This window comes from Chitinophaga sp. RAB17, from assembly GCF_052114225.1.
Taxonomy (GTDB): Bacteria; Bacteroidota; Bacteroidia; order Chitinophagales; family Chitinophagaceae; genus Chitinophaga.
Map to the genome: position 1 here is coordinate 173,015 of NZ_JBFREI010000007.1, position 115,343 is coordinate 288,357.

At 45.7% G+C, this 115,343-nt stretch carries 79 protein-coding genes and 1 tRNA gene (2 of these 80 running past the window's edge); 47 read left to right on the forward strand and 33 right to left on the reverse strand.

Annotated elements, in window-relative coordinates; all coding sequences use genetic code 11:
* Together AB4Z08_RS23005 and AB4Z08_RS23010 are read right to left on the reverse strand one after the other, a co-directional pair.
* On the reverse strand, nucleotides 1-2,110 hold the 5' portion of the coding sequence (locus tag AB4Z08_RS23005; protein WP_441576137.1) for a hypothetical protein. Its footprint begins 113 nt before the window's first position; 2,110 of the gene's 2,223 nt are visible here — the first part of the coding sequence; it begins with the start codon at nucleotides 2,108-2,110; its stop codon lies beyond the left edge, outside the window.
* A gap of 81 nt (nucleotides 2,111-2,191) precedes the next feature.
* A tRNA-OTHER gene (locus AB4Z08_RS23010) sits at nucleotides 2,192-2,310 on the reverse strand.
* A gap of 247 nt (nucleotides 2,311-2,557) precedes the next feature.
* On the opposite strand from AB4Z08_RS23010, the gene AB4Z08_RS23015 reads away from it, so the two are divergent.
* Complete coding sequence (locus tag AB4Z08_RS23015; protein ID WP_441576138.1) at nucleotides 2,558-3,568, forward strand: helix-turn-helix transcriptional regulator; 1,011 nt, start codon at nucleotides 2,558-2,560, stop codon at nucleotides 3,566-3,568.
* A 90-nt stretch (nucleotides 3,569-3,658) separates the two neighbouring features.
* Here the strand turns inward: AB4Z08_RS23015 and AB4Z08_RS23020 are convergent, their stop codons facing one another.
* From AB4Z08_RS23020 to AB4Z08_RS23040, 5 genes are all read right to left on the reverse strand, one after another.
* Nucleotides 3,659-5,104 (reverse strand): c-type cytochrome domain-containing protein, encoded by a 1,446-nt coding sequence (locus AB4Z08_RS23020; RefSeq protein ID WP_441576139.1) that lies wholly within the window; start codon nucleotides 5,102-5,104, stop codon nucleotides 3,659-3,661.
* A complete protein-coding gene (locus tag AB4Z08_RS23025; protein ID WP_441576140.1) occupies nucleotides 5,101-6,009 on the reverse strand; it encodes a sugar phosphate isomerase/epimerase family protein in 909 nt (302 codons plus the stop codon). Before AB4Z08_RS23025 ends, AB4Z08_RS23020 begins: the two co-directional genes overlap by 4 nt.
* 26 nt (nucleotides 6,010-6,035) lie before the next feature.
* The gene (locus tag AB4Z08_RS23030; protein ID WP_441576141.1) at nucleotides 6,036-7,523 is read right to left on the reverse strand and encodes a DUF1501 domain-containing protein; all 1,488 of its coding nucleotides are present in this window, start codon (nucleotides 7,521-7,523) and stop codon (nucleotides 6,036-6,038) included.
* Nucleotides 7,524-7,528: 5 nt separating this feature from the next.
* Nucleotides 7,529-10,255, reverse strand: a complete 2,727-nt coding sequence (locus AB4Z08_RS23035; RefSeq protein WP_441576142.1) for a DUF1553 domain-containing protein — start codon at nucleotides 10,253-10,255, stop codon at nucleotides 7,529-7,531.
* Between the two features lie 88 nt (nucleotides 10,256-10,343).
* On the reverse strand, nucleotides 10,344-11,225 hold the full coding sequence (locus AB4Z08_RS23040) for a helix-turn-helix domain-containing protein (protein ID WP_441576143.1): 882 nt from the start codon (nucleotides 11,223-11,225) through the stop codon (nucleotides 10,344-10,346).
* Nucleotides 11,226-11,919: 694 nt separating this feature from the next.
* Here AB4Z08_RS23040 and AB4Z08_RS23045 point away from each other — a divergent pair.
* From AB4Z08_RS23045 to AB4Z08_RS23055, 3 genes are all read left to right on the forward strand, one after another.
* Nucleotides 11,920-15,084, forward strand: coding sequence for a glycoside hydrolase family 2 TIM barrel-domain containing protein (locus AB4Z08_RS23045; protein ID WP_441576144.1), 3,165 nt, complete (start codon nucleotides 11,920-11,922; stop codon nucleotides 15,082-15,084).
* A 142-nt stretch (nucleotides 15,085-15,226) separates the two neighbouring features.
* On the forward strand, nucleotides 15,227-15,574 hold the full coding sequence (locus AB4Z08_RS23050; protein ID WP_441576145.1) for a hypothetical protein: 348 nt from the start codon (nucleotides 15,227-15,229) through the stop codon (nucleotides 15,572-15,574).
* 6 nt (nucleotides 15,575-15,580) lie between these two features.
* Nucleotides 15,581-16,591 carry a type II toxin-antitoxin system antitoxin SocA domain-containing protein gene (locus AB4Z08_RS23055; protein ID WP_441576146.1) on the forward strand — a complete coding sequence of 337 codons (1,011 nt, stop codon included), beginning with the start codon at nucleotides 15,581-15,583 and terminating at the stop codon, nucleotides 16,589-16,591.
* A 14-nt stretch (nucleotides 16,592-16,605) separates the two neighbouring features.
* Here AB4Z08_RS23055 and AB4Z08_RS23060 read toward each other — a convergent pair whose 3' ends face one another.
* A complete protein-coding gene (locus tag AB4Z08_RS23060; protein ID WP_441576147.1) occupies nucleotides 16,606-17,190 on the reverse strand; it encodes a pentapeptide repeat-containing protein in 585 nt (194 codons plus the stop codon).
* Nucleotides 17,191-17,301: 111 nt separating this feature from the next.
* Here AB4Z08_RS23060 and dinB point away from each other — a divergent pair, with 111 nt between their 5' ends.
* Nucleotides 17,302-18,420 (forward strand): DNA polymerase IV, encoded by a 1,119-nt coding sequence (gene dinB / locus AB4Z08_RS23065; RefSeq protein ID WP_441576148.1) that lies wholly within the window; start codon nucleotides 17,302-17,304, stop codon nucleotides 18,418-18,420.
* Between the two features lie 9 nt (nucleotides 18,421-18,429).
* Here the strand turns inward: dinB and AB4Z08_RS23070 are convergent, their stop codons facing one another.
* Both AB4Z08_RS23070 and AB4Z08_RS23075 read right to left on the reverse strand, forming a co-directional pair.
* Nucleotides 18,430-18,552 (reverse strand): hypothetical protein, encoded by a 123-nt coding sequence (locus AB4Z08_RS23070; protein WP_441576149.1) that lies wholly within the window; start codon nucleotides 18,550-18,552, stop codon nucleotides 18,430-18,432.
* Nucleotides 18,553-19,025: 473 nt separating this feature from the next.
* Entirely contained in the window at nucleotides 19,026-19,430 is a 405-nt protein-coding gene (locus AB4Z08_RS23075) for a contact-dependent growth inhibition system immunity protein (RefSeq protein WP_441576150.1), read from the reverse strand.
* Between the two features lie 339 nt (nucleotides 19,431-19,769).
* On the opposite strand from AB4Z08_RS23075, the gene AB4Z08_RS23080 reads away from it, so the two are divergent.
* The 5 genes from AB4Z08_RS23080 to AB4Z08_RS23100 all read left to right on the forward strand — a co-directional run bounded on the left by AB4Z08_RS23080 (nucleotide 19,770) and on the right by AB4Z08_RS23100 (nucleotide 27,669).
* Nucleotides 19,770-20,399, forward strand: a complete 630-nt coding sequence (locus AB4Z08_RS23080) for an RNA polymerase sigma factor (RefSeq protein ID WP_441576151.1) — start codon at nucleotides 19,770-19,772, stop codon at nucleotides 20,397-20,399.
* An 83-nt stretch (nucleotides 20,400-20,482) separates the two neighbouring features.
* Nucleotides 20,483-21,466, forward strand: coding sequence for a FecR family protein (locus tag AB4Z08_RS23085; protein WP_441576152.1), 984 nt, complete (start codon nucleotides 20,483-20,485; stop codon nucleotides 21,464-21,466).
* Between the two features lie 167 nt (nucleotides 21,467-21,633).
* Nucleotides 21,634-24,963 (forward strand): TonB-dependent receptor, encoded by a 3,330-nt coding sequence (locus tag AB4Z08_RS23090; protein WP_441576153.1) that lies wholly within the window; start codon nucleotides 21,634-21,636, stop codon nucleotides 24,961-24,963.
* Nucleotides 24,964-24,992: 29 nt separating this feature from the next.
* Entirely contained in the window at nucleotides 24,993-26,486 is a 1,494-nt protein-coding gene (locus AB4Z08_RS23095) for a RagB/SusD family nutrient uptake outer membrane protein (RefSeq protein ID WP_441576154.1), read from the forward strand.
* A 109-nt stretch (nucleotides 26,487-26,595) separates the two neighbouring features.
* A complete protein-coding gene (locus AB4Z08_RS23100; RefSeq protein ID WP_441576155.1) occupies nucleotides 26,596-27,669 on the forward strand; it encodes an alkaline phosphatase in 1,074 nt (357 codons plus the stop codon).
* An 86-nt stretch (nucleotides 27,670-27,755) separates the two neighbouring features.
* On the opposite strand, the gene AB4Z08_RS23105 is transcribed toward AB4Z08_RS23100, so the two are convergent.
* From AB4Z08_RS23105 to AB4Z08_RS23125, 5 genes are all read right to left on the reverse strand, one after another.
* Nucleotides 27,756-29,321, reverse strand: coding sequence for a DUF6770 family protein (locus AB4Z08_RS23105; protein WP_441576156.1), 1,566 nt, complete (start codon nucleotides 29,319-29,321; stop codon nucleotides 27,756-27,758).
* A gap of 32 nt (nucleotides 29,322-29,353) precedes the next feature.
* Complete coding sequence (locus AB4Z08_RS23110) at nucleotides 29,354-30,805, reverse strand: M48 family metalloprotease (RefSeq protein WP_441576157.1); 1,452 nt, start codon at nucleotides 30,803-30,805, stop codon at nucleotides 29,354-29,356.
* Nucleotides 30,806-30,919: 114 nt separating this feature from the next.
* Nucleotides 30,920-31,231, reverse strand: coding sequence for a hypothetical protein (locus AB4Z08_RS23115; RefSeq protein ID WP_441576158.1), 312 nt, complete (start codon nucleotides 31,229-31,231; stop codon nucleotides 30,920-30,922).
* A 92-nt stretch (nucleotides 31,232-31,323) separates the two neighbouring features.
* Nucleotides 31,324-32,223 (reverse strand): NAD(P)/FAD-dependent oxidoreductase, encoded by a 900-nt coding sequence (locus AB4Z08_RS23120; protein ID WP_441576159.1) that lies wholly within the window; start codon nucleotides 32,221-32,223, stop codon nucleotides 31,324-31,326.
* 90 nt (nucleotides 32,224-32,313) lie between these two features.
* Entirely contained in the window at nucleotides 32,314-33,150 is an 837-nt protein-coding gene (locus tag AB4Z08_RS23125) for a hypothetical protein (protein ID WP_441576160.1), read from the reverse strand.
* A 399-nt stretch (nucleotides 33,151-33,549) separates the two neighbouring features.
* Between AB4Z08_RS23125 and AB4Z08_RS23130 the strand changes: the two genes are divergently transcribed.
* Nucleotides 33,550-37,044 (forward strand): GDSL-type esterase/lipase family protein, encoded by a 3,495-nt coding sequence (locus AB4Z08_RS23130; protein WP_441576161.1) that lies wholly within the window; start codon nucleotides 33,550-33,552, stop codon nucleotides 37,042-37,044.
* Between the two features lie 89 nt (nucleotides 37,045-37,133).
* Here the strand turns inward: AB4Z08_RS23130 and AB4Z08_RS23135 are convergent, their stop codons facing one another.
* A complete protein-coding gene (locus AB4Z08_RS23135) occupies nucleotides 37,134-38,894 on the reverse strand; it encodes an ABC transporter ATP-binding protein (protein WP_441576162.1) in 1,761 nt (586 codons plus the stop codon).
* Nucleotides 38,895-39,025: 131 nt separating this feature from the next.
* Between AB4Z08_RS23135 and AB4Z08_RS23140 the strand changes: the two genes are divergently transcribed.
* Nucleotides 39,026-39,544, forward strand: coding sequence for a DUF4251 domain-containing protein (locus AB4Z08_RS23140; protein ID WP_441576163.1), 519 nt, complete (start codon nucleotides 39,026-39,028; stop codon nucleotides 39,542-39,544).
* Nucleotides 39,545-39,598: 54 nt separating this feature from the next.
* On the opposite strand, the gene AB4Z08_RS23145 is transcribed toward AB4Z08_RS23140, so the two are convergent.
* Nucleotides 39,599-40,063, reverse strand: a complete 465-nt coding sequence (locus tag AB4Z08_RS23145; protein ID WP_441576164.1) for a GNAT family N-acetyltransferase — start codon at nucleotides 40,061-40,063, stop codon at nucleotides 39,599-39,601.
* A 58-nt stretch (nucleotides 40,064-40,121) separates the two neighbouring features.
* Between AB4Z08_RS23145 and AB4Z08_RS23150 the strand changes: the two genes are divergently transcribed.
* The 3 genes from AB4Z08_RS23150 to AB4Z08_RS23160 all read left to right on the forward strand — a co-directional run bounded on the left by AB4Z08_RS23150 (nucleotide 40,122) and on the right by AB4Z08_RS23160 (nucleotide 44,987).
* Nucleotides 40,122-40,742 carry an HAD family hydrolase gene (locus tag AB4Z08_RS23150; RefSeq protein ID WP_441576165.1) on the forward strand — a complete coding sequence of 207 codons (621 nt, stop codon included), beginning with the start codon at nucleotides 40,122-40,124 and terminating at the stop codon, nucleotides 40,740-40,742.
* 423 nt (nucleotides 40,743-41,165) lie between these two features.
* A complete protein-coding gene (locus AB4Z08_RS23155; protein WP_441576166.1) occupies nucleotides 41,166-43,022 on the forward strand; it encodes a family 16 glycoside hydrolase in 1,857 nt (618 codons plus the stop codon).
* Nucleotides 43,023-43,043: 21 nt separating this feature from the next.
* On the forward strand, nucleotides 43,044-44,987 hold the full coding sequence (locus AB4Z08_RS23160; RefSeq protein WP_441576167.1) for a hypothetical protein: 1,944 nt from the start codon (nucleotides 43,044-43,046) through the stop codon (nucleotides 44,985-44,987).
* A 107-nt stretch (nucleotides 44,988-45,094) separates the two neighbouring features.
* On the opposite strand, the gene AB4Z08_RS23165 is transcribed toward AB4Z08_RS23160, so the two are convergent.
* The 5 genes from AB4Z08_RS23165 to AB4Z08_RS23185 all read right to left on the reverse strand — a co-directional run bounded on the left by AB4Z08_RS23165 (nucleotide 45,095) and on the right by AB4Z08_RS23185 (nucleotide 50,529).
* Nucleotides 45,095-46,351, reverse strand: coding sequence for an aminopeptidase P family protein (locus AB4Z08_RS23165; protein WP_441576168.1), 1,257 nt, complete (start codon nucleotides 46,349-46,351; stop codon nucleotides 45,095-45,097).
* A 241-nt stretch (nucleotides 46,352-46,592) separates the two neighbouring features.
* Nucleotides 46,593-47,408, reverse strand: coding sequence for a helix-turn-helix domain-containing protein (locus tag AB4Z08_RS23170; RefSeq protein WP_441576169.1), 816 nt, complete (start codon nucleotides 47,406-47,408; stop codon nucleotides 46,593-46,595).
* A 267-nt stretch (nucleotides 47,409-47,675) separates the two neighbouring features.
* On the reverse strand, nucleotides 47,676-48,371 hold the full coding sequence (locus tag AB4Z08_RS23175; protein WP_441576170.1) for a response regulator transcription factor: 696 nt from the start codon (nucleotides 48,369-48,371) through the stop codon (nucleotides 47,676-47,678).
* Nucleotides 48,368-49,807 (reverse strand): sensor histidine kinase, encoded by a 1,440-nt coding sequence (locus tag AB4Z08_RS23180; RefSeq protein ID WP_441576171.1) that lies wholly within the window; start codon nucleotides 49,805-49,807, stop codon nucleotides 48,368-48,370. Before AB4Z08_RS23180 ends, AB4Z08_RS23175 begins: the two co-directional genes overlap by 4 nt.
* A gap of 254 nt (nucleotides 49,808-50,061) precedes the next feature.
* The gene (locus tag AB4Z08_RS23185; RefSeq protein ID WP_441576172.1) at nucleotides 50,062-50,529 is read right to left on the reverse strand and encodes a hypothetical protein; all 468 of its coding nucleotides are present in this window, start codon (nucleotides 50,527-50,529) and stop codon (nucleotides 50,062-50,064) included.
* A 267-nt stretch (nucleotides 50,530-50,796) separates the two neighbouring features.
* Between AB4Z08_RS23185 and AB4Z08_RS23190 the strand changes: the two genes are divergently transcribed.
* From AB4Z08_RS23190 to AB4Z08_RS23210, 5 genes are all read left to right on the forward strand, one after another.
* The gene (locus AB4Z08_RS23190; protein WP_441576173.1) at nucleotides 50,797-51,429 is read left to right on the forward strand and encodes a TetR/AcrR family transcriptional regulator; all 633 of its coding nucleotides are present in this window, start codon (nucleotides 50,797-50,799) and stop codon (nucleotides 51,427-51,429) included.
* Entirely contained in the window at nucleotides 51,419-52,774 is a 1,356-nt protein-coding gene (locus AB4Z08_RS23195; protein WP_441576174.1) for a TolC family protein, read from the forward strand. The genes AB4Z08_RS23190 and AB4Z08_RS23195 overlap by 11 nt, the downstream gene beginning before the upstream one ends.
* A 70-nt stretch (nucleotides 52,775-52,844) precedes the next feature.
* Nucleotides 52,845-53,933, forward strand: a complete 1,089-nt coding sequence (locus AB4Z08_RS23200; protein ID WP_441576175.1) for an HlyD family secretion protein — start codon at nucleotides 52,845-52,847, stop codon at nucleotides 53,931-53,933.
* Between the two features lie 177 nt (nucleotides 53,934-54,110).
* Nucleotides 54,111-55,688: a DHA2 family efflux MFS transporter permease subunit gene (locus tag AB4Z08_RS23205; protein ID WP_441576176.1), complete on the forward strand. Its 1,578-nt coding sequence runs from the start codon at nucleotides 54,111-54,113 to the stop codon at nucleotides 55,686-55,688.
* A 137-nt stretch (nucleotides 55,689-55,825) separates the two neighbouring features.
* Nucleotides 55,826-56,392: a hypothetical protein gene (locus AB4Z08_RS23210; RefSeq protein ID WP_441576177.1), complete on the forward strand. Its 567-nt coding sequence runs from the start codon at nucleotides 55,826-55,828 to the stop codon at nucleotides 56,390-56,392.
* A 20-nt stretch (nucleotides 56,393-56,412) separates the two neighbouring features.
* Here AB4Z08_RS23210 and AB4Z08_RS23215 read toward each other — a convergent pair whose 3' ends face one another.
* The 3 genes from AB4Z08_RS23215 to AB4Z08_RS23225 form a co-directional block, all read right to left on the reverse strand.
* Nucleotides 56,413-56,871: a GNAT family N-acetyltransferase gene (locus tag AB4Z08_RS23215; RefSeq protein WP_441576178.1), complete on the reverse strand. Its 459-nt coding sequence runs from the start codon at nucleotides 56,869-56,871 to the stop codon at nucleotides 56,413-56,415.
* 54 nt (nucleotides 56,872-56,925) lie between these two features.
* The gene (locus tag AB4Z08_RS23220; protein WP_441576179.1) at nucleotides 56,926-59,769 is read right to left on the reverse strand and encodes a TonB-dependent receptor; all 2,844 of its coding nucleotides are present in this window, start codon (nucleotides 59,767-59,769) and stop codon (nucleotides 56,926-56,928) included.
* Nucleotides 59,770-59,861: 92 nt separating this feature from the next.
* Nucleotides 59,862-60,323, reverse strand: coding sequence for an Mpo1 family 2-hydroxy fatty acid dioxygenase (locus AB4Z08_RS23225; protein WP_441576180.1), 462 nt, complete (start codon nucleotides 60,321-60,323; stop codon nucleotides 59,862-59,864).
* Between the two features lie 256 nt (nucleotides 60,324-60,579).
* Between AB4Z08_RS23225 and AB4Z08_RS23230 the strand changes: the two genes are divergently transcribed.
* On the forward strand, nucleotides 60,580-61,467 hold the full coding sequence (locus tag AB4Z08_RS23230) for an NAD(P)-dependent oxidoreductase (RefSeq protein ID WP_441576181.1): 888 nt from the start codon (nucleotides 60,580-60,582) through the stop codon (nucleotides 61,465-61,467).
* 96 nt (nucleotides 61,468-61,563) lie between these two features.
* Here the strand turns inward: AB4Z08_RS23230 and AB4Z08_RS23235 are convergent, their stop codons facing one another.
* Nucleotides 61,564-61,968, reverse strand: a complete 405-nt coding sequence (locus tag AB4Z08_RS23235) for a winged helix-turn-helix transcriptional regulator (protein WP_441576182.1) — start codon at nucleotides 61,966-61,968, stop codon at nucleotides 61,564-61,566.
* Nucleotides 61,969-62,247: 279 nt separating this feature from the next.
* Between AB4Z08_RS23235 and AB4Z08_RS23240 the strand changes: the two genes are divergently transcribed.
* From AB4Z08_RS23240 to AB4Z08_RS23250, 3 genes are read left to right on the forward strand one after another with little or no spacing between them, the layout of a single operon-like run.
* Nucleotides 62,248-62,772, forward strand: a complete 525-nt coding sequence (locus AB4Z08_RS23240; protein ID WP_441576183.1) for a hypothetical protein — start codon at nucleotides 62,248-62,250, stop codon at nucleotides 62,770-62,772.
* Nucleotides 62,772-64,121 carry a hypothetical protein gene (locus AB4Z08_RS23245; protein ID WP_441576184.1) on the forward strand — a complete coding sequence of 450 codons (1,350 nt, stop codon included), beginning with the start codon at nucleotides 62,772-62,774 and terminating at the stop codon, nucleotides 64,119-64,121. The genes AB4Z08_RS23240 and AB4Z08_RS23245 overlap by 1 nt, the downstream gene beginning before the upstream one ends.
* A 21-nt stretch (nucleotides 64,122-64,142) precedes the next feature.
* Nucleotides 64,143-66,020, forward strand: coding sequence for a WG repeat-containing protein (locus AB4Z08_RS23250; protein ID WP_441576185.1), 1,878 nt, complete (start codon nucleotides 64,143-64,145; stop codon nucleotides 66,018-66,020).
* A gap of 74 nt (nucleotides 66,021-66,094) precedes the next feature.
* Here the strand turns inward: AB4Z08_RS23250 and AB4Z08_RS23255 are convergent, their stop codons facing one another.
* The gene (locus tag AB4Z08_RS23255; RefSeq protein WP_441576186.1) at nucleotides 66,095-68,005 is read right to left on the reverse strand and encodes an SPFH domain-containing protein; all 1,911 of its coding nucleotides are present in this window, start codon (nucleotides 68,003-68,005) and stop codon (nucleotides 66,095-66,097) included.
* Nucleotides 68,006-68,427: 422 nt separating this feature from the next.
* Between AB4Z08_RS23255 and AB4Z08_RS23260 the strand changes: the two genes are divergently transcribed.
* The 7 genes from AB4Z08_RS23260 (at nucleotide 68,428) to AB4Z08_RS23290 (ending at nucleotide 81,517) form a co-directional block, all read left to right on the forward strand.
* Nucleotides 68,428-69,306: an ROK family protein gene (locus AB4Z08_RS23260; protein ID WP_441576187.1), complete on the forward strand. Its 879-nt coding sequence runs from the start codon at nucleotides 68,428-68,430 to the stop codon at nucleotides 69,304-69,306.
* A 531-nt stretch (nucleotides 69,307-69,837) separates the two neighbouring features.
* Entirely contained in the window at nucleotides 69,838-70,446 is a 609-nt protein-coding gene (locus AB4Z08_RS23265; protein WP_441576319.1) for an RNA polymerase sigma factor, read from the forward strand.
* A 64-nt stretch (nucleotides 70,447-70,510) separates the two neighbouring features.
* Complete coding sequence (locus AB4Z08_RS23270; protein WP_441576188.1) at nucleotides 70,511-71,644, forward strand: FecR family protein; 1,134 nt, start codon at nucleotides 70,511-70,513, stop codon at nucleotides 71,642-71,644.
* Between the two features lie 123 nt (nucleotides 71,645-71,767).
* Nucleotides 71,768-75,040, forward strand: coding sequence for a TonB-dependent receptor (locus AB4Z08_RS23275; protein WP_441576189.1), 3,273 nt, complete (start codon nucleotides 71,768-71,770; stop codon nucleotides 75,038-75,040).
* A gap of 17 nt (nucleotides 75,041-75,057) precedes the next feature.
* Nucleotides 75,058-76,656 (forward strand): RagB/SusD family nutrient uptake outer membrane protein, encoded by a 1,599-nt coding sequence (locus tag AB4Z08_RS23280; RefSeq protein ID WP_441576190.1) that lies wholly within the window; start codon nucleotides 75,058-75,060, stop codon nucleotides 76,654-76,656.
* Between the two features lie 185 nt (nucleotides 76,657-76,841).
* Nucleotides 76,842-78,119, forward strand: coding sequence for a Gfo/Idh/MocA family oxidoreductase (locus AB4Z08_RS23285; RefSeq protein ID WP_441576191.1), 1,278 nt, complete (start codon nucleotides 76,842-76,844; stop codon nucleotides 78,117-78,119).
* 35 nt (nucleotides 78,120-78,154) lie between these two features.
* On the forward strand, nucleotides 78,155-81,517 hold the full coding sequence (locus tag AB4Z08_RS23290; protein WP_441576192.1) for a DUF1080 domain-containing protein: 3,363 nt from the start codon (nucleotides 78,155-78,157) through the stop codon (nucleotides 81,515-81,517).
* Between the two features lie 51 nt (nucleotides 81,518-81,568).
* On the opposite strand, the gene AB4Z08_RS23295 is transcribed toward AB4Z08_RS23290, so the two are convergent.
* Nucleotides 81,569-81,982, reverse strand: coding sequence for a VOC family protein (locus AB4Z08_RS23295; RefSeq protein WP_441576193.1), 414 nt, complete (start codon nucleotides 81,980-81,982; stop codon nucleotides 81,569-81,571).
* Nucleotides 81,983-82,188: 206 nt separating this feature from the next.
* Here AB4Z08_RS23295 and AB4Z08_RS23300 point away from each other — a divergent pair, with 206 nt between their 5' ends.
* From AB4Z08_RS23300 to AB4Z08_RS23320, 5 genes are all read left to right on the forward strand, one after another.
* A complete protein-coding gene (locus AB4Z08_RS23300; protein ID WP_441576194.1) occupies nucleotides 82,189-83,247 on the forward strand; it encodes a hypothetical protein in 1,059 nt (352 codons plus the stop codon).
* 13 nt (nucleotides 83,248-83,260) lie between these two features.
* Complete coding sequence (locus AB4Z08_RS23305; RefSeq protein WP_441576195.1) at nucleotides 83,261-84,685, forward strand: hypothetical protein; 1,425 nt, start codon at nucleotides 83,261-83,263, stop codon at nucleotides 84,683-84,685.
* Nucleotides 84,686-84,762: 77 nt separating this feature from the next.
* Nucleotides 84,763-88,350, forward strand: coding sequence for a hypothetical protein (locus AB4Z08_RS23310; protein WP_441576196.1), 3,588 nt, complete (start codon nucleotides 84,763-84,765; stop codon nucleotides 88,348-88,350).
* Nucleotides 88,351-88,370: 20 nt separating this feature from the next.
* Nucleotides 88,371-92,816, forward strand: a complete 4,446-nt coding sequence (locus AB4Z08_RS23315) for a DUF6443 domain-containing protein (RefSeq protein ID WP_441576197.1) — start codon at nucleotides 88,371-88,373, stop codon at nucleotides 92,814-92,816.
* A gap of 1 nt (nucleotide 92,817) precedes the next feature.
* Nucleotides 92,818-93,570 (forward strand): toxin-antitoxin system YwqK family antitoxin, encoded by a 753-nt coding sequence (locus AB4Z08_RS23320; RefSeq protein WP_441576198.1) that lies wholly within the window; start codon nucleotides 92,818-92,820, stop codon nucleotides 93,568-93,570.
* A 468-nt stretch (nucleotides 93,571-94,038) separates the two neighbouring features.
* Here AB4Z08_RS23320 and AB4Z08_RS23325 read toward each other — a convergent pair whose 3' ends face one another.
* The 3 genes from AB4Z08_RS23325 to AB4Z08_RS23335 all read right to left on the reverse strand — a co-directional run bounded on the left by AB4Z08_RS23325 (nucleotide 94,039) and on the right by AB4Z08_RS23335 (nucleotide 99,205).
* Nucleotides 94,039-94,821 carry a zinc-dependent peptidase gene (locus tag AB4Z08_RS23325; RefSeq protein ID WP_441576199.1) on the reverse strand — a complete coding sequence of 261 codons (783 nt, stop codon included), beginning with the start codon at nucleotides 94,819-94,821 and terminating at the stop codon, nucleotides 94,039-94,041.
* A 6-nt stretch (nucleotides 94,822-94,827) separates the two neighbouring features.
* Nucleotides 94,828-96,447 carry a M28 family metallopeptidase gene (locus AB4Z08_RS23330; protein ID WP_441576200.1) on the reverse strand — a complete coding sequence of 540 codons (1,620 nt, stop codon included), beginning with the start codon at nucleotides 96,445-96,447 and terminating at the stop codon, nucleotides 94,828-94,830.
* A gap of 61 nt (nucleotides 96,448-96,508) precedes the next feature.
* Nucleotides 96,509-99,205 (reverse strand): gliding motility-associated C-terminal domain-containing protein, encoded by a 2,697-nt coding sequence (locus AB4Z08_RS23335; RefSeq protein ID WP_441576201.1) that lies wholly within the window; start codon nucleotides 99,203-99,205, stop codon nucleotides 96,509-96,511.
* Nucleotides 99,206-99,403: 198 nt separating this feature from the next.
* On the opposite strand from AB4Z08_RS23335, the gene AB4Z08_RS23340 reads away from it, so the two are divergent.
* The 5 genes from AB4Z08_RS23340 to rpiA all read left to right on the forward strand — a co-directional run bounded on the left by AB4Z08_RS23340 (nucleotide 99,404) and on the right by rpiA (nucleotide 105,071).
* Nucleotides 99,404-100,327, forward strand: a complete 924-nt coding sequence (locus tag AB4Z08_RS23340) for a dihydrodipicolinate synthase family protein (protein WP_441576202.1) — start codon at nucleotides 99,404-99,406, stop codon at nucleotides 100,325-100,327.
* Nucleotides 100,324-101,913, forward strand: coding sequence for an aldehyde dehydrogenase (NADP(+)) (locus AB4Z08_RS23345; RefSeq protein WP_441576203.1), 1,590 nt, complete (start codon nucleotides 100,324-100,326; stop codon nucleotides 101,911-101,913). The genes AB4Z08_RS23340 and AB4Z08_RS23345 overlap by 4 nt, the downstream gene beginning before the upstream one ends.
* A 12-nt stretch (nucleotides 101,914-101,925) precedes the next feature.
* The gene (locus tag AB4Z08_RS23350) at nucleotides 101,926-102,927 is read left to right on the forward strand and encodes a 4-hydroxyproline epimerase (protein ID WP_441576204.1); all 1,002 of its coding nucleotides are present in this window, start codon (nucleotides 101,926-101,928) and stop codon (nucleotides 102,925-102,927) included.
* Between the two features lie 65 nt (nucleotides 102,928-102,992).
* The gene (locus AB4Z08_RS23355) at nucleotides 102,993-104,237 is read left to right on the forward strand and encodes an NAD(P)/FAD-dependent oxidoreductase (protein WP_441576205.1); all 1,245 of its coding nucleotides are present in this window, start codon (nucleotides 102,993-102,995) and stop codon (nucleotides 104,235-104,237) included.
* 126 nt (nucleotides 104,238-104,363) lie between these two features.
* Entirely contained in the window at nucleotides 104,364-105,071 is a 708-nt protein-coding gene (gene rpiA, locus AB4Z08_RS23360) for a ribose-5-phosphate isomerase RpiA (protein WP_441576206.1), read from the forward strand.
* Here rpiA and AB4Z08_RS23365 read toward each other — a convergent pair.
* Complete coding sequence (locus AB4Z08_RS23365) at nucleotides 105,037-106,320, reverse strand: MFS transporter (protein WP_441576207.1); 1,284 nt, start codon at nucleotides 106,318-106,320, stop codon at nucleotides 105,037-105,039. The two genes, rpiA and AB4Z08_RS23365, sit on opposite strands and share 35 nt — an antisense overlap.
* A 260-nt stretch (nucleotides 106,321-106,580) precedes the next feature.
* Here AB4Z08_RS23365 and AB4Z08_RS23370 point away from each other — a divergent pair, with 260 nt between their 5' ends.
* Nucleotides 106,581-106,772 (forward strand): cold-shock protein, encoded by a 192-nt coding sequence (locus AB4Z08_RS23370; protein ID WP_079472790.1) that lies wholly within the window; start codon nucleotides 106,581-106,583, stop codon nucleotides 106,770-106,772.
* A gap of 520 nt (nucleotides 106,773-107,292) precedes the next feature.
* On the opposite strand, the gene AB4Z08_RS23375 is transcribed toward AB4Z08_RS23370, so the two are convergent.
* The gene (locus AB4Z08_RS23375; RefSeq protein ID WP_441576208.1) at nucleotides 107,293-108,246 is read right to left on the reverse strand and encodes a nitrilase family protein; all 954 of its coding nucleotides are present in this window, start codon (nucleotides 108,244-108,246) and stop codon (nucleotides 107,293-107,295) included.
* A gap of 117 nt (nucleotides 108,247-108,363) precedes the next feature.
* Between AB4Z08_RS23375 and AB4Z08_RS23380 the strand changes: the two genes are divergently transcribed.
* The 5 genes from AB4Z08_RS23380 to AB4Z08_RS23400 form a co-directional block, all read left to right on the forward strand.
* The gene (locus AB4Z08_RS23380; RefSeq protein WP_441576209.1) at nucleotides 108,364-110,601 is read left to right on the forward strand and encodes a helix-turn-helix domain-containing protein; all 2,238 of its coding nucleotides are present in this window, start codon (nucleotides 108,364-108,366) and stop codon (nucleotides 110,599-110,601) included.
* Between the two features lie 317 nt (nucleotides 110,602-110,918).
* On the forward strand, nucleotides 110,919-111,674 hold the full coding sequence (locus tag AB4Z08_RS23385) for a (Fe-S)-binding protein (protein WP_441576210.1): 756 nt from the start codon (nucleotides 110,919-110,921) through the stop codon (nucleotides 111,672-111,674).
* The gene (locus tag AB4Z08_RS23390; protein WP_441576211.1) at nucleotides 111,655-113,034 is read left to right on the forward strand and encodes a lactate utilization protein B; all 1,380 of its coding nucleotides are present in this window, start codon (nucleotides 111,655-111,657) and stop codon (nucleotides 113,032-113,034) included. Before AB4Z08_RS23385 ends, AB4Z08_RS23390 begins: the two co-directional genes overlap by 20 nt.
* Nucleotides 113,031-113,603 carry a LutC/YkgG family protein gene (locus AB4Z08_RS23395; protein WP_441576212.1) on the forward strand — a complete coding sequence of 191 codons (573 nt, stop codon included), beginning with the start codon at nucleotides 113,031-113,033 and terminating at the stop codon, nucleotides 113,601-113,603. The genes AB4Z08_RS23390 and AB4Z08_RS23395 overlap by 4 nt, the downstream gene beginning before the upstream one ends.
* 951 nt (nucleotides 113,604-114,554) lie before the next feature.
* Nucleotides 114,555-115,343, forward strand: the 5' portion of a protein-coding gene (locus AB4Z08_RS23400) for a polysaccharide biosynthesis protein (protein WP_441576213.1). 1,005 nt of this gene lie beyond the right edge of the window; the window shows 789 of its 1,794 coding nt (coding positions 1-789); its start codon is at nucleotides 114,555-114,557; the stop codon falls past the right edge of the window.

Sequence of the window (115,343 nt, forward strand, 5' to 3'; positions counted from 1 at the left end):
CCAGTAGCAACTGTCCGATGCTTAGCTTGCTATCCAGTTTTTTCAGGATCGCTTTTACATTGCGCAGGTCCAGTTGTTGTGCTACTTGTCCGCCGAAAGGCATTTCCAGCCAGATGATTTCTCTGGCAGCAACATCCAGTACCCCGAATACGAGTCCTTTGGTGATTTCGCTGGTGATACGCACCATGTGCTGTACACAGGATGGATCGTAAGCGACACCGTTTTTTTGAGACACCTTCATTGGATATTTACTATCCATCCATCCTACCACCAGGTTAGGCGTGATAGCCCCCTGGCTGTAAGCATTGCAGGTAAAAGTCACATAGCGGGCGCCGGCTTCTGCCAGTGCAGATATATCTATTTCAATATATTCTGCGGTACCTACTTTGTGTGGAATAGAACGGATATCTCCGCTATGTTTACATCCGGTGGTTTGTAATCTTCCAAAAGAACAGGTATCTGAGTATTCGTCATATGCAATACGGCAGCTCAGGTCCATATCCAGGTGCTGGGCAGCTAACCCTGTACCCCATTGCATGAACAGGAGGATTTTGTTTCCATCTGTTTTATAACGGGTACCCATCAACGCAGATGGCAGGTCCTGAATCTGTTCACTACGGTCGCCGATAGCGAGTGGTATTTTAAACAGGGCTGGTGCGATATAGATGCTTTTGGCAGTAGTAGGCACTGCGGCGAAACGTTTCGTCATCGCCAGCAGGCAAAGTTCTGTTACGGCATCCTGCATAGCAGCCAGCTGTGCATCATCGTACATGGACAACAGTCGGTTGGCAGGCACACTTTTGGTGATACCTCCCAGTGGTTTCACTGAACGGGTGATTGTTTTATCAAAATAGTAGTCTGCGTACATCTGTAAAGTAAATAGCAAACGGGCAGGTACTTTATCTATGATAGTGGCAAAAGCAGCCGTTACCGGTGCCGGGCCAAACCAGAGCATGTTTGCAAACAGGGAGCGGGCAAACAGGCCTGGACGCTGCTTTAACAGGTACATGGTACTTTCTGTATCGTAGCGTAAACGGAAGTGATTCACCTGTCCCTGCCATACGGTATAATCCTGGCGATAAAATTTATCCATCACCACCCGTAATCTTTCAAATCCAGGACGCTGGCTGAACTCAGCGAGGCGCAGGGCGCGGATAAAGCGTACCCACATCCCCCGTTTAGGGTGCATCGTTTCACACATCGCAGTAGCATCCATGTCGATGTTATTCATCCATTTGGCTACCATCAATCCCTCCTTACGGTTGTATTTCAGCTTCAGGGCTTCCCTGGCTAATGTTTCCTTAACCGGTTTCACCACGTGGAATTGCACTTTGTTTTTTGTTTGGCGCTGTATAATTGTTTTTGGCGCAATTAACTGCAGGAAGCCGGTTTGTTTATACCACAGGTAACGGAGTATATCCGTAGGCGTAGTAAATAATACGGTGGCTTTATCTGCCTCCTCTCTGGCGATTAATATATCCACCACGGTAACCATGGTTTCTTTCATTCCTATCTTTACTTCCTTTAATGGGAGGGAAGACAGTAATGCTTTCAGACTATCTACCTGGGTAGCATCCAGTGCGGTTTTGGAAGCAAGTAAGTCCTGCAGGTAGGCGGTGGCTGATGTTTCAGACCACAATTCCAGTACCCGTATTTTACTATGCTGACCAAAATTTTCTATGGCGCCGGAGTTAAAAGCGGTACCACAGAAAGGGCATCCGTTATATCTTTCCAGCGGAAAGGTTTCTGGAGGAATAATATGTCCGCAGTCAAGGCGGGTACCTTCCCCTTCAAATACCGTGTTGAAGTAAGTAACTATATAATCCGCTATTGTAACATTAACCGGGATTTCCCAGTTTTTTATCAGTGGCAGCCAGCTCTTGTTAACGCCCATAACTTCCCGGAACGTTTCCAGTATAGTAGCCTGATAGGCAGGTGTAGTTTGATTCAGCGCATGCAGCAATGATTCTGATACGCCGAAGCCCAGCTTCGCCAGATTTGCTACCAGCAAGCCGGTAGTAGGCGTAAGATACTGTTCATTGGAATGAATGGCTGTTTCAGGAATAAAAACTGCCTGCTGACGTAAACCTACCTGTAATAAAGTGTTCATAATAATTGTTATTAATAATCAGATAATTTTGTTGCTCTTTACCTAAAAAAGAGAAGTAAGCAACAATTGACCTCGATATAGTAAAGCAGGTTGGACTCGAACCAACAACCCCCGCATCCCTGGATGTGAAGTAAGTTTTAATTGACCTGTCGGTAATTTTAGAACTATTGAACGGTGCGCTACCATTGCGCTACTGCTTTTCCATCTTTGGCGGTAATCGTAAATGTTTTTCATTTGGAGTGAGTTGAAGTAACATTTGCTTGACCGCTTCCGATGACACAAAGATGCAAGGGCAAGTGCGCAGTACACTTGCGCACTTAAAATTTATTTAAAAAAATATTTTAAACAGATGATAATCATTAATTTGTGAGATAATTATTTTTTAGAGGATGATATGTACGCAGGTAGAATGCGTAGTGTTTTGTTTTCTTTGTATAAAAGCTGTGTATGTCCATCAATAAACTTGCCCTGATACGGTATAAGGCCATCGATGATTGTTTACGCAACCGCTATCGTAAGTGGACACTGGAAGATCTGATAGATAAAGTAGCTGATGTATTATATAATGCAGAAGGCATCAGTTCGGGGGTGAGCAAGCGAACCATCCAGGCGGATATTCAGCTGATGCGCAGTGATAAGCTGGGATATAATGCCCCCATAGAAGTAAAGGACCGTAAGTACTATGCCTACAGTGATCCGGCGTATAGCATCACCAATGCACCTATTAACGACGCGGACGTAGATAAGATGAAAGAAATAGTCGCTGTGCTGAAACAATTTAATGGTTTCAGCTACTTCGATGATATGAGCGATATGATTGCCCGGTTGGAAAATAATCTCTATAAATCAACTGATACACAACTTAACTGTATTCAGTTTGAGAACAACCATCAGTTACTGGGACTGGCACATATCAACCCACTGTACCAGGCTACCCTGCACCGCAAAGCATTACTGATAGAATATAAATCTTTTAAAGCCAGCGAAGCAAAGGAACATATCTGTTATCCATACCTGCTGAAAGAATACCGCAACCGCTGGTTCCTCATCACCCGGGTTAAACATACGCCCATGCTGACAACGATGGCACTTGACCGTATCATCAGTTTGCAGGAACTGCCCAAAGAGAAATTTATCGCTTACGATGGTATTCCTTTCGAAGAATACTTCGGTAACCTGATCGGCGTCACCAAATCAGAGAAAGAGGTGGCACATAAAGTAGTGCTGGAAATAGATAAGAAACATGCGCCTTATGTGCTGACAAAACCACTGCACCATTCCCAGCAGGTGCTGAGGGAAAACGAAAAGGGTACCATTGTGAGCATTGAGGTAGTGCTGAACTTTGAGCTGGAGAGAGAAATTATGGGATTTGGAGAACATATGAAAGTATTGTCCCCCAAATCCCTGGCCACACGCATTGCTAAAAGACTGGTGCAGGCCGCAAAAAGCTATGAATAAGGTTTGCCATCACTCACAACACTCACTCACAACACTCACTCACAACACTCGCTCACAACACTCGCCAATCTAACAGCTAACAGCTAAAAGCTAACCGCTTATTTTGTGATACACCATGGTGTCTGATACCAGCTGTGGCAAATGATAGCCACCGGTATCTATCTTCAATTTAGGCAACTGCTGACGCAATTGCTGAACTGCCATTGGTTTAACACCTGCCTGATATAAATATACCTGTTGTAGTTTTTTATTTTTCTGAAGAGACAATAAACCCTCATCCGTAACAGCGGTTCCTGCCAGGTTGAGGTAACGCAAATTGGTACAGGCATTTAATGCATTCATTCCCTTTCCCTTTATGGCTACATTTCTCAGGTCCAGCCGCACCAGGTGCGGGAGTTTTCCCAATACCGGAAATGCGCTGTCCGTTACCTGGGTCCCACCCAGATTCAGCCATACCAGCTGATCTTTCAGGGGCAACAGCAACTGCATATCCTGATCGTTGAAAGCGGCTGCATTGATACAATCTACGCTCACATAATTGGTGGCAGCACCTACCCGCAATACTTTTACGCCTTTCGCCTCCAGGGCAGCAATGCTTTGTGCGCTTACAGGGGATACTTTGTCTTCCGGAATAAACTCCTGTTTATCCAGCGGGGTAGCAGGTTGCATGCCATCCAGTACCGCCAGCATCAGCGTTGTTTTAGGCAGTTCCTTTACCGTTTTGCCGGTAGGCGCGCCCTGTGCGATCCACCAATGCAGTAGCTCCAGCTCCTGCGGAGTTACCGCTGGTTTGCCTCTTGGTGGCATACGGTGGTCATCTTCTTCCGGTAATAGCAGTCGCTTGAATAATTCGCTTTCTTCCGGCATACTGTCTTTCAATACCGGGCCATGTTCTCCGCCTTTACGGATCAATTCTACTGATTCCAGTCGCAGTCCACCTTTCAGCTTCTGCTCATTATGACAGCTATAACAACGATTGGCTAATACAGGTCTTACCAGGTCTTCGTACAACCGGGCATCGCCAATGTTCGTATACGCGGTAACGTTAGTAACGGATTTGTTGAGCCCGGTGAGCTGCCGTAGTCCGGCCGGCATGGCCTGCGTGAGGTAGTCATCGCCGTGGGTAAGACTACCGCCATAATGCCCTGCGGCACTGAGCAGCAATATCATGAGCAGTGCTGCAGGCACCTGCAACCGGCGAAAGCGGTCTTTGTTATTCTTTCTTTCCAGCAGGTACAGAACAGTGCTGATAACGGCTACGCCTATACCCAGATATTTATGTGTTAGTAATAGGTTTTCTTCGTATCCTCCATCCAGTGAAAGCAGGTAGCCGGTGATACAGCTGGCGATGGCAGACAAGGCTGCTGCCAGCAATATGGTGGGCAATGCAGACTGAAGATAGCGCCATTTTTCCCGGCGGGCCAGTAATGTCAGGATACAAGCGATCAGTAATATGCCTATGGGCAAATGGACCAGTAAAGGATGCGAGCGCCCTATAAACATACTCCAGCTGCCGGTGCTAATCAGTAATTTCATTGTTTGCTATAACGTTGTTTAAGCTGCTTCATCATATATACATTGACATCCCACTGATCAGCCACCGGCTGACGGGTATACGGCAGGGTAGGCAGATAATCTGCCGGACCAAATTCCGTCAGGAAAGTCAGCGGTTTGCCTGCGGCCTGGTGCTTTTGCACTACCTGGTCCCACCATGCGAAATGTGCTTTCACAGCACCTTCCCACTCGGGTGCACGCGGATCATTTACCTGTGGGCCTTCCGGGTGACCAATACGTGCATGTATATGTGATGCACGGTCCAATGCTTTGGCTACAGTATCAGCCTGGTCATGCAACAATGATTCGTGTACATTGCACCAGTGTGAAATGTCCAGCGTTAGCCGCAGATCAGGTTTTGCTTCAATAAATTTCCGGGCTACGTGCGCCGCAAACATCATCCGGGAACGGTGCGTTTCATGATACACCGGTATGCAGGATTGCTTTGATATGCGAATGGTCATATCTATCAGCGCACTGTTTTGCTCAAAAGAAAAATAGTCTCTGCCGGAATGACAATTAATATATAACGGTTTGATTTTACTATTGCTGGTAGCAGCTTTCAGTGCGGTTTCAAATTGCTGTGCATGTTTCGTATAGTCGCTGTCGTAGCCTGCGCATAAATATCCTACCTGTAATTCGTATTTGGCCAATGCGGCAAATAGTTCCTGTTGTGCTGCGGCTTCCGTAGGCCACCATATTTCCATACCATCATAGCCGGCATTTTTTGCATCGCGGCAAAAAGCATCGATACTACCGTTGTAGCCCCAGTTGGTGGCTAAGATGATTAACTTAAAGCCTTCCTTTGAAGGTACGCCTGCCGCGGAGGCAAACTTAGGCAGCGATGGTAAACATAACGCAGAGGCCAGTATAGCAGATTGTTTCAAGAAATTTCGTTTGTGTTGATCCATGTTTAGCTTAATATGGGTGTAATTACTTTTCCGCCGGTATCTGTTAACCGGAAGGGACGTCCCTGGAACTGATAAGTGAGTTTTTCATGATCGAATCCCAGCTGTTGCAGGATCGTTGCATGGATATCATTGATGGCCACTTTGCCTTTCACCGCAGAATAGCCTATTTCATCGGTTTCTCCGTAGGAAAATCCTTTCTTGATGCCAGCGCCGGCCATCCACATGGTGAAGGCTTCTACATGGTGATCACGACCCATGAAAGGCATGTCTTTTCCATCCCTGTTTTCCTGCATGGGAGTACGGCCAAATTCACCGCCCCATACCACCAGTGTTTCGTCTAATAATCCGCGTTGTTTCAGATCCTGCAGCAGTGCGGTAATAGGACGGTCGATTTCCCGGCATTTGTTACGCAAGCCGTAGTCGATAGACCCACCTTCATCTGTACCATGTGTATCCCAGCCCCAGTCATACAATTGTACAAAGCGTACGCCTTTCTCTACCAGCTTGCGGGCCAGCAGACAGTTGTTGGCAAAGGATTCTTTACCTGGCTGGGTACCGTACATTTCGTGGATGTAATCAGGTTCCTTGTTGATGTTCATTACATCCGGTACGGAGATCTGCATTTTATAAGCCAGCTCGTACTGGGAAATGCGCGACAATGTTTCCGGATCACCGAAGGCGGTATATTCCTGTTTATTTATTTCGTTGATGGCATTGATGGATTCTTTGCGCAGGTCTCTGCTCATGCCGTCGGGATCGGTAAGAAACAGTACCGGTTCTCCTTTGGTCCTGCATTGAACGCCCTGGTACACAGAAGGCAGAAAGCCGCTACCCCACACGCTCTTACCGGCATCTGGTGTTTTACCACCGGAAGTCAGTACTACAAACCCGGGCAGGTTGTCGTTTTCAGAGCCCAGTCCGTATGTTACCCAGGAGCCTATACTGGGGCGACCCAGTCTGGCGCTGCCGGTTTGCATGAGTAACTGCGCCGGGCCATGATTGAACTGATCTGTTTGCACTGCTTTCAGGAAACTCACATCATCGGCCATGGTAGTGAAGTGTGGCAGGTGATCGGAAATCCACGCCCGTGATTCTCCATGTTGATTAAATACGGCTTGTGGGCCCAGCATTTTTGGAACGCCTCTGATGAAGGCAAACTTTTTACCTTCAAGAAAAGAAGCCGGGCATAACTGGTTATGTAGTTTCTGCAGGGCAGGTTTATAATCGAATAATTCCAGTTGGGAAGGTGCCCCTGCCATATGGAGATAGATCACACTTTTAGCCCTGCCGGGAAAATGAGGTGATTTTGGTATCATCGGGTTACCGCTGAGATCCACCAGTGTTTTGCTGCTGGTGCCGCAGCTGGCCAGGAAAGAGCCGATGGCGGCAGCACCCAGTCCTGTAACACAATCCTTCAGAAAGTGGCGCCGGGTAAAATAACGCAGCGTAGTATCATTGGCTTCCTTTATCAGTCTTGCATGTTTAGTCATACTGCTTAGGATTTAGTTAGGAATTCATCCAGGTTCATAATGGCATTGGCGACTACTGCCAGGGCAGCCAGTTCAGCCTGTTGCGGTTCACTGTTTTTGCTTTGCAGCACTTTCATGGCGGCATTGGGGTCCTTGCGGAATTCCTGCAGCGCCTGCGCATATAGTGTTTGTAGTACTTTCAGTTTATTATCGGGCAATGTTTTATACATCGCAGTCTGATAACCCCAACGGATACACGCTTCAACGTTGTTGCCGCCGTTTTGCTGCATATGCTTCGCCAGGGTGGTGGCGGTTTCCATATAAACAGGATCATTCAGTGTTACAAGTGCCTGCAATGGCGTGTTGGTGCGAATGCGGCGTTGCAGACAAACTTCCCGGCTGCTGCCGTCAAAAGAAATCATGGAAGGATAGGGACTGGTGCGTTTCTGATAGACGTACACTGCTCTACGGTATTGGTTTCCATCAGTAGCCTTATTCCAGCTGGCGCCGTTGTATACGGTTTGCCAGATGTTGTCCGGTTGAAAGGGCATGATACTCGGACCATGCAGCTGCTGGTTTAAAAGGCCGCTTACCCTGAGTGCCTGGTCCCTTACTTCCTCCGAGGTCAGCCTAAAGCGGGGGCCTCTTGCCAGCAGGCGGTTGGCAGGATCTTTTTCCAGTAAATCCGGTGTGGCGTTAGATGTTTGTTTGTATGCAGCTGATAATACAATTTCTTTCAGCAATGGTTTTACATGCCATTTATAATCGTGCATAAAGCGATAAGCGAGGTAGTCGAGCAGTTCCGGGTGGGAAGGTAAGAAGCCCTGGGAGCCGAAATCTTCCAGCGTTTCTACGATGCCTGTACCAAAGATTTGTTCCCAGCAGCGGTTAACCATCACCCTTGCGGTGAGAGGATTTTGTGTGGAGGTCATCCATTGTGCGAGTCCAAGCCGGTTGCGTGGTGCATCTTTCGGGAAGGGGTTGAGCGAATGTGGTACATCCGGGGTGACCACCTTTCCTTTTACGAGCCAGTTGCCGCGTTCAAAGACATGGGTGACGCGGGAGGTAACGGCCGGATTTTCTATCATCACGGGAATATCGTCCGGGTTCTGATTGATCAGTGCCATCATTTCCGCGCTGATTTTATCGTAGCCGGGTTTTCCTTTGCCGGGTATATCTCCGCGGAAGGCAAACCATTCCACAGCACATACGGCATCTGCCGGGTTGATGGCCGGGTTACGGAATATGAGGAAGAGGTCGTGCGTGCCTGTTACGGCAGGTATTGGGATACTGATGGCCAGTCTTCCATTGGTGGTGGCCAGCTGATGAGTGAGCAGCGTTTTCCCTTTAAGACTATCGAGTCTTATTTCCATGATACCGCCTTTGTTGCCGGTCCAGTAGTTCATGAAGAGCCGTGTTTTGCCATCCAGCTGTTGATGCGGAAGGCGGCAGCTACCATTGTGGCGTACGCCCATGTATTTGGTATCGAGCAGGGCACCGTTGATATACTGGTCGGCGTCATGGGCATGTACTTTAGGTTCCAGTACTTTGAGGAATTCCTGTACATCCAGTTGTTGTGTGTTGTTGCCGTATTGTGCTACCCAGCTGCTGATTTCCTGCACCTGTGAGGTACTAACGCTGTCGTATAAACGCAGTTTAGGATGTTCCATGTGGGTGTCTTCGTCGCGGGTATTATTGAGGAAGGCCAGCAGTTTATAATAATCTTCGAAGTGGAAGGGGTCGTAAGGGTGGGCGTGGCACTGTACGCAGGCGATAGTGACACCCTGGAATACCTCCATGGTCGTGCTTACCCGATCCATTACAGCAGCGGTGCGGAATTCTTCATCCTGCGTACCTCCTTCATCGTTGGTCATCGTATTGCGGTTAAACGCTGTGGCGATGAGCTGGTCGTTGGTAGGATGGGGGAGCAGGTCGCCTGCCAGTTGATTGATCGTGAAGCTGTCATAGGGCATATCGTTGTTGAAGGCATCTATGAGCCAGTCGCGGTAGCGCCATATTCTCCTGCCTTCGTCCCTTTCATAGCCTTTTGTGTCGGAATAACGGGCGAGGTCCAGCCACATGGCCGTCCATCGTTCGCCGTAATGAGGGGATTGAAGGAGGGTGTCGACTATTTTTTCATATGCGTTCGGGTCTTTGCTGTCGGCAAACTGTTTGGCCATTTCCGGTGTAGGTGGCAGACCGGTAAGGTCCATGCTAACCCGGCGCAGCAGGGTCATTTTATCCGCTTCAGGAGCGGGTTTGAGTCCTTCTGCTTTCAGCTTTTCCTGTATGAAACGGTCAATGTTGTTACCATTGGCAACGGTGATATCTGGTACAGGTACTTGTTTAGGCGGAATGTAAGCCCAGTGTTCTCCCCATTCGGCGCCTTCTTTTACCCAGCGGGTGAGCAGGTCTATTTCTGCATCGGTGAGTGGTTCGCCTTTCTGTGGCATCCGTTCTTTCGGGTCTTTACAGGTAAGGCGGCGAATGAATTCACTTTTTTCAGGGTGTCCGGGAACGATAGCCGGTTTACCGGACTTGGTGATGCCCAGGGCTTCTTCCCGGAACAGTACACTAAATCCACCGTTTTGTTTTACCCCACCATGGCAGCTGATACAATGCTTGTTCAGCACCGGTTTTACCTCCGTGCTGAAGTCTACTTTTTTATTGGAATGACAGGCGGCAAACATAATGCCTGCGCCGGCAGTAAGTGTAAGGGCCACTGTTACCCTCAACGTGGAGAAATGATGCATTAGCAATTGATTGACACACTGTAAAAATAAGTTGGCTATCACAAAATGCTGCTAGATGATCCGCTGATTATGATGGATTATCTTACGGTCAAACTTTCTTATCCCGGTACTGATTGGGTGAAACGCCCATTACTTTTGTAAACATCCGTGAGAAATAATAAGGGTCTTCCATACCCAGTTGCATAGCTACTTCTTTAATGCGTAATGGTGTGAAAAGTAAGTACTGGCAAGCCTTCTGTACTTTCAGGTGATTAAAATATTCTATCGGTGAAAAGCCGGTATTACTTTTAAAAAGGAAGGAAAAGTGCGACTGTGAAAGGTTTACAGCTTTTGCCATTTGCTGCAGCGTGAGCATCTTATCCAGGTGATTATTCATGTAATCGATGACCTGATCTATCGAATTATGGTGCTGTTTTGCTTTTCCGGGTTTGGATATGCCGGGATATATGCAGGACGACAAAAAAGACCAGAAGTTCATGTTGGAATAAACGAGATTTTCCTGTCGGTAACCCCGCTGTAGTTGCTGATAAATGCTTTCAAACTGTTCGAGCCTGTCCTCGGAATGGGGCAGAAATATTTTATGGCCGTTCCATTCCTTGACGGCGGTATCTACGATTGCTGCGGCGCTGCTACCCAGGAAATGAGCCCAGTAGATAGTCCATGGATCTTCGGTATCTGCGCTGTATTCGTGTGCCCACTTGCGGGGTAGCAGGAAGCAGTCGCCCGCCTGAATCAGGAAGGTTTCTTTTTTTATGGTAATGCTTCCTTTGCCTTCGATGCAGTAAATTAATATATGCTGATCAGCCCCGTGCGCCCGTTTCCGGTGATGGAAAAAGGCTTTCGGATAATAACCGATATCAGTAATGTACAGTGGTGTCAGCACCGGTTCTTTAGCACAGTTTTTACTCAGGATGTTGCGGGGTATGACTATCATACGCTGCCCCTGAAAGCCTTCTTTCTTCCTGATCATAACGCAGCTGGTTTTATCTCAAAGTAAGAAAATCCATTTATTCTCTACTCCCTGGTATTATCGAGCATTGTCCTATACCAGGCGAACGCTAAGTTCCCGCTTTTTTTCCGGAGGGATATAAAGCTTATTAGCATTATTATAAAATATATTATCCTGAATTGCTTCAGTAGTCATCATCTCGAAAGCCTTCTTTTTTCCTGATCGGAAAGTAGCTTTATCTCAAAGTAAGAAAATCCATTTAATGTGTGCTGCGGTTCATCATCATTTCATGGCCCATTTTGATATAAGGTTAATTTCGTGGGTTTACCGGTAATGCCCCTTCAAACTTTACCTGCGCGTCTATCGTCATAAAGAAGAAAGCATCTGCAGACTCCGGATTTTTCATGGCAGGATTTTCGATTTTCTTTCAACTGATAGATGCCTTTCAGTTGATCAAGTGTTTCCTGTGTCAACTGAATACTATGTAATAATTGCTTCTTTTCCGGAATTTCGTAGGGTTCACTCCAGAAAATATCATCTACTGGCACAATCACCAGCATAACAGCGTACGCCAATGCGAATGAATACAAAATTTTATTAATAATAAAATGTCCCCCGGCCTCACTCATACTTTAATATCCTGCATTCATCAAATTTATCCATCTCTTTAAAAAAATAATCTTTTCTTTATGCGTTACTGAACTTTAACTGAACAATGAAAGAAAGACTACTCCTGGTAGCCCTCACCGCTTTTTGTATGAAGGGGAGGGCGCAACAGTTACCCACAGAACTACAAACACCCGAAGTGGTATCGGTAAACAGGATGCCGATGAGAGCCACGGCATTTGCTTATGAAAGCAACACCCTGGCGGAGCAACGCGAAAAAGAAAAATCTGCCTGCTTCCTTTCTCTCAATGGTCAATGGAAATTCAATTGGGTACAGGATCCGCGGAAACGCCCGTTAGATTTCTATAAAGTTGATTTTAATGATGCGTCCTGGGATAATTTTAAAGTACCGGCCAACTGGGAAGTGAATGGCTACGGGCTACCGATTTATGTAAATCAGCCTTATGAATTTGCCGGCCGTACTAAAACGGGTGAAGACCTGAATGCCCCTTTTGATATTCCGGAAGATAACAACCCGGTGGGATCTTACCGTAAAAAAATCAATATCCCGCAGCAATGGGACGGGAAACAGGTGTTCATTCATCTTGGCGCGGTGAAATCTGCTTTCTTTATCTGGGTCAATGGTCAGAAGGTAGGCTATAGTGAAGATAGTAAGCTGGCGGCAGAATTTGATATCACCAGATATGTAAAACCGGGCGAAAACCTGGTAGCACTGCAGGTATACCGCTGGAGTGATGGCTCATACCTCGAATGCCAGGATATGTGGCGCATCTCCGGTATTGAAAGAGAAGTATACCTGTATGCTACTCCGAAGATAGATGTGCGCGATTTTAGGATCACTTCTACATTAGATAAGTCCTATACCAATGGTATTTTTAAAATAGATATGGAGGTAGATAACTACCGCATAGATAAAAATACCATCCATAGTAAACCCGATACCTTTTCGGTAGCAATAGACCTCCGGGATGCCAGCGGGAAAAGTATTTACAGGGAGGAAACCAAGGATATACAGAAAGTGTTAGGGAACTACAAATCAACCCTTTCATTCAATAAGGAAATACCGGCAGTGCAAACCTGGTCGGCCGAAACCCCTTACCTGTACACGCTTTACATCACCCTGAAAGATAAAACCGGGCAGGTACTGGAAGTTATTCCGCAGCGGGTAGGTTTCCGCTCTATCGAAATCACCAACCGCAATTTTCTCGTTAATGGCAAACGTGTTTTTCTGAAAGGCGTGAACCGTCACGAGCATAACGCCACGCAAGGCCATACACTTACCCGTGATGACATGCGCAAGGATATGGAAATGATGAAACAGCTCAATGTAAATGCGGTACGTCATTCACACTATCCTCCTGATCCTTACTGGATGCAATTGTGCGATGAATATGGGCTTTATGTAATTGATGAAGCCAACATTGAATCCCACGGACGTTACTACGATCTCGCCTATACGTTTGCCAACGACAAACAATGGCGCGTTCCGCACCTGGAGAGAATACAACGGATGTACGAAAGAGATAAAAATCACGCAGCAGTAATCACCTGGTCATTAGGTAATGAAGCGGGTAATGGTTGCAACTTTTATGAAGCTTACGACTGGCTGAAAAGAAAGGACAGCACCCGACCTGTACAATACGAACGAGCAGAGCATGATTATAACACGGATATGATTGTACCACAATATCCGTCTCCCGGCTCATTGGTAAAGTATTCGCAACGCAATCCGGATCGTCCGATGATCATGAGCGAATACGCACATATAATGGGTAACAGTCTTGGTAACTTTCAGGAATACTGGACCGCTATTGAAAACAATCCTTATCTACAGGGCGGTTTCATCTGGGAGTGGATAGATCAGGGTATTGATACCGTTAAAAATGGTAAACGTATCCTGGCCTATGGCGGTGATTTTCCGCTGAGTGGCCCGGTGAATGAGGATTTCAGCGACAATAATTTCTGCGTAAAAGGAGTGGTCACTGCCCATCGCGGTTTAACACCTATGGCAGTAGAAGTGAAGAAAGTATATCAGCATATCCACACTACATTTAATGGATCGGATGCTATTACTATCCGTAATGGTTATTTCTTCCGGGACCTGGCTAACTATCAGTTGACCTGGGAAATTCTGGAAGATGGGAAACCGGTAGAACGTGGCAGTATCAAGGATCTTAAAGTGGGACCACAACAACAGATAAATATCGCGTTACCGCTTAAATCCAAAGCAAAAACTGGCAGGGAATATTTTCTTACTGTACACTATACATTAAAAGAGAAAGAACCATTTATCCCTGCCGGTTACGAAATAGCAGCAGAGCAGTTTACATGGCGACCCACCATGAAAAGTGATGACACCGTGGTAGGTAAGCAACCCGCGCTGACAGCAATAGAAACGCCAGGATCCTTACAGATCAAAGGAAGCGGCTTCGTCTTATCTTTTGATATGAACAAGGGTACCTTAAACGGTTATGAACTACAGGGCGAATCCTTGCTGGAAGGAAGTCTTCAGCCAGCGTTCTGGCGTGCCCCTACCGACAATGATATTGGCGCAGGCTTTAATCATTCCCTGCGTAAATGGCGCAATGCTGCTGCCGAAGGGAAGTTAATAAGCGCTACACTGCTGAAAGCAGCGGGTAGCTATATTGTTACCATCAAAAAAGAATTGCTGGAAGGGGAAGCAACTGTTACCCAAACATTCAATGTATATGGCGATGGTGCGGTAAGAGTAGAGAACCAGTTAAACGTTCTCAAAGGTAAATATCCGTTGCTGCTACGTGTGGGGAACGATTTGCAGCTGAGCAGACAACTCAGCCAGATCAGCTACTATGGCCGTGGTCCATGGGAAAACTATTGGGATAGAAAGACGGCTTCTTTCGTTGGGATCTATCAACAATCGGTAGATAGCCAATACTTTCCTTATGCCCGTCCACAGGAAAGCGGCAACAAATCTGATGTTCGCTGGGTAAATCTTACCAATAAGAAAGGCAAGGGATTACGTTTTGAATATGCAGCTGGAAAACCATTCAATTTCTCCGCACTGCCTTATAGTATGGATGACCTGGATCCTGAAGCAGATAAAAAACAATATCATTCCGGTGAACTGGTACCGCGTAACACGATTTATATGCATATAGATATGCAGCAATCCGGTGTGCAGGGAATTGACAGCTGGGGCTCTATGCCACTGAAAGAATACAGGATTCCGTATAGTGATCAGTTTTATAGTTATTGGATAAAGCCATTGAAATAAGAAGAAAGCAAAAAGTAAAGGAAGAGCCCCGGCAGTATATTGTCGGGGCTTTTTTGTGTATTTTGTCGCTATTTTGATAAATAATCCAACTAATTAGTTGGATTATTTATATATTTGTGTTGTTGAAAAACCTACCACGATTATGTCAGGAAAAGCCGAAGTTTTGGGCTTCTTGCAAGCATTTAAAGTTAACCTGGATATATGGGGCGTGATTTTTAGGAGTGACAGGAATAAGAATATACAAGCCTTACTTGATTTGGATATCAGGCCGGATGACAGAATTGACGTGTTAAAATCGCTTGAGTTAACTGATTATAGTACGGGACCTTTGGAAGAGCGATTAAACGGAGGGGCAAGTATGTGGATATTTGGTAAAGAGGTTAAGAAAAAGGAAGTGTACATAAAGATAACGATGGGCACCATCCAGACTGCAGTTATCTGCATTTCTTTCCATTTAGCTGAATTTAAAATGAAGTATCCCTTTAAATAATAATTTATGAAAAGTCCATTTACAGGAGGTAAAGTTGAATTAAAAACAGAGGTTAGGAAATTGGAATATCGCAAAGAAAAATTTCCCATTCATTTCCATTTTTATAAGTGTATCGATTCCGGTGAAGAGTTTACAGATACAGCGTTGGATAATCTCAATGTTGCTCAGATTCACAATAAGTACAGATCCAAGTTTGGGATACCTTTCGTGGAAGAAATTAAAGAAATAAGGGAGCAATATGGGTTGAGTGCTGCTAAAATGAGTGAGGTATTAGGACTGGGTATTAACGTGTACCGGCAGTATGAAGGAGGTGAAATTCCGAGTGTGGCAACAGGGAGATTAATTCGACTGGCAAAAGATCCGGGGGAGTTTAGAAAGCTACTGGAAATCAGTCAGGGTGTTTTTGAATCCCACGAATATGATCGCGTGTTGCGCAAAATAAATCAGGCAGCTCAGGCTGATACCATAGATGAGAAATTGTACTTCTACCTTTTTGAAAGTAAATATCCCAATATGCTAAATGGTTTTCGGATGCCGGATATAAAAAGAATTGCAGGCATGATCCATTTTTTTGCACAGGAGAATAAGCCATATACTACTGCACTTAACAAATTGCTGTTTTATGCAGATTTTGTTCATTTCAAAAAACATGGAACAGGCATCAGTGGAATGTGCTACAAGGCGTTTGAAAAAGGACCAGTTCCTAATAACTATGGAAGTGTATATAATTACCTTTTAAATAAAGGGTTGATTAATATGACTGAGGTCACATTTCAGGACTTTGTAGGGGACCAATTTTACAGTGAACGCAATATTCAGCTCAATGAAGAAGGTGAGAGTTTGTTTTCTGCTACAGAAATAGCCGTACTTAAGTCGGTATCCAAAAGATTTAAAGGAAAAACAACTAAAGAGATTGTTCAAATCAGTCACCTTGAATCTGCGTGGCAAAATAATGCAGATATGTCCGGCCGCATAACTTATGAATATAGCTTTGACCTTAAAGTCACTGAAAAATAGTTTCAGATCCTCTTTTATTCCACAATCTCCACGCCCAATCCATCCAGCAACGCCAGCGCATCCGGCAAACTAAACTTAGCCTTCCTCACCTTATTCTCCTGCACATTAATCGCATATCGTTGTGCCCCTACGAAATTTGCCTGCGTAAGATCGGTGTTGGCAAAACGGGCCCCTGCCAGATCCGTTCCTGTAAAATTAGCCAACGATAAATTACAGGCAGAAAAATCCACTTCATCCGCCTGACAATGAATAAACACGCCTTTCTTCAGGTTTTTACCTGAAAAACTGCAGTAGCTGATGCGGCTATGATGAAAGTCTATGGTAAGCGGATCCCGGGCATTGTGCCAGGCAACGCCGATCGCTTTGGAATGCTGTAGTACGACCCGGCTGAAAGCCGTTTTCCTGAACTGTATGAGTGACAGGTCACAATCTTCAAAAGTACATCTCTCAAAAGAGCAGTCTTCAAAAATACATTCCTTCAGACTGCATTTATAAAACTGACACTCATAAAACTCCCTGCCGGTAATTGTTTTACCTTCCCAGATGATGTTTTCGAATTTCTTGTGTTCATGTGAAACGTCCTGATCATAATCTGCCACGGCCTAAAATTTAGTGCATAAAGATAAGGATTAAGGTGGCAGGAGAAATACCGCTTACCGGTATCCCGGAAATTTTTTCGTTGTATCTTTACAGCGCTTCCGGGTGTAGAAATGGAGAACAGCGCAAATAGCATACAACGAAAAATTATTCATATTGATATGGACGCATTTTATGCGTCCGTAGAGCAGCGTGATAATCCACTTTACCGTGGTAAAGCCATCGCAGTTGGTGGTTCGCCGGAAGGTCGTGGCGGGGTAGTAGCTACCGCCAGTTATGAAGCCCGTAAATTTGGCGTCCGTTCTGCCATGCCCTCCAAAAGAGCACAACAACTCTGTCCCGAATTAATATTTGTACGTCCCCGTTTTGATGCCTACAAAGAAGTATCCCGTCATATCCGGGAAATATTTTCCCGCTATACAGATCTCATTGAACCATTGTCGCTCGATGAAGCTTACCTGGACGTAACGACCGACAAGCAAAACATTGGCTCTGCTATCGAAATCGCCAAACAGATCAAACAGGCTATCCGCGACGAGCTACAGCTGACAGCATCAGCGGGGGTATCTATCAATAAATTTGTAGCAAAAATAGCTTCTGACCTCAATAAACCAGACGGACTTACTTTTATAGGCCCTTCTGCGATTGAAGGGTTCATGGAGCAATTGGTGGTGGAAAAATTTCATGGCGTAGGTAAAGTTACCGCCGATAAAATGAAAAGGATGGGGCTCTTTACCGGCGCCGATCTGAAGAAATTGTCGGAGCAGGACCTGAAAACACATTTCGGTAAAGTGGGTAGTTTTTACTACCGCATAGTGCGCGGTCTGGACGAGCGGGAAGTACAGCCTCACCGCGAAACAAAATCACTGGGCGCAGAAGATACTTTTCCATATGATCTCACAGAGATTACTGATATGGAAGCGGAACTAATAAAAATAGCGAAAACAGTCTACGACCGGCTGCAACGTTATAACCTCAAAGGCCGTACGATTACGCTGAAAATAAAATATAGCGATTTTAAACAGATTACCCGTAACCAATCTTTTCCTTTCCCGGTGGGTGACTTTGATACGATTGTTGATACCGCCAAACAATTGCTGGCCGCTTCTTCCCCGGAAGATAAGCGCATACGGCTGCTAGGCATCACGTTATCCAATTTTCATGAACCAACGGTCCCTGAAGGAAAGCCCCATCAATCCGCACAGTTATCGCTTTTTGATTTTGAGGAATAACGATTTCTTTTAAAAGCCTTTAACGGTTTGCCTGCAAAGGTAAAAGCGGTTGGCTAAAACATTGATGCTGGTATGCTCGCGGTCATCGGGGCTATGGTGCCGGGTTTCGTGCAGGCGGATACTGACGGCCATGAAGTCCGTCTTTCTTCTTTATAGAGTAAATACCTGCTGATCGATTCCCAGGCCAGCTGGTCCCTGCAGGGCAGAAAATCCTAATGTAGCAAAAGCTTTTGAGCAGTATAAAGACAACAAATTCACTACCCAGGGTTTTTCCCTGGACTCCAAAAAGGACTATTGGCTCAGTGCCAGTGATCATCTCCACTGGCTACCGGTATCTGATCTTAAAGCATGGAGCAATGAAGCAGCCCGCCTGTACGGCGTTAACAGCATTCCACAAAATTTCCTGCCCGATCTTCCAAGGAAGATCATTGCCAAAAATCTGCGTGGGGATGCTTGGGTGAATAAGCTGAAAGAAATACGCCAGGGAAGAATTACGGATTAGGAATTATGAATTATGGGTATGAAATACAAATGATAGCGTAAATAGAAATCATTGCGTTCCTCTTACATTCGTAATTCGTAATTTTTAATTCGTAATTTTCTTATTACGCTTCTGCTTTACGCCAGAACTCAGGTAAGTCGATTTCAGTTTCTATTTCTTCACTTCTGTCCTGCATCATATCGATCAGGCTTTTGTGAAGGTCAGGATGTTCTTCCCAAAACGTGGAAGGTACGTCCAGTACGTTCTTCAGCAGATCGCCGGGATACATACCGGCAGTAACCAGTACATCGGTTTTTAATATTTCCAGTGCTAAAGGTACCAGGTAGGTAGGATTAAATGATTGTCCGATTAACGTCCGCAATTCACTCGCAGATAATTTTACTACAGGTACTTTAACTAAGGCTAGACATTTCTGAAGTACTCCCGAATCCTGTTCTGTGGCCGTTCCCCAAGTCTTATTCTCCAACTGCTCTAAAGATTTATATCTCCAGATATCTTTCTTATTCATAAAAATGTGTCTCTCTTTTCGTGCTAATAAAATAATTATTATGAAGATGATTTCAACGCGCAATTTTTTCTTTTGATGGTGATCATCTGCCAGATTCCTGCGGAGTTTATGCAGGAGTTGCGGTAGCCGGTCAGCGCCGGCGGTTATAAGAAACCAGGATCAACAGCTATAAATATAATGAATATTGTTGATGGAGAAACAAAATTTTCCTCCTTTTAACATTTTGTATTATTTTACTCTAACATTAAATTATTGTAAACCGGCGCTAATTCACGCTGCATGCCAGAGTTTTGCAGGTGCAATTTACAGAAACCAATTGAATTTCTTAAGAGCAGCAGGATGTATTCCAATTCAGACCACCACTCATCAGATAAACAACGTAATGCAGGCCTTGATAACAAGGAAAGAAGCCGCCCATATTTTGATGAAATTTATGAACAATACTGGCAGGAACTGTATGAGGTAGCCTTTCGCCGCCTGGCAACAGCACAGGATGCAGAAGATATTTTACAGGACGTTTTTTTGTCGCTCCTGAAAAATCCGGCCGTACTCCAGAAAGACGGCTCCATCAGGGCCTGGCTTCATCGCGCCCTCAAAGGAAAGATCATCGACTGCTACAGGAGAAGTTTAGTACAGGAAGCCTTTGTAGCCAACACAGAAGTAACCGCTGTTCGCTATACCGCCCACCCGGACGATCAACTCATGAAAAAAGAACTGGAAGCATTACTGGAAACCGAAATCAGCAAGATGCCGGAGAAAATGAAAACCGTTTTTCTCCTGAGCCGGAAAAAAATGCTATCCAACGAAGAAATTGCCACAGAACTGGCCCTTTCCGATCAAACCGTCAGAAACCAGATCAGCGCAGCCATTAAACGAATCCGGCTCGCCCTCCACCACTACAACCTGGCAGAAGATAAAAGCAGCCAGGCAATCATGATCATTACCGCTGTATTATTAAGACATCACTGATCCTGATGTTATCGCAACGTTAAGCTTGAAATACACCCGGTACATTGTGTCCTGTTGTTCGAGTATGTTTCTAAAAGCTACCGGTGAATAAACAACAACTACTGGAACTATTAGAAAAAGAAGCACAGGGCAGATGCTCCCCGGAAGATATCCGTCTGCTAGATGCCTGGTATGCTTCTTTTGATGAAAACAATGGACAGCGCCCCGCATTTAAAGATGCTATACACCGCGAAGAGGTCCGTGCGCGCCTGCTCAGCCGCATCCATCAACAGGTGCCGACAGATGTGCCTGACCTGCCACGATATCCCCCGGTAAAGAAAATAACCCACTACCGCACGATCTTCAGCGCAGCGGCAGCTATTCTTGTCCTGTTTATCCTAGGCATTTCTTTTTTCGGCCGTCATCAGCCAGCTACACCTGCTCCCGAAAAGTTACTCAGCACACATACCCCTGTGGGCAAGCAGCTGAAAATAACCCTTGCCGATGGTAGCACTGTGTGGCTGAATGCCAACAGTACACTGCATTACCCGGCTCACTTTGATGGTAAAACAAGAACTGTACAACTGGAAGGAGAGGCCTTTTTCGACATTGCACAAACAGCTGCCCAACCTTTTATCGTGCACACAGAAAAAATCAGCACCGTTGTTCTGGGGACATCTTTTAATATCAATGCCTGGCCCCAGCTGCCCGATATCCATATCCAGGTGGCTACCGGTAAGGTAGGCATCCTGTCCGGCGACAGCGCACTCACCACCCTGAACGCCGATCAGCAACTGACCTGGGATAAAACCAAACGCACATTTTCCACCGGCAACCGCCCGGCCGCTATAGCCAACACCTGGAAGGAAGGTATCATCAACCTGGACGGCGCCTCTTTTGAGGAACTGTCACTGGTATTGTATAACAACTTTGGCTACACGCTGCAAACCAAACGAAAAGAGATCAGACAGATTCGTTTTTCACTGCAACTGAAGACGGGAGATAAAATCAACACTATCATGCCAGCCATCTCCAGAATTACAGATACGCATTATCGTATCAGTGAGCAGACCATTACTATGTACTAAACAAATAATAAAAAAGCGAAAGTTGCTGAAACAACTCTCGCCCTTCACCAGCAAGGTATTCAGCTCCCGGGAAGGTGTATGAATATCCCTGCATTTAAACGAGTTGATCATCATTTAAACGATTCAAAATTATGGAAAAAAACCTTACGGGGTTAAGCAAACACCTTATGAGAATTTCAACACTTCTTTTAGGAATGATCCTGGCCGGCACTGTCTGTTTACAGGCTGCTACCGGCGCTGCCCAGGAACTCAGCCACATTAAGCTGCAGATCCATTTCAAGGATAAAACGCTGGCCGCTGCTATGGCAGAGCTATCTGCCGCCAGCAAAATATCATTTGCCTATGATAAAGCAGCACTCAGCACGAAAACCATCCGGGACGCGGATTTCAAACAAACCGCCCTCGATGAAATACTGCATAAACTCCTGGCTGCCACCGGCTATGATTACGAAGTTATCAACAATATGGTGGTCATCGGTAAGGAAAAAATAGTCATTCCCAAAACACCCGGCACCATCGCCGGTCGTATCACGGATGAAAAAAATGAACCATTGCCCGGTGCCAGTATCCGCATCCCGGAACTGAATAAAAGCATGGTCAGCGCCAACGACGGCACTTTCAGCATGACCATTGAACCGGGTACCTATACCGTTGAAATAAGTTTTATTTCCTTTACTTCCCAACGCCTGCTGAAAGTGAGCGTAGGAGAGGGCGAGAATAAAGAACTGCATATCATCATGAAGCCCTCACTCAATGCCCTGAATGAAGTGCTGGTAGTAGGTTACGGTACTCAGGCCAAAAAAGATATCACGGGTTCTATAGGGTCTGTGTCCGGCGATCAGCTGGAAAACAGGTCTGTAGGGAGTCTTGATCAGGCACTCGTAGGCAAGGTCGCAGGATTAAGCGTTTCCAATAATTCCGGCGCTCCGGGTACTGGCATGATGATCCGCATACGTGGTGTGGGTACCATCAATAACAGCGATCCGCTGTATGTAGTAGATGGCAATCCATTCGCAAATATCAACAACCTTGATCCGGAAGATATTCAGTCGGTGGAAATCCTGAAAAGTGCTTCTGCGGCTGCTATCTACGGCTCCCGTGGCGCTAACGGCGTTGTGCTGATTACCACCAAAAAGGGTAGCGCCGGTAACATGAGAACGGACGTACATGCATTTACCGGCATACAAAGCGTGTATAAGAAACTGGACCTCACAGATGCAGCTACCTATGCAAAGTATTATAATGCCGCACTGGTGGCTGGCGGACAAACACCGGTTTTTGCCAACCCCGACAGCTACGGCAAAGGAACCGACTGGCAGAAAGCTATTTTCAGAAATGCCCCTATCAGTAAATATGAACTGGCCTTGTCCGGAGGAAAAGATGGTTCGGTATATCGCATGAGCGGTAGCTACCTGAAACAGAAAGGAACCGTGATAGGCACAGATTACAGCAAATTGGGCATGGCATTCAATTCTTCTCATCAGCTGAAATCCTGGTTGAAATTCGGAGAAAATTTCAACTATGCATATACTACCCGTAACAGCATCTCCGACTACGACAGCGATTCCAGGGGAATCATCAGCACCGCCGTGCAGATGGCGCCCACTGTACCGGTAAAGAATGCAGACGGCAGTTATGGTGTATCTCCTTTTGCCAATACCTATAACCCGGTAGCGGCTGTTGAAAATATCCAGCACCTGGAAAAGCAATGGCAGCTGGCCGCTTCCGTATATGGCCAGGCAGATCTGTTTACCGGATTAAATTTTAAATCACAGTTTAATGTGACAGTAGGCAATGGCCGTCAACGTTCATACGTACCCGTATACTTTGTCAGCAATTCCCAGAAAGAAGATGTGAGCAGCCTGGAAGAAGAGGCTTCGAATGGCACGCAATGGGCCTGGGAAAATATGCTGAACTATAGTCGCAATTTTGGTCGTCATCATATAGACGGACTGCTGGGTGTGACCGCGCAGTATTCCTATGACACCTATATCCGCGCTTACGGACAAAACCTGCCTGCCGATGCTACGTTGTCGCCTTCCCTGCAATATCTGGGGCTGGCTTCTTCCGGTGAATCTATTGGTGGTGGCGGAGATAAATGGGGCATGTTATCTTACTTCGGCAGGGTAAACTATGCGTATAACAATACCTACCTCGCCACGATCAATGTACGCCGCGATGGTTCCTCGAAGTTTGGCGCCAACAACCGCTTTGGTACTTTCCCTTCTTTCTCGCTGGGATGGAGATTATCCAATGAGCCTTTTCTGAAAGATGTGAAATTCATCAATGATCTGAAACTTCGTGGCGGATGGGGAACACTGGGTAATGAAGGATCGCTGTCTACCAGCGCTACTGTATCCACCCTGAAAGTGAATATCCCGTATCCGCTGGGCGCCGGCAAGGGACAATTGATTTACCTGGGTGCCACCCCTTCCAGCATTGGTAACATGGACCTCAAATGGGAAACTACCAAAGAAACAGATCTCGGAATCGATGCAACGTTGTTCAATAATCGCATTACAGTAGGAGCCGATTATTATCACCGCGTTACTTCCGGCATCCTGGTACAACTACCAATCCTGGCTTCTGTAGGGGTACCGGAAGCACCTTATGTAAATGGAGGAGATGTGTTGAATCGTGGATTTGAATTTACGCTGGGTTTTCATAGCAACCGCAAACATGATTTCGGTTACGACCTCTCTTTCAACTTCGCCATCAATCATAATGAAGTGACCAGCTTAACCAACGATGGCGCTGCCTTTTATGCCGGCGAAATCACCAGTGGGGTAGACGTGAGCAAAACGTCCGTTGGACATCCCATTGGCGCATTTTACGGTTATCAGACCGACGGTATTTTCCAGAACCAGAAAGAGATTGATAATGCTGCCAAACAAACTGGTGCTGCTCCCGGCGACATACGTTTTAAAGACCTGAACGGCGATCATATTATTGATGATAAAGACCAGACCTATATTGGTAATCCATGGGCTACCCATACGTATGGTTTCTCTGCATCTTTCTATTATAAAAACATAGACCTGGCCTTTACCCTCAATGGACGCGGTGGCAACCAGATTTATGCTGCCTGGAAAAACAACACCAATGGCTCCGGTATCTCCAACTATTTTGCGCCGGATAAAACACAAACGTGGACGGGAGAAGGTACTTCCAATAAAGAGCCGCGTGTAAATGTACTCGATCCCAACAATAATATGCGCCCTTCTGACCGATGGATAGAGAATGGCAGTTTCCTGCGATTGAATAATCTGCAGATAGGTTATTCATTGCCGAAAACGTTGTTGCACAAATGGGGCTTTAGCAAAGTGAGGGTATACGTAGCCGGTGAAAACCTGCTCACCATCACCAGGTATGATGGCTTTGATCCGGAGGTAGGCATGCGCGATGGCAATGGTGGTGATCCGTTGGATGTAGGTATTGACCGCGCCTATTATCCGCGCCCCCGCACGGTTTCCGCAGGATTGAATGTGAGTTTTTAATTTTTTTTAAGCAGTTAATTTCGAAAGATATGAAACGCATTATCGCTACTTTATTAATACTATTGGCAGGTACTTTTTCTGCCTGTAATAAATTGCTGGAAATAGAGCCGCAAGGCAAGCAAACTACGGCGACTTTTTTCACCACGCCGGCTACTGCCAAACAGGGACTGATAGCCGCTTATAAAGCCCTGCAATCCAACTACCGTACTAATTACCCGGGTTATGTGAGATGGGTTTTCGGTGATGTTTGTTCTGATGATACGCGCGCCAACGGCGGTGATAATCCGGATATGATACAGGTAGAATATTTTGTGGCCAATGCCACCAACCCGTTTTTTGATAATGCATGGTCCACTTTATACCAGGGTATTCATGCCGCTAACCTGGTCATAGAAAAAGTGCCTGCCGTAAAAGGGTTGGACCAGGCTACCAGGGATATTTATTCAGGAGAAGGGAAATTTCTGCGGGCTTATTATTACTTCAACCTGGTACAGATTTTTGGTGGTGTGCCACTGGTGTTACAGGAAACGTTGCCGGACTATAATATTCCGCGTAATTCCAAACAAGCTATTTATGATCAGATCGTGAAAGACTTGCTGGAAGCGGAACCTGTGCTGCCGGAAAAAAGTACGCAGGCAAAAAACGACTACGGTCGCGCTACCAAAGGCGCTGCCCAGGCGTTGCTGGCAAGGGTGTATATGATGCAGGGTAAGTTTGTGGAAACAGAGACCTGGACAAAGAAAATCATCGATGCACATCAGTATAGCCTGGATCCGGTATACTATCACAATTTCACCATCGATGGAGAATATGGTGCAGAAGCCATTTTTGAAATCAATTTCCAGTACGACGCCCGCTTCTACGATGAAAACGGTTCCGGTGATGGCGATGGCAGAACCCGCGGCCCTTTATCTTACGGCTGGGGATATGACGATCCTACCCAGGACCTCGTGGATGCCTTTGAACCAAATGATCCACGCAAAAAAGCCACCGTATATAAAAACGGCGACATCCTTCCCGATGGTACTATTGGCGCAGTAGGTACCAGTGCTACCGGTTACCTGTGTACGAAATACCTGATCCTTAAAAATGAAATGTCTGATCAGCCTAAAAGTTCTGCTAAAGACCAGATCGTATTCCGCCTGGGGCATATCCTGTTGTGGTATGCAGAAGCTGCTAACGAGAACGGACATACGACAGAAGCCCTGAAGGCACTGAACAGTGTACGGGAAAGAGCGCGGGAAGGGAATGCACAAATCCTGGCGGATATTACAACCACCGATAAGGTTAAATTAAGAGAAGCTATCTGGCAGGAAGAACGTGTGGAATATGCGACCGAAGTATTCCGTTTCTTTGACCTGGTGCGTACCAACCGGGCAGCTAAAGTACTGAACGCCTATGCTAAAAAATACAATGATCAGAAAGGCGCGGAGTTCAAAGAAGGTATACATGAATTGTTTCCTATTCCGCAATCGCAGATTAACCTGAGCCATGGGGTGCTTCAACAAAACCCTGGATTTTAATTAAAGAATTACGAATTACGAATTACGAATTTCAAGATCTACTCAGCATTCTTCACACAAATCCGTAATTTGAAATTCGTAATTCGTAATTCTCAAAAAACAAAACATAATGAAAAAATATATTCTCCTGGTAGTTTGTGCAGCTACGGTATATCAGCCGTTGCGCGCGCAAACAAGGTCTGCATCTCCTAAAAAAATAAAAAATATTATTTTCATGATAGGGGATGGGATGGGCACCACCCAGATTTACGCCGGATTAACCGCCAACAAAGGCTGGCTGAACCTGGAAAGATTTAAATGTATTGGCTTTTCCAGGACTAACGCTGCCAATGATTATATTACAGAATCTGCGGCCGGCGCCACTGCTTTTTCCATTGGTGAAAAAACCTATAACGGTGCAATTGGTGTAGACACTGCCCGCAGGGCCAAACCAACGATCACGGAAATTGCACACCAGCACGGACTATCTACCGGGATTGTAGTCACCACAGATATTACGGATGCAACCCCGGCTACTTTTGCTGCCCATGAACCATCACGTGAAATGTCTGCAGAAATTGCAGCGGACTATATAAAGTCGGATGTAGATGTATTGATCGGCGCTGGCAGAGAACATTTTGATCAACGCAAAGATGGACGTAATCTGCTGGAAGAATTCGGTAAAAAAGGCTACCATGTGAAATACACCACAGAAGATATTGCCACCGTAAAAAAGGGTAAGCTTGTTGGATTAATAATAGAAAAACGGGTGGCGCAAAGAGGTGATCAGCTGATGCAAACAACCAAAACTGCGATCGATCTGCTAAAACAAAACAACAAAGGTTTTTTCCTGGTAGTGGAAGGCTCCAAAATTGATGATGGCGGCCACGCAAATGATTTGCAATATGTTACTGAAGAGATGATAGACTTTGATCGTACCATTGGCGCCGTATTGGATTTTGCGAAGAAAGACGGAGAAACGCTGGTGGTCGTAACCGCGGATCATGAAACCGGTGGTCTTACTATTTCAGAAGGAGATTTGCAAACCGGAAAGATCAGTGGTAAGTTTTCAACGGATGATCATACCGGCGTGATGGTACCTGTGTTTGCCTATGGCCCCGGTGCAGAGGCTTTTATGGGAATTTATCATAACAATACCATCTTTGCCAAATTCATGCAGGCATTGCATTTTGTGAAGAAATAGTACGTAAACGACTATACGAAGAAAGGGTGTCTTCTTGTTTTTGCAAACAAAGAAGACACCCTTTCTTATAATGGAAATTCGCTTTATCAGATCGCCTCAATGGAGAACCGTTTGGTTTTCTCCTTTCTATTGTATTCCGATACGAGCACATGTCCTTCTTTCGCAGGGAAAATAAATGTTTCGAGATTGCCATCTTTACGGGAAATGGTGCGCAGTACTTTCTTCTGGTCTACGTTATAGAAGGTGATATTTTTAGGATCTGTAATGATCAGGTAAGTAGATTTCGCATCAGATGAAGTAACGGTATAGTACGATTTATTGTCGGACAGCAGTGGGTAATAGTTGCAGGGCATACCACGACTGGCTTTTACCGGAATCGTGTTGTCCAGCGACAGGGTGCCATCTGGCGTTTGTTTGAGTAGTATGGCGTCGCGGATCGTGAATTTCCTGGTGCCATAAAAGCCTACCATCATAGGCGAAACAATGATCAGCGGCAGGGTCGCCACTTCGGCAGCAACCAGGCCTACGTTCATGCTCCGTTTTAAGGCAGAACCGGTGAAATAGGTGTTGCCGGCGAAGTCTTTAAAAGAAGGTCCGGGCATCAGGAAGGACTTATTCGCATTCAGCCTGCCTTTTGAATTGGCGATAGGGTGTTGCAGATCGCGCCAGTAGTTGTATACCGGTTTAATACTGTCTTTTCTGCGGCCGTCGATATTTACGGTAAACACGCCCAGGTAATTTCCTTTGACAATTGATTTAAGTGTTGGAAAGGGTCCGTTCCTGCGGGGATTGATGATTTTACCGGAAACGAAAGGTTTACCGGTTACAGGATCATTCATAAATGACTGTACATGCAAAGGGTTACCTTTTTTATCTTTCAGGTAATATTTCGGAATGGAAGTGCTGTCCTGAAGACCATAACCAAAGACGTAGAAGCCACCTCCCTGGTTTTCATCCTTTTTCTTTAACAGGAAATATACATCCTGGCCGGAAACAAGCATATTGTAGTCTCCTTCTTCTCCACCGATTTTCTTTTGCCAGATTTGTTTACCGGTGATATCATAGATGAAAAGGAATTTTCCGCGGTTATCGCCAAAAAAGCAGGCAAACCCCTTGCCACTGACATTGCTTACGCGTAACGGCTCTTTCAGGCCGCCATTGCCAATATCCAGCTGTCCTTTTCTGTACTCGTCAGCGAGATCCACACCTACTTTGATGGTATTGGTTTTTAATACTTTACCGGTAAGGTCAATGAACTGGGTAAATACCGCCATGTAGCCCTGGGAAACGGCTTCCTTTATGGCTTTCTTTTTCTTGATGGCGTGTCCCAGCAGGTTACTTTTCATGTAAGACAAACAAAGTACCTCCTGCTCAAAGGCTACAGAACGAAGATCCAGTTTCAATTCCCTGAAATTAACCACGCCGATGTCGTTTAGGTTTTCATCCATGATATTGATCTTGTAGTTAAAGGAATCTTTGTCGGCGCGTTCCAGTTCAGTGAAAACGAGATAGCCAACCAGGGTTCCATCCTGGCTGATGGTTTTCATGCTGGAAGAAATTTCTTCTCCCACTTCTTTGAAAATTTTAGTTTGTGCATTCGTACCGGTTATTGTTAACAACAATAAGGTAAATGACAGTATTACATGTTTCATGTAGGTTGTTTATGGGATAAAATGTTACAATACTATTTTTTTGAAAAAGGTGTTGCAAATTCGCAGTAGAGACTTTTGGGATAGTTGGTGGTAAAAGCTTTGGCAGCCTTTTGTTTATCACTGTCTTCGCCATCAGTTAGCAATGTTTGCATCAGGGATTTGAATCCCTGTTCCTGCGGCGTCATGTTACTCCAGAACGCAGCCTGTTGGAGGGTATTATGAAATTCTTCCAGCTTTTGTCTGGGCATTTGCTCGAACATGGTTTCCAGTTCGTAATAGTTTTTGGAGATGTATTCTTTCGGCCTTACATTGATGGCATTAAAGCGGTTCAGTTTTTTATCTGCAAAATATAATCCGGACATCACGTTATTAAACATAAAGTCGTACCAGGGATCTGTATTTCCTTTGTCTTTTTCCAGTAATATACGATATAGGCAAGCCGTCATATTTCCGTTGCAATAGATGCTCCAGATCATCATTTTCATGGATTTGTCTTTCAATGCTACCGGTACCGGTGTGAAAGCGCTGTTGGCGGACTGCAGACTTTTCGTTTTGTTATATCTTTCCTGGCAATCGGGATGTGTTTTGAGTGAGTCGGCGAGGCCGGTAGTGTTACTATTGAAGCTGTAATTTTTAACGGATAAGCCTTTGGTTCTTTTTACCAGCCAGCTATCTTCCACATTCAGGTGGTAGGCAGCGAAATAGTCTTTTACATTTTTTTTCAATGGTTGACGGTACTGAATATCTGCACTGTCGAGTCGAAGGAAGAATGAAGGATCTATTTCAATATGACTGTTTTTAAGTAAAACAACCGCCAGGGAGTCGGCATCTCCTTCATGATAGCGCTGATGCCTGCTCCTATCAAAGGAATAGTCTTCATATACCTTTTTCAAACGGGTTAAGCGTTCGAACTTGGAATCCAGCACGGCATTGAGCGATTGCTTGTATTCATCTGAGGTGAGCCATTCCGCCCGTTTTTTCATACCATTTTCAGGGTGCATCATGATGTTGTGGGCCAGTTCATGGGCCAGCACAAGCGCCAGTTCTTCGCGGTTTTTTACAAATGCAAGCAGCCCAATATTTACAGCAATCATACTGTTGCCGGTGGCATATGCATTGACGGAGGTACTCCGGTCTATCATCAGAAATGGCTTCTGTGGGATCAGCTGCCGGTTGGAATGAACAATCTGGCTGATTACGCCATCAAGGTAATTATAGATGTCGTTTTCATACACATACCCATCATTTTCGATGGCATCGGTAATGAAATCGGTACGGCCATCCCAAATTTCCTTGTACTTCCGTTGTGTCTCTTTTTCTTTATAAAGAGATGGACAACTCCATGCTTTTTTCAGGGAATCTTTCTGATGTTGATAATAAAAGTGTGAAAGGTCTTGATAATTATACAGCGCCTGACTTTGGGCTACAGCAGTGTGACTCAGCAGTATGACTGCTGCTACGGCTAGGGATCGGTAAATTGACATATAGGTATTAATAATGACTACAGCGCAAAGGTAATAAGGAATTACCTGAAATAGAAAAGAGGGTGACTCAAGAAATGTTGAGCCACCCTCTTTTCGTATAATCTTTTACGTTAGTCAGGCTGTTTTCTGGTATTTAGGCAGCACTAATAGTTTCACGATGCTGTGTGCGGCACCGGATAGCGCCAGTGCAATCAGGAGCAGTATGGCTGCTTTGCCAGGTGTATCAAAAACATCGATCACGCTGGAAACAGATTTGCCGGCAAAGAGGATAGCAATCAAACAGGCCAGGCCACCGGTGATCCATAATGTAATATGCGACCAGAGGTATTTTTGTTTCTGAAAACCGTTTTTTCCAAATGAGGTAAACAGCAGGTAAACGTGGGCGAGGAAAAATGCAACGGCTAAAATAGTGAGGGTTGTGAGCATTCTGGTTAATTTAGGTGATGATAAAATAGTCTGTTTGTCTAAAATATCAAAACCTTTCCATATATACAACAGTTTGCCGTAATATCCCCGCGTTAAAATGTGGCTGTTATCAGTTCTTTGTTCATCGAAGCTCCGGCCATGGCGCCAGCGGCCACGGCTGCTGCTACACTCCGCATAGGCGTGGTGGCATCACCGGCTGCATAGATGCCGGGTATGTTGGTGGCCTGAAAGGGATCTACTATCAGATGCCCCATTTCTGTCAGTTTGCATCCCAGGGCTTCCGGGATGGGACAATGTTGTCTGAAAGCAGGTCGGCTGTATACTGCCCGTAACGGATGTATGCTGCCATCTTTAAACAGCAGGTGCTTTATCTGACCCTGTTCCTGTACTATTTCAGAAATCTCTTTATCATTAATGGCGATGCCATGTTGTGCCAGCCTGGCCAGTTGTTCTTCCGACAATTGGGCTGCGCCGTTGGTGAATAGAGTGAGGTCGTTGGTCCAGTTGCTGATCAGCCGGGCATATTCAAAAGCCATTTCCCCATTGGCGAGTATGCCGGTAGGTGTTTGCCTTACTTCATAGCCATGGCAATAAGGACAATGTAGTACAGATATGCCCCAGCATTCCGCAAAGCCTTTAATGGCGGGCATTTCATCTTTTACACCGGTGGCAAATAATAACTGTTTTGCCTCAAATATTTCTCCGGCGGAAGTTGTCAGTAAAAAGCCATCTGTTGTTTTTTCCGCGCTGACGGCCAGTCCGTTTTTAAAATGTACCGTTGGGTACTGTGCTACTTGTGCCCTTGCCTTGCGGGCGATGTCTGCAGGTGTTTCTCCATCCTGTGTCAGGAAGTTATGGGAATGTGGCGTTTGTTGGTTACAGGGGGCGCCGCTGTCGAGTACCAGCACCTTTTTGAGCGAACGGCCCAGGGCCATGGCGGCAGAAAGACCTGCGTAGCTGCCTCCGGTAATGATGATGTCGTATGATTGCATATGTTGTTTGTGTATAGTCAACTGCAAATATACAATTTTGCAACAAAGTTGCATTTGTTTTCCTCAAAAAGATAAACTGAGTTTGCCATGTTACATGGTATCGCCTGCGCTGGCGCGGATATGAGAGATATGTTCCGCAATCAGGTGTAGCCGATAATAATATTTTTCAAAAATATCATCATACATACGATGCCTGTTTTCCAGGAAAGCGTTCAATGCTTCGTGAATGAATTCTTCAAAAGTCTGCTGTTCATTCACCTTGATCACGCATTCGAACACCGGTTCCATACTGGTGGCAAACTTTGTCTTTACCTGTATATCCGCCATACAGGTGATCATATCCTTGTATAAATTAGGCGCTTTGGCAAAAGGAACATAATGGATAGCGGTAAACCCATCTTCGTCATACACGTATTTATTTACTTCTTCCGAAAGTAAAAACTGCACTACTTCCCGGTTATTATTATGCCTGGTAGCGAGTAACAATGGCGTATCCAGACTGGCCAGCACAAAATTAAAATGAATATTATGTTCAATCAGTAACAGCAGCATATCCGTAATCGCTGCCAGCCGGTGATGTTTGAAGATATATGCAATAGCAAAAAGATAATCGGCGTTATCTACAACCAGCCGCGCACCTTTCTTCAGGGCATATTGCACCGCCTGTGGCTTGTTGGCGCCCACAGCACAAAAAATAATAGGAATAATGCCTTCTTTCTTATAGTGTATATCTGCGCCACCTTCTTCAATCAACAATTCTGCTGCCTCAAAAAATATTTCCTGGTTTTCAAGTAAATCGCAAAGTAGTTCGGAGCGCTCATTCCGTGTAAGGGAAGAGAGATTATATCCAAGCCCGGTGATAATTTCATCTGGCTCCTGGCTGATTCTCACTTTGCGCTTCAGGTCGTACAGCGAAATTTTTTGCATATGGTTTTCATAGTGTATAATAGCTGGTGGGAGAGAACCTGTTCATAGGATGAAAATAGGAGAAAAAGAATAGTTGATACCCAGTTAGTTAAAATCAACATCAGCTATTGGACAGTCATTATCCTTCTCCAAAATCAGTTAGTGCAATAATGGTTTGCATTCAAAGGTAATAATTTTTAATATATAAGGACTGCTCATTCTCAGGAGAGGAGCGTTATACGTGAAGTGCGGGGGGATTTGGAACCACCCTTTTTATCATGTTGCAAGAAAATCCTGTACTGCACAAGGTCTGCAGCACTTTTATATTACTTTGATTCCAGAGTGAACGATCAGATTCAGTCCCCTATACCGGATACCCCACGTAGCAACAATTAACCCGGATCAATTAATCCCTTTTCCATGAAAAAATTTGTACTGTTAGCTTTACTGCTGATTGCAGCTAAGTATTGTTATCCTCAAAATTGCAGTAACCCATTGCGCATCGTAGTGCTGGGTTCGTCCACCGCATGGGGTAATGGGTTGCCCAGCCGCGACAGCGCCTGGACGTTTCGATTTGCACGTTATCTGAAAGCCAATCACCATCCCGCCGACACCGTGATCAACCTCGCCGTGGGGGGCTTTACCACACAAAATATACAGGCCACTGGTACACCACCTTATACCGTGTTGGGTACCACTTTTACGGTAGATGTAAATAAAAATATCACTCGTGCCATTGCGCTCCTGCCCGATGCCATTATTGTCAACATCTCCAATGATGATGAAGGGCGCGGCTTTCCTTTATCAGTACAGGTAGCAAATTTCCTGGCACTGAAACAAGCGGCAGCCCAGGCCAATATCCCATTATGGGTCACCACTACCCAACCACGCGATAATCTGGGCACTGCAGGCGCCGGTCGCCTGCTGCAAATGAAAGACAGCATCACCTTCTATTTCGGCGATAAGGCCATCGACTTCTGGACAGGCCTGGCTTCCGGGACTAATCAGATAGCGGCTGCATACAGCGCCGGTGATGGTTTCCATTTCAACTCCGCCGGTCAACAGATCCTCTTCGACAGGGTATTTGCCAAACAAATTCCACAGTCGCTTTGTACGCCTTCTACTCCGGTATTTCAACTGACGTCCTTTGCAGTTACTCCATTGAAAGATTCCTTACAGCTGAAATGGACAACTGCCCGCGAGGTAAAAAGCAAATATTTCGCAGTAGAACGAAGCACCGATTCCCTGAACTGGGGCCTGTTAAGCCAGGTCACGGCTGCCGGGAGCAGTACTGCAACCAGGACCTATACCCTTACGGATGTAACGTTTCCCAAACTGCCAACCTATTACCGGTTGGATATGGTGGATTCGGCGGATGGCCATACCTACAGCGCAGCCATGAAAGGGATACCTGATACGCTATATTATACACCATTCCTGCTGTCGACTTTTACGCTGAATAGTCTGCCTGGTAAAATAAAACTGGACTGGAACACATTGCTGGAAAGTAATACCCTAACGTTTACGGTAGAACGTAGTATAGACTCCCTCACCTGGGTCGCCGCCGGAAATGTAACAGCAGCAGGTAATGCCACTACGCCACGGAATTATAGCTATACAGATAATACAGTTACCCCTAACCAGCCTTATTTCTACCGGCTGAATATGGAAGCTACCGGGAGCAGGCATTCTTATAGTACAATTGTAAAAGGCCAGGCTGCAAATATTCCAGCCAACTGCAGTAGCCCGTTGCGGATCGTTGTGCTGGGCTCTTCCACCGCCTGGGGGAATGCACTTCCCAGCCGAGACAGTGCCTGGGCATTTCGTTTCGCGAGGTACCTGAAAGCCAGTCATAACCCCTCCGACACGGTCATCAATCTGGCGGTGGGTGGCTATACCACACAAAATATACAGGCCACTGGCACGTCGCCTTACACCGTGCTGGGCTCCACTTTTTCAGTAGATGTAAATAAAAATATCACCCGCGCCATTGCACTGCTGCCCGATGCCATCATTATTAATATCTCCAATGATGATGAAGGACGCGGGTTTCCTTTAGCAGTGCAGTTGGCTAATTTCCTCGCACTCAGGCAGGTGGCCGCACAGGCCAATATTCCATTATGGGTAACTACCACCCAACCACGGGATAACCTGGGTACTGCCGGCGCCGGTCACCTGAAGCAAATGAAAGACAGCATCACGGTCTATTTCGGCGATAAGGCCATCGACTTCTGGACAGGCCTGACTTCTGCTACCAATCAGATAGCCGCTGCATATAGTGCAGGCGATGGATTCCATTTCAACTCCGCCGGTCAACAGATCCTCTTCGACAGAGTAGTAGCCAAACAAATCCCACAAGCACTTTGTACGCCTTCTTCTACGGCGGCATTTCAGCTGACCTCATTTTCCGTGAATCAATGGAAAGATTCACTGCAGCTGAAATGGGCGACAGCCCGGGAAGTAAAAAGCAAATATTTCGCGGTAGAACAAAGCGCAGATTCCCTGAACTGGAACTTGCTAAGCCAGGTGACAGCTGCAGGAAACAGTGCTGCTAACAGAACGTATTCAATTATGGATGCGACTTTTCCTAGACAGCCGAAGTATTACCGGCTGAACATGGTGGATTCTTCAGATGCGCACACTTATAGTGCAGTTGTGAAAGGAATTCCTGACACGCTTTACTACACGCCATTTCGCCTGTCAGCTTTTGCGCCGACCAGTTTGCCCGGTAAAATAAAACTGGACTGGAGTACGCAGCTGGAAAGTAACACGCTAACGTTTACGGTAGAACGCAGTACAGACTCCCTTACCTGGACTGCCACCGGAAATGTGGCAGCAGCAGGTAATTCCGCTACACTGCAGCATTATGCATATACCGACAATACGGTAACGGTTAATCAGCTTTATTTCTACAGGCTGAACATGACCGCTACCGGCAACAGGCACTTCTATAGTACCGTGGTAAAAAGCAAAGCAGATAACATTTCTCCTAACTGTGGTAACCCACTGCGTATTGTAGTATTGGGATCCTCTACTGCATATGGTGATGGTTTGCCCACCCGTGACAGCGCCTGGACGTTCCGTTTTGCACGTTATCTGAAAGCCAGTCACAATGCCGCTGATACGGTGATCAACCTGGCTATCGGAGGGTACACTACGCAACACATTATGCCGGATGGTACGGCACCTTATACTTCATTAGGTAATACTTTTTATGTAGATGTACAGCATAATATTACCAGGGCCCTTTCCCTGAATCCGGATGCCATCATTATCAATATGCCAACCAATGATGAAGCACGCGGCTTTCCGCTGGCGAAACAAACAGCCAACTATCTGGCGTTGAAACAACTGGCCGCACAATCCAATGTTCCGCTGTGGGTAACCACTACACAGCCCCGCGGTAACCTGGGATATGATGCCGCCATCCGGTTGCGGCAAATGAGAGACACCATTATCGCTTACTTCGGGAATAAGTCCATTGATTTTTATAATGGACTCGCTACCAGCATCGGGTTTATTGTTCCAGCTTACAACAGCGGAGATGATGTGCATTTCAATTCGCTGGGTCAAAGTATATTGTTCGATAGAGTGGTAGCGGCAGACCTCCCGGATTCCCTTTGTATGCCCGCTGTTGCCCGGGATAGTTATATAATGACGACTCCGAAAATAAGTAAGCCGGAAGAAATGGCTGTTACCGGCATCAGACTATACCCTAACCCTGCCAGCGACTATGTGCTTTTACAGGGTATGAGAGGAAAAGTATATAAAGTGGAGGTGTATACTACGCAGGGTGCATTGGTATACCTACAGGATAAAGCAACAGGTAATCGCCTGGATATAAGCCGGCTGAGAGCGGGCATTTATTTTGTAATCGTCAATAGCACACAACGTTTTAAGCTGGTGAAGTTGTAAAAAGATAAAATAAAAAACGTTCCGGTTGTTGACTGCAGCCGGCACGTTTTTATTGTTGTATGTAACCCCTGGTATATCAGGGGCTGCCACTATTTATTTTCCTGGTGCTTCCAAAGCTCCTGGAATGCCTCGCTGTTGTTTCGCAGGTAATGAAACGTTCCTTCTGCTACCACTCTTCCCCGGTTTAGCACATAGATATAATCGAACTGCGGGAGCAGGTGCAGTCGGTGCATCGCCGATATGACCGCTTTATCGGCAAATGCCTCGAACATCTTATCGTAGATCATGGCCTCTGTTTTCGGATCTACGCTGCTGGTGGGTTCATCGAGCAGGATTACTTCACTGTCGCGTGCAGCGAGAATGCCACGTGCCAGCGCCAGTCTTTGTTTCTGTCCGCCGGAGAGGTTTACGCCTTTCTCACGTATGTCTGAAGCAAGGCCCTGCGGCAGCATGTCAACCACCTCTGAAAAATGAGCACTTTCGCATACCGAGAGTACTTCTTCCTGCGAAAATGGCAGGCCCAGCGTGACATTATACTCGATGGTATTCTCAAATATTTCCGGCTCCTGCGGAAACAGTGTAACGCTTTCATTCAGGGTGGCTAACGGCAACGGACCTCCGTCTACCTGTAACACCGTGCTTTGCTCCGGTTCGTACAGCCCACGTAAGATGGCCAGCAGCGTACTTTTCCCACTACCGCTTTCTCCAATCAGTGCTACCTTTTTTCCTTTTTCTATTAAGATATGCAGTTCATGTAAACTTTGGGGCGCATGTGTACCATCATATGCTGCCAGGTGTGAAAAATTAAGGTCACTGATGGTGATCTTCTGCCAGTTGGCCGGTAATTCGGGTGCAGCATCCGGGCGATGGTGCAACGTATAGGCGTCACTGATATTAGTGGCAGTTTCTACTGCCGTATTAAATTGTACTACATCGGTATATTGCCAGGCAGCATCCTGGAATACGCTGGTAAACTGGTTTACATACCCCAGCAGCATCACCAGTCCGGCTACCTGGAATACTTCACCGGGTACCCAGTGCTGGAAAATATAACCGATGGCAATGACGCAATAAATCAGCGCAATCACCATTTCAGCCACAAACCATTTCCATTCGTTGATCAATGTATTTTTTCTGAAAGGAGGCCAGATGCGCTGCACTTTTGCGAGCAACCCGTTTTCCATGCTCTTTTCCAGCCGAAGGGTAATAACGGTCATGATATTGGAAAGACTGTCGAACAACGTAGCTGATACCACATGCTCCCGTTCATTCATTTCATTCAGCGTTTTGATGAAGGGGCGGTCAAACCGGAGCAATAGCCACATGCACAGTACCCCCAGCACAATGCCTATGCTACCATACAAAGGAGAGAAGTATAACATGGCGATCATAGAAAAGACCAGTTTACATACGGCATGGAGGTACATGAATCCGCGTTCGAAAAACTCTTTCAGGGATTCATACGCTTTGCGTATGCGGTTAATGACCGAACCACTGTGGTTATCCTGGTGCCATTTTACGGGAAGGTGAAGTGCCTGGTGGTAACGTTCCCGCAGGAAATTGCGGCTCAGGTTAAAGGCCAGTTGTCGTTCCATGATCCTGGCAGGGCCATGGAGGCACCATTCCACGAGCTTTAATGCAAAATAGGCGCCCGCATACAGGAAGGCATATCGTGGCAGCTGGGCGGAGTCCTGTTGTATTTTGCCAATAAACCAGCCAAATAACACGGGGTTCAGCGAAAAGGTGATGTTGGCCAGGAAAAACAATATATAGACCAGCAGGTACTTTTTACGTTCGTGCCGGGCATACTTCCAGGCTGTTTTCAGTAGAGAAATATAAGGGTTGGGCATGGTACCGGTTTAATCATCTGACCTAAAATTAAACTATTTGGCAGGAAAGTGTCAGCCGGCAGGTAAACAAAAATAGCGACCCGCTGTTATGGTACGATATTCGCATATCCTCAATCGTAAAATCTTACCATATGAAAAGGTTCTTTGTTTTAAAAACTTTCATGCTCCTGACATTGGCTGTTATGACCACCACCGGTCTTTTTGCCCAGGACACAAAAGCACAGAAAAAAGCAGAAAAGGCAGCGCAGATTAAATCACTGATCGATTCCCAGAATTATGTATTTGTGGCGCAGAACGCCTTTCCAATGAATGGCCGCATGCGTAGCATCACACCAGATTATAATGTCACCGTGTCCACTGATTCTATTGTGAGTTATCTTCCGTTTTTTGGCCGCGCTTATACTGCCGATTATGGCTCTACAAAATCGCCGCTGGACTTTAAAACCAAGTCCTTCGATTATTCCGCCAAGCCGGGTAAAAAAGACGGATGGTCTATTACTGTGAAGCCGAAAGACAATAAATCCGTGCAGTCTATGAATTTAACCGTTTCAAGCGAAGGTTATGCTTCCTTGCAGGTAACCAGTAATGACAGGTCCCCGATGAGTTTTAACGGTTATATAACAGAAAGAAAAGTTAAGAAAAGTAAATAACGGATTTCCCGTTTAAAAAGAAAAGCGAAGCCCTCAGGGCTTCGCTTTTTTATATCAGATAGTTTTTACCATTTCATAATTCGTTAACGCTACTTCTCCTAACTGTACCTGCTGCGTGGTGACCACCTTAAATCCCTGTTTTTCGAAGAAAGGTCTGGCGGTAATGCTCACATAGGCTGTCAGTGTTGATAATCCCAGTTCCGCTGCCTTTATATAAATCTGCTGTATCAATAACCTGGCAATACCCTGTCCCTGGTAATCTTTGTGCACATACATCATGTCCAGCTCTCCATCATTTTCCAGGGAAGAAAAACCTGTAATTACACTATCTGCGGTAACCGCTACATAAAAGTATTGTTCCAGTATTTTATTTTCAAGAGAAGTAATTCTTTCCCCCGTGGCTGCCCAGGCACTTATTTGTTCCGGGTTATAATGCCGGCTGTTAATATGCGTGATAGTGCCCTGGTACAGGTTTTTAAGGGAGGGAATATCTTGCAGGGTGGCCAGACGTATTTGCATATTGATCTTTTAATGCAAGGATAACGTTATTTTAGTGATGCAATAAATTTTTATCGTGATGGCTAACCATGCAAATATTACCACCTTATTTCTCGATATCGGTGGCGTACTACTCACCAATGGCTGGGACAGGGCTGCCCGCAAGCTGGCTGTTCAAACTTACGGTTTGGATGCGCTGGAGATGGAAGAACGGCATCACCTTACCTTCGATACCTATGAGGAAGGCAAACTTACCCTGGATGAATACCTGAGCAGGGTGGTATTTTATGAAGACCGCTCTTTTACCCGTCAGCAGTTCCGTGAATTTATGTTTGCCCAGTCGGCTCCATATCCGGAGATGCTGGAGATGGTGACACAGTTGAAGGCAAAGTATAAACTGAAGATTGCCATCGTTAATAATGAAGGACGGGAGCTGAATGAACACCGGATCCGGCACTTTAATATCAGCAGTTTCGTAGACTTCTACATTTCTTCCTGCTTTGTACACTTCCGTAAACCGGACGCCGATATCTATAAAATCGCGCTGGATATCGCACAGGTGAAACCGGGTGAAGTGGTGTACCTGGAAGACCGGTCCATGTTTGTAGATGTGGCAAATGGATTGGGCATAAATGGTATTTGTCATACTGATTATGAAAGCACGCGCGGGAAGCTGGAAGCTTTTGGGCTAATATTGTAATCGGGGAGACGAGGTACTGCGCAGGGAGCAGAGACTACGGGCGTATTTACCATTTATTATTGCCGGAGAATGACTTTATTTATAAGAGCAGCAGCGAAATGTAAATGGATAGTAAAAGGTTCATGTACATTTCGCTGCATCTTTTTAAAATATATTAAAATCTATAAAAAATAAAAACATAGTCAATTTGTACCCTTTTTTTACCGTTGGTGTAATTTTTTAACCCCTGCTACCTACTTTGTTACAATTAATTTCTATTTTGTTGGCATGATTCAAATTTAGCACAGTTCCACGTTTTAGCGGTAGTTGATAATTTAAATTTCATTAACAATTGGGGTTACCTGTATAAAAGAAGTGATGCACTGGCCGAAAGGCTAAATGCATTTAGCAATCAATGTAAACTTTTTAAAAAAATCCAGATCTATGCTTAGATGGAACAAGTTCCGTCCAAAGTTAAAACAGTTAGGTGTGTACGACCGGAGAACTTTGGTATTGATTTTAAGTATTGGCAGTTGTCAACAAATGATGGCACAAAACAAATTGCCATTAACAGATTTATCTGCATTTCAGCAGCCCGCCAGCAACTGGCGTATAGCCGGTGGCGTTAAAGCAGACCTGCAACAGAACAACCTGCTGGAAACCAGTGCCGGTACAGGCATCCTGGTAAATCAGCCGGATAAAAAAAATCAGGTAGATCTTTACAGCACGTTGCAACATGGTGACCTGGACCTGGAACTCGATTACCTGATGGCCAAAGGTTCCAATTCCGGTATCTATTTACAGGGAAGATATGAGATTCAGTTGCTCGACAGCTGGGGCACCATTACACCACGTGCATCCGATAATGGTGGCATCTACGAACGCTGGAATGACAGCAAGCCGGAAGGGCAGCAAGGCTACGATGGCCATGCGCCACGCCAGAATGCAAGTCGTGCACCTGGTTTATGGCAGCACATGAAAATTGCTTTCCAGGCACCCCGCTTTGATGCAGCCGGTAATAAAATTGCCGATGCTGTGATCCTGAAGCTGGAACTGAATGGTGTAACCATCCAGGAAAATGTAGTACTCTCTGGCCCTACACGCGGCGCTATGCAAAATAATGAAGTAGCCTCCGGGCCACTCCGCATACAGGGAGATCATGGCCTGGTAGCATTCAGAAATATTGTGATCAACAACTACAACGCTCCGAAACCAACACTGCAGGACGTGAAGTACAGCGTATACAAAGGCCGGTTCGACAAACAGCCAGACTTTGCTGCGCTGAAACCCGTTGCTACCGGCACCGCCGCGCAACTGACCTCCAATGTGACAGGCTTACCGGACAATGAATTCCTGGTACGTTATACTGCCACCTTGTCCGTAAAAACGGCCGGCAAATATGGCTTTAACCTCCACACCTCTGGTGGCCCGGGTTTACTGAAGGTAAATAACCAGGCAGTGATCAACCCACGTGGATGGGATGGTAATGGTACCATTGACCTGCAGCCGGGAGATTATCCGGTGGAAGTGTTATATGCTAAAAACACCGACTGGGCAAAGGCTTCACTGACCTTGTCCGTAAAAGAAGCAGGTATCCGCGAATTTGTGATCAGCGATACCAACGTACCGGTAGATGATCCTACAGATCCAATCCTGGTAACAGCTAACGAAAACACCGTATTGCGCAGCTTTATGGATGTTCGTGGTGGTAAACGCGTGGTGCATGCAGTATCAGTAGGTAGTCCTGCTAAAGTGCATTACACCTACGATATGGACAATGGCGTGCCTTTCCAGGTATGGCGTGGCGAATTCCTCAACACCACCCCGATGTGGCATGACCGCGGCGATGGTTCTTCCCGTCCTATGGGCACGGTGCAGGTGCTGACCAATCAGCCTTCACTGGCCATTGAGAAACTGGCCAGCAAAGAAGCTGCCTGGAGTTCAGATACTACTGGCACAGGCTTCCGCCCAACCGGTTACGCACTCGATGACAACGGTAAACCAACTTTCCATTATAATGTATATGGTACCGCTGTAACAGATGATATCAGCGTGCTGCCGGAAAATCAGGGTATTCATCGTACCGTTACGGTACAACAACCTGCGGCCGACCTGTATCTGCGTATAGCCGTTGGAGATAGTATAGAACAGGTATCTCCGGGTTTATATGTGATCGGTGATAAATCTTATTATGTGAAGATGGACGATGCCAAGGCGAATCCCATCATCCGCAACCAGAACGGCCGCGCGGAGCTGATAGTGCCGGTACAGGCTAAAACAGGTTATGCGGTTATCTTCTAAGCAGCAATACTAATGACTATTATGAAACTGAATTATAAAAGAATTACAGCAGGAATAGCCGCAGGTATGTTCCTGATGACGACTGCTATCACCTCTGTAAAAGCACAGGAATCTCCTAAGGAAGAGGACTTTTTCCGCATTGCGCGTATCAGTTCACCGGAAGGAACCCTGTTGGAAGTAGGCGGCTTATGCACCCTGCCTAATGGTGACCTTGGCGTAGCTACCCGCCGTGGCGATATTTTTATTGTAGAGAATCCAACCAGCAACAAACCATACTTCAGAAAAGTAGCTTCCGGGTTGCATGAGGTACTGGGACTGGCTTATAAGAATGGTTCCCTCTACTGCGCACAGCGTGGAGAACTGACCAAAATGACCGATACCAATATGGACGGTAAAATGGATCTGTTCGAAACCGTATATTCCTGGCCGTTATCCGGTCACTATCATGAATATAGCTTTGGCCCCGTACTGGGCCCGGATGGCTCCTTCTTTGTATCCGGCAACGTAGCCTTCGGTGACGAAGAGTGGTGGCGCGGTGAAAGCCGTGTTCCCTGGAGAGGCTGGATGATGCACATTACCGAAGACGGTAAAATGGAACCATGGGCAACCGGTTTCCGTTCTCCCTGCGGTTTAGGTACCATCGATGGTGAACTGTTCTACACAGAAAACCAGGGCGACTGGATGGGTTCCGGTGGACTCACCCATGTAAAGAAAGGTAGCTTTGTAGGCCACCCTGCCGGTTTACGCTGGACAGGTATGCCTAACTCTCCTGTTAAGTTGACTACAGAAGAACTGTATAGCAAAGTAGATCCCCGTTATCGCAAAGATGCCAATGGTAATGCTATCAAACCAGAAAACGTAGAAAACGAAAAGTTTGTGACGCTGTTTGATATGAAGAAATATTTTCCTGAAGTACAGCTGCCCGCAGTATGGCTGCCACACGGAGTTTTAGGGATTTCCAACTCACAGCTTACCACCATTCCGGATGGCGCTTTTGGTCCTTTTGCCAAACAAGTACTGATCGGTGATCAGGGACAAAGCAAAATCATGCGCGTGTACCTGGAAAAAGTAAAAGGCGAGTACCAGGGTGCTGCCTGGGATTTCAGAAGCGGCTTTCAGTCCGGCGTACTGCGCCTGGCCTGGGGTAAAGATGGTTCCCTCTTTGTAGGTGAAACCAACCGTGGATGGGGTTCTGCCGGTGATGCCAACCAGGGGCTTCAACGCCTCGTATGGAACAACCGTGTTCCTTTTGAAATGAGAACTGTTAGTGCTATGCCTGACGGTTTTGAAATCACTTTCACGCAACCGGTAGACAAAAAGTATGCAGAAGATATCGCCTCCTATAATGTAGAAAGCTTTATCTACAAATATCACCCCGTATATGGCAGCCCTACTGTTAACTCAGAAAAGCTGACCATCAAAGGAGTACAGGTATCTCCTGATGGTATGAAAGTACGTCTGGTAATCGATGGACTGCGTCAGTACTACATTCATAAACTGAGTCTGAATGGTATCCGTACCTCCGAAAAATCATACTCACTGGTACACCCGGATGTATACTATACGCTGAATAATATTCCCGACGGAGATAAGCTGCCGGTATCTGCATTGAGCACTAAAAACTCTGCTAACAAACCAGCTACTACTGCTACTAAAGTGGCTGATGCAAAAGCTGCATCTACCGCCGCTACACCAGCAGCAGCTAAGCCATTGACTTACGAACAGGTAAAACCATTGCTGAATAAATACACCTGCTCTTCCTGTCATAATCCCGACAAGAAACAAGTAGGTCCTGGTTTTAAAGAAGTCGCCAAAAGGAATTATTCAGTGGCGAAAATATTGGCACTGATCAAAAATCCTAAGCCGGAAAACTGGCCTGGATATGCTACTCCAATGCCTCCTTTCCCGCAGGTGCCACAAGCCGATGCGGTGAAAATTGCCACCTGGATCAATTCACTGAAGTAAGCTGTTAGCCATTGGCTTTTAGCTTTTAGCAAAATGCCACGGAGATAAACATATATACTATGTTCTCCGTGGCATTTTGCTAAAAGCTAAAAGCTAACGGCTAACAGCTAATTCATTATTTCTTCAATTTCTTCTGCCCCGATCGGAATAGTTGCCATCAGATCTTCATACCCGTCCGCGGTAACGAGCAGGTTGTTTTCTATTCTTACACCAATTCCTTCTTCCGCATTATAAATACCAGGTTCGTTGGTAATCACGGCGCCTATTGGCATGGGCTCATGGAAATAACCGGCATCATGTACATCCAGACCAAGAAAGTGTGAAACGTTATGGTAGCTGTATTTCTGCAGATAGAAGGCTGCTCCGTTTTTCCGGATGTCATCCGGAGTGCATAAACCCAATTGACACAGCGCTTCCAGGATCAGCTCATTGGAAGCTTTCCATAAGTCTAACAATGGTATACCGGCGCGTACATGTTGCCGCAGTTGTTGGTGTACCTGTAATACCGCATCATAATAGGCGCGTTGCCGGGGCGTATAGCGGCCATTGACAGGGATGGTGCGGGTAAGGTCTGCATTGTAAAGATCCTGACTGGCAGCCGCATCTATCAATACCAGGTCGCCGTCTTTACCGGCTTTTTCATTCGCACGGTAGTGTAATATGCAGGTATCTGCCCCGAAAGCTACTACTGGTTTATAATCCGCCCAGGTAGTATGTTGCTGCATGTATTCATGAATCAGTTCCCCTGCAATCTGGTAGCCGGTTTTACCTGGCTTTACAAATTTCAGTAATCGCCGGAAACCTGCTTCCGTGATGTCGCATGCCTTGCGCAGTAATACAATTTCTTCCGGTGTTTTGGCCATGCGTTGTCTTGCCAGTAAGGGATACAGCCGGTCGTATTCGTGCAGTGGATATAAATTTTTACAGGCTAGCAGTAGCCTGTCTTCCCGGGTCTGTGTTTCATTTTCTGAACGGGCGTGTTCATTGGAATGCAGTAGGATACGGCGACAAAGTGGTATTACTTTCTTCATCACGGTCCAGAACTCATCAGTATAATAAATAGTAGTGATACCTGACAGCGTGGCGGCGGCTTCTTTATCGATAGTATGTCCCAGCCACTTTACAAAGAGCTGGTCCRTGCGTTTGATAAAAAGTATTTCCCGCAGGGCCGCATCCGGATGGCCGGGACAAAGCACCAGCATGGCATCTTCTTCTTTGATACCACTGAGATAGTACAGATTTACGTTCGGGAAATACTGCATGGTGCCATCTCCATTGGTAGGCATCGTATCGTTGGCCGTCAGAATAGCGACTGCATCTGCGGGGAACTGGCTGACCAGTCTTTTACGCTGATTGGAAAACATAGTGGAATGCTTTTGTTGCGTAACAAACTTAAAGGGCAGGGCGGAAGGAGTTGGTGTAAAAATGCGACAGTTTTCGCGTAGTTTGCCTTTACCAGGATTATACTGATTTAGATGATTTACCGGATTTTGTTTTCAGGATTAAAAAAGATTAGCGAAGATTACCACATCATATGACCATCTCCGCTAATCTTTTTCAATCTTATAAAATCAAAAGAAGTAAAAATCCGGAAAATCATCTAAATCAGTATAATCCTGGTAAAGACAAACTACGCTGCCGCCAGTCTTTGCGGAAATGCGAGAAATCATGATAACCGAGTGCTTCCCAGTCGGCCTTATAGCCGTGTTGTATGTATTGTGTGACCGCCTCACGGAATCGCAGAATAGACAGGCATTGTTTGGGGTTGATATCCAGCGAAGCCGTAAAATAACGTTCCAGCGTGCGGGGAGAGAGATAGAGTAATGCCGCCAGTTTCTTTAGCTGGTAACCGGATTGCAGCAATGCCGGTCCGTTGAGAGATTGCTGTACATAGCGGAAATGCCTGCCGGATGCGGGAAGTGGCGCCTGGCTACGCAGAAATTCATCCAGCAAAACTTTAATGCGTTCTGGGTCAGCGGCATCGTACACGGCTGATTCCAGCCGGGGGAGATGTTGCAGTGCATCTCCGGCTGGCAATGTTTTCCCATTGATCTCTGCACCCTTGATATGAAAGAGGTAGTTAAGCGAGGCTGGTTTAAATTTGATACCTACCAGGTAGTTATTAAAAAGATGCCGGTAAGCGACAGCTGTAGGGCGATAGCCGATTAATTCACTTTGGGCGCTGGTATGCAGCCACCTGTTCTGGGCGTCATACATTTCAAAAGGAGCGCCGAGGTTTAGTACCAGTGAAGAACACATGTTGGCCAGCAGTAATTCCCGGAACTCCTGTTGCTGCAGGGCAGGTTGGCGTAAGTCCAGTAGCCAGTAATATACCACATGCTCCGACAGATCAGCTGCCGGCGCCATGAACCGGTACTGACTGGAAAAATATTGCTGGTCTATTAATTCAATGGCTTGCATGATAACTGGCGTAATTGTACAGCAAATTACAAATAAGCAGTGATTAATATTTCCGGAAGCCGGGGTGAACTTTTTCAGGCAACGCCTGTTAACTATGTATGACTATGAAAAACACTATTGCAGCGGCTAACCCTCCTGTATTTGTTTTTCCCCTGATATTACTTTTAAAATAATCAAGATACGGTTGATAAACAGGCACAGCATCTTGTATGGTTCAAGATGTGCAGGGGCGGGCCCTTGAGCGATGTAGCGCCCGCCCTTTTTTTCTCAGGTAAGATTAAACATAAACCCGATACCATAAACATTGCGGATGCTGATATTTTCGTTGCCCTGAAAGTATTTGCGGAAGCGGGATACAAAAACATCCAGACTTCTCCCTACAAAGTAATCATTGGCGCCCCATACCTGGTGGAGTATATCTTCCCGCCGGATCACTTTATTACTGTTGTGATAGAAGTGCAATAGCAGGTCACTTTCCAATGGTGTCAGAATGGTTTCTTTACCATTGGGGGCTACCAGTTTAAGTGAATCTTTATGAAAGCGCATGCCGCCCAATTCAATGGCATTCACTTTGGCGATGGTGTTTACAACCTGGTTTCGTTTAAGAATATTTTTTATGCGCAACACCAGTTCATCTACGTCAAAGGGTTTTACAATGTAGTCGTCGGCACCGATCTTCAGACCATATAAACGGTCTTTCTTTTCACCACGTGCGGTGAGAAAAAGGAAGGGTACATTGGGCTGTATTTTCATGATACGCTGTGCAAATTCAAAACCATCCATTTCAGGAAGGTTAATATCTATCAATATAATATGCCAGGCCCGTGGCGTGGCAGTAAATGCTTCCAATGCAGCCTGACCGTTTTGTTGCCAGTCAACCGCAAAGTCCATCAGCTCCAGGTATTGTTTCACTACATTACCGAGGTCTGTTTCATCTTCTACCAGCAGAATGTGATGTTTCATGTGATGATGTTTTTTGTAGGTATGCTAATTGTAAATGTACTGCCAGCTCCCGGCTCGCTGAAGACCCTGATTTTCCAGCCATGTGTATCAACGCATTGCTTTACATAATAGAGCCCCAGTCCTAAGCCCTTGGTGGGTTTGGAAAGCCGGGGTTGATGGCGGTAGAATTTTTCAAAAATATGGCGCTGGGTATTGGCATCCATACCAATACCATTATCTTTTATGACCAGGTCCAGTCCTTCTTTTTGTTGCAGGACGCTGAGCATAATTTCTTTCTGTTCATGATCATTATACTTCACAGCATTGTCCAGGATGTTTTGCAGGAGTGTCGTAAAATGGAATGTATCTGTTTCAATGCTGGCCGGGAAATTTTGTTTGTTAAAAGTGAAGCGTATGGCTTGGTTGGAGGTATTAAGACTATATACCGCCAGTATTTCCGTGATCAGTTCCTGCAGATCATTCGGAGTCCGTTTGAGTTGCAGCTTTTCCGTGGCTGCAATGTTAATCACTTTTTCTACCAGTAGTTTCAGGCGTTCTGCCTGCCGGTGAATAATCACAGACAAAGCAGTAACACTCTGTTTATTGTCCAGTGTTTTTTCGTTCTGTATATTTTTATTGGCTACAATAATAGCAGTGATAGGGGTATTGAATTCGTGGGTAATATTATTGATAAAGTCTGACTTCATATCCGACAAATGTTTTTGCCGGATCCATTTATGCAGGGTAATACCGAAGAGGGTAATCACTGCCAGCAGCGTGAGTATACCAGGTAGAATGGTATATCTCATTTGTTGCAATACCAGTGTACGGCGGTTATATGGGTCTGCATAAAAAGAAAAGGAGAGTGAATAGGAATAGGGCAGGGGAGAATTGGCTACCAATGAGGAGGCAGCACTGCTTTCACTCAGTTGTTGCAGATTACCACAAATATACAAGCCCATTTCGGACTGGTGGGCAGACGGGATGAGTGGATATTTTTTGAACCGGTTATAGAGGTTCACATACTGGTTGTCTTTGAATTTAATATCAAGCCGGTGGATGCAAAGTGCATAGAGCAGGGAATCCTGGATGCCATCTTTTACTTTGATGGCTTTCAGTAAACTGTCTGCATTTTCATGTTTTATTAATTCACCAACAATATTGTTTACCAGGTGCTGGGCGGCTGTATCAAAGCTTTGCGGATTGGTTTTATACAAATTTTCCAGGTAAGCATATTGCGGTATAATAATGGAGTCGAGCAATGGCTGTCCGCCCGGAAACAGTTTATCGTTGGCGATGGCCAGGTTATAGGCTTCACCTATCCTGCCTTTTTCCACGTAATTAAATCGGCTGTCGAGCAGCTGATAGGTATTGTATATCAGGAAAAACTGTACAATGGCCAATGCCACGATACATATAACTGCTGTCAGGATATACAGCTTGATGGAATGCCTCATTTCCTGCGTTATTAATTTTGGTTGCTATGCTGATACTTCATTTATCACCGGCAATAATAGTCGTGCTAACGGATCTGCATCCCGTTAGTTTCCGCTTCCTGTTATTAAATATGATTTGCTTGTTGTTGGCTGTTGCTGCCCTAAGATACTACTTTTTTGTATTAGAAAATCGATTTAGCAAATTAAATTATCAAGTGCTTTTAGAGAGAGATGAAACTGGCCATAGTTGCATCTCTGCCGCGTATGACGATCGCTTACTTCGTGTAATACCGTCTGCCTATAAACGACAGGGGTAGTCCGATCATGACCATGAGGATGGCGATATTCAGCAGGGCGCTGACTAAATGAAGGGGGCCGTGAGGAACATGACTCAGCGGGAGGACGATGAACTGCATGATGGTCCACACCAGCAAGCCGTACGCGAGACCTGTTGCCACCGGGTAGTTACGGAGGCCGGGTATTTTAGGATAGATACTCAGGAAAATAAAAGACCAGGTGCCTGCGATGAGGTAATGAAATAAGAGTCCCAGCCAGGTCATAGCCGGATTGCCATTGAAGGCTTCCTTGCCAAATACGCCGCTACTGATATAGGCGAATAGTTTGGAGAGTGGCGCCCCATGGGAAACGATCGTGAAATAAACGGAAGCAGACAGGATATCCAATGTACCGGTAATGATGCCGGCAAATAAAACGATACCCGGAAAGGTGGAAGGAAGACGCATGTGATTGATTGTTTAAGCGGGCATTTTGGTTGCTTCTCTTAAATTATAATATTCTTTCATAAAAACATGAGAAAAGGGCGAAAATTTAACGTCTTATGTGAAGGGATTATTAACAAATATTAAAAACTGCTTAAAATTTTTGCATTTATTATTGATAATCATTTATATATAAATTAGTATTAATAAAATTTAAACAGGTGATTAAATAAACGCTTGTTTAAATTAAACGTTTGTTTAACTTTGCTTTGTCAAATCTAAAAAAGGAACATGGAAGAGTATAGTGAAAAACAGCTCTCAATTTTAAAGGTTGCAGAGCGGCTATTTGCCGATCAGGGCTTTCATGGCACATCGGTAAGGGACATAGCGCAGGAGGCGGATGTAAATATTGCCATGATCTCCTATTATTTCGGATCAAAGGACAAATTACTGGAGACTATTTTCAGATATAGAATGGAAGCATCCCGTAAGTTCATTAATGAATTATTGGAGAACGATACGATGGAGCCACTTGAAAAGATAAACAGTCTCATCGACCGGTTTATTAATAAGATGCTGGGAGAGCAATATTTCCAGTGCATTATGAGCCGGGAACAATTAAACAGCCAGCAAAGCCCCGTAAGGGATTTGATATGGCAATTGAAAGGGGAAATGCTCGGGTTAATGCAGCCCATTGTTACCCACGCGCAGGAAGCGGGCATTTTTCATAAAGATGTAGATGTTGAAATGTTGATGACGACTTTATTCGGGACTATTCATCAGGTAATACCTGCTCAGCATATACTAAGGAAAAGCGCTCCATCCGACGCCATCAGTGACGAAGATTACAGCGTGTATATTAAAAACAGAGTAAGTATACATTTAAAAAAATTGTTCAAAGCAATCCTAACACATGAATTCTAAAAGCATATACGCACGATTATATGCGCTTGCATCGGGAATCCTGCTGACTTTTTTCTTTCAGACAGCATCCGCACAACAGAGCGTAAAACCGCTTTCGTTAAATGAAGCCATATCGCTGAGTATACAAAACAGCAAACAATTAAGAGTGAGCCACGCTAAAGTAGAACAAGCCACTGCCTCACTCAAAGAAGCAAATGAACGTCAGTTACCCGATGTGAGTGTTTCCGGTTCTTATCTTCGTCTTACTCAGCCGAACATAGACCTGAAACTGAAGCTGGGAGGCAACAGTGGTACCCCTACAGAAAGTCCTAAAGTAAATCAGGCAGCTTACGGATCAGCCAATGTGTCTATTCCGATTTTTGCAGGTGGAAAATTACAGAGTGGTAAAGAATCTGCCCGTTACCTCGCAGAAGCAGCCAGGCTGGATGTTGATAAAGACCGTGAAGATGTTATCCAGAACACGATTGCTGCCTACAGCAATCTGTATAAATCAAAAGCTGCCGTAGCACTGGTACAGGAAAATATCCGTCAGTCAGATGAAAGAGTAAAGGAATTTTCCAACAAAGAAAAGAATGGCCTGCTTGCCCGTAATGACCTCTTAAAGGCAGAACTGCAACAGTCTAACTACCAACTGGCATTAATGGACGCTGAAAACAACCTGAAAATCGCTAACCTGAACATGGACATCATGCTGGGTTTACCGGATAACACCGTGATTCAGGTAGATAGCACCATCTTTAAAGTAGATAACAATATTGATGGTCGTGGTGTAGCGGAATTTGAGCAACTGGCTTATCAGAACCGTAAGGATGCGGCATCACTCAGCGCCCGCGAAAAGGCAGCATTTGCCGGTGTAAAAGGTGCAAAAGCTGATTATTATCCTTCACTGGCAGTGACCGGTGGATACATTGCAGCTTATGTACCGAACCTCATCACCATTACCAATGCAGTGACTGCAGGGGTAGGTGTTAAGTATAATTTATCTTCTCTCTGGAAAACAGGATCAAAAGTAGCTGGTGCTAAAGCTCAAATGGCAGAAGTACAGGCCAACGAAGCGAAGATTGCAGATAATATACACCTGGACGTGTATCAATCTTACGAAAACTACCTCCTGAGCCACAAGAAGATGGACACTTATATTAAGGCGATAGAACAATCAGAAGAAAACTACCGGATTACGAAGAATAAGCATGATAATAACCTGGCTACCACCACAGATCTGCTGGATGCAGATGTGGCTAACCTGCAGTCGCACCTGAACTACGCTTATGCTAAAGCAGATGCACTTGTAGCTTATAACAAACTGTTACAGGCAGCCGGTATACTGGAACCCAACAATAAATAATACGATCAAACCAATAAATATCAAAGCCGTGGAAACGCAAACTCAAACAAAACCTACTAACAATATAAACATGCAGGAAACAACCGCGCCTAAAAAGAAAAGCAAAGGGTTCGTCATAGTGCTGGCAGTGCTGGTGCTGGGTGGCGGCGCATTTGGTATCACGAAATATATTCATGGTCAGCACCATGAAGAAACAGATAATGCGCAGATCGATGCTAATGTAAGCCCGGTTATACCCCGCGTATCCGGTTATGTGAAAGAAGTGAGAGTAAAAGATAACCAGTTCGTGAAGAAAGGCGATACCCTGGTGATCCTGGACGACCGCGATCTGGCTATTGCGGTACAACAGGCAGAAAACGGTTTGTTTGCAGCGCAGGCTAACCTGGGTGCTGCAGAAGCTTCTACCGCTGCTGCACAGGCAGGTATCAGCACTGCTCAGGCGCAGGTAGGTACCATCGATGCACAAATCGAAGCAGCGAAAGTAAACCTCTGGAGAGCCAGTCAGGATTTCGATCGTTACGCTAACCTGATCAAAGATCACTCTATCACACAGCAGGAATTTGAACAGGCTTCCGCTGCTAAACAAACGGCTGAACGTCAGCTGGATGTATTAGCTAAACAGAAAGCTGCTGCCGGTCGCCAGACCAGCGTGGTAACTTCTCAAAGTGGTGCTACTTCCAAACAAATCAATGTGGCAAATGCCGGTATCAAACAACGCCAAACCGATGTGGAAAACGCGAAACTGAACCAGTCTTACGCTATTATCACAGCTCCTGAAGATGGTGTACTGTCAAAAATCTTCGTACAGCCAGGACAGTTTGTTGCAGCCGGTCAGTCTTTATTCAGCGTGGTACTGAACACCACACCATGGGTAGTGGCCAACTTCAAAGAAACACAGCTGGACAAAATGAAACTGGGCCAGAAAGTAACCGTTCATATAGATGCTTACCCTGGTAAAGGTCTGGAAGGAAAAGTAACTTCTTTCGCACCAGCTACCGGTTCTAAATTCGCCCTGCTGCCAGCAGATAACGCTTCTGGTAACTTCGTGAAGGTGGTACAACGTTTACCGGTGAAAATAGAGTTCGATAATCCGAATGATGAACTGGTAAAACAGTTACGCCCGGGTATGAACGTACTGGTAGATGTGCATCTCAACTAATCATACAAATGAATAACAACTTATCCGGAGTTAATAATTAATGGAACGGAACCATGCAATAATTAACAGACAGGCGTAATCGATTCGACACAATATATTATCAACAGAAAGGATCATGTTCGTCATTAATTATTAACTCCGGGTGAAATTGTTCTCATTCAAAATACAAAGTGCTGCATGCAACAAGAATCATTGATAGAATACGGCTCGCGCAGGGTGATCATTACGATCACCGCTATATTCTGCGCCTTGCTGGAGATAGTGGATACTACTATCGTAAATGTGGCGTTGAATGACATGCGTGGTAACATGGGCGCTACGCTCAGTGAAATAGGATGGGTGATTACGGCATATGCCATCGGTAACGTAATCATTGTACCGATGACCAGTTGGTTATCACAACAGTTCGGCCGTCGTAACTACTTTGCGGCGTCGATTATTATCTTCACCGTTTCCTCCTTCCTTTGCGGTAACGCAACTACCATGTTTGAGCTGATCATATTCCGCTTCATACAGGGTTTAGGTGGAGGTGCATTGTTGGTAACCTCACAAACTATTATCACAGAAAGTTATCCGCCTGAAAAACGTGGGATTGCCCAGGCCATCTATGGTTTAGGAGTAATCATTGGTCCAACTTTAGGACCTCCGTTAGGTGGTTTCATCACAGATAACTACTCCTGGCCTTATATCTTTTACATCAACATCCCTATCGGCGTGATCGCTACACTGCTTACGCTGCAGTTTGTTCGTAGCCCGAAATATGGAGAAAAACGTTCGGTCAGCGAAATCGACTTCCTCGGTATCGGACTCCTGGCATTGATGGTAGGCTCCCTACAATTTGTACTGGAGCGCGGACAGGAAGATGACTGGTTTAATGACTCCACCATTACGGCTTTAACGGTAACAAGTGCATTGGCCCTGTTCTTTTTTGTATGGCGTGAGCTTACTTATAAGAATCCAATTGTGGAGCTGAGGGTGCTCAAAAATGGGAACCTCCGGGTAGGTACTATCCTGTCGTTTATCATGGGCTTTGGGTTATACGGATCTACGTTTATTATACCCTTATATACACAAGGCTCACTGGGATGGACCGCTACACAATCAGGTATGCTGATGATTCCGGCCGCATTGACTACGGCAGTTATGATGCCGCTGATTGGTAAAATGCTGGAAAAAGGGATACCACAACAATACATGGTAGCCAGTGGTATGTTCCTGTTCTTTGTCTTCTGTTTCTGGGGATATAAGATCATCACACCGGCTGATACCGGTTCTGAATCTTTCTTCTGGATGCTGATTGTACGTGGTATTGGTATGGGTTTACTCTTTATTCCTATCACCACTTTATCATTGTCTGGATTGAAAGGCCAACAGATTGGTCAGGGCGCCGCCTTTACAGGTATGATGCGTCAGTTGGGAGGTTCATTCGGAGTAGCATTGATTACTACGTTTATGGCCCGCCGGAATATGATGCACCGCAGCGACCTGGTAGCTAAACTGGATACCAACAACCCTGATGTAATTAACAGGGTAAATGGTTTACAGCACAGCTTTACTGCCAAAGGTATGGATCCTCATCAGGCCCTGAATACCGGCTATAAGTTACTGGATTTCACAGTCACCAAACAGGCAGCCACATTATCTTATATGGATGTGTTTCTGTACCTGGGAATTCTGTTCCTGATCTGTGTGCCATTTGTACTGATGGTAAAAGCTAAGAAAGCACCGAAACTGGATCCGTCTGCTATGCACTAACGGAACAGTTTTCAACATAAAAATATTGTTGCAATAACAGTGTAACAGTTGTAGGTTTAGGTAAATAAGCCCCGATTTTAATCGGGGCTTTTGTTTTGTCGGGCCAATGAATTAAATTCATATAAAGTCCCCACACTATGGAAACATTTGGTCACGTAAGAATGGTGATAGGATTTATCCTTAGTCTTAGTATTGCACACCTACTGAAAGGCACTGCCAAATTTATACAACATCCCAACCGGGAAAAGCCTTACTGGATTCACCTTTCCTGGGTATTCTATATCTTTATTCTGCTGATACATTTCTGGTGGTGGGAAATGCCCCTGTATTCCATCAAAAAATGGACCTTCCCGGAATATATCTTCGTGATATCCTTTATCACCACTTTCTTCCTGCTTTGTGCATTACTGTATCCGGATGACCTGAAAGATTATACCGGTTACCCCGACTACTTTTATTCGCGGCGAAAGTGGTTCTTTGGTGTACTGGCCTTTTCCTTTATCGCAGATGTCGTGGATACTTTATTAAAGGGAGAGATATACTATCATCATTTTGGCATCGAATATCCGATACGTAATGTCGTTCATATTGTGCTGTGCCTGTTGGCCATCAGAATCAGTAACCGTACCTTTCACGGGGCCCTGGTACTTGCTTTTATTTTGTATGAGATGTCTTATATACTCCGGTTGTATTTATCTGCTTAATATTAAAAAGGCAGCTACAATTAATCAGTGGGAACTGCCTTTTTAAAACATACACTTTCTTCTACGCCAGCGTATTGTCCATAATTTGGAATGATGCTGTAACCATTTTTATGATAGAGTGCAATTGCCTCCGGTAGTATTTTGCCTGTTTCCAGAATACAATAGGATGCATGTAATCCGACTGCCCACAATTCCAACGCTTTCAATATTGCCGTAGCAACTCCCTGTCCACGGAATTCCTGTGAAACAAACATTCTTTTTATTTCTATTCCATCTGCTTCATAGGCTTTGATGGCGCCACAACCAGCTGGAATGCCGTCAATATATGCCACGATGCAGTGTTTAATGTCGGCCACTTTATTGAATTGTTCATAAAAAGACTGATCCTCTCCATTGCGTTGAGCTAATAGTTTGTCCAATGCTGTTACCAGCGATCTGAAGTCGGCGTTGTTGGAGTCTGTCCTGATTGTTTGTATCATCTTGATAGCTTTACACTGGAAATATTATATTCCGGTGTAAAGCTAATAAAGTAATTAAAAATTCAATGCCACTTTTGTAAACAACCGGATGCCGTTAAAGCCCATCTGTACTGCATCCCAGGGGCCACCGGTTTCACCGTCATATGCAGATAGTTTTGCGCCCGGCACATAACCCAGGTCAGGATGCACATTGAAAATATTATCTGCGCCCAGGAACCAGCTTACATGAGATGAGAAACGGAAACTGGCATAAAGGTCTGTGGTTACTTTACCCTTGTAGTTAAACTGTTCCGGTACAAGCGTACCGTCTTTGTCCAGCGCTACGAGGGGGCTGATACCGGTACCTTCCAGGTTGGGATCTCCGGGTAAGCCGGTACCTTCTTTTGCCGGATCACCAGCAAAGCCATAGCCCAGTAACACAATTTTACCGTAGTAGACTAAGCGGGTACCAATACTGAATTTTTTGATGCCATATTCAAGATTCAGTCCCAGCTTGGCTGGAGGAGCAGATGCCAACACAAAATGTTGTTCTCTTTCACTGAAAAATTCATTGCGGTGCAGGTAGCTGTCATTTAGTTTATCCGGTACATTGATCTTGTCAATATTCATGTGCTGAATATTCCCGGTAAATAATGCACGGAAATGCTGATCGCCCCATTTTTTATTGTAGTCGATAACGAGGTCAAGACCCGTATTGGTGGTGTTTACTGCGTTGGCAAAAAACTGGGCATTATCAATTCTCAGGTCGTTGAGCGCTTTGAGAAATACAGGATCTAATGTAGCATCGGATTTATTAAACTGTCCGGATAATACAATCCTGTCTTTTACCTTTACCAGGTATCCATCCAGCGTGATGGTCAATTCTGAGATTGGCTTCCAGGAAAATCCCAGGCTGGCATTCAATGATTTTTCCTGTTTTAATGCAGGGATGCCGGCAGATTGGGTGATGATATTACTGTTCGGCGCAATTTTCACTTCTGTGATACGGCCGCCCTGTACGTTAGTGAACTGGGAGCTATAGTTAATTTGCTGGAGAGAAGGTGCCCGATAACCGGTACTAACGGAACCGCGTATATTAAAATGTGGCGCCACCTTATAACGTGCTGCCAGCTTATAGTTGCTGGTAAAGCCAAAGTCGTTGTAGTTCTCTGCACGGATGGCAGCGCCCAGCAGGAATTTTTTAGTGATGTCCCATTCTGCATCTACAAATCCGGCGATGTTGGAGCGGTTGGCGCTCACTACATCGGTAGGACGGTAGCCAGGAAATCCCTGTGCACCGGTGGCTTTAATAAATGCAGGATCATAATTCTTCCAGGAGTTTTCATCACCTGCATATATTTTGTAGTTTTCGTAACGGTATTCCGCACCCAGTGCCAGGTTAAAGCCGGCGCCTATATTAGGAATGTCTTTGGAAAAAGTGAGGTTGGTAGTATTCTGTAAAAAGGAGTAGCCACCATCGTTAAAGTGTGTGGGGCTGGTACTTCCCAGGGATGCATTGAAAGTTTTATCTCCATAAAAATGAAAATCGTTCCTGCCTAATGTATTACTGAAATCCCATTTCCAGTCGTTATGCGTGCTGCCTTTTACACCGGCAGCCAGCGATACATCCTGGATATGTGTTTGTATATGTGGATTATAAATGGTGTCGGGCGCCGCGCCAGGAGTAGGAATGCTTTCCATGATATCCGGATAAAAAATCAGGCCTCCTGCTGCATTGGTAGGAAAGCGTTCCGGGTGGCCACTGAAAGCCCGTGTATAGGCGAAGGCGTCAGACGATTTATAGTTGTAGCCACCAAATGCGTAGATGGTGGTGGCACTGCTGCCTACCGGTACTTCCAGGTTGATCATACCGCCACCGGTAGTAACAGAACCATCGCCATGGGCGCGTCTGCCGGAGTTAATCGGCAACCCATCGGTATGGGTAAGATTGGTGTCTGATACCTGACGGAATGTTTTACCCTGTTTCAGGAAGTTGCCGGAGAAGTTAATAAACCCACCGCGTTTGCCCAATGGAAGCCCGTAATTGAGCCCAACGGTAACGGTGTTGCCATCTATAGGGTTGGCATATTCATATTGCTTTAAATCACGGTTAAAATAAGTATTGTATTTATGATCATAGTAGCCGGCATAACCGGTGGTAATATTCAGGTGGCCGATATCTTTTTTCAGGATGATATTTATAACTCCTGCAATGGCATCAGAACCATATTGTGCAGAAGCGCCATCGCGGAGGATTTCCACACGGTCGATAGATGCTTCCGGAATGGCATTGAGGTCCGTACCGGAATTACCACGGCCCCTGGTGCCAAATACAGCCACAAAAGCTGTTTGATGGCGTCTTTTGCCGTTGACGAGTACGAGTGTCTGATCGGGTCCCAGTCCTCTTAAGGTGGCGAGATCAATCTGATCGGCACCATCGCTACCACTTTGTTTGTTGTAGTTAAAAGAAGGAGCGGCGGCATTCAGCAGGGAGGTTAATTCCATTTTGGCGCTTGGGAGACCGGCCTGGTTTACGCTGATTACATCCACCGGCACGGGTGTTTCCGTTTTGGCCCGCCCTCCGCCACGGGTACCTACAGATACAATAGGACCGAGTTCGGCAATCAATGAAACCAGTTGTACATTGATCTGCGTTCGGCCGTTGACGTTTTGTTGTTGGGGCGCATACCCGATGGAACTGAATTCAAGGATATCGCTGGCAGCAGCATCCAGTGTAAAAGTACCAGCGGCATTGGTTTGTGTGCCTTTGGCAGCGGATTTAACATGTACGGTAACACCTTCCAGGGCAGCACCTGTACTGGCATCTGTTACTTTACCGCTGATTTTCTGGGCTTGAGAAAAAGAGTAAGACGCGCATAGCAATATACTTGCTAGACAAGGTAGAAGTTTGAGGCTCATATGCAGGGCAGTTGTTTCCTGAATTTAATCAAAAAAACCGGAGATGTAAAGTAAATCTCCGGTTTTTCTCCCTGCATGGATATTATAGCAGACTATAGTGGAATACCTGCTTTCTTATAAATAAAGCTGAGAAGCCAGGCCGGCCCTATGAGCAAAAATTGCAGATCCTTGAAGAAAGAAGGTTTGGCGCCTTCGATCTTATGTCCGATAAACTGTCCTATCCAGGCCAGTACAAAAATGGCCAGTGCTACCTGCCAGATGACCAGGCCGGAAACGGCGATTAGTCGCCATAACCAGAGACAAAGAATACCAATTATCAGCATGCCTGCCGCCAGGGAAGGAGAGAGACGCACATAATAAATGATCAGCAGCAGTAATACCACATGCGCTAACGTGATATACATGTTTATACCGGGTATGGGTAACGGCACAGCATATAAAAAGCCTACTATACTGAAAAAGATAGCCGGTACACAAACCCAGTGAATCAGCTTGTTGGTATGATTACGGTGGCTGCTGCCGTAATCGTCCAGCCATTGGTGGATAGTTTTCATCGTGGACGCAGTTTTAGTCGTTGCTCTATTAAAATACGTTAAATAAAGCATTGGTAAAAATTTACACTGGTATTTATTTCCCGCCAGCCATCATCTTTTTCATGCCTTCCCGCTCATAAAATAGAAAGATGCTTCAGGTATTCCCGCATGATTCATGATAAGTACAGCGTGGATTTGAGCGCTATCAACAGAGGAGCAAATGTGTTCTCATAATTCCTTCAAAAGGAATAGATTTGAATAATTAATTGATTGTATTATGGAAACCATTGGATTTATAGGAACCGGACATCTCGGTTACCCGATTGCAGAAAACCTGCTAAGAGCAGGATATACCGTGAAAATATATAACCGTACCCGGGAGAAGGCATTACCACTGGAACAGCTGGGGGCAATACTGGTTGGTAGTCCGGAGGAAGCGGCAGTGAAAGGAGGCATAGTACTTAGTTTGGTGGCAGATGATCATGCCGTGAAAGCTATTGCTACAGATGCTTTGATAAAGGCGTTGGGTGCCGGTGGCATCCATGTGTCGATGAGTACCGTGTCGCCGGATATATCGAGGGAACTGGCGGCGCTGCATCGGGAGCAGGGCGTAGAATTTGTGACGGCGCCTGTATTTGCACGTCCGGAAGCTGCTGCAGCCAAATTAGGCAATGCCGTTATTTCGGGGGAAGCAGCGGCGAAAGAAAGAATCAAGCCCTTATTGGAGGCTGGATTTGCCAAGAATATTTTTGACCTCGGAACAGACGCCGGCAGCGCCAATGTGTTAAAGCTGATTGGCAACTTTATGATCGCCGGTGCTATTGAGTTAATGGCGGAATCATTGGCACTCGCAGAAAAGAATAATGTGGATCCGCGTGTGGCGCATGAAATGCTGACCAGTACCTTGTTTACAGGGCCGATATTCAAAAATTACGGCACCATGATACTGGACCGGAAATTTACGGGCAACCCGTCTTTTAGCGCAGCTTTAGGTTTGAAAGACATGGACCTGGTATTGCAAACTGCACGCAGGTCGTATACGCCGATGCCGATAGCTAACCTGGTACAATCCAGACTGACCAGCATTCTGGCCAAGGATATTCATGATGCAGACTGGATCGCCCTGGCAATGGGCGCATTGGAAGATGCTGGAATTACCTCTTAAACATGATGCACCCGGTTGTCCGGGATGCGCAAATGAATGCCTCATAGTTTGCCGTCAAAATAGCAACGCAGCACGTTCCCGGGCTGCGTTGCTATTTTAACCTTTATCTGCCATTGCTACTGCCGCTGTTTTTTTAACAGACTTATGAGCCATGGCATCTTCCCGGTGCAAAGTACCCCAGTCAGAAATATGCTGTAACATGCTCTCCATACTCCATCCAAGTGGGGTGAGTTCATATTCTACACGAGGCGGTACTTCGGGGTATACAATCCGCTTCACAAGGTGATCGTTTTCCAGTTCTCTCAACTGCAGTACGAGCACTCTTTCGGAAATACCGGAAATGGACTTCTTCAACTCACTATAACGCATTTTACCATCCAACAACCGCCACAGTATGCTGGGCTTCCAGCGGCCGCCAATCAACGACAGGGTATAGGCTGTTCCGCAGTCTCCGCGTAACTGTCTTTCGTTGATAGCATTAGAGGAATTTTCTTTTCGCATACAATCATTTTTTCTTTCTGATGTAAAGATACGTAATGCCTGCTATAGTGCAGGAAATCGCTATCCTTTTGGTAACTCTGTTGCTGGCTTATTTTGGCGCAGGCCCCTATAGCATCGATAACAGGAAAGCGGGATTTGCCAGCCCGGAATAAGAATTACGGATTTCAGATTTATGGTAACGGATATAGGCGCATACCATGCAGATACATTACCAGGGACCGGGGATCCGTGATTCTTTTCTATTTTCAGGCTTTAATAACCTGATACACTATCTATTATATGAAGAAAAGCCTGGTATTATGTCTTTTATTGTTTCACGCCTTTATTGCCTGTGATGATCCGGCCTCACCCCAAAAAAAGGCCGATATCATTCATCTTGAAAAAATAACCCGCGATTCGGATATCCTGGCACTATACCCTGCACTGCAGTTTACCCACGGGGGCCTGGACCGCTATGAATTTTATGACGAAAGATACCTGCGGTTCGAGGACATCCCGGTGAGATACATGAGCCTTTCTATGTCCGACGATCAACTGCATGTCAGTAATGTGGACATAAAGCTTTTTAAACAAAAGGAAGACGTTAAAGCCCTGAAAGATAAGCTCACCAAAGCTTACGGTCAGCCGGGCGGAGACTCTTCCAATGACTTTTCCACTTTCGGTGATGAAGAGCTACTTGTATGGAAGAATAATCATCAGCTGGTGGGCCTTTTTACAGAGAAGAACTTTGAAACCGTGGCTAAGATAACAAAAGAGCCTACCGTACATATTGTGTTTGTTAAACCAGAAGAAATCAATAACTGATGAACAGATTATATACCGGCGTCCTGCTGCTATTCGTAATAACCACCAGCAGCTGTACCCACCAGCAAATTCGCATAGAAAATATACATAACAGGCAACAACTGGATTCGGTTATTGCCTTATTGCCTAAAACAGATGTGAGAATTGATTCTGTACCTGTACGTATCCTGCAGATGCGTCTGAAAGGACTCTTCACCTATTATGGACAACCCGTTAACGAACTGCAGGCATACACTAAAGATGAGAAATTGACCCGTATTGGTTTTGATATGGAGAAAGGAGCCCTGGATGTATTGAATGCACTGGAAACTACAAATGGTACCGGGTTAAAAGAAAGCTCCAGTACACGCTTAAGCTGGAAAACAACAGAAAAGAACATCGAGTTTGGCGTGCCGGATTTTGAAGGCAATCTGCTTACTTTGAGCAACAAGGAAAAAGCATCCATCTCCCTCAGCTTTAACAATCCGGTTAAAAACCGTATTACCAGCATCTACACCTCCCTGCATCCATCTTCCAATACAAATAATTATAAACTGGAGGTAGACAACGATGAATGCGGTTACCGCATTTATGTGAATGGTTTTTTAGCATTGGAACATCTGGGTGCCCGCACACTGGGTGTTACTGCAGATATTAACCAATACCTGGTAAAAGGAAAACAACAGCAGATCACGGTAGAAGTGCTGCCGGGAAAAGATTACAATGGGATCTCCCGCAAACAGCTGCACCTGGAATCAGTGGTACATGTTGTGATGAACAGGTGGAGTGAAAACTCCAGTCAGTCACCGGTGGTACTGGATTTTCGCACCCCTTATGTAGATACCAGTCTGCGTACGGGCGAAAATTCCTCCCGGTATACCAGGGTATCGAAACTCCGTGGACAGTTATCCGCCAGGGTGAATAACGATTTTGAAATAGATGCGGTGCCCTATGAATTGCCCTGCTATGCAGTAGCTACCGACATCCGCAAAATTCCGGATGCGAAAGAAAAGATCCTCGCACATTATCACAAACTGCAGGAAGCATACGAAAAAAAGGAAGCGGAGCAACTGGAAAATTTGCTGTTCCCGCTGGAGCAAAATAAGCAAATAGCCTGGTACCAGTTTAAAGCAACAGATAGCCAGTCGGCCTGGACAAACATTATGGAAAGAGCCAAAGGGGCTACCGGTAGTAAGCTGGATGAGAAAGCCACCCTGTACATTACACCAGATGGCCGCTTTGCTAAATTATTGCCTTCGGATGGCAGCGACAGACCGGCGTTTTACCTGGAAGATGCTGCCAATATTTATCCGCTGGACTATTATGTTGCCATCAATAAAAACGGGGAAGTACAATTCGCCGTGAATTAATCGCCCATTAACTATACTATAATGACGTTCAATAAACGCATCACCTTTATCGCCCTGGTTATTATCGCTGCCGGTGCCTGTAAATCAAAGCAGCCCCCATCTGCCGAAGTACTTGAATTTGTGAAATCATTTGATGGGAAAACATTACCGGAAGCGCGGGAGTTACTGAATTCAGAAAGTGAAAAAGTAACCAGCTTCATCGATTTTATGAAAAGCTTCGAAAAGGAAAAGCCTAAAAGCTTTAAGCCGGAAGAAGAGGAATTTGACCAACCATTTAAGTTAACACCAGCAGAAGAATATGCTGCCAAGTACAACGCTTACTTCGATGGTATAGGTTTCAAACAGATCATGGAGGCGCCTAACAGCACAGTAGGTACAGATGGCGCATTTCGCAGCAGCAGTGACTTCTCCGGGATCGATGCACCCGACTTTACCACCGCGAAGATATTTTTCCATGATGGTACTACGGACACGAAGTCATATGCCATGGATGCTTCCACCAACATTCCGGTAGTGAAAACAATGGATAGTATCGTAGCCGATGTCAGCTACAGCTATCCTACAAAAATTATAGTACTTACGCTGGACAAACAACACGACAAACTCACTTATAAAGGTGCTGAAATAAAGATTGATAAGATGAACGATAACCGGGTGCGGTTAATGATGGGAGACAGCGCATTCAAGGACTATATTCATGTGGAGGCTTTGAATAAAGATGGTAAGCCATTAGGATATAGCAGCACCAACAGCGGTGCTAATAATCCCGAAGATATGACACGTTTGCTGCTGAATTTCAGTAAAACACTGAAAGGGTTGATCCGTAAACTGGATAAAGGCGCTTTTAAAGATGTAGCGGCACTGCAAAAGGAAATTGCCGCTGAAATGCCGGATGGATCGCCCTTTGACGAAGGCCATAATGGGTACACAGAAGGATATTACAGAGGTAATGTAGCGAAAGTAAATGTATACATGGCAGATAGCCGTCATTCAGAAAAGAAGCAAATGACCCTGAAAAATCTGGAGCCCAATTATGCCGGGCTGTTTCTGACAAAAGATGGTAAGAGCGGTAACTATGGCTTCACAGATGCCAGTGGCAAATTTGCGATTGCTCCCACCTATAAAAAATTATCTGCCCTCAATGCTTACTTTTTTGTGAATGAGGACTATAACGGGATTTACTATTATCGGCTGGATACTGCAGGCCGGAAGCTGGTGAAGATAGATGATGTAGTCAAAGAACTAAACTCACAACTGGCTACTGTACATAAAGAAGGTAAGGCCAATTCTATGGGTTTGATGGATGGCAATGGCAACCTGATCATTCCAGCCGCTTATGATGCTATTTACCAGGACCCGGAAGAAGCGGTACTGTATGCAAATAAAACCGAAGAGGACGGGCCACTGCAGGGCATCAATACGTTGTATGATTACAATGGACATCTGATATCACCTGATGCCTTCTACACTTCCGGTGGCAGCTATCATAGCGGCTTTTTGCTGGTCATTGACAAAGCACATAAAATTTATTTTATAGATAATAAAGGGAAGAAAGCGATCGACCTGAAAGGATATGTAGATGCAGAACCTTTTTCTGACGGATTGGCACGGGTAAGAGTGGCTGGTGGAAATTATGGGTTTATTAATACCAAAGGTGCGTTGGTGATTCCCTGCATCTATTCATCGGCTTCAGCCACCTTTAGTGGTGGTTCGGCGATGGTTCGGAGGGAAAATGGTGAGGTCAGCGAAGCAGGACTCATTAATACAAAGAATGAACCGGTACTTCCTTTCAGAAAAGCGTCTTCTACTTCAGAATCGGGAGAGGGGCTGAAAAGAGAGTATACGATTGATGGTAAAACATATAACGCTCGAGGGGTAGAGTTACCAGCCGATAAGTAGCGGTTGGTTTTTAGTGAAATGCAGCGAAGAATCTTCTTCGCTGCATTCTTTTTTCATAAGTATAGGGGATTGTGTTATTCTGTCTTTTTATCTGCTTCATTTTTCTTTGCCACATCTTCCAGTAATTTCAGTCCGAGCAGTCCGCTGATAGGGCCGTTGGCACCATCGCCGCCGCTGATCAGCACATCCGGCATGATGCGGATGTTTTGTGCGCCGATAGCTTCCATTACTTTCAGTTGTGTAAAGTTGTTGCCACCCATCGCTTCTACGGCCAGTTTGTACGATTCTGCGCTGGACTGACCGATCGCCAGGATCTTTTCCGCTTCCGCTTTACCGGTGAGGGCAATTTTTTCCGCATCTGCTTTCGCGATCCATTCGGTACGTTCTGCTTCTGCTTTCGCGAGCAATCGTACTTTTTCCGCTTCACCACCTGCCAGTAATTTCATACGATCACTTTCTGCGTTAGCCTGCAGACGTACGCTGTTGGCGTCACCGGTCGCTTTCTTTACAGAGGCATCCGCATGTCTTTCCGCGATCCATACGCCCTGATCGGCTTTTACGATTTCTTTCTGCATTTCTGCAATCGCCGTTTCTTTTTCGAGCGACTGACGGGTTTCCTGTGCCAGTCTTTCTGTATCGTAGGTGATCTTCTGTTCTTCCGCTATTTTACGGTCTGTCAGTGTTTTCATCAGTGTTTCAGGGGGCACGATGTCACCAATGAGGGTATCTACACCAAACACATTATACTGATCGAGTACCTGTCCGATATGTTCTTTGGCTGAGGTTTGTCTTTCCTTACGGCTGGTGAGGAAGCTGATTACATCAGAGCCCTGGGCCGAGTTACGGAAGTAGTTACCGATGGTTGGTTCCAGTACCTGTGTCACCAGGTTACTCATATTACCGAATCGGGCAATTACTTTAGGCGCTTCGTTGGTAGGGATATGAATGATCTGGGCAACGTCCAGGTTAAAGGTAAAACCGTCGCGGCTTCTCACCGTAATGGTAGACAGGTTTTTATCCAGCTGGTGGGCTTCGCTTCTGGCAGAGGCCCAGTTCAGTACCAGGTTGGTGGTAGGTACCAGTTCCACTTTCATGATGTAGGGGTTTACCGGGTATTTACCGGGTCCTAATGGTTCTGCCCATACACCTTTGGTGCCTTTAGCCACGATGTTACCGTGTTTGAATTCTGCGCCGCTGATGTCTACACCATCGTTACCTACGAAGGAAATGACTACGCCCACGTGTCCGATGGCGATTTCTGTCATCTTTACCATTTCCAGTTTGGCAAACCAGGGGTTGATGAAGTAGGAACCGGCCAGTATTACCTGTTCCTGCAGACCTTTGTAGCCACCTTTATCGAGGAAGGCATCCACGTCCTGGAAGTTATTGTGCTTTTCAATGGTTTTACCTGCAATGGAGCCGGTTTCTATGGCTTGCCCTTCCAGGGTGGTGACGATACCTACTGCGTTGTCGGGGATAGACAGCATGTCTGTGATTTCCACTTCAAACAGGAAGGTATTGATACGATAAGATCCGGGGGTGATAATGGCTGTTTGGCGTCCTTTGCGGCCACCATTCTGCAGGAATGCTACCGCATCCTGGAAGGAGTCGCAGGGAACTTTACGCGCGAGGATAGAACCTGTTTCCAGTTCCGATCCGTCTTTCGCCAGCACCAGTCCGATTTTGCCGGTAGGGATGATGGTAAAGGGCTGAAATGCCACGCTGTATTGCCATATCCATCTCCAGAAATACACGCCGGGAGCCAGGGTTTGGGCCTGGAAGCCTGCTTCACCATTGGAAGCCAGGATGCGGCCTTCGGGGAGTTCCTGCTTGCCCAGGAGCACGAATTTTTTAGTCACCAGACCGATACGGTCTTCCGGTACAATTACTACGCCAAAGCATATACGAAGAATTACCTTGTACAGTAACAGGCATAGCAGGGGCACGCCAATGAGCACGGCCCATTTGATAACAGTGTTTTCCATTGTTGGGTTGTTGTTAAGTGTTTAGGTAATGCATTTGTACGGTACACAGTGATGCTGCTGACGGACATGTCAGTTCAGAATTTGGGCTGTGCAGACGTATTTCAGAAATGGGGAGGAGAGGTATTAAAGTTTGTGGCTATGAAAGCGATAAGAATATTGTTGCCGGAGCAATTGTCAGATTCCATTGTAGTAATGAATTACGATGTAAAAGTGATGATTATTTTTCATCCGTCAAAATATTTCGGATAGATTTCTTTTGAAAAGGCTACCCTGTTTTTTTGATTTTTCAAAAAACGCCCTATATTGGAGCTGTTTAACCATTTTTCACGTTGCTAAAACGATTTTTCTGAGCAAATCAACCAAATAATTTTTTATATTTGTTATGGTTAAACGATTTAGCAAACATTCTATCTTGAATTTTTATGGAGAATTCCACGGCGTTAGGAATAGATATTGGCGGCTCTCATATTACCGCAGCACTGGTTGATCTGGGCACAAGAACTATCATAGAAGGTTCCTGGAACCGCACGCGTATTGACTCACAGGGAGCAGCTGCTGACATTATAGCGTCATGGTCGGCCGTTATCAGCGAAGTATTTACCAAAGCGCCGGCAGGCATTAAACATATTGGTATTGGCATGCCTGGCCCCTTCGATTATGAGCAAGGCATTAGCCTGATGAAAGGGCAGCATAAGTATGATGCACTATATAAGCTACATGTAAAAGACTTACTGGCAGACAAACTGGGCATTCAACCGGAGCAGATCCGCTTTATCAACGACGCCGGCTGTTTCCTGCAGGGCGAGGTGTTCAGCGGCGCCGGTAAAAACTACCAACGGGTAATCGGTCTTACTTTAGGTACCGGTTTAGGTTCCGCCGTTTATCGCGATGGCGTGGCAAACGATGCCAACCGTTGGTGCTCCCCCTTTAAAGATGGAATAGCGGAAGATTATCTGTCTACCCGCTGGTTTGTAAAACGCTACCAGGAAGTAAGCGGCGAAACAGTACCAGACGTGAAAGCACTGATTGCACGTATAGCCGTTGACGATAGTATTCCCGAACTCTTTAATGAATTTGCCCACAACCTGGCCACCTTCCTCATCGATTTTGTACAGGCCGAACAACCGGAAGCTATTGTGATTGGCGGCAACATCGCCAACGCAGCTGACCTCTTTTTTCCATTACTGATTACAACACTGCAACAACATCAGATCAATATTCCGGTAGTCACCGCCAGCTTAGGTGAAGCTGCTGCCCTGATTGGCGCGGCGAGTCTATGGTATTTAGCTTTTAGCCATTAGCTGTTAGCTGTTAGGAAATGCAGCGGAGAATTTCATGTTAGCTTTTAGCCATTAGCTGTTAGCTATTAGGAAATGCAGCGGAGAATTTCATGTTAGCTTTTAGCCATTAGCTGTTAGCTGTTAGGAAATGCAGCGGAGAATTTCATGTTAGCTTTTAGCCATTAGCTGTTAGCTATTAGGAAATGTAGCGGAGAATTTCATGTTAGCTTTTAGCCATTAGCTGTTAGCTGTTAGGAAATGCAGCGGAGAATTTCATGTTAGCTTTTAGCCATTAGCTGTTAGCTGTTAGGAAATGCAGCGGAGAATTTTATGTTAGCTTGTAGACATTAGCTGTTAGCTATTAGGAAATGTAGCGGAGAATTTCATATTAGCTTTTAACCATTAGCTTTTAGCTATTAGGGAAATGCAGCGGAAAATTTCATATGTTAATCTCCGCTGCATTTCCTAATAGCTAAAAGCTAATGGCTAAAAGCTAAAAAAGATTTATATTGGGCGCATCAACCACTTCTAAATATTTACTGTTTGAACGACGTGTCAACTGCGGCCAATAATATCTTGTGGGAAAACATCATCCAGGGTGATCAGGAAGCCTACAGGGAATTATATGAGCTGTTTGCAGAGATGCTTTACCGCTACGGATTGCGTTATATACAGGATACGGCTACTATAAAAGACTGTATACAGGACCTTTTCACAGACCTTTACCACTACAGACGAAATCTATCTCCCAAAGTAAATATCCGATATTACCTGCTCCGGTCATTCCGCCGGAAAATACATGTGGCCATCAAAAAAGGCGCTGCCATAAGCCAGACCACTGACGCAGAAGATTACTTCTCCGTAAACTATGAGCCGGATGCGGAAGAACTTATCATTGCTGCAGAACAGCAGCAACAAATGCTCCGCCTCCTTGCAGAGGAATTGAATGCTTTGCCCGCCCGCCAAAAGGAGGTGCTGTTCCTGAAATTTAATTGCGACCTGTCTTATGATGAAGTGGCAGGCATTATGAAAATAAGCATTCCTACCTGTCGTACACTCGCCTACAGAGCCTTCCGGCAACTCCGCACCAATATGGAAAAAATGCCCGTACTCCCGCTCCTTGTCCTGTTAATGTCCTGGCTCGCTCAAAAAAATAATTAAAAAATAATTGCTTTCAGGAGTCTATGTCGCGGCTGTTTGCTTCTCTTTATAGTAAATACCCTGTATGAAGCCCGGCAAGAAACAACTGAAACTGGAAGATATACTTGGCAATGATCAGCCACCAACCGCGCAAAATGAAGACCCTGCGCAACTGGAGCTGGCAGCTGCTGTACAGCGTATGATCACGAATGCCGGTAATGAAGCATGGGATCCTGCCGATAAAGAATCGTTATGGCAGGATATTGCCGGTCACCTTGTACCTGAAAAATTCCGTTATCGCTACCTGTTCCTGAAAATAGCTGCCGCGGTGTTATTATTGCTGACCGCTGGCGCCTGGCTCCTGTGGCCGAGGCAACATAGTGCGTTGGTGCAATTTGCACAGCAGCAGGGCCCTATAGAAAGCGCTACAGATACCCGTTTGATCCTGGGACAAAATAAATCAGTAGTGGTAAAAGGAAAAAACTCCTCACTGATATATGCCGGTGGTGGTACCGGTGTAACCATTAACGCCAACAGCACCGCCATACCGGCCGATGCCTATAATACCCTGCTGGTACCCTATGGCCGTCGTTCCCGCGTGCAGCTGGAAGACGGGACCGTTGCGATCCTTAATGCCGGATCCCGCCTGGTATATCCGGCTTCTTTTAAAGATAATAAAAGAGAAGTATACCTGGAAGGTGAGGCTTTCTTCGACATTGCCCCCAATGCACAGTCACCATTTTTTGTATATGCCTCCGGTATAGAAACGGAAGTATTGGGCACTACTTTTAATGTGAGTGCTTACCCGGATGATGCACAACAAAACCTGGTACTGGTGTCTGGAAGTGTACGCCTGCACCTGCGGGAGCATGGCTTATTCGGCAAACATGCACAACAGCTGGAACCGTCCCAAATGGCGACGGTCAGTCCCAAAGGAGGTGACCTGCAGGTAAGCCGCGTAAATGTGATGACCTATACTGCCTGGAAAGACGGACGCCTGCTGTTTGTCCGCACCCCGATGAAGGATATCCTGAAAAAATTAACGCGATACTATAATATACAGCTAGACCTTGCATCGACACAACCCGGACTGGAAACCTGTTCCGGCGACCTTAACCTGGAGGAAAACCTTGACGATGTACTGGATGTCATCTGTGCTACCAACTCGCTGCGCTATGAGCGCCATGGACAGCGCATCGTACTAAAAGAGAAAGAGTAAAAACAATACATATCACCAAAAAAAACCGGAAGATGGTGGGACATCTTCCGGTCGCACTGCCCCCGCTGCAAAGCGGGGGACGGGCTTGTCTTTTTGTTTAACGAAAAAAAACGTAGTGAAGTTATGAAAAAAATCTATGCACAATGGCGCGTGCCGCCAGGCAAAGCTTTTGCCGCTAAATTACTTAGAACAATGAAACTAACTGTAATTTTGCTATTCACCGGTATCCTTGGTATCTCTGCCACCGGCAGATCCCAGGATAATCACCTTACTGTTAAATTACAACAGGGTACGCTACCTCAGTTGTTCAGCCAGATCCAGTCACAAAGCACCTGGCGCATCTTTTATAAAGATGACCTGGTGGCCAGGGAGCAACCACTCACCCTGGAACTGCAGGACAAAAAGATCAACGAAGTCCTGGACAAAGCACTGGCCAATACCAACCTGAGCTATCGCATTTTGCGCAACCAGGTGGCCATCATTCCCAGAGAAAAAAGTAAGAACGGCAGTCTCACCGGTCCCACTACACAGCTGGAAGACAGCGCCTATGTGATACGGGGAAGGGTATACGATATGCACGAACCGCCGCAGGCATTGCCCGGTGTGACTATCCGCGTAAAAGACAATAACAGCATCGGTACCACTACCGATGCTGATGGTTATTTTTCATTAAAGACGAGGAAAAATGCCGTCCTCGTTTTTACCCAGATGGGCTATCTGCCGGAAGAATATACCGTCATCCGCAGTTTGAATGCACTCAATATTTCCCTGAAGGAAAATGTATCTGCCCTCGACGAAGTAGTGGTAGTAGGCCTTTCAGAGCAGCAGAAAAAGCATATTGCCAGCTCTATCAGTACGGTGAACATTGCCCAGCAAACCAATGGCAAACCGATTACTGCTTTGTCGCAGGCATTGCAGGGCGGTGTAACAGGGATACAGGTATCGCAGAGTTCCGGCCTGCCGGGCGGGGATGCTGCCGTGATCAAAATCCGGGGTATCAGCACTGTTAACGCCTCCAACCCATTGGTGCTGGTAGATGGTGTGCCAATGGACATGGATTATATAGATCCCGTTACGGTAGAAAGTGTAACAATACTGAAAGATGCTGCCGCCGCCGCCGTGTATGGCGCGCGCGCAGCCAACGGTGTTATTCTCGTTACCACCAAAAGGGGGGTAGCAGGTAGGGTTGCGGTTACCTATGATGGATATTATGGCGTGCAATCACCTTCTACTATGCCTAAATTGGTGGAGGCGCCCCAGTATATGCGCATGTTCAATGAAGCACAGGTAAATGCCGGTAACGCGCCTTTTTATGCGGAGGCAGATATTAAACATACCGAAGCCGGTGATGATCCGATTAAATATCCTAACACCAACTGGCAGAAAGAAATCATTAACCCGGCAGCCCCTATTACCAGCCACTCGGTGGGAGTGAGTGGTGGTAATAGTCTGGCGCGTTTTGCACTCACCGCCAATTATCAGAATCAACAGGGCATGATTCCACTGAATCATTCCAATAAATATAATATCCGCGCCAACACTTCCATTACCCTGAATAAAAAATTCCTGGTGTACATGGACATGCTGGCTATCAAGAGAAATACTTTTTACCCTAACCGTCCTAATGGTAATGATGGTAACAGGATACTGGAAGATATTTTCCGGGTACCCCCCACCATTTTACCTAAATATCCGCAGAAAGATGGCACGCCTGTTATCTATGGCCGCTATGTAGATATTGTGAACCCGGTGGCTTATGCAGAACATGGCGGACGTGCTGCCAACGAATACGGACAGTCCAGTATTAACCTGCAACCTAAGTGGGAAATATTGCCGGGGCTGAATCTCCGTGGACAGTTCAGTTTCCGCTTAAACAGTGATGTTACCAGAACCACGCGTAATAATTATTATTTCTTCGATTACTATACAGGCAAACTGGCGCAGACCTGGGGTGTGCAGCGGGATGCCACTATGGGGAGAACGACTTATTACTATGCTGGCGTAACGGCAGATTATACCTATGATCTGAAAGACCATCATTTCTATGTAATGGGTGGCTATTCCCAGGAAGAAAATAATAGTGGCTCCTGGGACGTAACATCGTTGTTATCCTTTTATGCGAAAGTGAATTATTCCTATAAAGATAAATTCCTGCTGGAAGGAGCAATGCGCACCGATGGTTCGTCCCGGTTCGGTCCTGGTCATAAATATGGCACTTTCCCCTCTGTCGCATTAGGTTGGAATGTGCATAAGGAAAATTTCATGCAATCTATACGGGCAGTTAATAACCTGAAGTTGCGCGCGTCTTTTGGCCGTTTGGGCAATGAGAATATTGGTATGTACCTGTATCAGAATATGATTAACACCGGCGATGGTACCGATAAGATTTTTGGTAATCCTGATATCACCTGGGAAACAGTAGACATGCTGGATTTGGGGATGGACCTGGCCCTCTTCCAAAGTAAGCTGGAACTCACCTTTGATTATTACAACAAAACCACCAATGGCATTATCCTGCTACCGCCGGTATCATATGTAGGTGGGTTAGGTAAGACGCCTATTAATGCTGGTAAATTACGTAACAGGGGCATGGAACTGTCACTGAATTACAACAGCAACATTGGAAAAAACGTGACGTTGTCAGTACGTCCGGGTATTTCCTATAATAACAATACCCTGCTTACGTTGCTGGGAGGCCCATATATAAGCGGTGGTTCTATCAATAAAGAGGGGTATTCGCTTAACAGCATTTACGGTTACAAAACCAATGGGTTGCTGCAGGCCAGTGATTTCAAACCGGATGGCACCCCGCTGGTCCCCATTATTTCAAAACAACAACCAGGAGATATCCGGTATGTAGATCAGAATGGCGATAACATTATTGATGGCAACGACCAAACCGTAATTGGTAACCCTACACCTAAAGCCGATTTCTTTGCCAATTTCCGTATTACCTATAAAAAATGGGAATTGGAAATGTTGTTGCAGGGCGTTAATAAAAACGATGCTGTGTTGAGTGGTATGCTGGCGTATCCGCTGGATATGTCTTACGATGGAGGTGTACCCACGCAGTACTATGCGGATAATTACTGGACGCCACAGCGCACCAACGCTCGTTTCCCGCGTCTGACTACTTCACCCAATGTTAATAAACTATCGTCTGATTTCTGGCAGCAGAACGGGGCCTATGTGCGGATGAAATATATCCAGCTGGGCTATAATTTTACCAGCACCCGGTTAAAACGTATGGGCATTAACGGTGGCAGGGTATATGTAAATGCACAGAATCCATTTGTGTTTACCTCTATGAAACTGGTAGATCCGGAAAGTCAGGGAAATCAGTGGACATATGGTATTATGAAAATGTACACCGCAGGGGTGAGCATACAGTTATAATCAATAAATTTTTCGCGATGAAGAAGAAATATAGCATGATGATGATATGGGCCCTGACGTTATTGTCTTTACCGGCCTGCAAAAAATTTCTTACCCACGATAATCCTTCGGGCGTTACTGATGCGGAGTGGTGGAAAACGGAGAGCCATGCTTATGGTGCGCTGGGCTCTGTTTACGCGGGTATACCTGCCGGCTCATCTGGCCGAAATATGATGTTTTGGTCGGGTCTCAGTGACGAAGCGGTATGTCGCGGTGATTTCAAGGGCAACTACGATATTTACACGCGTGGCTTGCAAAACTCTACCTGGGATGTAGCGGAATGGATCTGGAGAGATGATTATATTGATATACGCCGTGCCTGTCGTTTCCTGGAAAACGTAGATAAATGTTTTATGGATGATGCACTGCGCACTCGTATGAAGTATGAAGCCCGCGCGCTCCGTGCTTTTTATCATATGGAGATCATGCTTTTTTTTGGTGATATTCCTATTGTTACCACTTCGGTGACGCCATTGGAAAATCACCTGAAAAGAGATCCGGCAGATAAAGTATATGCATTTGTATTGAGTGAACTAAAGGACTGTGCGGAGCATCTGCCGCAGGAATATGACAGTGATGAAACCTGGCGTATTTCAGCCGGCACCTGTAACGCACTGATTGCAAAGCTGGCCATATTTTATCATCATTATGATGTGGCCAGAGATGCTGCTGCTAAGGTAATTAGTTCCGGTGTATATAAATTATACCGCAGTGAAAAACCAAACGTCAACAGTTTCGCCGAATTATTCAGCTATACCGGTGAGTTAAATAAAGAAAGAATATTTTTTAAGGCCGATGGCTGTGGAACTGCCTGGGTCACCTTTGCACCCTATGGTATTGGTGGAGAAACATATGTATCGCCTACTGCGGCAGTAGTAGATAATTTTGAAACAAAGCAGGGGAAAACGCCCGCAGAGCTGGGGGCAGATTCTGTAGCCATCTACCGTAAAGATCCTAATTACAAAAACAACAGAGATCCCCGTTTAGTAGCGTCCATCCTGTATCCCGGAGAACAGTTCCTGGATGCCAATTATATCTTGTCTCCTTTTGATAATTCACCGGTGAATCCTGATAAGATAGGGGTGCAGAAGTCTACCGCTACTGGTTACTGGATCCGTAAATACCTGGATGCGCGCGACCGGCAGGCAAGGGACGGTAAGCTTGATTTTATGATTATCCGTTACAGTGAAGTATTGCTGATTTATGTAGAATCATTGATAGAGCTGGATGACTGGAAAAATCCGGCCATAGCGTTGCATCTGAATGATATCCGCACACGTGCAGGGATGCCGGCAGTTGACCTGCAAAAGTATAACAGCGCAGCCCTGCTGCGGCAGCTGGTACGCCGCGAGCGTCAATCGGAGCTGGCTTTTGAAGGACAGCGTTATTTTGATATCCGCAGATGGGGTATTGTAAAGCAGGTGATGAACGGGCAGGTACTTGGTGCTACCGATCCACAAACAGGTGTGGCAGTGAAGGTGCAGGATCGTTCCTATATTGATCGTGATTACCTGTGGCCTATACCGGAAAAAGAAACATTGTCCAATCCGGATATGAAGCAAAATCCCGGGTATTAAACAGGACCATTTTTTTGCCGCTTATCAAATTTCCTTTCTGGTATTTGCATATCACGGTGTTAGATTATATCTTACCAGTCGACAAGCCAGAATCGAATAAGACGGTGAATTTATTATCATACAGTGAACGAATACTATCAGACCAAAACCTAATTTATCAATCCGGCATTCAATTAAACTGAAATATGGCGAAACAAAACAGCGATTCAAGGCGGGCATTTCTTAAAAATTCCCTGGGAGCGCTTGCTGCATTTACTATTGTGCCCAGACATGTGCTGGGTCGCGGTTACCTGGCTCCGAGTGACCAGTTGACCAAAGCCGTAATAGGCACTGGTGGCATGGGACGTGGCCACTTTGGCTATGCGGGCACCCGGGTAGTGGCGCTCTGCGATGTAGACCGCAGCCACCTGAAACTGGCAATGGATCAGTTGGGAGATAAAAGCAAAGGCGTTAAAACTTTTGCCGATTACCGTGAAGTCATCACCTTACCCGAAGTAGATATTGTACACATTGCGACACCACCACACTGGCATGGTATCATCGCAGCAGATGCTGCCCGTGCAGGGAAAGACATCTGGTGTGAAAAGCCAATGACCGCCACTATCGGTGAAGGCAAACGCCTGGTGGAAGCAGTACAACAGCATGGCAGAATTTTCCGCCTGAATACCTGGTTCCGCTTTGAAGACAGATTTTATGGAATGGGTACTACTGTGAAGCCGATTAAAAAACTGGTAGACAGCGGTCTGCTGGGATGGCCACTGAAAGTAACCGTGAGCAAGCATACCGGCTTTGACTGGAAATTTTACTGGGTAGGCAAAACCAACCTGGAAGCGATGGCAGTACCAAAAGAACTGGACTATGATATGTGGCTGGGACCAGCTCCTTATCGTCCGTATAACCCACACCGTGTGCACCAGACCTTCCGTGGCTACTGGGATTATGATGGTGGTGGTTTGGGAGATATGGGACAGCATTACCTGGATCCTATCCAGTACTTCCTGGGTAAGGACGATACCAGCCCGGTAAGCGTAGAAGTAGATGCACCACAGCAACATCCTGATGCCGTAGGCACCTGGAGAAGAATTACCTACACCTATGCCGATGGATGCCAGATTATCCTCGATGGAGATGGTGCTGATGAAAAAGCTGCCTATATAGAAGGACCAAAAGGTAAACTGTATCCTGGTTTCCGCTCGGATATACAAGACCTTGAAAAGAAACTGGCCGCCTTCCCTGATCCCGCTCCTCAGCAAACAGATTTTGTGGACGCCGTGAAGAACCGCCGCAAATTTGCGCTGAATGAAGAAAATGGTCACCGTTCTGCCACCCTGGTGAATATGGGTAAGATCGCACTGCGTCTTAACCGTTCTTTAAAATTCGACCCGGTGAAACAGGAATTCATTGATGATGCAGGTGCTAACGCCCTCGTTTATCAGCCTATGCGCGGACCATGGACTATCTAAAACAGCCGGAATCAGAACAAACAAGTAAATGAATTATGAAAAAGATATTACACTTACTCATTGCATTACTGGTTGGCTGGAGTAGCCTGGTTTCCGCACAGGGACCATCAGATCAGCGTGCCTTCCATACTAAAGTAGCCGATGTCCTGGCATTGATGCCAGCCCCCAATAAAACGCAGTTTAACGCCAATATGGAGGCGATTGCGTCCCTGGGTGAAGAAGGGCTTACTACCATCGCCGGTATGCTCGCAGCGCCCGGAAAAGGGGATAATACGCAATTGCAGTATGCGATAGCCGGATATGCTTATTATGTGACGCAACCAGGAAAGGAAGCAGCCCGTAAACAAGCGGTTGCCGCACTCTGCAAAGCATTGCCTAAAGCCAATGATCCGGAAAATAAGGTATTTCTGCTCACACAGCTGCAAACCGTAGGTGACGATGCCGCCGTAAGCACGCTGCAGGCTTGTCTTGCAGACGATCGTCTTTGTGATCCTGCTGCCCGTGCACTGGTGAAAATCAATACTCCGGCAGCACAACAGGCTTTATTACAGGCATTGCCTGCTGCTAACGGTTTTAACCGCATCACCCTCACAGAAGCGTTGGGGGATAGTCGTTACACCGCAGCTGCTGCTGCCATTGCACCACTGGCCAATGACGCAGACAAGCGACTGGCAAAAGTGGGCCTCTACGCGCTGGCGCAGATCGGCGCTCCTGCTTCTGCTCCGGTACTTGCTGCTGCCGCCGCCAAAAGCGGTTACGCATACGATGTAACAGATGCCACGGCTTCCTATCTTTATTATGCTGCTACCTTATCCGATAAGGCTGCTGCTGAGAAGATCGCCGACAATATCCTGAAACAAGCGAAAACAGACGGTCAGGTACATACCCGCACTGCCGCATTAAAACTGCTCACTACCATCCGTGGCGAAAAGAACATGCCCCTGCTGTTAGCTGCTGCCGATGATAAAAACCACGAGTACCGTGATGCTGCCCTGAAGTTTGCAGGTCAGAACGGATTAGCCGGTAACGCGCTCTGGTTAAAGAAACTGGCAGGCGCAGATAATGCCAATAAAGCTGCTGTAGTGGGTATGTTGGGAGATAATAAAGTGGCCGCTGCTTTACCTGCTATCCAGAAATTACTGGGCAGCAAGGATGAAACCGTAAAACTGGCGGCGATCAAAGCAGCTGGTCAGATTGGTGGCGCTGCTGCATTACCTGCATTGCTGCAAACCATGAAAACCGGCGATGCCACTACGGTAGAAGCGGTAAAGAATGCCCTGCTGATTATGCCTGGTGACGAAGTGGCTGCGCAATCCGGTGCTTCACTGGCTACCATGCCTGCATCCGCGCAAACAGCATTACTAACGGTACTGGCTGCACGTAAAGCAGACAGCCGTGTGAATGATGTATTGCCACTTACTGCCAGCACAGATGCCGCTACCCGCAGTGCTGCCATCAGCGCGCTGAAAGATGTGGCGACCAAATCCAACCTCTCTGAACTGTTTACTTTACTGAATAATAGCAGCAATGCTACCGATATCAGCAACCTCCAGGCGGCATTGATCAGCGCCGGCGCCAACAGCGCCGATGTGCTGACACAAATGAAGCAGGTGGCTGCCGATAAACAATCACGTTACCTTCCTGTATTGGCGGGTATCGGTGAAAAAGCTGCCTTAATACCTGTGGTATCCGCCTTTAATAACGGTGATGCCGCTACGAAAAAAGCAGCGCTGCTGGCGTTATCTTCCTGGAAAGATGCCGCCGCGGCCCCCGCATTATTACAGATTGCCAGAGATAAGGCCAACAGCGACTACCGCGAAGAGGCACTGGCAGGCTACGTAGGATTGACCCGCCGCTCTGCATTCCCCGCAGAACAACAGTTGCTGATGCTGCGCAATGCCATGGAATTATCCACGACACCGGTAGTACAGAAAAAAATACTGGAAGGTGCGGAGCGTTGCAAAATATTGCCTGCATTATTGTTTGCCGGTAACTACCTCGACAATACAGCCGTGCAACAGGCAGCAGCCAACGCCGTGATGAATATTGCACTGGCCGATAAAAGCTATAATGGTGCCACCGTTCGTGCGCTCCTCGAAAAAACATCCCAGGTACTGAAAGGACAGGATGCCGATTATCAGCGCCAGTCCATCAGCAAATACCTCGCTGAAATGCCCGCCGGCGATGGATACGTAGCCATCTTCAATGGTAAAGACCTGAGCGGCTGGAAAGGACTGGTGGAAAATCCTATTGCCCGCGGCAAAATGGATGCTAAAAATCTCGCTAAAGCACAACAGAAAGCTGATGACAACATGCGCAAAGGCTGGTCCGTAAAAGACGGTTTGCTGGTATTCGGTGGCAGCGGAGACAATCTCTGCACCGAGAAAAAATATGGCGATTTTGAAATGCTGGTAGACTGGAAGATCACTGCACAGGGCGATGCCGGTATCTATCTCCGTGGTTCCCCGCAGGTACAGATCTGGGATACATCCCGCACAGATGTAGGCGCACAGGTAGGTTCCGGTGGTTTATACAATAACCAGCAACATGAAAGCAAGCCGCTGAAACTAGCTGATAATGCCATCGGCGAATGGAATCATTTCCGTATCCTCATGAAAGGGGATCGTGTAACGGTATACCTCAACGGTGAACTGGTAACAGATAACACCATCCTGGAAAACTACTGGGATCGTGGTTTACCTATCTTCCCCGATGAGCAGATAGAACTGCAGGCACATGGTACTTACGTTGCTTACCGTGATCTGTATGTAAAGGAAATTCCGCGTCCGAAGCCTTATGTGCTGAGCGATGAAGAAAAGAAAGCCGGATATAAATTGTTGTTCGATGGTACCAACATGCACGAATGGATTGGTAACACCAAAGACTACGTCATTGATAACGGCGACCTGATCATAGATCCTTCCAACGGTGGACATGGTAATCTCTATACGAAAGATGAATACAAAAATTTCTCTTTCCGTTTTGAATTCCAGCTTACACCCGGCGCCAACAACGGTTTGGGGGTACGTGCTCCACTGGAGGGCGATGCTGCCTACATGGGTATGGAATTACAGATCCTGGACAACGAAGCAGACGTTTACAAAGACCTGCATGTATACCAGTATCATGGCTCCGTATATGGTGTGATCGCTGCCAAACGTGGCTTCCTTAAACCTGTTGGTGAATGGAATGTGGAAGAAGCAATTGTAGATGGTACCCATATCAAAGTAATATTGAACGGTACCGTGATCCTGGATGGAGATATTGCAGATGCCCGTAAAAACGGTACACTGGATCATAAAGATCATCCTGGTCTGAAAAATGAAACTGGTCATATTGGTTTCCTCGGACATGGATCTACGGTGCGTTTCAGGCATATGAGAGTGAAAACACTGTAAGCATTTTCTGAATTATTTTGGCCGTTCTTACACTTTGTAAGAACGGCTTTTTTATTTTTGGAGGAGTTCTATTTTCCTGCCATCCAGGTCTTTTACCAGTGCGGTGTATCCCCATTCCGTTTGTGTTGCCGCCGTAATGATGTACTCCGCTGGCAAGGTCTTCATCAGGGTATCTATATCATCTACTTTAAAACCTAATCGGGTAGTATTATCCGCTACTGTTACACCCCTGGGTAAAGGATAAATTTCCAGGACTACGCCTTCGCCGGTACTGGCATAATGAAAAGGACCAGTTCCATGTTGGTGATAGTGAAATTCAAATCCAAGACGGGTATAAAACTCAGCTTGCATGGCGAGTTGAGCAGTCTTGATAACTATGAGATGGGTGATTGGCATGGTGCGAAAGTAAGATGTTTTATGCAAGGCGGATGTCTGGTAAATACTACTTAAAATTTTGTCTATCATGGATTTAATACAACTAAAGTTGTAGTGATTTGTTTGTAATAAGTTACTTCCTTTGCAGATAATGTTAACCGGTTTGTATTGTTTTGTAATTGAATTAACTGTAGCTTTTACTCCATTAGTGTTCGGAACGATTTTACATATTTATTCTATTTAGGTAGCAGTATTAACCTTGAAAAATAAACCATAATAAAATTATACCCTTAGCTATGAAGCACGTCTTCTTTTTGTCCTTGCTTTTTGCCGCATGCCTGAATGCCAGCGGCCAGAGAACCAATAGACTGGATTCTACAGGTAATGCAGGTATTGGTATCTTAGCTCCTACAGAGAAGTTGGAGATATATTCCAATACCCTGTCAAACATAAAACTTACCAATTTTAGCGACATTTTGGGCTCGGTAGGCGCCCTGAAATTTAATATGGCAGGTACGGACGTAGGAAGGTTGGAAGTGGAACGAACAGTGGCCTCCGGAAGGAGATCGGCTATGAAGTTTTTTGTGAGAGGTGATAGCCTGTCAGAAGTGATGAGGATAATAGAGAATGGTAATATGGGCATAGGAGAAACATTGCCTAATGCCAGATTACATGTGTCCGGAAAACAGAATTCTGTGTCGGCAAGATTTTCGCAATCAGGAATACCCAGCACCGATGGCTTCTTCTCCATCCTGAATGGGACTAATTCTCCCACTGTTTATTTTCCCACTTTATTAGGGCGTTCTTATGCGCCAGGTCGTTCTTTAGGGCTTTACATCATCGGAGAACCGGAGGATGTTACGCCTCCGGCATCGGATGCCGCATTCGGCGCTATCATTTTGAATGGAAGGACCAAATCCGCAGGGCGGTTAGTTTACAACAACGTGCTGACGGTTAATAATGGGGACTCCAATTTGTTGATGATTAAGGCGAACGGTAATGTAGGTATTGGGACTATAGCACCAGGCCCTTATAAACTTGCAGTGGAGGGCACCATTGGTGCGCGTAAAATAAAAGTTACGCAGGTGACCCCCTGGGCAGATTTTGTTTTTGACTCAGATTACAAGTTACCCTCTTTACAGGAAGTAGAAGATTTCATCAGCATCAATAAGCATCTTCGCGATATTCCAAGTGCAGCTGAAGTGACAAAAGATGGCATTGATCTGGGTGAAATCAACCAAAAGTTATTACAGAAGATAGAAGAGCAGATGTTATATATTATCGAGATGAATAAGAAAATTAACACGCTGACAAATGAAATGAAAGACCTTAAAGAAAAAGTGAGTGCTAAATAATAATATCCCTGTCATGAAATTATTCTGTCCCTTTGTCCTGTCCTTGTTTATCTGCTCCTTTGCTGCTCAGGCACAGGATAGCCTGATGAAGAAGATCACCCCTATACCGGGAAAATATCTTTCACAGGTAAAGCAGAAATCCGACAAAATGGAGCGACAGATTTCCAAACGCAGCGAACAGGCGTTGAGCCGGTTTATGAAGCAGGAGGAAAAGCTGAAGCGGCGTTTGGGACGAATTGATTCCCTGAAAGCGAATAACCTTTTTGCACATTCTATTGATTCATTAGGAAGCCTTAAATCACGCATGAAAGGTAAGCTTGGAAAGTATTCCGGTGCCCTGTCACAATCAGGGGGCGGTGCATATCTTGATAGCTTGGGTAACTCCCTGGCCTTTTTAAAACAATCAAAAGGACTCCTGACGCAATCCAAAGGCGTCACAGATAAGTTGAACGGGTCTTTAAAATCAGTAGATAACCTGAAAGATAAACTTGCACAGGCAGAGCAGATCAAGGCGTATATCCGGGAACGTAAACAGCTGCTGAAAGAGCAATTAGCGCAGTACACCGGGTTTACGAAAGATCTGCAGAAGATGAATAAAGAAGCCTACTATTACGCACAGCAACTGAAAGAGTATAAAGAAGTTTTTAAAGATAAGAAGAAAGCAGAGCAGAAGGCGATGGAGGTCATTAAGAAGCTACCTGCCTATAATGACTTTATGCAAAAGCATTCACAGCTGGCCAGTCTGTTTAATATACAAGGCGCCACCGCCTCTGCACAAAGCCTGGAGGGATTACAAACCCGTAGCCAGGTGGAGCAACTTATCCAGCAACGTATTGGCAGCGGCCCCAATGCCAGCGCAGCAGTAAGCCAACAGATGGCAGAAGCCCGCAGCAAATTTGATGAGCTGAAAAGTAAGTTCCCTGATTTGGACAACGCCGCCGAAATGTCGGATTTCAAGCCCAAAGAAATGAAGACCAAAAGCTTTTTACAGCGGTTGGAATTTGGCAGCAACGTACAGTTCCAGCGTAGCAATAAATTTTTCCCTACCACTGGTGACCTCGCCGGACAGGCCGCCTATAAGTTTCATAAAAACGGAAGCGCGGGTATTGGTCTTTCGTATAAACTGGGCATGGGTACTGGTTTTGATAACATCCGGTTCTCCGGTCAGGGGATGGGGATTCGCTCTTTCATCGACTGGAAACTCAAAGGGACTTTTTTCCTGAATGGTGGGTATGAGCAGAATTATCAGCCGGATTATGCTGGTGTACCGGAAGGACTGGGACAGAAGTGGACACAGAGCGGGTTGATAGGTATTAGTAAGAAGTATAAGATTAATAGTAAGCTGAAAGGGAATATGATGGTGTTGTTTGATTTTTTGTATAATTCGCATGTGCCCAGAACGGATCCGGTGAAGGTGAGACTGGGCTATAACTTTTAAGAGATAGTATTTTCAACCAAAGGATGGCTGATTTATCATAGTAGAAATGAGCAGTCCAAAACTTTTACCATATTGAGATGAGACATTGTCCCCCCTACCAACAAATGACGAGGAGCATACTTTTCCTGGCACTACCAGTTGTAATGATCATTAACAGCCGTATGCCCGTATTTTCTCAGGTGCAAACCAGAACTGCAACACCACCCGGAGGAGATAATGCGTATAACTTTAATCCTAACGCCCTTTACCCACCGCCGGTAAATGCCGCTACCATGAACAAAGGCGGGGACGTCAACGTGAACCTGTCATCAGGAACGCCGAATGTGTCTATTCCTCTTTTTAATGTTAAGTCAAGATTTTTGAGTTTGCCGGTGACATTAAACTATGCTTCCACCGGAATTAAAGTGAACGAAGCGGCGGGTATTGTTGGTTTGGGATGGAGCCTGAACTATGGCGGTGTGATAAGCAGAACCTGTTATGGGTTACCTGATGAAACCAGGACGAGTAGTATTTATCCCAATAATTTTACCAAACCAGATCCTGAAAATTATGACAGGGCTACATTGAATTATCTGAATGCGGAAACAGATAGGGAAAGCGACGTCTTTGACTTTTCTGTTAATGGAATGATTTCCGGCCGATTTATTTTTGGTCCCGATGGCAAAGCAATTTTACTGGAAGATAAGAATTACAAAGTAGTTACTACGCTTAGTGATTTACGGCGTGGCATTGAAATTATTGATGACAAAGGCATTCATTATTCGTTTAATGACTGCGATACTTCCACCTATCAGAGAGGTGGTTCTTATTGTGCCGACAGAACTTCCGGGAGGACCGTTAAAGTGGGTAATGCCTGGTATTTATCCAGTATTATTCAGCCGGGGCAGGATACCATCACTTTTCAATACATCAGTAATTTTCATTCCTATTATGTTGATGTCAGCGAAACGGAATCCATAGCAATAGCGTCTGAGGCGTGGGCCTGCTCAGATGGCTCTGCCGGTATGGGCTGCCAGCGGTTTTCCGGCACTTTTGACAACTGCTTTACCAATCAGACGATTAACGCTAAGTTACTCTCGCAGATAAATTTCAGAAACGGATCTCTCGAGTTTGATTATGGTGAAGATTTTGCCGGTCCCAGAAAAGATATACCAGGCGGACAGTGGTTAAACGCCATCTCACTGATTAACAATAAAGGAGACTTTATCAGAACAGCCAGATTCAGTTACACCTACTTTAAAGCAGCTAGTTTCGGTGGTTTTCTCAACGTGAATGGAATGAACAACGATTCATCGCTGCTTTACCGGCTGGCATTGGATAAACTCAGCATTACACCGTCTCTCGAAGATGCATCACCCAGTTATGATTACGCCTTTTCTTATTTAAATGGTAACCAGTTGCCTGCCCGCCTTTCTGGTGCTCAGGATTACTTTGGTTATAATAACGGCATTAACAACAGTTATCTTTTAACACCCGTTACTGATGAATATCCTGATCTGACTTATTACTCAGAAGGGTATCCCGCCCGGTTTGGCAATCGTACTCCCGATACGACTAAAATGCAATATGGTTTGCTGAACAAAATTGTATACCCTACCGGAGGGTACGACAGCATAGTATACGCTTTCAATAGAACCAGGGAGCAATACATCGTGAAACACCCGGCGACCTATGTTGGTAGTGTAACAGGATCAGGAACAAGTACTGTGCAGGAAAATAATGGTGATTTTGTAAGTACTTTCAAACAAAAAGCAGTCGTTGATTTCAAAGTGGTAAATCCGGATCCCACCAGGCCGGCTTCTCATAATGAAGGGGGGATATATCTGTTGTATGATAATGACTATGCTATTTATTCTAAAACAGCCATGCCGGTAAATAATGCGCAGACACCGGATTCTGTTGCACTGGATTCTATAGACTATCATGTGAGATTGACGGCAGCTGGATCCCTCGTAAGGTCTCTGGTAACTATCTACTATCAATCCGCCCCGCCAGACACGTTAATGAGGGATGCTCCGATAGGAGGACTAAGTGTAGCCGCCATTATCAGTAAAGACAACGTTGCCAAAACCGAAATCAGAAAAAGCTATAGCTACGCTTATAAAGAAACCGGTAAGTACTCAACCTTCCGGATTCAACCGGAACCAAAATTTGTGAGTTCTTCCAGGATCCCTATGTTCAGAAGTTGCGGAGGATTATGGAATTGCGATGAATATACTTCCTGTACCTATCTGGTTCGTACCAATAATACAAATACGCCTACGTCATTGATCGGCACAAATACCTGTTATCATGAGTCGGTGATAGAAACAACGGAGGGTAAAGATTCCATTGACAGATCCGTAGAATACCGATATAAATATAATCCGATTTTTTATGCCGGTATGCGAAATGGGCGTATTGCCAATACCCCATATGGTATCCTTCCTGATTATTTAATAGGAGATACCTTAACTACTTTTTACGCACGAAACAGGAATACAAATAATATCACTATCCAAAAGACGATCCGGAAAACATATGAGGAAACATATCAGCGACTCGGATATAATTTCAATGTAAAGAAAATTTATACTTCTCTTTGTCAGTGGGAGCCTCCCCAACCGGTGGAATACCAGGCATATTATATCAATGACTATCCGATTGTTTACCAGGAGAAAAAGCTGTTATCTACTGTAGAGACAGAATATGCGCTGAATGGCCCAGGATTATTGCAGTCAACCAGCACGAATACATATAACACAGCACCTTATACACTTCTTAAAGAGAACACTAGTCAATCCAGCAAAGGAGAAACACTAAGTACTGCCTTTAAATATTATTGGCAACTTAATTCAAATGCACTGTCCGATTCGGTTAAAAGCCGCAATAATATATCGCTTCCTGCAGACGTAACCTCCTCAAGAAGCGGCGTTGTTCAGATGCGTAATACCATTGACTATAAACTACAGGACAACAACAACCTGATTGTACAACCGTATAAATACATTACCACGAGAGGAGAGGACACGCTGTTGAAAAGCCAATATAATATCACCGCATTTGACCCATTAGGCAATGTGCAGGAATTTGTAAAAGATGGATTTGTAACCTCCCTGTTGTGGGATTATAATAGCTGTTTATTGGCAGCCAGTGCTATTAATGCAGGAAAAGAAAGTATTGCTTATACCAGTTTTGAGGCAGACAATAACGGTGGGTGGACGGTAGCAGGTAGCCAGCGCAATAATGCGGATGCTATTACGGGGCAATATGCTTACTCGTTAAGCAACGGCAGTATCACGAAAGCAAATGTAGTGCTCAACACAGAATACTATGTTACTTTCTGGGCGAAAGGGGGGACGGTTAGCATCAATGGCGCGCAGGCCACGGCTAAAGCACAACGCAAAGGATGGACACTCTACGAATATAAGTTTACGCCGACCGTTCAAAATATTACCGTCGGTGGTACGGCATTGATTGATGAATTACGGCTCTTTCCTTCTTCCGCCCAAATGACTACCTATACCTATTCACCTTTGGTGGGAATGACCAGCCAATGTGATGCGCGGAATACCATCTTATATTATACCTATGATGGTCTGGGAAGGCTTATGACGGTAAATGATCAGGATGGCCGGATCGTAAAACAATATGATTATCAATATCAGGTTTCCCTGACCCAATAACCCTATTTAAAATTAGCGATATGCCTGGTATCTATCTCAGCATAAAAAAAATATTCGGAATACTGCTTGGTATCGTATGTGCGACATCCTTAGCTGCACAAAATTTTCCAACCGGAAGTAGCAGATCGGCGGCAACACCAGTGAATGCACCTGGTGCTTATGGGAGCAGTACCATTAATTATATCCGCACCTGGGAGCCCTCCATGCCCACTACTGATACGGCAGCGGTGAAAGCTGCCAGCCGTACAACCGCGGAAGTAAAACAGACCACGCAGTATTTTGACGGTCTTGCCAGAATATTACAAACAGTAAATAAGGGAGTCAGCTCGAGCGGAAAAGATATGGTAACTCCCGTTATATACGACTCATTAGGTAGAGAACAATACAGGTATCTTCCCTATGTGCATCAGTCAGGTAATAGCAGTGATGGGAAATTCAAAACAGATCCATTTAATAATCAAAAAGCATTCTACAAAGATTCGGTATTGAACCCCGGTACTGCCGGAGAAAGTATTTATTACAATCAGATAGCGTATGAAGCTTCTCCTTTAAACCGCATACTTAAATCTTACTCACCGGGTAACAACTGGGCATCAACAGGAGGTAACCGGCCCACCGCTCAGCAATACCTGGTAAATATAACTGCTGACAGTGTGAGGGTCTGGAATATGYCAGTTGCAGCAATAAAGCCCGTCAGCGCTCAAATTTACGCCCCCGGCCAGTTATATAAGAATGTGACTATAGATGAACGTGGTAGTCCTATCGTTGAGTTTAAAGACAAAGAAGGTCGGGTGGTATTGAAGAAGGTTGGATTGGGTACCGGTGTTCCAGCTGGTCATGATAGCTGTTTATGTACCTATTATGTGTATGATGATCTGGGTGACCTTCGTTGCGTAATTCCCCCAAAAGCGGTAGAGCTGATAAAAAACAGCTGGGTAATAGCAGATATTATTATACAGGAGTTATGTTTTTTATACAGATATGATAGCAGAAACCGGCTGATCATGAAAAAAATGCCGGGAGCCGATTCGTCCGAAATGGTATATGATATAAGAGACAGACTGATATTTAATAGAGATGGTAATCTTAAAACCAATACCACGCCCCAATGGTTCGTTACCTTTTATGATGGACTTAACCGACCCACCATGACAGCTTTGTATAATAATTCTGCGGCTACCAGGGCATCCCTGCAAACAGCCATGAATGCCGCTACAACCTCCCAATCCATCGCCTATACTTTTCCGGGTGTCGCTGACCTGGTGGTAGCTGTCCATGACAGGCCCATTTACCAGGCAACACAAAGTGTTACCCTGGTAAGTGGTTTTGATTCAGGTCTGGCCGATTCACTGCAGGTCCTTATTAATCCTAATGTTACTGAAGGGCAAACGACGGTAACTATCAGCAATCCACTACCAGGTATTTCCATTAATGATTTAACGCCACTCAGTTATACCTACTATAATGATTACAGCTTTGCGGGAGTACAGCCTTATCTGGCAGCAGATTCCACTAAACCAAAGGCAGGCGCTAATCCTTATGCTGAATCTGTAGGAAGTATTAGCAATGTTACAACAGGACTGGTAACCGGCGCAAAAGTAAGAGTACTGGGCACTGACAAATGGCTAACGACTACTACCTACTATAATGGTAAAGGTCGGGTGGCGCAGGTGACTTCAGATAATATAAGTGGTGGCCAGGATATCCTGACCAACCTGTATGACTTTAAGGGGAAACTGCTTAGCAATTATCTGCGCCACAAAAATCCAAGAAGTGGTACCACTCCCCAAACAACCGTGCTCACGATGATGACGTATGACAATGTAGGTAGGTTGACCCAGGTAATTAAGCAGTTAAACGATGATTCGCTTGCGCGGAGAACAGTTGCACAGATTGCCTATGATGAACTGGGGCAATTGAAGCGTAAAAATATCGGGGTGAAAAATAATGTGCCTATTGAAACACTGGATTATGAATATAATATTCATGGTTGGCTGAAGGGAATTAACAAAGACTATGTAAATAACGCCGGTGGCGCCTCAAACTGGTTTGGACAGGAGCTGAATTACGATGATGGCTTCCAGAAAAATCAATACAACGGAAACATCTCGGGTATAAAATGGAAAAGTAAGTCTGCCGATATAAGCCGTGCCTACGGCTATAATTATGATCCGGCTAACCGCTTGCTAAAAGCTGATTTTGCGCAAAATGATGGAGGAACCTGGAGTAACAGCAAAATTGACTTCACTGTAACGATGGGCAATGGTATTAATCCTGCAACTGCGTATGATGCCAATGGAAACATCCTAAGCATGACGCAAAAAGGGATGAAGGGCACAATCCGCAGCACGATAGATCAACTTACTTATACTTATCAGCAAAACCAGATCAGCAACAAGTTACAAGGCGTGGCTGACGCAGTCAATGACCCCACCTCCACATTAGGTGACTTCAAAGAGATCAACGGCACGGGTAATAATGATTATAACTACGATACAAGTGGCAACCTGAAAAGTGACTTCAATAAAAATATCCGCGCTATCACTTATAATCATCTGAATCTGCCGCAAAGTATTGCCATTACAGGTAAAGGTAGCATCACGTATCGTTATGATGCCAGTGGTAATAAGCTGGAAAAGATCGTGACAGATAGCACGGGAACAATACCCAAGGTGACTACCACTGATTATATCAAGGGATTTGTTTATGAGAATGATACATTACAGTTTTTAGCACACGAAGAGGGCCGTATTCGCGCGGTATTAAAGACAGGCCAACCGGTGGCATATAAGTATGATTATTTTGTAAAGGATCATCTGGGAGATATACGCGTGGTGTTAACAGAGCAATCTGATCTTGGTGTGTATGCGGCCACAATGGAAACAGCCCCTGCGCCTGCCGAAAACGCCTTGTTCAGTAATCTTGATAATACCCGCATTCCAAAACCTGTTGGCTACCCGGCAGATGCCACTACATCTCCTAATGACTATGTAGCCAGACTGAATGCGACCAACGGACAGAAGATTGGTCCGTCTCTGGTGCTGAGAGTGATGGCGGGGGATACACTGCAGATAGGCAGCAAGGCATTTTATAAAAGTACTGCTGCCAGTACACCAGCTACCACTACTACTGATATGTTGGCGGCCCTGCTGCAGGCATTCGGCGGTGAAGGAATTAGAGACGGTGCACATGCCGCCACTGGCCCTGGTTCCCCACTGGCGGTGACATTTAATAATTCGGCATATGACAATTTGAAACAGAAGGATCCTTCGCAAAACTTGTCAGATAAACCTAAATCGTATCTTAATTATGCACTGTTTGATGACCAGTTCGTGATGGTTAATGAGAATAGTGGCGTAAAGCAGGTACAGGGAACGCCGGATGTATTACAGACCCTGGCTACAGATAGAATGGTGATTAAAAAGACAGGATTTATCTATATTTATACCAGTAATGAAAGTGCGCAGGATGTGTTCTTTGATAACCTGGTGGTGTCACATAGTAGTGGACCGTTGTTGGAAGAGACGCATTATTATCCGTTTGGGTTGACGATGGCGGGGATTAGTACAAATGCCTTGAAGGGTGCGGATTATGTGGAAAATAAGACGAAGTATAATGGGAAAGAGTTACAGAATAGGGAATTTGCTGATGGAAGTGGGCTGGAGTTATATGATTATGGAGCAAGGATGTACGATGCGCAGATAGGACGGTGGTCGGTAGTGGATCCGTTAAGTGAGAAAGGACGACGTTGGAGTCCCTATGTTTATGCATTTGATAATCCTATAAGATTTATAGATCCTGATGGAATGTGGTCTGGTCCAATTGATCCGGTGGGGGATGCATTAAAATACGTAAAGAATTATGCGAAAAATGCAATCAGACGAGCCATTTATAATGCTGCAGCGGGAGTGGTCAGGGCTGCTAAGGAGGAGGCTCGGGATGTTATGAAGAACACAACAGTTGAGTTGAAAGCGGAGGTAAATATTACGTTGGGGGCTCAGATGGGAGTGGAAGTCCAAAAAACAGTTGGAGGTAAGGTGAATGCTGGAAGTGTAGAACTATTCTCATTAAAGGCAGGCATGATGCTATCTTCAGAAGGTCTCCAGAATACAACGGGAGGAGATGCATTATTAAATAGAGGTAATATTAAATTTAATCAAGAGTATAAGATGGATGTTAATGCCCCTGTTGCGCCTGGATTTGTTGTTGGTGCTGGCGGTGAAGTTGTTCATGAAGGTACTGTTAACGTTGGAAGTAGTGGAATTAAGATGAGAGAGCAGAAGATTTCAACGGAGGGGGGGATTTCTGTAGATGGTATTGCTGTTAGTGGTGGAGGGGAGCGTGATTTGAAAACAGGCGAAAGCTATAATAAAGCGTCTGTAGGGGTCGGAGCAGAGGCCGCATTTTTAATTGGGGTAAAAGGAGAAATTAAATTAGAGTTAAAGCGTAAAAGAAAGGAGGAATAAAATGAATAGAATTTTGCTTTTTAACGTAATCGCACTCTACATGGTAGCGGTAAGCTGTAGAGGTAAAAGTAAGGATCAGTTGTATTACTCTAATGGGAAAATTAAAAGTGAAATCATTGTTGATAGAGGAAACGCGAAATATATTGAATATTACGAGAATGGGCATACCAAGAGTGCCGGAGTATTAATATCACAGGGATTCCGTGTTGGGAAATGGACGTATTATAACGAAGATGGGACGGTGAAGGCAGAAGGTAATTATGACGAAGGCCTAAAAAAAGGAATTTGGCGCTATAATATTAATGATAGTTCATATACTGTAGATTGGAGCATTTATTTGAATAGACCGCTAAAAGTTAATACTCCGGGTAACTGGATACTAAAAGAACATTTAGCGCCTTTTGTCCCATTGGCGGGTTTCAGCGATAGTCTTAGTTGGAATGCCAGTTTTAATATTGCTGTATTAACAAGAAATGGTAAAAATATAAATAGCGTTATAAATGAGACTATTGAAAAAAGTAAAGTGCATGCAATTGTAGAGGTGCTGTCTACAGATGACGTTGAAATTAATGCTTTGAAGGGTAAGGAAGTTACGCAACACTTTTTAGTGGACAAGGCGAATTTGATAGCAGTACAGTATTTTTTAGAGCAGGGAGATACAGTATATTTAGTGTCGTTTTTTGTGAATGAAAATAGTTATAATCGTTATAAAGAGTTGATAAAAGAGATGGCTTATAGCTTTAGTGTGATATAGTTTTTTATAAAGTATCCAGGTTAACTTCAAAAAATATTTTATGAGATAATAGGAATAAGCTATCAATTGCCACTAAAGAAGTGATTTTTTTATTATCGCTGGTATTGAAACTTACTTGTTTAAACGTGGTTGTTTGAGCGGTTGAATATCCCATTATTCCGAAGTTCTTCCAGGTTGGTTTTGTTGGTTCATTGCTATGTCGGAACGTTTTATGGGTGTTTGAAATGGAAATCAGTGTGCAGTTATGCTTTTTTAAGATATCCTTAATATGACGATCAATAGCATTATTGATAATTACTATTGACGATATCGCAAGAATGAGGAAGATTAAAAGAAGGATTAAAAAGAGAATAAAGAACATTTTGATATTATTTGTAATAAGGAACGATATAATTTGCATCGACATCTCCACTTTACTTGGCAGTATCCCCAGGCGCCAGCAACCTCTATGCTAACGCCTGGAAAAAATCATCCCACTTTTCCCACCGGGTCCTGCCTGAACATCCGCGCGAGCATTTCATACAACTCCGGATGTTTCTCTGCCAGTAAATCCGGCCGCTCAAAGAAATATTCCGATATCACCGCAAAAAACTCTGCTTCATTCATCGCGGCATAGGGATTAATATCTGTATGCCCTTCCGAAATCTGTTGTATTGTTTGATGTACCAATTTCATCCACGGAATACTGTAGCTATGGTCCAGCAGCTTGGTGGGGAAGCCATCAATGGAGCCATCGGTTTTATCGAGGAGGTGTACAAATTCATGAATGGCGGTATTGTTTTTATCGGTGGTGTTGGAGAACCCTTCCCGCAGGGCGGAGCGGGAGAGGATCATTTGTCCGTTTAAGGCGCCGCTGCCTACCATGCCGAGAATGTTGCGGCGATTACCTTCGTACTGATAGGTTTCATCAAAAGTATCGGGGTAAAGGATTACGTTAGTAAGATTGAAATACTCCCAGTCTTTGAATCCGAAGATGGGGATGATGGCGCTGGCGGCTACGAGTACGCGGTCCAGCGGTTCTACTTCCGTGCCTACGCCTTCTATGCTGGTTCTTTTGAGGAAGCGCTGTACCATGGATTCAAACCGCGTTTTGTCCGCGGGGGTAAGCTGTTGGTAGTAGCGTACATGCTCTTCCAGGAGCGACTGGTACCCTTCAGGTACGGCTGTTTTTCTTCCTTTCCTGCGACTGTACATATTTACAAAGTACAGTGACAGGATCAATCCGATCATTATCAATCCGAATAAAACCATGGCTATTTATTTTCTATATGCTTTAAACTCTGATCCTTTCTTCCATGCGGGGAAACTGCTTTCGTTGCTGAGGTGGTAGCCTACGTCAAACAACAGCCGGATATCTTCTACCATGCCATCCATTATCCAGGTGGCCGGGTCAAATTCATCGGCAGGAGAGTGGTAACGTAAACGGTTGTACGAAGCTGTTTGTTCTTTTCCCCAGCCGGCTTCATGGCCGATGACATCTGTACCTGGTCCTATGTACAATCCGGGTACACCTTTCTTGGCGAAGTTGAAATGGTCGGAACGGAAAAACCATCCTCCTTCCGGGTTGGATTCCGGGATGGTGATGCGGCCTTGTTTCCGGGCAGCATGCAGGGCGTAGTCGTCAAGTTCAGACTGACCATAGCCGATCACGGTAATATCTTTAGTGCGACCAAAAGTATTCAGTACGTCCAGGTTAATATCAGCAACTATTTTCTCCATCTTAAAGGTAGGATGGGCAGCATAGTATTCTGATCCCAACAGGCCCTGTTCTTCTCCGGTAACAGAAAGGAACAATACGGAGCGTTCCGGCTTTTGTGGCAGGCGGGTGAATGCGGTGGCCAGTTCCAGCAGACCGGCCGTGCCGGTGGCGTTGTCTACTGCGCCGTTATAGATAGAATCTCCTTTCACGGGCTCGCCTATACCAAAATGATCCCAGTGGGCGGAATATACAACACATTCCTGCGGGCGTTTGGCGCCCGGTAAAACCGCCAGCACATTATGGGAGGTGGATTTTTTTATGGTGTTGTTAATATCAAGAGATGTTTGTAAGTGGAGGTCTACCGGCTTGAAACCTTTTGTCCTGGCCTTTTGCATGATATCCGGTGATATGCCGGCCAGCTGGAATATTTTTTTGGCGGCGTCCTGTGTGATCCATCCTTCGAGAGCGGTGCGGTGTTGGTTGTTATCAGCTGTTTGCAAATACAGCTTTGAGTTAGACCATCCGCTGCGTACTACTTTCCAGGGATAGCTGGCGGCGGCGGTTTCATGAATGATGATAACGCCGGTAGCGCCCTGTCGTGCGGCTTCTTCAAATTTATAGGTCCAGCGGCCGTAATATGTCATGGTGCGACCTTTGAACAGGGAGCTGTCTGCAAAGCCGGGGTCGTTGATGAGTACGATCACGGTTTTCCCTTTTACATCCAGTCCTTTATAGTCGTTCCAGTTGTATTCCGGTGCTACAATGCCGTAGCCTGCAAATACCAGTGCGGAGTTGCGGATATTCACCTGGTCCTGTACACGGCGGGTAGCGGCTACAAAGTCTTCCAGGTACTGCAGGGATACTTCTCCGCCACTTCCCCTGATCACCAGGTTGCTTGCAGGTTTGGAGCTGATAGATACCATCGGTACTTCCTGGAAATAGCTGTTGCCATTACCGGGTTGCAATCCCAGTTGTTTAAATTGGGCGGCGAGGTATTGAATGGTGCTGTCTTCGCCCCGGGTAAAAGGTTTACGGCCTTCAAATGCATCGGAGGCCAGTACTTTGATGTGCTGTGCAAAACTGCCGGCATTGATGGCTTTGATGGCAGTGGAGTCTTGTGCTTTTGCGTAGCTGCCCAACAAAGTGGCAGCCATGGATAATATGATGGGTACTTTCAATGTATGCGCGGTTTATTCAGGGCAAAAATTAGGGGACTTCCCTTACAATTCCAAAAATGGGTTACCGGAGCAGTACAGTGGTGCCTTTGCGGAATACCCGCTTGCCGCTGACTTTCTCTGTGTATTCCAGCATCCATACATAGGTGCCCACGTCGGCAGTTTTTCCATTGACGGTGCCATCCCATTTACGCCGCCAGTCAGTGGTTTCAAACAGGAGATTGCCCACCCGGTTATAAATAGCAAAATGAAGATCCACCGCTTTATAGGCATTCAATGGATAGAGATAATCGTTTTGTCCATCGTTGTTGGGAGAAAACGCAGTAGGCACATCTATATAACAACTGGATACAGCAGTAATATAATGATCGGCGGTATCCAGGCAGTTCGCATCGTTTTTAACAATCAGCCGGATCAGGTATTGTTGTTCCTTTTGTGTGGGATAATACTGCATGCGGATGGGAGTGGCACCGTTAGTACGGGCGCCGTTGCCATAGTCCCAGTTCCAGGACATTATTTTACCAAGACTTTTATTCTGCGGTAATACCAGGTCCAGCGGGCAATAGGGGCCTGGATCTACGTCGAACAATGCAGTGACTTCACTTCTGAAAAGGGTGTCTTTACTTTTTGTATCAGAACATACACCATTGGAAACGGTGAGCTGCAGGTGCTTCATGCCGAGTGTGGTATATACTTTCACTGGATTTTGTGTCGTAAAGGAGTCGCCGTCATCAAAGGTCCATTTCCACTGATTCACCTGGTTTTTACCATTATGCTGTAAATGCAGAGTGGTAATACGGCAGTTCTGCTCAATAGAATAGCCAAACGAGGCATTAACGGTATCGGCTGCACGAAAAGTAGTTTGCTGATTAAGCGCAGAGGGCTGCCAGCATTCCGTCTGCAAAGTATTGCCATCAGTTCCATTCCGGAGGGTGATGACGTAATCACCTGCATTTTGAATGGTGGCTGATAGCTGTAGTTCCACGGTGTCGGCCAGGTTATTACTATTGCAGATCCCTGTTGCCTTTACAATCGTTACCGGCTTCGGGCCGCTGATGGTAAAGTCGCTGCCATCGGGTGCTATAGAGCTGCAGCGCACCGGGACGGAGACACCTATTTTTATACTCACCGGGGTACAGGTAGCGGGGGCGGTACCACGTATCAATGCACTTGGTTGCGGAGCAATCGTAAAAGGCTGTTGGGCGCCGGTGGGCGTTTCCTGCCAGCATTCACTTTGCAGTGTGTTCCCGTCTTTTCCGGCTTTCAGCTGTACCAGGTAATTGCCATCTTTTAGTATCCGGTCTTTTAATTGAAGGGTAACCGTTTTGGTTAGTCCGTTTGCATCGCACACAGTAACGGCTTTGCTGATCACGATGGGAATAGGCCCGGTGATGGTGAAGTCGCTGCCATCGGCTGCTACAGAACTGCAACGGATCGACTCATTAAATACCAGTTGTATTTCGTTGGGCGCGCAGGGTGGAGGCGTAACAGGGGGCAGTGGCACATAGGGCTGCGGAGGTATGTTAAATGTGGCTTCCTGTCCCGCTGGCGTTTCTATATGGCATTCGCTTTCAATTGTATTGCCATCGGGTCCTTTTACGAGCGTTACCTTATAGTTCCCTGCTATCAGTATTCTTTTATCCAGTTTTAGTGTGATGATGGTCGTCAGCCCATCACTGCTGCAATTGCCGGTAGCACCGGTAATCTTTACTCCCGGAGGGCCGCTCAGTACAAAGTCTTTTCCATCCGGAGAAATTGATGCGCACCGGATCGGTGCATCAAATACCAGTTGCAGTTGATCTGGTGCACAGGGCAGCGTTTTAATATTACCCATCTTTACCGGAAAGGTTTGTACTACCGTAAAGGTAGCACGCTCTCCTACGGGAAGCTGGTTGCCGCAGGCATCCAGGAACGTATTGTTATCGATGCCATTTTTTGATACCAGGGAATGCGTCCCGACCGGGAGCATTTTATCTAATTGTACCAGCAATGAATCCGTATCAAAACCATTCGTGCAGCCAACACCGGTTACGCCGGTGATGTTTATGCCTGGCGTGGTAAGGGAAAACTCACTTCCATCTTTGGAGATGCTGTTGCATTGTACCTTTTTGCTGAGTTTAATTCCTACTGAAAAAGGGCCGCAATTATAGGCCGACTGCTGCAGGTGAGGTATGGTTGGATCTGTGATCACGGCGGTGCCGCCGCCAAAGGCGAGTTCATAACCGCTTTGCGTATCGGAAAAATGACTGATCAGCAACAGGTATTGGTGGCCTTGCTGCAGCACCGCCATCTTGCTGAATAAAGGCTGGCCGTAGCCGCCACAAACAGCGATGTTGGTTCCTGCAGCAGATGCGCCGGTAAGACCAAATTCTCCGGACCAGTTCATCGTTACGAAAAGACTCCCATCAGTGTAAACGTCATTCGGATTGCGGCCGGTAATATCGAATATCTGCCAGTCGTAGTCTTCAGCCAGTATAAGCGGTGTAATCGTAAATCCGAGCGTACCGGTTTGATAACAGGTAAATTTATACCAGAAAGGATTTTTATCAGAGTGATTAAAATCTCCCGGGGTGTTACAAACAGGGCCGGGTATAGTTGTTGTGCCACAAACAGGTACAGAGAGTTGTTTGAATACCTGGGTGCCACATACCGGAAAAGCAGAGGAAGGCGTTTGACCAATCTGGTCACAGGACTGTGTCCTGGCCATTTGGGCAAAGGATAACAACATCAGGAGATAGGCAAAAAATCGCACAAAATACATGGGTATAGCAATTACGCAGGAATTGGCATAAATTAAGAAAAAAAATCCAGATCGCAGGGAAGAATCTATGCAGATATTTTTTCTATATAGCTAAAAATGCCCTTTTTTTGGTTAAAATCTGCGTATAATTGATTAATTACAGTAGCGTGCTATCGCAGGCCTCCCGCTATTTTTGTTGGCATAAAAAAAGATAGGAAAATGGCACAAGTTAACTGGCAAGGCGTATTTCCCGCATTGCTCACCCCTTTCACCGCCGACGATCATATTGATTATGAGATGTTCGACAAAAACCTGCAGGCGCAGGTTGACGCAGGCGTTAATGGTATTATTCTGGGCGGCTCACTGGGAGAAGCCAGCAGTTTACAGAATGAAGAGAAGTATGCATTGGTAAAACATGCGGTTGCTTTTCTGGGTGGTAAAATACCCGTCATTATGAATATTGCAGAGCAAACTACCACTGCTGCTATTGCCTGTGCTCAGGCAGCTGAAGTTGCCGGCGCTGCTGGCCTGATGCTGTTGCCTCCTATGCGCTATAAAGCGGATGATGCCGAAACAGTAGCCTATTTCCTTGCAGTGGCCAGCAGTACTCCACTGCCTATTATGATCTACAATAATCCGATAGATTATAAGATTATGGTGACCCTGGATATGTTTGAGCAACTGTCGAAAGCGCCTAATATTCAGGCTGTGAAGGAGTCTACCCGTGATACTACCAACGTTATCCGGATGATCAATCGTTTCGGTGACCGTTTCAGTGTACTCTGCGGCGTAGATACGCTGGCGTTAGAGAGCATCGTCCTGGGAGCCAATGGCTGGGTAGCCGGTCTGGTGGATGCTTTCCCACGTGAAACAGTAGCTATCTACCGCCTCGTAAAAGCAGGTCGTATTGCAGAAGCACTCGCTATTTACCGTTGGTTCATGCCTTTGCTGGAACTCGATATCGATCCCAAACTGGTACAGTATATTAAAATGGCTGCTACGGCTACCGGTATTGGCAACACAAACTTACGCGCACCACGCCTGTTGCCTCAGGGAGCAGAAAAAGCACACGCGGAAAAAGTAATTGCTGACGCATTGGCCACCCGCCCCGTGTTACCAGAGTATTTAAATCTCCCTGCATGATTACAGGAAAAAATATAATAGGCTTCGCTACTTCCGGAGAAGGGAATGAGGTACTTCGTGCGTACGATCCCGTTAGTAATGCTGCTTTGCCTGAAACATTTGCTGTAGCCACTGCTGCAGAGGTAAATCAGGCGGTGGATAAAGCTACCACCGCTTTCATGGAATACCGCCTTTCTTCTCCGGAAGACAGAGCGGTTTTTCTGGAAACCATTGCGAATGAAATATTAGCCTTGGGCGATCTGCTACTGGAAAGAGCCGTAGCGGAATCAGGCCTGCCACTGGGTCGTATCACGGGAGAAAGGATGCGCACCGTTTCCCAGCTGCGGCTTTTTGCCAACATATTACGCGAAGGCTCCTGGGTAGAGGCAGTGATAGATCCGGCACAACCGGACCGTACTCCACTACCACGGGCGGATATACGAAAAATGCTGGTACCGTTGGGACCCGTACTGGTATTCCCGGCCAGCAATTTCCCACTTGCTTTTTCCACTGCCGGCGGCGATACTGCATCTGCACTGGCAGCAGGCAATCCGGTAATTGTAAAAGCACATGAATCGCACCCAGGCACCAATGAACTGGTGGCTATTGCTATTCAAAGAGCCGCACAAACATGTGGTATGCCGGATGGTGTATTTTCAAGTCTTACCGGCGCCGGACCGGCACTGGGACAACAACTGGTAAAACACCACGGTATAAAAGCGATCGGATTTACCGGTTCGTTTAAAGCCGGTACTGCTATCTTTGATGCTGTTACACAAAGACCGGAACCTATTCCGGTATATGCAGAAATGGGCAGTATCAATCCTGTATTGCTGTTGCCTGCCAAACTGGCTACAGCAGCAGAAAGCGTAGCTAAACAATATGCACAGTCCATCACCCTGGGCACCGGACAGTTTTGTACCAACCCTGGTTTGCTGATTGCCCTGGCAGATGATGCCACCACACAATTCGCTGCGGTATTACAACAGGAGCTGTCGGCTATCCACGCCGGCACCATGCTTAACCCCGGTATCTGTTATCATTATTATGAAAACAGGGACCAGCTATCGCGCAGAAAASGAGTAGAAACCCTTTTTGCCGGCAACCTGGAATCTGCAGCTACCAAAGGTTCACCGGCATTATACCGCGTGAATGCAAAAAACTTTATCGCCAGCACAGAACTGCAGCAGGAAGTATTTGGACCAGCTGCTTTACTGGTGGTATGTGATGACGATGCGGAACTACAAACCGTATTAACACAATTACACGGACAATTAACCGGTACGGTGATGGGAGAAGCAGCAGACCTGCAACGCTTTAGCCCTGCTATTGCGCTGTTGGCCGAAAAGGTAGGCCGTATCATTTTGAATAATGTACCTACAGGAGTGGAACCGGGTTATGCCATGCACCATGGCGGACCATTTCCAGCTACCACGGATATACGAAGTACGTCTGTGGGGGCTTCGGCTATTGTACGTTTTGCAAGGCCTTTATGTTACCAGGACTGGCCGGCAGCGCTGCTCCCGGCAGCACTGAAAGACGAAAATCCTTTAGGCATCTGGCGCCGGCTGGATGGTCAGCTGACACGCGATGCTGTCAGAAAATAATTTTGAATGTGTATGTCGACTAAAACTTTTTTTTGCATAGATGCCCATACCTGCGGTAACCCGGTAAGACTGGTTGCCGGAGGCGGGCCTATCCTCCGGGGGAATAATATGATGGAGAAACGCCTGCATTTTTTGCAGGAGTTCGACTGGATCCGTAAAGGCCTCATGTTTGAACCCCGCGGGCATGATATGATGAGTGGCAGTATCCTGTATCCGCCTTCCGATGAAGCTAACGATATTGGTGTATTGTATATCGAAACCAGCGGCTGTTTGCCTATGTGTGGTCATGGTACCATCGGTACAGTGACTATTGCCATTGAGCAGGGATTGATTACCCCAAAAGTGCCGGGTAAATTGCGCCTGGAAACTCCGGCAGGATTGGTGCTGGTGGACTATGTACAGGAAGGGAAGAAGGTGAAATCAGTAAAGCTGACGAATGTAAAATCTTTCCTGGCAGCAGAAAACCTGGAAGTCAACTGCCCGGATCTGGGTACTTTACACGTGGATGTAGCCTATGGAGGTAACTTCTACGCCATCGTTGATCCACAGGAGCATTTCTCCGGCCTGGAAAATTATACTGCTGATCAGTTGATTTCCTGGAGCCGTGAACTACGGAAAAGACTAAACGAAGCATATACTTTCGTGCATCCGGAAAATGAGCACATCAAAGGGTTGAGTCATCTGCTGTGGACCGGTGCCACCATCAGCCCGGAAGCCACCGCCCGCAACGCGGTGTTCTACGGCGATAAAGCCATTGACCGCTCTCCCTGTGGTACCGGCACTTCTGCAAGAATGGCGCAATGGTATGCAAAGGGAAAACTGCGTAAAGGGGATCGCTTCATTCATGAAAGTATTATTGGCTCCCAATTTACCGGTACCATCGAAGAAGAAACCACCGTGGCGGGTAAACCAGCTATTGTTCCGGGCATTGAAGGCTGGGCAATGGTAACAGGTTTTAACACTATTATCCTGGATGATGATGATCCGTATGTGCACGGTTTTCAGGTCCTATAGAACTATTATCGGGAACAATGATCCCAATGGACGCAAGACTCCCGTGATCAAATCATTTTAAGTATATGAAAGCAATCGTCATCGGCGGTGGTATTATTGGTCTTTGCAGCGCTTATTACCTGCAGGAAAGCGGCTGGGAAGTAACTGTCATCGATAAGGGAGATTTCAGCAACAACTGTTCCTATGGCAATATGGGCATGATAGTGCCGAGTCATTTTGTACCACTGGCGGCACCAGGTATTATATCACAGGGTATCCGCTGGATGTTCAACAGTAAAAGCCCTTTTTATGTAAAGCCTGCCCTGAATAAACAATTGATCAGCTGGGGATTAAAGTTCATGAAAAGTGCCAACGCACAGCATGTCGCTGCATCGGCGCTGCCACTGCGGGATATTAATCTCTTCAGCCGCTCCCTGTATACAGATCTTGCTCAAAAGGAAGCCTTTCATTTTGGCCTCGAACGCAAGGGGATCATCATGTATTATAAAACGTCTGCAGTAGCGGAAGAAGAAGCACATCTTGCCAAACAGGCCAATGACATGGGATTAGATGCGGTGGTGCTGGATAAAGCAGCCCTGCAGGCACTGGAACCACAGGTGCAGATGGATGTGTTGGGAGGGGTACATTACCGCTGTGATGGACACCTGTATCCCAATGACCTGATGCGGCAACTGATCGCATATCTGCAACAACAACAGGTGCAATTTCTCCCTGATAAAGAAATAACAGGTATAAAAACCAATGGACAGAAAGTAACCGCCGTAGTAACAGGGAACGAAACGCATGCTGCCGATATGTTTGTACTGGCCACCGGCTCCTGGACGCCGGCAGTGGCACGTTTAGCGGGTGTTTCCGTTCCTATGATGCCAGGTAAAGGATACTCCGTTACACTGGAATATCCGGCGGTAAATTTAAATATTCCGGCTATTCTGTGTGAAGCCCGGGTGGCATTAACACCTATGGGAAACAGGTTACGTTATGGTGGTACAATGGAAGTGGCGCCCGTAAACGAAACGGTGAATATGAACCGCGTTGCCGGTATCGTAGACTCTATACAACGTTACTTTACCAATCTCCCGGTAAACATGCCTGATAAAACAGCCGTGTGGAGTGGATGCAGGCCCTGTTCCCCCGATGGATTGCCTTATATTGGCTATGTACCGCAGTTCAGCAATCTGTTGTTAGGTGGCGGACATGCCATGATGGGCCTTAGCCTGGGACCTGCTACCGGCAAGCTGTTAGCCGAACTGGCCAACAACGGTAAAACAAGTATTGATATCACTGCTTTTTCTCCGGCGAGATACCGGTAGGCTGTTAGCCATTAGCTTTTAGCTTTTAGCAAAATGCAGCGGAGAACATAATATATGTCTATCTCCGCTGCATTTTGCTAAAAGCTAAAAGCTAATGACTAAAAGCTAAATCACTATATTTGGTCCATGCAAGGAACAACAGATATCGGAAAAAAGGCTGCGGGAGAAAAAGCAGCGGAATATATTAAATCAGGTATGACGGTTGGATTAGGTACCGGCAGTACTGCATACTATACTATTCTCCGTATAGGCGAACTAGTTAGGGCGGGGCTGGAAATTAAAGCGGTAGCTACTTCTGCGCAATCAGAACAACTGGCAAGAGAACAGGAGATCCCACTGGTTGATTTTGATAAAGTGGAAAGAATAGATATAGATATTGATGGGGCAGATGAAGCAGACGCGCAGCTGCAGTTAATCAAAGGGGGAGGAGGGGCTTTGCTCCGTGAAAAAATTATTGCGGCGGCTTCAAAAGAAATGCTGGTGGTGATAGATGAGCACAAGCTGGTGAAGCATCTGGGCAAATTTCCATTGCCGGTAGAAGTAGCCACCTTTGGCTGGGAGCTTACCTTCAAACAACTGGTGGCACTGGGCGCCCGTCCGGTACTGCGGCTAAAAGATAATAACCGCTTTGTAACGGACAACGGTAATTATATCCTGGATTGTCATTATCAGAAAATTCATAATGCGCCGGCGTTGCATACGCAACTCAATAATATCCCTGGCGTAGTAGAAAACGGTTTATTTCTCGACTACGCCAGCAGGTTGATCATCGGTAATCAGGATGGTAGCGTCAGGGAGATCACACATCCTTATCCAGCAAAGACGTCTTTTTAGTATCGCGTGAACTGAGGTACACCAGCAGTGAGATAAAAATACAAATGGTCACATACCAGTAATACATCGGCTCATGCCCTGTCTTTTTAAAATACAGGGCAATGGGTTCTGCAGTACCACCAAAGATAGCTACTGTAAGGGCATAGGGGAAACCGACTCCCAATGCCCGTATTTCCGCCGGGAACATCTCCGCTTTTACCACCGCATTAATAGACGTATAGCCACTCACAATCACCAAGGCGAGGAGAATGAGCCAGAAGGCTGTCCATTCTGAACTGGTGTTGCTGATAGCGGTGAGAATAGGTACAGTAAGCAGGGTGCCCAGTACTCCGAAACCTACCAGGAGGGGCTTGCGGCCGTATATGTCTGAAATCCAGCCAAATAAGGGCTGCAAACAGGCAAAGATCAGCATGAGGAAGAACGTAATGGTAGTCGCATGTTCAATACTCAGATGCACCGTATTCACCAGGAACTTCTGCATATAGGTAGTGTAGGTATAAAAGGCGAGGGTACCACCCATGGTAAGTCCTACCACGGTCAGCACGGCCCTCGGATGCTGCCGGAACAACAACTTCAGGGAGCCCTTCTCCTTTTCGTTTTTTATTTTTTCGAAAGAAGTAGATTCCTGCATATGCCTGCGCAGGTAAAGCGCAAAAAAAGCCAGTGCAGCGCCAATGATAAATGGAATGCGCCAGCCCCATTCATGTAACTGGGCAGGCGTTAGAAACAATTTCTGTAGCAGCATTTGTACGCCCAGTGCAATGAGTTGCCCGCCAATCAGGGTAACATACTGAAAACTGGAATAAAAGCCCCGCAGCTCTTTGGTAGCTACTTCGCTCAGGTAGGTGGCAGAGGTACCATATTCCCCGCCTACGCTTAACCCTTGTAACAACCTGGCCAGCAGGAGCAATGCCGGTGCGGCCAAACCGATACTGTTGTAGGAAGGCGTAAATGCAATGAGTAAGGAGCCCAGCGACATCAGTAATACCGATAATGTCATAGAGGCTTTACGTCCTTGTTTATCGGCTATGCGGCCAAACATCCAGCCTCCTATGGGCCGCATCAGAAAACCTACGGCAAAAATGGCGGCTGTATTGAGCAGCTGAGCCGTATAACTACCCTTTGGGAAAAAAACAGGCGCAAAATAGAGAGAAAAAGTCGCGTAAATGTACCAGTCGTACCATTCTACCAGGTTGCCGGCTGATCCGGTTAATATGGCTTTTATTCGCCATGCGTCAGGATGTTTCATATATAATGCGAAAATATATTTTAATCTGGAATTATGGGCCAATGCCCCCGTCCAGCGCAAGAAAATCTTTTAAAAAAATTAGGGTTGTATTCAGGAAATCACCTATCTTCGTACCGCTTCTTTAAGATAATGTATTTCAATTCTGTTGGTAGATCACCTCTCACATTCAGCTTTTTCTTACACTTTTTCTTGTAGTCGCCCAGGTAGCCGCCTGCAGTAATAAATGGCGAGAACACGTTCACAATTAAATATTAAATATAATGCAAACAGGTGTAGTAAAATTTTTTAATGAAGCTAAAGGTTTTGGATTCATTAAAATCGAAGGTTCCGGACAAGAAATTTTTGTTCACGTATCTGGTATCAAAGAAAGCATCGGCGAAAATGACCGCGTAGTATTTGACGTGGAAGAAGGCAGAAAAGGCCCGAATGCTGTTAACGTAAGACTGGCATAATTTATTTTATAATAGTTTTGTTATAAACCGCGCTGGCTATGCCAGGGCGGTTTTTTTTATGCATTATTTTTAAGGGTGAATGCTACTGATCTAAGCCTTCATCACGGCTGTTGTAGAAGGACTTTATTTTCCCTGTATCTAAATACGCTTAAGAACCTCCATCATTACAGCCAACATTACCTGCAAAAGTGTAGAGTCATTATATCGGCTCCGTCGATGCTATGCTTAGCACCGGCTATGTACCTATAGAAGCACAGCAGCTGAGGTGGACTTGATGTGGAGATAAGGTGGACTTGATGTGGACTTGATCCGGGGATGTACTACCCAATAAGAAAGACCGATAGAGGCCGGAAAGGGCCATAGTAGCGCTGCTGTAGCAGGCTGTAGCTGAGAAAGGCGGCCATTTTCATCATTTAGATATCATTCACTTATTTTTGGGGTTAAATAATAAGATCCGCCATTACAGCGGATCTTGTTATTTATTAGATAATTTTATAAATTATCAAGCGCTCATTTCAGGCTATTTTTCTTCCTGTAGCCACACTACTTTTTGCACAGATGCATGCGGTGCTGCAATTACTGAGCCGTATAAATCAGGTCTGCGGGCCAAACGATACCGGCAGCCACCGGCTTCCTTCAGCTTATTGCGTGTAAGCGTTGCCGTTACTACATCATCACCCAGTTTCCGGCATTCCGCCACCACATCACCAAATGGGTCCAGGATCATGGAACAACCATTCTTTAACTGGTCATCATCCATGCCAATCGGATTGGAGAAAACGGCATAAATGCCATTGTCGTATGCACGCGCCGGTAGCCACTTCATCAACCAGGACCGTCCCTTCATGCCATCAAATTCCAGCCGCAGGGAAGTCGGATCGTTCTCGCGGTTTTCCCATAACTTAGGATCCACAAAACCCGCACCCGGCCTGGTAGATGGCGTACACATTGTCACGTGTGGCATGAAAATGATTTCTGCACCCAGCAAAGCCGTGGCGCGAACATTTTCTATGATATTATTATCGTAACAAATCAGCATACCACATTTCCATCCCAACAGATCAAATACGATATACTCATTTCCCGGTGTCAGATAAGGATTAATAAACGGATGCAGCTTCCGGTATTTCGCTACTAACCCGTTTTTGTCTACACACACATATGCCTTGAATAAATTATCGTCGGCATCTTTTTCAAATAATCCTGCCAGCACCGCAATATTATTTTCTGCTGCAATGTCTTGTAACGCCTTGATAGAAGGGCCATCGGGGATAAATTCAGAGAGTTCCAGCATCTGCTCCCTGGATAAATGCCGGGCAAAAGTATAGCCGGTTACAGCACATTCGTGAAAGGCGACAGCATGGGCGCCATCGGCGGCTGCCTGTGCAGATAATTTGCGGATAACCCCCAGGTTATAGGCTTTGTCATTGCTCCTGTTTTCAAATTGAGCCGTTGCTATTTTTATGGTTTCCATCTCATTAATATTTTGTTGGCAAAAACTAAAACGAATATACACCCCATTTAGTTATGCGCAATATTGACGCTGTTTTCGCAGCTTTTCTGTATATTCGCCCTTTCAATTTAAAATTAAATGCCCCAACCGGATAATACAAATATCATCTTTCACCTGGCGGCAGATTTCATAAACCATACACACCGCCATATCTTCCTTACCGGTAAAGCTGGTACGGGGAAAACTACGTTCCTGAAATATATAAAAGAACATACCCGTAAAAATACGGTAGTTGTGGCGCCTACAGGTGTAGCCGCCATCAACGCCGGTGGTGTTACCATGCACTCTTTTTTTCAGTTGCCCTTTGGACCTTTTGTTCCCGGCACCAAAAGAGGCTTTGGAATGGATGAAATCAGCAGCACGGATAAACATAGTTTGTTCCGTAACATTCGTTTTACGAATGATAAGAAAGTGCTGTTACAGGAAATGGAATTACTCATCATCGATGAGGTAAGTATGGTGCGTTGTGATATGCTGGACGCTATTGATGTGATCCTCCGTCATTTCCGCAATAAACCCCTGCTGCCTTTTGGTGGTGTACAGGTGTTGTTTATAGGTGACCTGTACCAGCTGCCTCCGGTAGTTCCGGACGCAGAATGGCGCATGCTCTCCGAATACTACACCAGCACATTCTTCTTTGCCTCCAAAGTAATAGAACAGGCGCCGCCACTGTATATTGAGCTGAAGAAAATTTACCGGCAAAACGAACAGGCATTCATCGATGTACTTAACCGGGTACGTAACAATGAAGTACTGCACGAAGACCTGGTAATGCTGAATGAACATTATCAGCCAAATTTTAAGGGAGAAGACGAAGAGTATATCGTACTTACCACCCATAACAGAAAGGCGGATGAAATCAATGCCCGGCGCCTGGCAGACATGCCTGGCAAAGTGTATCGTTTTGAAGGTAAAATTGAAGGTGATTTCAGTGACAAAGCCCTGCCCACAGAATTGCTGTTGCAACTGAAAGTAGGAGCACAGGTGATGTTCCTGAAAAATGACCTGGCGCAGCCACGTCGTTATTACAACGGAAAAATCGCCATCGTTAAGGAAATCAATGAGGAAGAAATAGTACTGGTGTTGTCCGGCTCTCATGAGGAACTCAAACTGGGTAAAGAAACCTGGCGTAATATCCGCTACTCCTACAACCAGGAAGAGAACAGCATCGAGGAGGAAGAAATCGGCAGTTTCACGCAGTTTCCTATCCGTCTGGCCTGGGCGATCACTATTCATAAAAGCCAGGGGCTTACGTTTGAACGCGCGATTATCGACGCGGGCTATGCTTTTGCACCCGGGCAGGTATACGTGGCACTCAGCCGCTGTACTTCGCTGGATGGCCTGGTACTGCATTCCCGCATTGGGCATGGCAGTATTAAAACAGACCGGCAGGTCATCGAATTTGCTGAAAAAGAAAATGAAGCCAATGAACTGGTCGTACTGCTGGAAATGGAACGGAAGAAATTCCAGGCCACTTCTCTGCTGCAACTGTTCGACTGGTACCGTATGCAGGCCACTATTCGCAGTCATGCCGTATGGATCCAGGATAAAAAAGTACCCGATTTTGATGCAGCTATAAAACTGAGCCGCAGCATGTCTGCCAAAGTGGAACAGCAACAGGAAGTAGCCGCTAAATTTGTAGTGCAGCTGCATCAGTTGCTGGATACCGCCGTACAAACCGGCGAAATGGAACAATTACAACTGCGGGTGAACAAAGCCATCGGCTACTTTACCCAAAGCATCTATGAAGACCTGATACTACCTTTGCAGGCCCACATCGCGGATGTGAAGAAAGCAAAGTCCAAAAAATATCTGTTGCAACTCATGGCCCTGGAGTCTGACTGCTGGAATAAACTGCGGCATGTGTGGGAAGTATCCTACGCTGACCTGGCATTTACTACCGGCCTGAAAGATTATACCAAACTAAGGGATGCAGAAGCCGCCGCAGCTGCTATTCCAGCCGCCGCTGCCAAAGAAAAGGCCGCAAAAGGGAAAGTGGAAAAAGGTGCCAGCCGTCGCGGTACACTGGAACTATTCCTGGCAGGTAAGTCTGTTGCAGATATTGCCACAGCAAGACAACTCGCAGTAGGCACCATAGAAAGCCACCTGGCACAATGCGTGGAAGCAGGAGAGATGGATATCCATAAGTTTGTATCCGAAAGGACCATGCGCCTCATCCTGAAACATATCGGAGAGCTGGGCGCTACAGCTGCAGGTCCTATCAAGGAAAGAGTAGGAGAATCCGCCAGCTTCGCGGAAATCCGCGTCGTACAATGGTACCTGAAGAAGAAACAGGAAGAACAAATCATGAGATAGCGAACCAGCTTTTAGCCATTAGCTTTTAGCTTTTAGGAAAAATGCAGCGGAGAACATAGCATATATGTCCTTCGCTGCATTTTTCCTAAAAGCTAAAAGCTAAAAGCTAAAAGCTAAAAGCTAAAAGCTAATGGCTAAAAGCTAAAGCAGGATAGCCCGGGTTGCCAATATTTGTTCTGGATTGTATTTTGCTAAAAGCCAATGGCTAATAGCTAAAAGCAAAAATAAGCCAGTAACCGGTAAAAAAGAGGTAGGATTACTGTCGCATTGCCCGCTAAATTTGCATGTCAGCAATGATCATCTAAATTACTTTACCCGTGAAAGTAGGATTATTTATACCATGTTATATTGACCAGTTCTATCCGCAGGTAGGCATTGCCACCCTGCAGCTGCTACAGAAACTGGGTTGTGAAGTGGAATACCCACAGGGACAAACCTGTTGTGGCCAGCCGATGGCCAATTCAGGATACGAACATCTTACGCATCAGTGTAATACCCTGTTCATCAAAAATTTTGCTGACTACGATTATATTGTAGGTCCCTCCGGCAGCTGCGTATTGCATATCAAGGATCATTTGCACGATCCGGTAGTGGAGGATAAGGCCACGCACATACGCCAACGTATATACGAACTGACGGAATTCCTGACAGACATCCTGAAGGTGGAATCTCTCCCTGCCCGTTTTCCCTGTAAGGTAGGGTTGCACCAGAGCTGCCACGGACAACGTGGATTGGCGCTGGCACAAATGAGTGAGCTGGTGGCCGCACCTTTTTCCAAACCGGAAAAGCTGCTGCGTATGGTAGCAGGTGTAGAGCTGGTGCCGCTGGACAGACAGGATGAGTGCTGTGGTTTTGGAGGCACTTTCTGTGTGGCAGAAGAAGCGGTGTCCGTAAAAATGGGAAAGGATCGTGTAGCCGATCACGTTAAACATGGCGCGGAGGTAATCACCGGAACAGATGTGAGTTGCCTCATGCACATGGAAGGCATTTTACGCCGGCAGCATGCCGGAGTGAAGGTGATGCATATTGCTGAAATTCTCAATCAAAATATCCATGAACAGGCAAACAGCTGATCACGCAACGCTGGCGGACAAGTTCAACGAGGACGAAGCCAGGGTAAACTGGCACGATGAAACTTTGTGGTGGGTGCGGGCAAAGCGCGACCGCATGGCATGGAGTATTCCCGAATGGGAACTGTTGAGGGAAACGGCTTCGCAGATAAAGCTCAATGCATTGGGGAACCTGTATGATTACCTCCTGCAGTTTGAGCAACAGGCCCAACAAAATGGAGCGATCGTGCATTGGGCCGCCGATGCAGCAGAACATAACCAGATCGTTACCGCCATATTGAAAAAGCATGGTGTGCAGCGGATGGTGAAAAGTAAATCGATGCTGACAGAAGAATGCCACCTGAACCCACACCTGGCAGCCAACGGTATCGAAGTGATAGATACAGATCTGGGCGAAAGAATAGTACAGCTGGCAAAAGAACCTCCCAGTCATATTGTACTGCCCTGTATTCATAAAAAGAAAGAAGAAATAGGCGAGCTGTTTCACGAACACCTGGGTACGCCCGCAGGAAATGCGGATCCGCAGTTCCTGACGGCGGCAGCAAGGCTGCATCTGCGAAAGGAGTTTCTCCAGGCAAACGCTGCTATTACGGGGGTGAATTTTGCAGTAGCAGAAACAGGGGAGATGGTGGTATGTACCAATGAAGGGAATGCAGATATGGGAGCGCACCTGGCTAATGTACATATTGCCTGTATGGGCATTGAGAAAATAATTCCACAGCGTAAGCACCTGGGGGTGTTTTTACGCCTGTTGGCGCGTAGTGCTACGGGACAGCCCATCACCACTTATTCGAGTCATTTCAGGCAGCCCAGGGCTGGTCAGGAGTTGCATATCGTGTTGGTCGATAATGGTCGCAGCAGGCAGCTGGGCCGGGAGGACTTCCGCAACTCATTGAAGTGTATCCGTTGTGGAGCCTGTATGAACACCTGCCCGGTATACCGGCGCAGCGGGGGGCACAGCTATCATACCGCCGTGGCAGGTCCTATCGGGGCTATTCTGGCGCCTAACCTGGATATGAAGGATTATGCAGATCTGCCCTTTGCTTCGACATTATGTGGCTCCTGTTCAAATGTATGCCCGGTGAAAATAGATATTCACCAGCAGCTGTATAAATGGCGGCAGGTATTGGTAAAGGAAGGGCATACAACGGCTGCAAAAACCGCCAGTATGAAAATAATGAGCGGGGTATTATCAGCGCCACGGACCTATAAAACCGCGGGTAAAATGGGACGCTGGGTGATGCGTGCTTTCCCCGGTATGGTAAATAATCGTCTGAACCCATGGTACAAGCAACGGGAAATGCCTGCCCCGCCGGCACAATCATTCTCCGAATGGTATAAAAAAAATAAAAAATCTTCATGAGCAGCAGGGATAAAATATTAGCCGCCGTAAAACAGAACCAGCCGGAGGCGGCAGCATTGCCAGCTTTGCAGGGGCTATCCGGCAATATGCCCGGCACCCTGGAAGCTTACCGAAAAGTATTGGAAGCATTAGGGGGCAGTTTGTTTGAAATAAAAAGTGAAACAGAGATACCAGCTTTGCTGGCGGAACATTATCCCCATTTAAAACGTATCATTACGGCTACCGATATGCAACGTGCATGGGTGAACGAAGATCCTCATCTGCTGGAAGATGTGGATATGGCTGTTGTACCGGGACAATGGGGGGTAGCAGAAAATGGGGCTATCTGGCTCACGGAGCAGGAGATGCAGGTAAGAGTACTGCCCTTTATCTGCCAGCACTTAGCCATCGTATTACCCCGGCAGCGTATACTGCCCACGATGCATGAAGCCTACGAAAAAATAGGTGCGCCACAAACCGGTTTCGGCGTGTTCATTGCCGGCCCTTCCAAAACAGCCGATATAGAACAGTCGCTGGTACTGGGCGCTCATGGTGCCAAAAGCCTGGTGGTATTTATTACCGGCGAATAGCATTTACGTATATACTTCTATGTTAGAAGCGGCCTCACCTGTTGACAGGTGAGGCCGCTTACATTGTAAGGGGTCCATATCAGACGGGCCAGGTATAATGTTAGTTATTTTTTAATAACCATACTATTTAATAAAAACTTTACTAACTTTTTGTGTTGGAAATTAAATAAATTAGTAAATTGGTATGGTGTTTGTTTGATTGCGAGCGTTGTAAGAATCATTTTAACGCAGATTTTTTAACCATATTATATAGCCATATTTTAGTCATACGCTGCGTTAACCAGAAAAATTGAAAGACCATGTATCATCTATTTAACACTTTAGAGCAATCAGAGAAAAGCAAGACGTTACAGCCCAAAGTTCAGTTGCATCACCACCAATGTTGCATCACTGGTAAAATTTCTTTAGTAATATTTAATATGGACAGCGCATTTAGCTGATCCGCCTATTTTTCCGTATATCCAAAATTTTATTTGCTGTATCGGCCCGTTGGGACAGTGTTTCAGTAGATGATGATTGCGGATATCTTTTTCATAATCGCTTTTTTAAGCCGGTTCGGGAATGTTATGTACTATCGTTTTGTTTTAGAGGTGGACTTGAAAAAAAAGTTTTCAACAGTTTACTTTTTCATAACAGAACTTATCAATTTTAGTATTTACTTTGTGCTAACTTTGAAAACCGAATAGTTTGTAATCATTTTCGTATACCAGTTCTGGTTTAATTGACGCGCTACTATGAAAACCTTGAAAAATGCGTGGATGTAGTTGACCAGGCGAACGTAAAGACATTTAATAACCATATCTTATCATTGAACCTATGGTGCGTAGTTCATCGTGGATTACCCCGTCATGGCTAATTTTACTATTAGACCTGGGGTGTTCTGTTATCGCAATCAATTTAGCTTTTCTTCTCAGATTGAATTTTGATGTAGATGCCTACTTGTATTTTCCTGTGGAGAAAATCGGAGCGGCAGTTTTGGGTGTATACCTGGTATTGTCGTTGCTATTACGTACTTACCGCGGTATCGTGAGATTTACGAGTCTCACAGATATTGGCCGCATTACAGGACTGAATCTTATCAGTTGCCTGATCCTGTTTACTTTTGGCTATAGCCGTGTACCGGATGCAAATCTCAACATCTTCCCGATTTCGGTGATACTGATTAATTTCTTCATCAGTTCTTCCTGTATGTTATCTTATCGCCTGCTCGTAAAATGGATCTTCAGGTACCATAATAACTTCCGCAATCATAGTCGTATCTCCGCTGCTATTTATTATACCGGCCATTCAAGTCTGATGCTGCGTAAGGCTATTCATGACGATCCTCAGTCAGATGTGAAAATAACCGCATTTTTAGCTGATACAAACGCACATGCCGGGAAGTCAATAGAAGGTCTTCCTGTATATGCTTCCCGTAAAGGCCAACTCTTTAAAATGGTGAAGGAAGGAAAGATCAAGGTATTGCTCATTCCTAATGATCACCTGGATGCAGCACACCTGAATGAGCTGGTAGAGGAATGTATTACATTGAATATAAGGGTCCAAAAAATTATTCCCGTGAGTCAATGGACAGAAGGTTCTAATAATAACAGCGTTCAATTGAAAGATATCAATATTGAAGATCTGCTGGAACGGTCTGTTATCAATATTAAAAACCTGGAACTCAGTAAAGAGCTGAAAGGTAAAAGTGTTTTAGTAACAGGAGCTGCCGGGTCAATTGGCAGCGAGATTGTAAGGCAA

Excerpts from the sequence above, each read along its gene's own strand:
- AB4Z08_RS23015 (WP_441576138.1), top strand. The coding sequence starts at position 2,558 with ATGTCCATCAATAAACTTGCCCTGATACGGTATAAGGCCATCGATGAT.
- AB4Z08_RS23020 (WP_441576139.1), bottom strand. The coding sequence starts at position 5,104 with ATGAAATTACTGATTAGCACCGGCAGCTGGAGTATGTTTATAGGGCGC.
- AB4Z08_RS23030 (WP_441576141.1), bottom strand. The coding sequence starts at position 7,523 with ATGACTAAACATGCAAGACTGATAAAGGAAGCCAATGATACTACGCTG.
- AB4Z08_RS23035 (WP_441576142.1), bottom strand. The coding sequence starts at position 10,255 with ATGCATCATTTCTCCACGTTGAGGGTAACAGTGGCCCTTACACTTACT.
- AB4Z08_RS23040 (WP_441576143.1), bottom strand. The coding sequence starts at position 11,225 with ATGATCAGGAAGAAAGAAGGCTTTCAGGGGCAGCGTATGATAGTCATA.
- AB4Z08_RS23045 (WP_441576144.1), top strand. The coding sequence starts at position 11,920 with ATGAAAGAAAGACTACTCCTGGTAGCCCTCACCGCTTTTTGTATGAAG.
- AB4Z08_RS23050 (WP_441576145.1), top strand. The coding sequence starts at position 15,227 with ATGTCAGGAAAAGCCGAAGTTTTGGGCTTCTTGCAAGCATTTAAAGTT.
- AB4Z08_RS23055 (WP_441576146.1), top strand. The coding sequence starts at position 15,581 with ATGAAAAGTCCATTTACAGGAGGTAAAGTTGAATTAAAAACAGAGGTT.
- dinB (WP_441576148.1), top strand. The coding sequence starts at position 17,302 with ATGGAGAACAGCGCAAATAGCATACAACGAAAAATTATTCATATTGAT.
- AB4Z08_RS23070 (WP_441576149.1), bottom strand. The coding sequence starts at position 18,552 with ATGGCCGTCAGTATCCGCCTGCACGAAACCCGGCACCATAGCCCCGAT.
- AB4Z08_RS23075 (WP_441576150.1), bottom strand. The coding sequence starts at position 19,430 with ATGAATAAGAAAGATATCTGGAGATATAAATCTTTAGAGCAGTTGGAG.
- AB4Z08_RS23080 (WP_441576151.1), top strand. The coding sequence starts at position 19,770 with ATGTATTCCAATTCAGACCACCACTCATCAGATAAACAACGTAATGCA.
- AB4Z08_RS23090 (WP_441576153.1), top strand. The coding sequence starts at position 21,634 with ATGAGAATTTCAACACTTCTTTTAGGAATGATCCTGGCCGGCACTGTC.
- AB4Z08_RS23095 (WP_441576154.1), top strand. The coding sequence starts at position 24,993 with ATGAAACGCATTATCGCTACTTTATTAATACTATTGGCAGGTACTTTT.
- AB4Z08_RS23100 (WP_441576155.1), top strand. The coding sequence starts at position 26,596 with ATGAAAAAATATATTCTCCTGGTAGTTTGTGCAGCTACGGTATATCAG.
- AB4Z08_RS23105 (WP_441576156.1), bottom strand. The coding sequence starts at position 29,321 with ATGAAACATGTAATACTGTCATTTACCTTATTGTTGTTAACAATAACC.
- AB4Z08_RS23110 (WP_441576157.1), bottom strand. The coding sequence starts at position 30,805 with ATGTCAATTTACCGATCCCTAGCCGTAGCAGCAGTCATACTGCTGAGT.
- AB4Z08_RS23115 (WP_441576158.1), bottom strand. The coding sequence starts at position 31,231 with ATGCTCACAACCCTCACTATTTTAGCCGTTGCATTTTTCCTCGCCCAC.
- AB4Z08_RS23120 (WP_441576159.1), bottom strand. The coding sequence starts at position 32,223 with ATGCAATCATACGACATCATCATTACCGGAGGCAGCTACGCAGGTCTT.
- AB4Z08_RS23125 (WP_441576160.1), bottom strand. The coding sequence starts at position 33,150 with ATGCAAAAAATTTCGCTGTACGACCTGAAGCGCAAAGTGAGAATCAGC.
- AB4Z08_RS23130 (WP_441576161.1), top strand. The coding sequence starts at position 33,550 with ATGAAAAAATTTGTACTGTTAGCTTTACTGCTGATTGCAGCTAAGTAT.
- AB4Z08_RS23135 (WP_441576162.1), bottom strand. The coding sequence starts at position 38,894 with ATGCCCAACCCTTATATTTCTCTACTGAAAACAGCCTGGAAGTATGCC.
- AB4Z08_RS23140 (WP_441576163.1), top strand. The coding sequence starts at position 39,026 with ATGAAAAGGTTCTTTGTTTTAAAAACTTTCATGCTCCTGACATTGGCT.
- AB4Z08_RS23145 (WP_441576164.1), bottom strand. The coding sequence starts at position 40,063 with ATGCAAATACGTCTGGCCACCCTGCAAGATATTCCCTCCCTTAAAAAC.
- AB4Z08_RS23150 (WP_441576165.1), top strand. The coding sequence starts at position 40,122 with ATGGCTAACCATGCAAATATTACCACCTTATTTCTCGATATCGGTGGC.
- AB4Z08_RS23155 (WP_441576166.1), top strand. The coding sequence starts at position 41,166 with ATGCTTAGATGGAACAAGTTCCGTCCAAAGTTAAAACAGTTAGGTGTG.
- AB4Z08_RS23160 (WP_441576167.1), top strand. The coding sequence starts at position 43,044 with ATGAAACTGAATTATAAAAGAATTACAGCAGGAATAGCCGCAGGTATG.
- AB4Z08_RS23170 (WP_441576169.1), bottom strand. The coding sequence starts at position 47,408 with ATGCAAGCCATTGAATTAATAGACCAGCAATATTTTTCCAGTCAGTAC.
- AB4Z08_RS23175 (WP_441576170.1), bottom strand. The coding sequence starts at position 48,371 with ATGAAACATCACATTCTGCTGGTAGAAGATGAAACAGACCTCGGTAAT.
- AB4Z08_RS23180 (WP_441576171.1), bottom strand. The coding sequence starts at position 49,807 with ATGAGGCATTCCATCAAGCTGTATATCCTGACAGCAGTTATATGTATC.
- AB4Z08_RS23185 (WP_441576172.1), bottom strand. The coding sequence starts at position 50,529 with ATGCGTCTTCCTTCCACCTTTCCGGGTATCGTTTTATTTGCCGGCATC.
- AB4Z08_RS23190 (WP_441576173.1), top strand. The coding sequence starts at position 50,797 with ATGGAAGAGTATAGTGAAAAACAGCTCTCAATTTTAAAGGTTGCAGAG.
- AB4Z08_RS23195 (WP_441576174.1), top strand. The coding sequence starts at position 51,419 with ATGAATTCTAAAAGCATATACGCACGATTATATGCGCTTGCATCGGGA.
- AB4Z08_RS23200 (WP_441576175.1), top strand. The coding sequence starts at position 52,845 with ATGCAGGAAACAACCGCGCCTAAAAAGAAAAGCAAAGGGTTCGTCATA.
- AB4Z08_RS23205 (WP_441576176.1), top strand. The coding sequence starts at position 54,111 with ATGCAACAAGAATCATTGATAGAATACGGCTCGCGCAGGGTGATCATT.
- AB4Z08_RS23210 (WP_441576177.1), top strand. The coding sequence starts at position 55,826 with ATGGAAACATTTGGTCACGTAAGAATGGTGATAGGATTTATCCTTAGT.
- AB4Z08_RS23215 (WP_441576178.1), bottom strand. The coding sequence starts at position 56,871 with ATGATACAAACAATCAGGACAGACTCCAACAACGCCGACTTCAGATCG.
- AB4Z08_RS23220 (WP_441576179.1), bottom strand. The coding sequence starts at position 59,769 with ATGAGCCTCAAACTTCTACCTTGTCTAGCAAGTATATTGCTATGCGCG.
- AB4Z08_RS23225 (WP_441576180.1), bottom strand. The coding sequence starts at position 60,323 with ATGAAAACTATCCACCAATGGCTGGACGATTACGGCAGCAGCCACCGT.
- AB4Z08_RS23230 (WP_441576181.1), top strand. The coding sequence starts at position 60,580 with ATGGAAACCATTGGATTTATAGGAACCGGACATCTCGGTTACCCGATT.
- AB4Z08_RS23235 (WP_441576182.1), bottom strand. The coding sequence starts at position 61,968 with ATGCGAAAAGAAAATTCCTCTAATGCTATCAACGAAAGACAGTTACGC.
- AB4Z08_RS23240 (WP_441576183.1), top strand. The coding sequence starts at position 62,248 with ATGAAGAAAAGCCTGGTATTATGTCTTTTATTGTTTCACGCCTTTATT.
- AB4Z08_RS23245 (WP_441576184.1), top strand. The coding sequence starts at position 62,772 with ATGAACAGATTATATACCGGCGTCCTGCTGCTATTCGTAATAACCACC.
- AB4Z08_RS23250 (WP_441576185.1), top strand. The coding sequence starts at position 64,143 with ATGACGTTCAATAAACGCATCACCTTTATCGCCCTGGTTATTATCGCT.
- AB4Z08_RS23255 (WP_441576186.1), bottom strand. The coding sequence starts at position 68,005 with ATGGAAAACACTGTTATCAAATGGGCCGTGCTCATTGGCGTGCCCCTG.
- AB4Z08_RS23260 (WP_441576187.1), top strand. The coding sequence starts at position 68,428 with ATGGAGAATTCCACGGCGTTAGGAATAGATATTGGCGGCTCTCATATT.
- AB4Z08_RS23270 (WP_441576188.1), top strand. The coding sequence starts at position 70,511 with ATGAAGCCCGGCAAGAAACAACTGAAACTGGAAGATATACTTGGCAAT.
- AB4Z08_RS23275 (WP_441576189.1), top strand. The coding sequence starts at position 71,768 with ATGAAAAAAATCTATGCACAATGGCGCGTGCCGCCAGGCAAAGCTTTT.
- AB4Z08_RS23280 (WP_441576190.1), top strand. The coding sequence starts at position 75,058 with ATGAAGAAGAAATATAGCATGATGATGATATGGGCCCTGACGTTATTG.
- AB4Z08_RS23285 (WP_441576191.1), top strand. The coding sequence starts at position 76,842 with ATGGCGAAACAAAACAGCGATTCAAGGCGGGCATTTCTTAAAAATTCC.
- AB4Z08_RS23290 (WP_441576192.1), top strand. The coding sequence starts at position 78,155 with ATGAAAAAGATATTACACTTACTCATTGCATTACTGGTTGGCTGGAGT.
- AB4Z08_RS23295 (WP_441576193.1), bottom strand. The coding sequence starts at position 81,982 with ATGATAGACAAAATTTTAAGTAGTATTTACCAGACATCCGCCTTGCAT.
- AB4Z08_RS23300 (WP_441576194.1), top strand. The coding sequence starts at position 82,189 with ATGAAGCACGTCTTCTTTTTGTCCTTGCTTTTTGCCGCATGCCTGAAT.
- AB4Z08_RS23305 (WP_441576195.1), top strand. The coding sequence starts at position 83,261 with ATGAAATTATTCTGTCCCTTTGTCCTGTCCTTGTTTATCTGCTCCTTT.
- AB4Z08_RS23310 (WP_441576196.1), top strand. The coding sequence starts at position 84,763 with ATGAGACATTGTCCCCCCTACCAACAAATGACGAGGAGCATACTTTTC.
- AB4Z08_RS23320 (WP_441576198.1), top strand. The coding sequence starts at position 92,818 with ATGAATAGAATTTTGCTTTTTAACGTAATCGCACTCTACATGGTAGCG.
- AB4Z08_RS23325 (WP_441576199.1), bottom strand. The coding sequence starts at position 94,821 with ATGGTTTTATTCGGATTGATAATGATCGGATTGATCCTGTCACTGTAC.
- AB4Z08_RS23335 (WP_441576201.1), bottom strand. The coding sequence starts at position 99,205 with ATGTATTTTGTGCGATTTTTTGCCTATCTCCTGATGTTGTTATCCTTT.
- AB4Z08_RS23340 (WP_441576202.1), top strand. The coding sequence starts at position 99,404 with ATGGCACAAGTTAACTGGCAAGGCGTATTTCCCGCATTGCTCACCCCT.
- AB4Z08_RS23350 (WP_441576204.1), top strand. The coding sequence starts at position 101,926 with ATGTCGACTAAAACTTTTTTTTGCATAGATGCCCATACCTGCGGTAAC.
- AB4Z08_RS23355 (WP_441576205.1), top strand. The coding sequence starts at position 102,993 with ATGAAAGCAATCGTCATCGGCGGTGGTATTATTGGTCTTTGCAGCGCT.
- rpiA (WP_441576206.1), top strand. The coding sequence starts at position 104,364 with ATGCAAGGAACAACAGATATCGGAAAAAAGGCTGCGGGAGAAAAAGCA.
- AB4Z08_RS23365 (WP_441576207.1), bottom strand. The coding sequence starts at position 106,320 with ATGAAACATCCTGACGCATGGCGAATAAAAGCCATATTAACCGGATCA.
- AB4Z08_RS23370 (WP_079472790.1), top strand. The coding sequence starts at position 106,581 with ATGCAAACAGGTGTAGTAAAATTTTTTAATGAAGCTAAAGGTTTTGGA.
- AB4Z08_RS23375 (WP_441576208.1), bottom strand. The coding sequence starts at position 108,246 with ATGGAAACCATAAAAATAGCAACGGCTCAATTTGAAAACAGGAGCAAT.
- AB4Z08_RS23380 (WP_441576209.1), top strand. The coding sequence starts at position 108,364 with ATGCCCCAACCGGATAATACAAATATCATCTTTCACCTGGCGGCAGAT.
- AB4Z08_RS23390 (WP_441576211.1), top strand. The coding sequence starts at position 111,655 with ATGAACAGGCAAACAGCTGATCACGCAACGCTGGCGGACAAGTTCAAC.
- AB4Z08_RS23395 (WP_441576212.1), top strand. The coding sequence starts at position 113,031 with ATGAGCAGCAGGGATAAAATATTAGCCGCCGTAAAACAGAACCAGCCG.